Here is a 115,095-nt window from a genome sequence, read left to right on the forward strand (position 1 = left end):
CCGGGCACCGTCCACGCCGAGACCGTCAAGATCGCGTGGATCGATCCGCTGTCGGGGCTGATGGGCGCGCTGGGCCAGAACCAGCTGCGCAGCTGGCAATACGCGGCTGATCTGGCCAACCAGCAGAACTGGAGCGGCAACGGCACCAAATTTGAAGTCGTCGGCTTTGACAACAAGGTGTCGCCGCAAGAGAGCCTGACGATCCTCAAGCAGATCACCGACCAGGGCATCCGTTACGTTGCCCAGGGCGACGGCTCCAGCGTGGGCATGGCACTGCAGGACGCCATCGCCAAGTACAACGATCGCAATCCGGGCAAGGAGATCATCTATCTCAACTACGCCGCAGTCGATCCGGACATGACCAACAGCAAGTGCAACTACTGGCACTTCCGCCTGGACGCCAACTCCGACATGAAGATGGAGGCCCTGACGAGCTATCTCGCCAAGGACCAGAACATCAAGAAGGTCTACCTGCTGAACCAGAACTACTCGTTCGGCCACCAGGTGGCGCGTGCGGCCAAGGAATATCTCAAGCGCAAGCGTCCGGACATCCAGGTGGTGGGTGAAGATCTGCACCCGCTTGCGCAGGTGAAGGACTTCTCGCCGTATGTTGCGAAGATTCGTGCGTCCGGCGCCGATACCGTCATCACCGGCAACTGGGGGAGCGATCTGGCGCTGCTGATCCGCGCATCGAAGGATGCGGGCCTGACCACCAATTTCTATACGTACTACGCCGGCACAACCGGTGTGCCCACGGCGATGGGCGCCTCCGGCGCAGACCGCGTGAAGGTCATCAGCTACTTCGCGCCGAACGATGGCAACGCCAAGACGAGCGCCGTGCTCGACGGCTTCAAGAAGAAGTACAACGACGACTTCTTCAATGCCGATGTCTACACCGGCATCGCCTTCCTGGCCAAGGCCATCAAGACCAGCGGTTCGGTCGAGCCGGCCAAGGTGGCGAAGGTGATGGAAGGCATGACGGTCGATGGCCTCAATGGCCCGATCGAAATGCGCAAGACCGACCACCAGGCGCAGCAGACGCTGTACGTGACCACCTGGGTCAAGGCCGACGGCAAGAAGATCAAGTACGACCAGGAAAACACCGGCTACGGCTGGCGTACCGACGTCACGCTGGAACCGCACCTCGCGGCCCAGCCGACGTCGTGCCAGATGAAGCGTCCGGCGTCGTAATCGTGTGATCGTGGTGTCCCCGGGTCAGTTCATTAGACCGGGGACACCACGCCTGTGCCCGCCAGATGTCCGCGGGCGTTCTCCAGAAAGCGATCTACCGTGGCCTGCACTGATTCCGGCGACCAGCCGGCAATGTGCGGCGTCAGCACGACCTGCTCCAGGTCCAGCAGCCCGGCCGGCGGCTTGGGCTCGCTCTCATACACATCCAGCCCCGCGCCACCCAGCTTGCCTGCGCGGATGGCCGCTTCCAGCGCCGCCGTATCCACCACGCTGCCGCGCGCAATGTTGACCACGTAGCCGTTGGGGCCCAGCGCTTCCAGGATCGGCTGGTTGACGAGGTGCTTGGTCTGCGCACCGCCTGGCGTGGCAACGATCAGGAAGTCAGCCCACTCGGCCATGTCCTTGAGCGCATCGAAGTAGCGGTACGACACGCCATCGCGTGGCTTGCGGTTGTGATAGCCGATCTGCATGTCGAAGCCGGCAGCGCGGCGCGCGATCTGCATGCCGATGGTGCCGAGACCCACGATGCCCAGGCGCTTGCCGCATACGCCGGGCTGCAGCGGAATGTCGTCGCGCCAGACGCCGTTGCGTGTGGACCGGTCCAGCTTGGGAATGCCGCGCACGGTGGCCAGCAGCAAGCCAAAGGCGTGGTCGGCCACGCAGGCGTCGTTGGTGCCGGCGCCGTTGGCCACCACCACGCCGCGGGCGCGGGCGGCCTCTACATCGATGTTCTCGTAGCCCGCGCCCAGCGCGCAGGCGAGCTCCAGCTCGGGCATCGCGGCGATCTCTGCACCGGTCAGGCCCGTCGAGCCATTGGTCAGCACGATGCGGACGTTTTTCCCCTCGCGCGCGATGGCGGCATCGCGTTCGGCGCGGGTGGGTGCATGGATGACGTGAAAATATTCAGCGATCTGCGCCACGTTATCGGGCGTCATCGCAATGAGGAGCAGCAGGGTCGGTTGCATGGTCAGGAGAGGAGGCGGACCGCATCAATGGGGGCGAGACCCCGATCGGCAAGGAGGTGCGTCGCACGGCGCCTGGCGATGATAGCGCGCGCCCCCAGCGCCTTGCCCCAAGCCACGGCGGCGATGCGGTTACACCCCGTTACCGATGAGCAGGTTTGGTTGCACGGGTTTGCAGGGCTGCGGCATAGACTTTGCGGCAAGAGGCGCATGGCCGCAGGCCGCAGAACAGACTGCAGGTCCGGCGCAGACGCCTCGTTCACAAGACGGGAATCATCATGCGAGCAACGAACAAGTCGGACCGTGCAGGGCGCGCAGCGCGTTGGGTGACAGCAGCCACATTGGCTGCCGTGGCAGCCGGGCTGACAGGCTGCGTGACAGCACCTGCGTACCCCGGTTATGGAGCGGGCTATGGGGCGGGTTATGCCGCGGGCAGTAATGCTTATGGCAACAGCGTCGGCCCGGCCACTTACAGCAGCGGCTATACCAGCGGGTACGACAACACGTACAACAATGGCTACGGTACGAACGCGCCGCAGCCGTATCCACAGCAGCCGGCGCCGACCTATTCGCAGCCACAGCCGGCTTACTCGCAGCCGAACTATTCGCCGTATCCGAGCAACGGCGATCCGTCTTACCAAGCACCGGCGGATAACCGCTACGGCGTTGTCGAATACGTCGAAGCGGTGCCCGTGCGCGGCCAGTCGAGCGGCGTCGGCGCCGTGCTCGGCGGCGTGGTGGGCGGCTTGCTTGGCCACCAGGTTGGCGGCGGGCGCGGCAACACCGTGGCTACCATCGGCGGCGCGGTGGCGGGTGCCATGGCGGGCAACGCCGTGGAAGGCAACACGGTGGTGGGCCAGACCTACCGCGTGACCATGCGGCTGAACGACAATTCGCGCGTGACGCTCACGCAGAACAACCCGAACGGCCTGCGCGTGGGTGATCGCGCCCGCATCGAAAACAACATGGCAGTGCCGTACTAGCCACATCCTGCATGGGATGTGCCCGCGCCGGGCTTCAGAAACGGCGCGGGCCGACCGATATAGCGGAGGCGATAACCCCGCGGTGATTCCCATGCTCAATCGACTTTCCATCCGTTTCCGTCTCAACGCAGCGCTGACGCTGCTCGCCTTGCTGCTCACGATTACGGGCACGATTGGCGTGATCGGGATGCGCGCCTCCGACGCAAATATCAACGAGATCTACTCCAATCAGCTCGCTTCAGCATCGCTGATGGGCAAGGCGCAGCTGAATGCCGCGATCGTGCGTACGACGCTTGATCGGGCGGTCTTCCATCCGGATGCGGCCGACGTGCCGGCCATCATCGAGAAGGCCAACGCTTACCGCGCCAAGTCGGAAGGCGCGTGGAAGCAATACAAGGCGCTCCCCATGACCGCGGAGGAAGCCCGCCTGGCCGCGGACGTTGAAGCCAAACGCGCCGCGTTGTTCCGCGACGGCATCGAGCCCCTGATGGGCGCTCTGCGCGGGCACGATGCCGCTACTGCAGACAAGGTGGTCATGACCGTCATCCCGCCGCAGTTTGTGGCGCTGTCTGCGGCCGTTGACGTGCTGGATCGCAGCCAGGCTGAGCAGGCCAAGACAGCCTACGAAGGCGCGGTCGCCCGCTCGCACGCATTCCTGATGCTGATCGTCGGCGCCATCGTGGTGGGTATTGCCGCAGCGCTGGGCTGCGCATTCGGCCTGCACCGTGCGATCTCGGTGCCGCTCTCAAAGATGCTGGGCCACTTCAGCGCGATCTCGCAGGGCAACCTGACCGAGCGCATCACCGTCAGCAGCAAGGACGAAATGGGTGCGCTCACGCAAGGTCTTATCGACATGCAGCACGGCCTGATCCGCACCATCGTGACGATGCGCGGCGGCAGCGAATCCATCGCCAGCGCCACCAAGCAGATTGCGGCCGGCAACATGGACCTGTCTCAGCGCACGGAAGAACAGGCTTCGTCGCTGGAAGAGACGGCGTCGAGCATGGAAGAACTGACGAGCATCGTGCGTCAGAACGCCGACAACGCTCGCCAGGCCAGCCAGCTTGCGGGCAACGCATCGGACATCGCCGTCAAGGGCGGTGAGGTGGTAGGCCGCGTGATCGAGACGATGTCGGGCATCAACGACAGCAGCAAGAAGATCGCAGACATCATCGGCGTGATCGAAGGCATCGCGTTCCAGACGAACATTCTGGCGTTGAATGCGGCGGTGGAAGCCGCGCGCGCGGGTGAGCAGGGCCGTGGGTTTGCGGTGGTGGCGGGCGAGGTGCGCAGCCTGGCGCAGCGCTCGGCCACGGCAGCCAAGGAGATCAAGGAGTTGATCAGCGATTCAGTAGGCCGTGTCGAGAACGGCTCGACGCTGGTGACCGAAGCCGGGGCGGTGATTGACGAAGTGGTGGTGGCAGTCAAGCGCGTGACCGACATCATGGGCGAGATCAGCTCTGCATCGGACGAGCAAAGCGCCGGTATCGAGCAAGTCAACCAGGCCGTCACGCAGATGGACGAGGTGACCCAGCAGAACGCCGCGCTGGTAGAAGAGGCTGCTGCTGCTGCGCAATCACTGGAAGAGCAGGCTGGCGTGCTGCGCGAGGCGGTGGCATCGTTCCGCCTGCCTGCAGCGGGTGTGCACGCTGAACCCGTGCTGGTGCCCGTGGTTGCAAAGGCGGCGCCTGCCGCGTCGGCTGCGTCGAATACATCGGCCGTGCCCAGCCCGGTCGCTAAACCGGCGGCACGCAAACCTGCCGTGGCGACGGTGCGTTCGGCCAGCAAGCGCGCCGCTGCGCGGGTCAAGCCGGCTGCTGTGCCGGCTCAGAGCGTGAAGGTAGCGCCTGCCATGGCAGCCGACCCCAAGCCTGGCAAGCTTGCCTTGGCTGCGGCCTCCAACGATGCCGACGACTGGGAACAGTTCTGACGCAGAAGTCGACGCGTTCATCTCAACAAGCCGCGCCCCGAGCGCGGCTTTGTGTTTCAGCGCTGTAACGGATTTGCGGAATTGCTTGGGCCGATGTTGTCGGCCTGGATTGCGATTCGCGCGACAACGTAGCGCGCGCCTAGGCAGCCTGCGTGGTCGGCGTGCGTGCGGTGTGAGATCCCCCTGGCGGATCCTTTATGCACAAGGCTTTGCGAGCCGCGTCCCGTTGCGCGCCGACGTGCATGCGGCAACATTCGCACCGTGCCGGTCTGGCGGGCGCTGTGCTCGCTTAACCCAAACACCCTGCACCTGACCGCTCTGCGCCTCCGTCATTCGTAGGGAGGCCTTGTCCGCTGCCCGGACGAATGTCCCAGCTCATTTGATGGCGTTGCATGCCGTGGCGTTGATCTTGCCACCCTTGCCGCCCGCGTCTTGCGTTCACCCATGCAACAACCTGGCGTATCCGGCACGTGTCCGAAGACGTCTGTGGTGCGCTGCACCGCATAACCGTGCGCTTTGGTGGGCGTTGGTATGGTCCTCGCGTTCTCCCTCGCCGGAAGCAGGCTAGAGGGCGACGCATCAACCCGGTCGACAGTAGGTGAACGGGTCGGATGCCACGGCGCAAAGCGGTTGCGCCGCAAGTCGAAAAGACCTTGGGGGAAGCATGAGCGCCGCAGCGCAAGGCGGAAGGTACGCCGGACACTGGCAACGCGCCCGTCGGGTGGGAGCAGGGGAGCAGCCATGAGCGATCTGCCATGGGAGCTTTACCTGGCGTTGCTCAACACCTTGACGGTGGCGACCACACTCGTCATCTTCATCAGCACCGCCGACGATTTTTTCCTGGACGCCTTTTACTGGGTGCGGGAACTGTGGCTGTGGCCGCAGCGTGGGCGCACGCCGGTCACGATCTCGGCGCAATCGTTGCGCGAGCGCGAAGAGCAATGGCTCGCGATCATGGTGCCGGCGTGGAAGGAGTACGACGTCATCGCCAAGATGGTCGAGAACACCCTGGCGACGATGGAGTACACGCGCTTCATCATCTTTGCTGGTGCGTACCGCAACGATGCGGAAACCACCACTGAAGTCGAGCGCATGGTGCGCCGCTATCCGGGCCGTGTGGTGCGCGCAGCCGTCACGCACGATGGCCCGACGTGCAAGGCCGACTGCCTGAACACCATCATCCAGACCATCATCCGGCACGAGGCAGGCCACGGCATCCGCTTTGCGGGCGTGATCATGCACGACTGCGAAGACGTGATCCACCCGCTGGAGCTGAAGTACTTCAACTACTTCATCCGCGATCAGGATCTCGTGCAGTTGCCGGTGCTATCGCTTGAGCGCAAGTGGTACGAGTGGGTGGCCGGTACGTACATGGATGATTTCTCCGAGACGCACCAGAAAGACCTGGTGGCGCGCCAGGCGCTGACCGGCACGGTGCCCGGGGCCGGTGTTGCGCTGTGCTACAGCCGCCGTGCCATAGAAGCGGTGATGAAGGTGCGCGGTGATTCTCCGTTCAACACCAGCACGCTCACCGAAGACTACGACTTCAGCTTCCGGCTGCGCGAACTGGGCATGCGTGAGGCGTTCGTGCATTTCCCGATCTGCGAGAACGCAGAGCCGACTGAAGACGCTCAGGGCAAGACAAGAACACGCTGGCGTTTTGGGCGGCGCAAGGGCGCCCGCCCGCAACTGCTGGCCACGCGTGAGTACTTTCCGAGCACGTTCCGCACGGCGTACCGCCAGCGCGCACGCTGGGTGCTCGGCATTGCGTTCCAGGGCTGGTTGCAGATGGGCTGGAACGGCAACCTCATCACCCGCTACATGTTCTTCCGGGACCGCAAGGGCGTGCTGACGGCGCTGTTCTCGATCCTGGCCTACGTGTTGTCGCTGAACTATCTGGCGCTGGCCGCGCTTTCCGCCAAAGGTGTGATGACCATTCCGGATGGCACGTTCGTGGTCGGCAGCATCTGGATGCAGGATCTGCTGGCCGTCAACGCCGCGTTGCTCTTCAACCGGCTGGCGCAGCGCGTGTACTTTGTCGGGCGGCTCAACGGCCCGCTGCAGGGTGTGCTGTGTCTGCCCAGGCTGGTGGTGAACAACTTCATCAACTTCTTCTCGGTATGCAGGGCGTGGAAGATCTTCCTGATCTACTGCCTGACCGGCAAGCCCATCGCCTGGGACAAGACGCAGCACACGTACCTGTCGAACGACGCGCTGGGCCGCACGCGCTGCAAGCTGGGCGAGACGCTCGTCAAGTGGGAAGTGCTCACGCAGGAGCAGCTGGATGCCGCACTTGCTATCCAGCGCCAGACCGGGCGCCGGCTCGGGCAAGTGCTGATCGAGCAGGGGCTGGTCACGCCCGACACGCTGGCCGATGCGCTGGCCGAGCAGGTCGACCTGCCGCGCGTGAGCCTGACCAACGTCGTGCTCGGTGCGCTGGCGGATTGCCTGCCGCGTGACCTGGCTGTGCGGCATCACGTGGTGCCGTTCTCGATTGGAGAAGACGGTTCGCTCAATATCGCCGTGTCGGAGTTGCCCAACGGCGAAGTGCTGGAAGAGTTGGCCCGTGCGGCCGGTCGCAAGGTCGCGTGCTTCATGGCGTGCGATCACGAAATGTCGGCCGAGCTGGCGCAGATGGCTGATCCCAACCGCCGTACCACGGTCGTGTTCGGCCCGGCGGCGCATTCGGCCATGCTGGCCATTGAATCCATGACGGGCGCCGGCCCAGAAGCTGTAGCCGGCACGGCACCCGCACCCGAGGCTTCCACCATCCCCCCGATTCCTGTGCCGCCGGACCTGCCCCCTGGGCCCGACCCGCGGCCGAACCCATCTGTTGCGGGAGGTGTGGCATGACACACGAGAGAGCCAACCGTTTAACCGTGCGCCATCTGCGCTGGCCGATTGCCGCGGCAGTGTGGGCGCTGTGTCATGGCGTATCGCTGGCAGAGCAGCCCGCGCCGTTGCAGCCCGATGCCTACTTTCGCGCCGACCGCGCCTATCACGCCATCGACGTCAATAAGCTTGACGATGCCGAAGCCGCCACGCGTGCGGCATTGGCCGTGCAGCCTGACAGCCTGCAACTGAACCTGCTGCTGCTGGATGTGCTCACGCGCAAGGGCCAGTTGGATTCGGCACGTGCGCAGGCCGATGCGCTGCTGCGGAAGTATCCCGACGAGCCACGCGTATACGCGCAGCACGGGTTCCTCGCGCAGAAGGCCAACGACCCCGCTGTCGCTGAACAGGACTTCGCACACGCCGTGCAAGGCACCGACTGGACCCCGCAGGAGCAGCGCAACCTGCATCTGGCCTGGTCGGACAGCGCGTATTCCGCAAAGCATCCGCAGGCCGCGCTGGATGCACTCAGCGGCATGAAGGACGACCCCGATGCTGACGTGCAAGTGCGCCTCGCGCAGTCACGCCTGCAATTGGGCGACCGGGATGGCGCAACCCAGGCGGCCACGCTGGCCGTCGAGCACGCTGCGGATCCGGCGCGCCAGCGCTACGCCAAGGCGCTGCTTGCCCAGGCGATGGCGCCGGAAGCGCAGGGCGACGCCACGTCCGCCAATGACCCGCGCGTGGTCGGCCAGCGCGAGTTGAACGAGGCCTACAGCCACTTGCGTGCGCGTGACGACCGCGCGGCATTGGCAGCGTTCCAGCGTGGCTTCGCCACGGGCGAGGGCACCTGGACACACTACGCCGATGCCGCCTACGCAGCCAAGCGCCTGGGCGACAACCCGACCGCCATCAAGCTCTTCCGGGAAAGCCTTGACCATGCCGATGCCGATGCAAAAAGCGACACCGGTGGCAACGGCGACGACCGCCTCCAGCCAGACCGCCGCTTCGGCTACCGGCGCGAAGTCGAGCAGATGCAGCGCACCTTCGGCATGGTGCTCTCCGGTGCGTATCAGACTTCAGCGTTTGGGCTGCCCAACACCGTCAGCGCAGCGCAGGCGGGCGCGGAGGTGTACTGGCAGCCGCCGGGCATCGGTTATCGAGACGGCAGCATCTTCCAGCTCTTCGCGCGTGGCTACGACAGCGTGTACGACCGCAACGGCAACACCGGCCTGCCAACCGCGCAGGGTTCGGTGGGCGCACGCTACAAGCCGATCAAGGACATCAACCTGGTGTTCACCGCCGAACGGCTCTTTCGCATCGGGCAACTGACCACCAACGACACGCTGCTGCGCATTGGATTTTCGACCGATCAGGGGCTCGATCTGCAGGTCACCAAGCCGCGCTGGCAGACGTGGCAGGTGTACGGCGAGGGCGCGTACTTCCTCAACCAGGGCCGCATGATCATCAGCACTGAAATGCGCTACGGGCACACGTGGTTGCTCAACTCGATCAGCGATCGCCTGACGGTGTATCCGCATATCGTGCTGGCGGGCGATCACGACAACAAGGCGATCGGGCAGCGGCTCGCGCTGGGTGTTGGCCCAGGCATCAACTTCCGCTACTGGTTTCGTGAGTCGCACTACGCAGCGCCAGCCAGTTGGCTGGATTTGACCGTGCAGTACCGCTTGCCATTGACGCACGCGGATCGAGCAAAGGGGGTGGTCGCGCGAGCCATTCTTTGGTTCTAAGGCAACACCGTATTCAAGCAGACCCCAGTCAGAGGTGTCGCAGATGAAACGTTTTTGACCGCCGAGGGAAACGGGTAACAAAGAGAACCGGCAGCGACGTCCGCAGGATGGCGTCGCGGCGCCGTGGTGGGTCAAAGCGGGATGCATGGCACGGCCTTCGCTCAGTGGCGAAGTCTGCGTCGGCGTCAGAAGCGGCACGCACGTCCTCGTGCCTGTCGCGCTTTGCAGGCGCGCCGAGCAGATGACAGGGGAATGCAGTGATGATGGGAAAGATCTTGACCGTGTTCGGCACGCGCCCGGAGGCCATCAAGATGGCGCCGCTGGTGCAGGCATTGCAGGCCGAGGCAGGCTTTGCTTCGGCGGTGTGCGTCAGCGCGCAGCACCGGCAGATGCTGGATCAAGTGCTGGAACTCTTCGGCATCGTGCCGGAGTTTGACCTCAATCTGATGCGGCCGGGGCAGACGCTGTCCGACATCACGTCCAACGTGTTGGGCGGCATCGACGGCGTGCTCGATGCCTACAAGCCCGATGCCGTACTCGTGCACGGCGACACGACAACCACGCTGGCGGCAAGCCTGGCCGCGTTCTACCGGCGCATTCCGGTGGGGCATGTGGAAGCGGGTTTGCGGACCGGCAACATCTGGTCGCCATGGCCGGAAGAGCTGAACCGGCGCGTCACCGATTCCGTCACCACATGGCACTTCGCGCCCACGGCTGAATCGCGCCAGAACCTGCTGGATGAGGGCATCGACCCCGAGCAGGTCACACTCACCGGCAACACCGTCATCGATGCGCTGCTGGCCGTGAAGCAACGGCTGGACAACGACGCCGCGCTGTCCGCCCAGATGGCGGCGCGCTATCCGTTTCTGGAGGCCGGGCGTCGGATGATCCTGGTGACAGGCCATCGCCGCGAGAACTTCGGCGAGCCATTCGAGAACTTCTGCGTGGCGCTGCGCCTGCTGGCGGCGCGTCATCCGGATGTGCAGATTGTGTATCCGGTGCACCTGAACCCGAACGTGCAGCAGCCCGTCAACGCCATCCTCTCCGGACATGACAACGTTCACCTGATTGCGCCGCAGGACTACCTTCCGTTCGTCTACCTGATGGACCGCGCCTACCTGATCGTCACCGATTCCGGCGGCATCCAGGAAGAGGCGCCCGCGCTGGGCAAGCCGGTGCTGGTGACGCGCGACACCACCGAGCGGCCGGAGGCCGTTGCATCGGGCACCGCGCGGCTGGTCGGCACCGATACGCAACGCATCGTCGACGAAGCAGAAACGCTGCTCAACAACACTGCCGAATACGAGCGCATGGCACAGGCCCACAACCCCTACGGCGACGGCCACGCCTGCCGGCGCATTGTCGATGCGCTGAAGAAGGCGTTCACCACACAGCCGCAGAAGGTGGCGCGCGGCCCGCAACTCATTCGCAAACCGGCCACCGAGGCCGAAATCATCGATCTGGAAGCGGCGCGCGCCACCGCGCAAGGGTCGTCAACGCAGCAGCGCCTGAACGGTTAGGAGGCTTTGATGAAAGCGAAGCAAATCGGGGGCGGCGTGTTGGTTGCGTCCGCACTTGTTGCCGGGTGGCTGATCGTCGCGCCGCCGTGGGCTGGTGATGGAGGTGTCCCCGCCATCGTGGCCGGCGCGACTGGCCAGGGCAGCCCCAGTACCGACACAGACAAGAAAGCCCCAGCGCCCGCGTCTTCCAGGGCGACGGCCACGGCTGCGCAACCCATGCAACCCACCGTTGTGGCAGCAGTCACACCCAGGCCCGTGACTGGAGGCGGCCGCGCCTACGGCTACGGCGTCATGGACGAGAACGGACAGGTCATCCCACCGCCGCGCCCGGCAGTCATGACCGAAGTCCGCCCCGGCACGCCGGAAAACGAGGCAGCAGGTACAGACCGTGGCCACGATCGTGGCCCCAACTTCAACCTCGGGCTCTACCGCCAAGCGGACGGCTCGTTCTATCGCCCATGATTGCCATGAGTCGGAGAGTCATCATGAAGACATTGCTACGAAAGTTCTTGTGCGCGCTCGTCTTTGCGAGCGGCCTGCTTGGCATATCGCTGACAGCGCCAGCGCAGGCCGCAACCTGCACGATCGGCCTCGGCACCATCTGTGTGACAGTGGGCGGAACCACAACCAGCACGCCAGCCCCGATGCTGGTGCTGTATGACGCGCCGCCCAACGACCAGTACACCAATCTGGGCAAGGCATACGCGATCATGCTCTACAACCTGCTCGCGCACTTCAACACCACCATCACCCTGCTGCCCGTGCAGAACTACACGGCTGGCATGACCGAGCAGTACACCGCCATCTTCTATATGGGGAGTTACTACAACAACCCCATCCCGGCGGCGTTCCTGTCGGATGTGACCACCACGCAGAAGACCGTCGTCTGGTTCAAGTACAACCTGTGGGAACTTGCCTGGAACACGGCGTATCCGTTCACGTCACGTTACGGCATCAACTTCGTTGGTCTGCGCGGCATGAACGCGGCACCGTCGGCGAGCGCGCCGAACCCCGGCTTCTTCGATACGGTGTCGTACAAGAACCAGACCATGACCAAGTACTACGCCTTCAATGCCACGACCGGCGCCATCAGCGCGGATCCGGACATTGGCGTGACTTCCGTGGCTGACCCGACCAAGGCCAGCAGCGTGGTGACGATCACGAATTCGGTGACGCAGGAGACGGCGCCATACATCATGCGGTCGGGTAATTTCTGGTACGTGGCGGACATGCCGTTCTCGTATATCGGCCCACGCGATCGCTATCTGGCGATGTGCGACATGCTGCATGACATCCTGGGCACCAATGCGCCTACGCTGCACCGCGCGCTGGTGCGCCTGGAAGACGTCAACGCGACGAATACTGTGACGTCCATCAACACGCTGACGGACTACCTCTACAGCAAGAGGATTCCGTTCTCGATCGCCACCATCCCGCTGTACAAGGATCCGAACGGCGTCTACAACGGCGGCGTGTCGCAGACGATCCACCTGGTCAACGCGACAGGGCTCAAGTCAGCGCTCAACCATGCGTTGCCACGTGGCGGGAAGATCCTGATGCACGGCTACACCCACCAGTACAGCAACATCCCGAACCTCATCAACGCCGTCAGCGCGAACGACTTCGAATTCTGGCTCGCCACGCAGAACCGGCCGGTGAACGAGGACTCGACGCAGTGGGCAGCCGGGCGGTTGTCGTCGGGTTTGCTGGAGTTCCAGCTCAATGGCTATGCGCCGTTTGCCTGGGAGGCGCCGCACTATCAATCGTCTCCGTTGTCCATCAAGGCCGTGCCGCAGTACTTCAAGAACACGTATCAGCGCGTGGTGTATTACACATCGGACAACCCGCAGACCTTGAACTCGACCGCCGCAGGACATGATTTTTCGGTTGGCCAGTTCTTCCCCTACATCATTCAGAAGGACTACTACAACCAGCGCATCATTCCGGAAAACCTCGGCAACGTGGAATACAACATCTGCAATATCGATCCGTCGTCATGCCTGACGTACACCGCACAGGACATCCTGACCAACGCGACGTATGCACAGGTGGTACGAGACGGCTTTGCCTCGTTCTTCTTCCATCCGTTCTGGCTGGAGCCGGATCTTGGTACGCCGGGCTATACCGACTTCCAGACCATCATCACGGGTATCACCAGCATGGGGTACACCTGGGCGGACGCGAGCACGGTGAAGTGACGATGAGGCGGATGCGCTTGTTACTGGCGACTGTCATGCTGGCATTGAGCGCATCCTCTGAGGCCGCAGGGTCGGTGGGCGAAATGCCTGCCGGCCCTGTGCCGTTGTATGGCGTGACGGTTGACGCAGTGGACAACGTGCCCGCCGTGGTGGACGCGTTGTCGCATCTCTCGCGCACGCCCACTGTGCGCGTTGTCTTTGATGAAGGCATGGATGCACCGCATTACGTCGGGCCGGTGGCCGCAATCCGGGACGTAGCATATGTGATGGGCGAACTGGTGGACTCCTCCACGCTCAAGCAATACACCGCACAGCAACTGCGCCAGCGTGCCGCCGCCTACCTGCACACGCTCGGCACCAACGTCGACGTCTGGGAAGTGGGCAACGAGATCAACGGCGAGTGGACAGGCCCCACACGCGACGTGATCGACAAGACCATGGCGGCCTATGAAGTCATCAGAGCCGGCGGCGGCCGCACTGCGCTCACGCTGTACTACAACGAAGGCTGCGCCGAGCAGCCGTCACGCGCGATGTTCGAGTGGGTGCAACGTAATGTGCCGCTGCGCCTGCGCGATGGGCTCGATTACGTCTTCATCAGCTTCTATGAAGACGACTGCAAGATCCCTCCGCCCGACTGGAACGCTGTGTTCAGCCGTTTGGGCGATCTGTTTCCGCATGCCGCGCTGGGGTTTGGAGAGGTCGGGACGCGACATGCCGCACGCAAGCCGGCGCTCGTCGCGCATTACTACGGGCTCGCGGTCACGCATCCTCGCTTTGTCGGCGGCTACTTCTGGTGGTACTTCCGCCAGGACATGGTGCCGCGCTCAAGGCCGCTGTGGCGCAGCCTCGATGCGGCGTTCCTCAGCATGCCCGTGGCGGTCAGCCGCTAGCCCGCGCGCTGACGCGCTGGGTACTCGTGGTTGATTTACGGCCTGCCAGGTCATCGGGTTCAACGGCCTCACCGTCACGACGCACGAGCTGGATCGTGCGTGTGGGCAGTGCGAACGAGGTGCCGAGGTTTTCCAGCCCCTCCAGGATGGTCAGGTTGATGCGCTGCTGAATATCCATATAGAGGTTGAAGTCCGGATCGGTCACGAAATACACGACCTCGAAGTTCAGCGCGTTCTCGCCAAATTCCTTGAAGTGCGCGCGATCAAACCGCGTGTTGCCTGCGGCTTCCACCGCACGGCGCACGATGTCCGGAATCTTCTGCAGCTGTGCGGCGCGCGCATCGTAGGTCACCCCAAAGGTGAAGACGATACGTCGTTCCGACATTCGTTTGTAATTGTGAATCGTGCTCTTGAGCAGCGCCGTGTTGGAAGCGACGATCTCTTCGCCCGACAGGCTTCGGATGCGCGTGGTCTTGAGACCAACGTGCTGCACCGTGCCGGCAATCGATTCAAAGACGATGAAGTCTCCGATCTCGAACGGCTTGTCCAGCCCAATGGCGAGCGAGGCAAACAGGTCACTCAGGATGCTCTGCACCGCCAGCGCTACCGCCACGCCGCCCACACCCAGGCTGGCGACAAAGGCCGTGATGTTGACGCCCACATTGGCCAGAATGGCCAGCAGCAGCATCGACCACAGTGCAAAGCGCAGCACCCATGCCGTCATGGAAGTGATCACCGGGTTGCGCGTCGCGTGGGTCTGCGTCGACAGCCGATCACGCGCCCACAGCTTCACGCCGCGGTTGAGCCACAGGGCGATCTGGAAGCCGATGATGACGAACCAGATGTGATCGAGCTTGTTGGCAATGCGCGTGGGCAGATCGATGAAGTACGAACCTGCAAGTAAGGCGGCCAGCGCAATGAACAGCGGGTGCGTATCGCGTAGTACCGCCGTGACGAGAATGTCGAAGCGGTAGCCGGTGCGGCGCGCGCGCGCATCAAACCGGTTGCAGATCAGGTGCAACACGCTGGACAGCAACACGTATGCAGCGATCACAGTCAATGCGGCGGCGGCCCAATCGCGGGCCGGCACGCGCAGGAAGGTGTGGGCGTTGAGCCACTCCATGGGCATCTCCGTGCAGAAAACACGGATGCTGCGCCGCACATAGCGTGCCTGCCTTACTGCCGCAATGTTGCCTTCGGCTCTGCGTCGGTCGACACGCACACGCGGTTGCGGCCCTGTCGCTTGGCTTCCATCAGGCCGAGATCGGCATCGGCCAAAAGACGCGCCAGATCTTGCCCGGGGCGCAGCGGCGCGGCACCCACGCTCACTGTCAGCGGCCCCACGGGCGTTTGCGTGCCTGCCACGGCCGTCTTGAGCCGTTCTACCACGGCAAGCGCGCCGGTCAGGCCGCAGCCCGGCAGCAGCACGGCAAACTCGTCTCCGCCCAGACGGCCGAACAGGTCGGCCGGGCGCAGCACGCCCGCCAGCGCATCGGACAACGCGACGAGTGCATCGTCACCGGCGGCATGTCCCCACGTATCGTTGATGGATTTGAAGTGATCGACGTCGAGGTACAGCGCGCACAGCGGCTCGGCATGATGCTGCGCGCGCTCCACCGCAAAGGTGCCCAGCTCGAAGAAGCGTTGCCGCGCGAGCATGCCGGTCAGGTGGTCGGTGTTGGCGCGATCGGCCAGGCTGCGTTCGGCCGCAAAGTGCCGCGCCATGGCGCGCAGCAGGTAGTGGTGAATGACGGCGGCCGCAGCCATGCAGATCGGCAGATAAAGCACCAGCCCCAGCCAGCCGTGGTGGATTGCCGTGGCGGGTTCTGGCGCGATCAGCAGCGCGACGATGGGCCCGGCCGTGCACAGCGCCATGGCGATGCAGAAATCACGCCGGTTGAGCCAGGCGGGGCTGGTCGCAAGCGGCATTAGATAGAACGCCGGCAGTACCCATTGGAGCCCAGCCTGATGACCGAACGCGATGATGGCCACTTCCTCTGCCAGCAGGTGCGTAAGCGCCAGCACCCCCCACATGCCGGTGTGCCGATACCGCTGTGCCACCACCACGATCGCCATCAGCAGGAAGAGCAGCGCAAGCAGCGGCTCCGGCCGATGCAGCAGCCCGACCGACCAGCCCAGCACGATCGCGAAGGCGTAACCGAGCACGCCGCATTTGCTCAGCGCGATGATCATCGGCACAAAATGGCGCGCCTGATAGTCACGCGAGGGTGTGCGTGCGTCGGGCAGGTCGGAGGCGGTAGGCAGGTTCGCGCTCAAGGCAGGGCAAGAGAGACCCTCTGGCGCGACGGGATGATGCGGGCGCGGGCGGGGCCGGATTGCGCAACAAAGCGCGCATTCTAATAGCGGTGGCCAACCCCGTGCGCGGTTTTTTAGTGGGGGGAATCCCGCAATGTACGACTCAGCCTGCCAGCACCTGCCATACCAGCCACACATTGGCGATGCTGATGACGATGAATAACGCCCACGCCAGCCAAGACGTTAACCGGCTGCTCACAAACACCCCCATCAGCGTGCGATCGCCCGTCATGCGAATCAGCGGAAGCATCGCAAACGGCAGTTGCAGGCCGAGCACCACCTGGCTGATGACAAGCAGTTTGCCGATGGCGTGGTCGCCGAGCATCGCCACGCCGATGAACGCGGGGACCAGCGCCAGCGCCCGCGTGATCAAACGCCGCTGCCAGCAGGGGATGCGCAAGTCGAGGAAGCCCTCCATCAGAACCTGCCCCGCGATGGTGCCGGTAAAGGTCGAGCTTTGCCCCGCCGCCAGCAACGCGATCCCAAACAGCAGCCCGGCCAGCGCCGTTCCGACGATGGGCTCCAGCAGGTGGTAGGCGTCCTCGATGTCAGCCACGTTCTGATGGCCGTGCGCGTTGAATGCCGCTGCCGCCAGGATCAGGATTGCGCCGTTCACAAGCAGGGCCAGGCCCAGCGACGCGATGGTGTCCAGCCGCGACAGGCCGATGGCCTCGCGCTTGGCATCTTCGGTGTTGGCCGTCATGCGCGTCTGCACGATGGACGAGTGCAGGTACAGGTTGTGCGGCATCACCGTGGCGCCGAGGATGCCGATGGCCAGATACAGCGGCTCGCGCTGGCTCACGGCCTGCCACGACGGCATCAGCCCGGCCGCCACTGAAGGCCAGTGCGGCTTGATGAGCACGAGTTCAACGAAGTAACACAGCCCGATCGTGAGAATGAGCCCCAGCACGATGGCTTCCAGTTGGCGGAAGTTCTTGCCCTTCAGGCCGAGCACGATCAGCGTGTCCAGCGCGGTGAGCGCCACGCCCCACAGGATCGGCACGCCCAGCAGCAGATGGAAGGCCAGCGCGCAGCCCAGCACCTCGGCCAGGTCGCACGCAATGATGGACAGCTCTGCCAGAAGCCATTGCACGCGCAATGCGCCGGGCTGATAGCGGTTGCGGGAAGCACGCGCCAAGTCCATGCCGGTGACGATGCCCAACCGCGCCGACAGGCACTGCAGCACCATGGCCGCCAGGCTGGAGAGCACCACCACGAACAGCAACGCATAGCCGTAGCGCGAGCCGGCTTCGATGTCGGTGGCCCAGTTGCCCGGGTCCATATAACCGACCGACACCAGCAGCCCCGGCCCCGCAAAGCGCAGCAGCTTCTTCCACAGCGGCAGGCCTGGCGGCACGGCAACGGTGCCGCGCACCTCGGATGGACAGAACGGCGCGGTGGCGGTGGTGGGCAGGCGGAACATGCGCGGCGGCTTAAGGAAAATGCAATCGGAATTTTGGAATGATAGCTAAATGCAACGTTGCATGCCCGGACCCGCGTCCGGTATGTGTTCGCGAGGCGACTTCCTCGTCACATGTCTCAACACATTTAAGGCAAAGCTCAGTCCGTTGCGGTAGATTTCGACCTTCACCGGCGCCTGTTTCCCACGCGCCGGTTGTCCGTTTACCGTCATTACCGCCGCCGAGATTCCCGCGCATGAACGCCATCCTCCTTATCGAAGACGATTTGCCGCTGGGCACCGCACTGGCCCGCGCGCTGCGTCAGGCCGGCTACAACGCGACCTGGGTGCGCCGCCTGGTCGACGCGCAGAAATGGATCACCACCAACACCTTCGAAGCCATCGTGCTCGACCTGGGGCTGCCCGATGGTGAGGGTCATACGTTCCTGGAAGAACTGCGCGCCGCGCACAGCGACGTGCCCGTCATCATTGCGAGCGCGCGCGATGCGCTGTCGGAACGGCTGAAAGGGCTCGATTCCGGCGCGGACGATTTTCTGGTCAAGCCGTTTCCCGTGGACGAACTCATCGCCCGCCTGCGTGCCGTGCTGCGTCGCCATGCGGGGCAGAGCACCAATCAGTGGAACGTCGGCAACCTGGTGGTGGAGCCCTCGCAGAAGCGCGTGACGCAAGAGGGCCAGGTCATCGAACTCACGCCGCGCGAATACCAACTGCTGCTTGAACTTGTGCGCCGCGCCCACCGCTGGGTGCCGCGCGAAACGCTCATGGACGCGCTCTATCGTGAGGGCGACAGCGTCAGTGCCAACGCGCTCGAAGTCGTCATCCACCACCTGCGCCGCAAGCTCGGCAACGAAACCATCCAGACCATTCGCGGTGTCGGCTACATGATCGGCGGCAACCGTGGGGCCGCCCAATGAAGCTGGCGGTTCCAGCCATCCTGCGGGTTCGCTCGCTGTCGTTCCGCCTGTATGTGCTGATCCTGCTGGCGCTGGTGTTGATGCTGCTGGTGCAGCTCGTCATCGCGCATCTGGAAATCTCGCGCACCAACAGCCGCCAGGTGGTGAGCGATCTGCGCATGTCGGCCCAGGCCTATGCGGACCTCACCACGCTCAACATGGATGACGTGCCGCGCCGCGAAGAATTCCTGCGCCGCCTCACCGACATCAAACTGGGCCTGTCGCTGCCCAACATCCTTCCGGGCGAATTCCGCTACGTGCTGTGCGATCGCGCCGGCAATGTCATCACCGCCTTCCCCGGTGCGCCCAACATGCCATGCGGCAAGGCGCAAGGCACCGTCGTCGAGATCATGCTGGAAGGCAAGCCGTGGCGCAGCTACACGGTCGACAGCGTCGACGGCAAGATTTCCGCCACGGTGGCGCAGCCGCTGACGGCCTACGAGCGCGCCATCCGTGATCTCTTCCAGGAAGTGGCGGTGGCGCTGGCCATCCTGGCGAGCGCGCTGATGGTGATGGTCGGCTGGGCCGCACACCAGGGCCTCAAGCCCCTGCGCACGCTCACGCGTCAGGTCGAGGCGCGCGATTCTGCCGACCTCGACCCCGTGCAGAGCGTGGAACATGCCGAACTGAAACCGCTGGTCGACGCTTTGAACGGACTGTTCGCGCGCGTGCGTCGCGGCATCGAGGCGGATCGCCGTTTCTTTGCCGATGCCGCGCACGAGCTGCGCACGCCGCTCGCCGCCATTCAGGCGCAGGCGTATGTCGTGTCGCATTCCGACAGCGAAGACGATCGTTCCACCGCGCTGCGCGAATTTGATCGCGGCATCTCGCGCGCAACGCAGTCGCTTGCCAAGCTGCTCGCCATCGCCCGGCTGGATGCACGCCGCGTGGAGGCGCAACTTGCGCAGGGCGCATTGTCCGACCTCGCGGGGTGCGCGCGCAGCGGCGTGATCCAGCAGGCTTCGCGCGCCGAGCGCCGCAACATCACGCTGTCGTACGACGGCGCCAACCAGGCGTGGGTCTCGGTATCGCACGAAGACGCTGCGACGCTGGTGGAAAACGTGCTCGACAACGCCGTGCGCGAAACGCCCAACGGCGGCGAGGTGCGTCTGGCCGTCAAGCGTATCGAGCAAGCCGGTGCGCCGATGGTCGAACTGCGCATTGAAGACTCCGGCCCCGGTATCCCGCCCGACGAGCGCGATCGCGTGTTCGAGCGTTTCTACCGCCCGCGCACCAGCCAGTCGCAGGGCAGCGGCCTGGGCCTGGCGATCGTGCGCCGTATCGTTGAACTAGGGAATGGCTCGGTGGCCATCGAAGACGGCCTGGCCCATGCAGACGGCAGGGGCTGCGCGATCGTGATCCGCCTGCCGGCGCTGGATTCCACGCCCGAGCCGATCGAGCCCGATGACGCGCCTCCCGGCATGGCCGACACGCCCAGCCATTGATTGGCGCGCGCCGGCACTGCCCTCCAGCTGCCGCCGATCAGTAACCGACCGTGAAACGCTGGCGCGGGTGTGCCGGCTTTTCTGTTTCGTCGAGGAAGGCGATGGCGAAGTCCTCCATCGAAATCCAGGGCTTGCCGTTCGCATCCACCAGCAGCGAATCCTTGCCGATGCGGAAGTGCCCCGTGCGCTGGCCCGGTTCGAAGATGGCCGACGGCGACACGAACGTCCAATTCAACTCGGTTTCCTTGCGCAGCGCGTTGAGGAAATCGCGGCCGGCCGAAGCTTCGTCAAAGTACTCCTTGGGGAACTGCGGCGTGTCGATCAGCGCGACCCCCGGGGCTACTTCCAGGCTGCCCGCGCCACCGACCATCAGCAGGCGCGGCACGGCGGCCTTCTTCACCGCACCAACAATCTGCTCGGCATTGGCTTGCAAGAAACGTACGGTGCTATAGACCACATCGTTGCCGGCAAGCGCGGCAACGAGGCCAGCCTGGTCGGCCACGTCGACATCCTTGGTGGTCAGCCCCGCGCGTGCGGGCAGTTTCGACGCGGTGCGCGCAATGGCCGTCACCTGATGGCCTCGGCGTAGCGCTTCGTCGATCAGGCGGGTGCCCACGTGCCCCGTGGCGCCGATGATTGCGATCTTCATGGTCAATTCCTTGTGGTTGGTCTGGGTGGCTGAAACGTTATATGTAATTGCTGTGGTTACATATAGGGGTAAAAAAATAGGCCGTCATGCGGCCCGGCTAGGCCCGGCGACGGCGGCGCTGTGCGTGTCCGACCTCGCTGAGGATGCCGGCGATGGTTTGCGCCGCCAGCTCGGCATCCAGCGCGGCTTGCGCGCGTTCCGTCACGCGCTCCAGCACGCCGGTGATCTCGCGGCCGACCTCGCACGCCGGGTTGGGCGCATTGGGCGGCAGCGCAATCAGCACCGGAGATTCCACCACGCGAAAGACGTCGAGCAGCGTGATGCTGTCTGCCGGTCGCGCGAGAGTGGCGCCGCCCGTCGCGCCCATCTGCGAGGTCACGAAACCGGCGTCGGCCAACTGCGCCACCAACCGCCGGATGAGCGCCGGGTTCGTTCCTACGCTGCCAGCGATGAGCGATGACGGCACCGGCCCCTCCGTACTGGCGAGCAGGGTCAGGATGTGTACGGCGACGGCGAAGCGGCTGCTGGTAGACATGAGGTTCGGCGCAAAAGTGTAACCATGATAGGTACACTTAGGATCGCAGTCAACTCTGCTGGCAGACGTGCATTTCAGAAGGCTGCGCCCAACGCAGCCGCCCGCGCGTTTGCGTCGGCCTTGGTCGCCGCGAGCAGATCGGGCGCCGTCAGCGTGGGGGCGGCGCTGATCTCCGTCACGTCTTCAATGCCGAGAAAACGCAGCCAGCGGCGCAGATAGGGCTTCTGGAAATCGTCGGGCGATTCGCTCGCGCCTTCCGTGTGCGCTGCGTATGCGCCGGCGCTGGCGTAGATAAGCGCCGCCTTCTTGCCCGAGAGCAGCGCCTGATAGCCCGTGGCGGCCGACCAGTTCCAGTTCTGCCCCGGCAGCGTCACCACATCAATGAAGTGCTTGAGCCGATACGGCACTCCGAAATTCCACATCGGAACGGAAAAGAGGTAATGATCGGCCGCGTTGAAGCGCTGCGACAACGCCACGGCGCGCTGCCATTGCGCATGCTGTTCCGGCGTGGCGTTCTGGGTGCGCAGGACGGCAAACTTGGCGCCGATCATGTCGGCGTCGAACTCTGGCAAGTCGATGCTCTTGCTCCATAAGTCGATCGTGTCCATCTCGTGGCCGGGGTGCGCGGTGCGGTAGGCGTCGAGAAAATGCTTGGCCACGTCGATGGAGTGGGACAGCGTTTTCATGGGTGAAGCTTCGATATAACGCAGGCGGGTCATGATGGGATCCTGATACGTTTTACGCAGCGTCGAAGAAGTTGAGGCCCACCGTGCCGGCAATCACGAGCCCGATGCAGGCCAGGCGCGCGGGCTGCACGCTCTCGCCAAAGAGCACGATGCCCAGCACTGTCACCCCCACCGAGCCGAAGGCCGTCCAGATGGCGTAGGCCGTGCCGGCAGGCAGGCCGCGCATGGCATGCGTGAGCAGGAAGACGCTGGCAAGCGCCGCCACGATGCCGAGCACACTAGGGATGGGTCGCGTCCACCCTTGCGCAAATTTGAGCGAGATCGCCATGGCGATCTCCACAGCGCCGGCTGCCAGCAGCCAGAGCCAGGCGGTTTGAAGCATGGGGCCTCCGAGGTGTCCGCTGCCGGGCCGGCAAGCGGATGCGTTGCGATGCACCCAGAGTAAGGACGGTGCGGTGCGGCAACAAGTACGCACCTGGAGGTAACCACCGTGGGCGACGCGGGTATGGGTGTCCGGGCCTCCGGGCGTCCGGGCGCCGGCCAAACGATCTGTGCGCCGCGTCGGCAAAAACGCAATTCGCTGCCGTGTCGTGGCGCCCGATCGGCACCATCGTCGGCGCCGCTGCTCCTAAGCTAGACGCCATGCAAGGCGGCTTGCCGCCACCCTTGGATTCATTCTCGCGTTCAACCACTCAGGAGCGTTGTCATGGCCCTTCGGGATTTCAAAGTGCTGACTTTCGACGTCGTCGGAACGTTGATCGATTTCGAGGGCGGCATGCTCGCCTACCTGCGCCGTGCGGTGCCCGACAGCAAGGTTACCGACGAGGATTTTCTGAGCGCCTATCGGGCAGCACGCAAACGCGGCCAGACCGAGTGGTACCCCGACGACCTGGTACCGTGCTGGCACATCGTCGCGCAGCAGCTTGGTTTGCCCGATACCGATACGCTGGCCCGCGGCTTTCGCGATTCGGTGGCCGAATGGCCGGCGTTTCCCGATTCGGTGGAGGCGCTGCAGCGGTTGAGCAAGCGCTTCAAGCTCGTCACCATGACCAACGCGCAATCGTGGGCGCTCGACTATTTCCAGCGGACGCTGGGCGCACCGTTCGACCTGCTGCTCAGCTGCGACGATGCCTTGTGCGAGAAGCCCGATGCGCGGTATTTCGCCTACGCACGCGGCCGCTATGAAGGCGCCTGGGGCTTCAAGCAGGCCGACAACCTGCACGTGGCGCAGAGCCAGTACCACGACATCGGCATCTCGAAGCGCCTCGGCATCACCACCTGCTGGATCGAGCGCCGGCACGGCATGAAGGATTCGGGCGGCACCATCGAATCCGAGCACACCGTGCCTGACTACCATTTCCATACGCTGGCCCAGTTGGCCGATGCGGTCGAGGCCGGCAAGTGAAGCGAGACGACATTGCCGGGCCGGTCGCCGATCTGCTGCCGGACCTCGTGGCACTGCGCCGCGACCTGCACGCGAATCCGGAGCTCGCCTACGAAGAACACCGTACGGCGGGCATCGTCGCGCAGTCGCTGCGGGTGTTGGGGCTGGCGGTGGAGGAGGGCATCGGCGGCACCGGCGTAGTGGGTACGCTGCGCGGCGGCCAGGGCACACGCAGCGTCGCGCTGCGTGCCGACATGGATGCACTGCCGATGGTGGAGCTGGGCCGCTTAGCGCACGCGAGCCGCATGCAGGGCAAGCACCACGGCTGCGGGCATGACGGGCACACGAGCATGCTGATCGGTGCGGCGCGCCAGCTTGTGCGAACGGGTGTCGACGGCACGGTCCACTTCATCTTCCAGCCAGCCGAAGAGGGCCAGGCCGGCGCGCGCCGGATGATTGAAGACGGCCTGTTCGAGCGTTTTCCGTGCGACAGCGTCTATGCGCTGCATAACTGGCCGGATCTGCCGCTGGGGCACGCGCAGACGCGGCCCGGCCCGATCATGGCGGCGGCAGACCGGTTCGACATCACCGTGCGCGGACGTGGCGGGCATGCGGCCCAGCCCCACCACACGCCGGATGCCATCCTCGCGGCCAGCCAACTGGTGGCGCAACTGCACACCATCGTGTCGCGGCGGATTGATCCGAACGAATCGGCGGTGTTGTCCGTCACGCGCATCGAAGGCGGCCATAGCCACAACGTGCTGCCGGCAGAGGTGCGAATCACCGGCACCGTGCGTAGCTTTGATGCCGTATCGCAGGATCGCATCGAGGCGGCGTTGCGCGACACGGCCAATGGCATCGCGCTGGGCAGCGGCACGCAGGTGGAGGTGGACTACCGCCGCTATTACCCGGCCACCATCAACACGCCGGCTGAAGCGCAGCTCGCGTTGGACGCGGCGCAAGCGATCGGCCTGGAGGCTGCAGAGGCGCCACGCGCTGCATTCACCTCAGAAGACTTCGCTTTCATGTTGCAGTGCAAGCCCGGCGCCTATCTCTGGCTTGGCCAAGGCCGTGCCGGCGCCGGCCCCGATGGCGAATACCCGCTGCACCACCCCTGTTACGACTTCAATGACGACGCGTTGCCGCTGGGCGTGCGCTGGCTTTGCGAAGTTGCCCGCCGCGCACTGGCCGCCGTTCCGTCAGGTTCTTGAACTGCGGCCACGTTCGTCACCCGCCTGGTATTGCTGCGTTAGAAATCCGCGACCTTGCCCCAGGCCGAGTGCTTGAAGCGCGCCGGGTCGTAGGGGGCAGGGTCGAAGATCGGCTTTTCACCGGTCACCAGATCGGCGATCAGATGACCGGCGCCGGGGCCGATACCGAACCCGTGACCCGAGAAGCCCGCGGCCAAAATGAACCCGGGAATCTCCGGCACTTCACCGATGCCCGGCACGCCGTCCGGGGTGTTGTCCACGAAACCGGCCCAGGCGTTGGCGACGCCTGCTTGGCCCAGCACCGGCAGCAGTTCAACAGCGCGGTTGTAGGTTTGTCTGACGGCCGCTGCATCGGGCCGCGGATCGAGGATGCGCATGCGCTCCATGGGTGTGGGGGCATCGAGCCGCCACCGCGCGAGTGTTTCGTGGCCGGCGCGAATGCCTTCCAATCCGCCCGGAAACACATTGCGCCAGCGCTTTGCGAACATCGGCAGAAACTGCGGGGCGAAGCGCAGCAACTGCGCGGTTGGGTCCACGCGCCCGCGCCCGCTGATGGCCAGGTTGTAGCTGCCATCGCTGCGGCGGGTGATGGAAACGCGTGCAGTGTGCAAGGCGTCTGGCACCGGCTCGGTCACCCCTGTCACCCGCACGATGGACTGGCGAACGGTGGCCTGCGGAAAGCGGATGCCCAATTGGCGACAGAACGACGAGGCCCAAGCGCCGCCGGCAAACACCACGGTGCGGGTCTTGATGGTTCCGGCTTCCGTGACGACGCCGCTCACGCGGCCGCCCGCGACCTCAATGCCCCGTGCGGCGCAGTTCTGGTGAACGGTCCCGCCGAGCTTCATGAGCGCAGCCGCCACAGATGGCGCCGCCTTGGCAGGGTCCGCCGTGCCGTCGCTCGGTGAGAACACGCCGCCCTTCCAAGCGCGACCGGTGAGGCGGCCACGCTCGGAGGCCTCAGTGCTGCTCAGCATGTGCGTGGTCACGCCGGCCGTCTTTGCGAAATCGCGCCACTTCGTCCAGCGGGCAAGTTCTTCTTCGTCGTTGCTCAGATAGAGCAGGCCGCACCGGCGGAAACCCGTGTCTTCTCCCGTGTCAGCGGCAAACTGCTCCCACAGTTCAAGGCTCTTGGTGGCCATCGGCAGTTCACGTGCATCGCGGTTTTGCTGTCGGCACCAGCCCCAATTGCGGCTCGACTGTTCGGCCCCGATGCGGCCCTTTTCGACCACGGCCACCGACACGCCGCGCTTGGCCAGGTAATAGGCAGCAAAGACGCCGATGATGCCGCCGCCGACCACGACGACGTCGGCCTGCGCTGGAAGGGAAGAGGCGCTCTCGATGAGGCGCAACGGCTGGGACATGACTCGTGCTCCTCGTTCGTTCAGGCCTGTGCGTTCTGCACCACGTAGAACTTGGCGACGCGCTCTGTGCTTTGCCATCCGATGGCGGTGCCCTGCGGCACGAAGATGGCATCGCCGGTGCCAACGGACAGCACGTTGCCATCCGGGCCAGCGAATTGCACACCGCCATCGAGCACGTACATGAACTCGTTCACCGGATGCGCGCGCACGATGCGGTGATACGGCGTCGAGTCCCACGTGCCCGCACGGTATTGCGTTGGCTCGTCGGTGAAGACGTTATCGCTGCGACACTGCGGAACAGGCCCGATCAGCACTTCGGGCGCGGGCCCACCCGAGGGTTTGAAGTCCGCATCGGCGTGCAGCGGGATGAGCGCCGGCGTGGTCGGTGTGTTGATGACAGCAGCGCAGAACACGAATCGAACGCCGGCGGCAGCCTCGATGCGCACCGCTGTGCCGGATGCAATGACCGCGCCGGAGCCCGTGCCGATCACCTGCGGTGCCGAGCCCGGCGCCGTGAGCGTCAACTCGCCCTCCACGACGGCGAGCGTCTCCGTATGCGGAAAGCTAGCGACATCCCGCTCGCCGACAAAGGTCGCCCGCCCCGCGCTCATTGCGTTTGGCCCTTCCCAGGCAATCTCCCGTTCTTGCGCGAAGGGGTCGTTTGGGCTCAGGGCGGCTTGCCGGAACTCGGTTGAGATTGGTGCGCCGTCGGCGCGGTGCAGCATCAGGGCGGTTGTCATGCAGGGTGGGTCCTCACCGTATCCAACAGTGGACTCGGTTTCGAGAGGCGTCAGCGTTGGTTGGGAAAGAGCCGTTCGATCGGACAGTGCGTTTTGATGAACGGCGATTTGATGACGATGTAGCTGAAATACTTGGCAATGCCGATGTTGCGTTCCAACAGGTCTTCAATCACTTCCTGGTAGTGGTTGACGCCCCGCGTGATGAAGCGCAGCAGGTAGTCGTAGCCGCCGGAGAGCAGGTGGCATTCGAGCACTTCGTCCACCTCGCGGATGGCAGCTTCGAAGCGCACGAAAGTTTCGCGGTGGTGGTCCGACAGCGTGACCTCGGTGAAGACGGTCAGCGTGTCGCCCAGCTTTTCCAGGCGGATGTGCGCGCCGTAGCCGGAGATGTAGCCGGCCTGCTCCAGGCGCTTGACGCGGATCAGGCACGGGCTGGGCGACAGGCCCACGGCGTCGGCCAGGTCCACGTTCGTCATGCGCCCGTTCTTCTGCAGTTGGGCGAGGATGCGCAGGTCCAGACGATCGATCTTGAGAGCTTCGGTCATGGCAGGGGCGAAGGCGTGGAAGATAGATCCGATTCTGCGGCAGCCGGTGTCTTTTGTGTCAGCTTGTTTGGCCTGTTGCTACCGGTTGCATCAGGCGAGCGCGGCGCGCACGGCCGGCATGGCCAGCACGTCGTCGAGCGTCTTTTTCAGACGCGCGAAGAGTTGCGCGAATTCGTCTTCGGTGTAGGTCAGCGCGGGGGCAAAGCCGAGGATGTTGTCGCCAAACGCGCGGAACACGAGGCCGTTGCCATAGGCAGCCGCGGCAATCAAATTGGGCAAGCCAAGTCCAGCGTCAAAGCCTTGCTTGGTGGCCTTGTCGCTCACCAGTTCCAGTGCGCCCAGCAAGCCGCGATGGCGTGAGTCGCCCACCAGCGGATGTGTGAGCAGCCCGTCGAGGCCGGCCGCGAAACTGGCCGCGCCGCGCTGGCCGTTGGCGAGGATGCCGCCTTCTTCGTACAGGCGCAGCACTTCGAGCGCCACGGCCGCGCTCACCGGGTGGGCCGAATACGTCGCCCCATGGCCGATCGGCACACCGGCAGGAGCGCCGTCGGCAATGCCCGCGTAGACCTGGTCGGAAATCAGCGTCGCGCCCATCGGCACGTAGCCTGCCGTAAGCCCCTTGGCCATCGTCATGATGTCGGGGTCGACGCCTTCGGCATCGCAGGCAAACATCGGGCCGGTGCGCCCGAAGCCGGTGATGACTTCATCCACGACGAACAGGATGCCCAGTTCGCGCGTAGCGTCGCGCATGGCTTTCAGCCAGCCCTTGGGTGGGACGATCACGCCGCCGGAGCCCTGGATCGGCTCACAGAAGAATGCGGCGACGTTGTCTGCGCCCAGCTCGGCCACCTTGGCACGCAATGCCGCCACCGATGCCGCGATGATGCCCTGCGCATCCGCCGGATTGGCCGCGCGGTATGGATTGGGCGAAGGGATGTAGTGCTGCGTGGGCAGCGGCAAGTCGAAATCACGATGGAACGCCGGCAGCGCCGTCAGCCCCGCGCCCGTGGACGACGAACCGTGATACCCGCGCTCGAGTGAAATGAAATGCTTCTTCGCCGGCTTGCCGACGGCATTGAAGTACTGGACGATGAAACGTACCGCAGCATCCACCGCCTCAGACCCACCCAGCGTGAGATAGACGTGATTGAGCGAGCGCGGCGTGATCTGCACGAGCTTGTCGGCCAGGCGGATGGCGGGCTCGCTGCTGAAATGGAAGTAGCCCGTGGCATAGGGCAGGCGGCGCATCTGCTCGGCGGCGGCCTGCACCACGCTCTCCTGGCCATAGCCGACGTTGACGCACCAGAGGCCCGCGAAGGCGTCGAGTAACTCGTTGCCGTGTGCGTCGGTCAGCCACGCACCGCGTCCGGATGTCAGTACGGTCGGCCCGCGTTGCTCGTGGGTGCGCCAGGAGGCAACCGGGTGGATCAGGTGCGCGCGGTCGATGGCGTCAAGCGAGGCAAGTTGGGGCAGATCGGTGAGCTGGGTCATGGCAGAGTCCGTTCGCGCAATGAAGGCAATCAATGGACTCAAGAGTAGGCCGTGGCGACTGAGGCTTGGTGCTGCTTTGCGCGGGAAGAACGCAGCGTGCTGCTGTTGTTCGGCGCGCAGCAGCAGATCGTGCGGCGCGCCGTTTGATGCGGGGTTTCAGTAGCCGCGCGAGCGGTCCACAAGCCCGACCATGGGTTCGCCGGCGGTAAAGCGACGCAGGTTGTCGATGACCACCGCTGCTGCGGAAAGCGGTTGCGTCATGCTGGCAATGTGCGGCGTGATGTGGATGCGCGGATGGCGCCACAACACATGGCCGGCGGGCAGCGGCTCGGGGTCGGTCACGTCGAGCATGGCTTCGCTGAGCTGCCCACTGTCAAGCGCTGCAAGCAGGTCGTCGCTCACCAGTTGCGGGCCGCGGCCAACGTGCACCAGCGCGGCGCCTTGCGGCAATTGTGCGAACAGCGCTGCGTTCAGCACGCCGCGCGTGGCATCGGTCAACGGCATCAAGCAGATGAGGATGTCGGTGCGCGCCAGGAAGGCTTCCAGTTCCTCTTGCCCGGCAAAGCAATGCACGCCGTCGATGGCATGGCGCGATCGGCTCCAGCCCGCGCAGTCGAATTCGAAACCCTTCAACTGGGCCAGCACGGCCTGCCCAAGCGAGCCGAGCCCCAGCACGCCAATGCGGCGTTCATCGGCCGGCCGCACCGGCAGCGGGCGCCATTGCTCCGCCTGCTGCTGGCGGCGGTAGGCGGGAATATCGCGGTGCAGGCTCAACACGGCATGCGTGACGTACTCCACCATGCCGCGCACGATGCCGGGTTCCACCATGCGCACCACGGGCAGCGTGGGCGGCAGCGCGGCAAAGTTGAATTGATCGACCCCCGCGCCCGAAGAGAACAGCACTTCGAGGTGCGGGAACTGCGTCGCGATATCGGCGGGCGGCTCCCAGGCTGCAAGAAAGCGCACCCGTAGCGGATCGCCGATGTCGGGCCAGATGCGGAAGTCGATGTCGGGCGCGTGCTGGCGGAAGACCTCCGCCCATTGCCGGCCGCGAACAGGGTCGGACTTGTAGAGGAACGTGGTGGTCACGATGTGCGGTCGGCGCGGTGTTCGGGGCTCAACCCATTGCCTGGGTCACGATGGCAAACAGCGAGGGTGCGCCGGGTGGTGTGGCCAGCGGCTCGCCGCGCACCATGGTGGTGGGGGCGTCCACGCGCAGCAGGCCGATGCTCTCCAACCACTCGGCCAGGCCGCTGTCGAAGTCGATGTCGATGCGGGTGAAGTGGCCGGCGTTGATGCCCGCCAGATGCGCGATCAGCGCCTTGGCGCTCTCGGCGTCCGGGGCGACCACGGGGCCGATGGCGTGGCCGCGCCCGAATCGGCGCAGCATCGCAAAGCCGCGCGCCTCGCCATCGTCGTCCAGCACGACGCAGGCGTCTGCGCTGGCGAGCAGATCGTCGATCAGTGCATCGCGCGGCATGCCCCGCGCCTGCGCATCGAGCCGGCGCAAATCCGCAGCCTCATTGAGCCCGGCAGGGCGCAAGCGCCAGCCTGTGGGCAGGGCGATCAGCGGCGTGGGTTGCGCAACGCCCTGGTGCTGGCGGATCTCGCCGGTGCGCACAAAGCCCAGTCGCTCATACAAGCCGCGCCCTTCTGCGGTGGCATGCAGCAGCACGGTGTGGTTGTCCAGGCCGTCGAGCAGCGCGCTCATCAAGCGATGGCCGATGCGCCGGCCCTGGCATGCCGGCGTCACGATGACCAGCCCGATGGTAGCGTGGCGGGGGCCCCAGCGCCAGCGTTGTGCGGTGGCGATGATCTGGCCGTCGCGCTCGGCGACGATGCCCTCGGCATGCGCAAAACTCTGCGCCCAGTCGGCCGGGCGGTGCGGCCAGCGCTGCTCTTCTGACAGGGCATGCGCCTGGGCCAGATCGTCGGCAGTCATGGGGCGCAGCACCACGCCGTCGTCGGCGGGCAGGTTCTGGGCAGGTACGGACGAGGAAGACATGGGAGGTTCCTTCCGGCGAAGGATGAAGGTGGCACCGGCACTCATCTTGGACGACATCGCCGCCGGGAGCCAGATCGAATTCGGGTTTGCCCGCAATTTGCAAGCATCGTCTGTCGAGGGTGTGGGTTTCGCAATTCGATGCGGTAGCGCCCCCGGTTACGAAACCAAATGCCGAGCCTTCCTGCCTAGCATCAATGACCTCATTTCGATATGGGTGCCGGGCTTCGGCGCCCCCAATTTCGTGGCCAAATTTGACCCCCAGACCATCCGCGTACCTTCCGGCCATTTCATCGGCGGCAGGCTTGTGCCCGACGCCGGCCGCATCACTGTACGCCGCCCTTCCGACAACGCCGTGCATGCGGAGCTACCGCTGGCCGACGCTTCCACCGTCGACGCTGCCGTGCAAGATGCGTGGCAGGCGTGGCGCACGACGGACTGGGCGCGCCGTGCCCCGCGTGACCGGGCGCGCGTGCTGCGCCGCTGGGCCGATCTGATCGACGCCGACGTGGCCAACATGGCGCCGCTCGAGGCCGTGTGCTCCACCCGCCCGCTGCGTGACGCCGCCGCCTGGGACGTGCAATTCACCGCCGAGGGCCTGCGCTTCTTTGCCGAATACGCCGACAAGCTCGGCGGCGACGTGGCAGCCACGCGTCACGACAACCTCGGCATGGTGGTGGCCGAACCCTATGGCGTAGTCGGCGCAATCACGCCGTGGAATTTTCCGCTGGTGATGGTCTCGTGGAAGGTCGGTGCGGCGTTGGCCGCCGGCAACGCGGTCGTGCTCAAACCTTCCGAATTGACGCCGTATTCCGCTATCCGGCTGGCTGAACTCGCCATCGAAGCGGGCGTGCCACCGGGCCTCTTCAACGTGGTGCAGGGCGACGGCCGCACCACGGGCGACGCGCTCACGCGGCATCCGCTGATCTCCAAGATGACCTTCACCGGCTCGACCCGCACCGGCGCCGCCATCATGGCGACCTGCGCCTCGCATGGCCCGAAGCCCGTCACGTTGGAGCTGGGTGGCAAGAGCCCGCAGCTCGTATTTGCCGACGCGCCCGACATCGACCGGGTGGCGGCCATTGTCGCGGGCGCCATCACCGGCAATGCAGGACAGGTGTGCGTGGCGGGCTCGCGCCTGATCGTGCAACGGCAGGTTGCCCAGGCATTGATCGAGCGCATCACCGCACGCTTTGCCGCGTTGCGGCCCGGCGCCACCTGGGACGACACCGCCACGCTGCCGCCGATCATTTCGGCGGCGCAGGCGGGGCGCATTCTCGACATCGTGGAGCGTTCGCGCGATGCCGGCGCGCAGGTGCGCTGCGGCGGGGGCCTGTTTGGCGACGGCCCCGGTGGGGCGTATTTCCAGCCCACGGTGCTCGAAGGCGTGCGCGCAGACAACCCCGCCGTGCAGGAAGAAATCTTCGGCCCTGTGCTGACGGTGCAAACCTTCGATGACGAAGAGGAAGGCCTGGCACTCGCCGCACACGAACACTACGGCCTGGCCGCCGGCGTGCACACCGCAGACATCGGACGCGCGCTGCGCGCCATGCGCGGCATCGCGGCGGGCACGGTCTGGATCAACCGCTATGGGCGCAGCGCAGATTTCGTCATCCCCACCGGCGGCTATCACCAGTCGGGTATCGGCAAGGATCTGGGCCGGCAAGCCGTGGAGGCCAACCTGCGCTTCAAAAGTGTGCTGATCGATTTTGCTGCGACGCACTAGCGTGCCTTGGCGGTGCGTGCGGCACGCCAGCGGTGCAGACCGCATGGCATGCCGCGAGTGCCATCCGAAACAGCAGCTTTCTCACGTGAGACCGCGCATTTCCCTACAACCGTGACGAGTCTGCGTGCTTCAATGATTTCGTCATAACCGTGCTGCAAAGACTGCATAACAGCAGCCACCTTCAGGACCTTAGGACCTCAAACCATGACCTTCCGCCCCAAGTACATCACCTTTGACTGCTATGGCACGCTCACGCGCTTCCGCATGGGCGAGATGACGCGCGAGCTGTTTGCCGATCGCATTACGGCCGAGCAGATGGAGCAGTTCATCGCCGACTTCACTGCCTACCGCTTCGACGAGGTGCTGGGCGACTGGAAACCGTACGAGGTCGTGCTGAAGAACGCTGTGCGCCGCCTGTGCAAGAAATGGAAGATCCAATACTTCGACACCGATGGCCAGGCTTACTACGATGCCGTGCCGACGTGGGACCCGCATGCCGACGTGCCGGCAGGTCTGGCCAAGGTCGCCAAGGAAATCCCGCTGGTGATCCTGTCCAACGCCGATGACTCGCAGATCCAGAAGAATGTGGCGATGCTCGGTGCGCCGTTCCACCGCGTGTACACGGCGCAGCAGGCTCAGGCCTACAAGCCGCGCCTGAAGGCGTTCGAATACATGTTCGATTCATTGGGCTGCAATCCGGAAGACGTGCTGCACGTGTCGTCCAGCCTGCGCTACGACCTGATGTCGGCCGATGACCTCGGCATCGTCAACAAGGTGTTCGTCAACCGCGGTCATGGCCCCGGCAATCCGGCGTACCGTTACACCGAGATCCAGGACATCGGCGGCCTGCCCGGTGTTGTTGGCCTCTAAGCTGCGTCTCGATCGCCACCCCACATGACCTCCATGAAACTCGACTCCTACTGGAACGACTCGGTGCCCGCGCTAGCGCTGGACGCGCACGATCTGCCGGCGCAGGCAGACGTGGTGATTGTCGGCGGTGGTTTCACGGGGTTGTCAGCCGCGCTGGCGCTTGCCCGGCGCGGCGCCAGCGTGGTCGTGCTGGAAGCGGGCGAGCGGGTGGCGCCCGAGGCGTCGGGGCGTAACGGCGGCCACGTGAACAACGGCCTGGCAGTGGATTACGCCGACCTGGCTGCCAAGGTGGGCGTGGACCGCGCCCGCGCCTGGTATCACGCCTACGACGCCGCCGTGGATACGGTGGAGCGCATCGTGCGCGAGGAGGGCATCGCCTGCGACTTCCAGCGCAACGGCAAATTGAAGCTCGCCACCAAGCTGTACCAGATGGACGCCCTGCAACGCAGTGCGGACCGGCTGATTGCGGATGGTGTGGATCGGGATGTCGAGATACTCGATGCTGCCTGCGTGCGCGCGGAGGTGCAGAGCGAGCGCTTCCAAGGCGGCTTGCTCTACAAGCGCAGCGGCCAGATGCATATGGGACGTTTCGCGCAGGGCCTGGCCATGGCGGCGCAACGCCAGGGCGCGCAGATTCATACGCGCACTTGTGTGCAACGCGTCGAGCGTGTGCAGGGGCAGGTGCATCGCATCCACACCACGCGCGGCACGGTACTGGCCAAGCAGGTCCTGCTGGCGACGGGCGCGTCGCGCCACGGCGGTTACGGCACGTTCGGCTGGCTGCGTCGGCGCATCGTCCCTATTGGCAGCTTTATCGTCACCACCGAACCGCTGGGTGCGGAGCGCGCGCACGCGTTGCTGGCAGCGCGCCGCACGTATGTGACGGTGGCGAATATTCATCACTACTTCCGGCTGACGCCAGATCACCGGTTGGTGTTTGGTGGCCGCGCACGCTTTGCGGTGTCGAGCCCGCAGCAGGATGCGATGAGCGGCGAGGTGCTCCGCGCCGGCCTGACGGAAACCTTCCCGCAGTTGCGCGATGTGCGCCTCGATTATTGCTGGGGCGGCCTTGTCGACATGACGCAAGATCGCCTGCCGCATGCGGGTGAACGTGACGGCCTGTTCTACTCCATGGGCTACAGCGGGCATGGCACGCAGATGTCCGTGCACATGGGCGAGCGCATGGCCGAAGTCATGGCCGGCGACGCTGCTGCCAACCCGTGGCGCGATCGCGCGTGGAGCGCCATTCCCGGTCACTTTGGTCCGCCGTGGTTTTTGCCCGCGGTCGGCATGTACTACCAGCTCAAAGACCGATTTGCCTGAGCGGCGCCGCAAACGCAGTCTTCCGCAGTATCCAACGATCGCAACGTATTCCAATCAGACCAGATCCATCAGGAGCCCCACCATGAGCGACAGCCATAACGAGTTCGAGAACCTTGTCGGTCCCGCCGAAAGCCAGCGGGTGATGGCGTCGCTCAAGCGCGGTGCCTCGCGCCGCGACGTGTTGAAGATGCTGATGGCCGGTGGCATGCAGGCCACGCTGGCCGGCAGCCTGGCGGGCACGGCCGTCAGCGCGTATGCGCAGACGCCGCGCCGTGGTGGACGCATCCGCGTGGCGGCGGCCACCGCAGCAGCGACCGACACGCTCGACCCGGCCAAGCAGTCGAACCAGAACGACTACGTGCGCTGCAACATGGTCTACAACGGCCTGTTCGTGCTGGACGGCAGCCTCACGCCGCGCCCTGCGCTGGCCGAGTCGTACCACACGGCCGATGCCAAGACCTGGGTGCTGACGCTGCGCAAGGGTGTGACCTTCCACGATGGCAAGGCCCTGTCCCCGGCAGACGTGGTGTATTCCGTCATGCGCCACAAGGATCCGGCCACTGCCTCGAAGGCCAAGGTGCTGGCCGACCAGATCGAGAGCGTCAAGGCGACCGGGCCGAACGAGGTGACGGTGGTGCTGACCGCTCCGAACGCCGACTTGCCCGTGATCCTCGGCACCTTCCACTTCCATATCGTCAAGGACGGCACGACCGATTTCAGCGGCGGCATCGGCACTGGCCCGTACAAGATCAAGGAGTTCAAGCCTGGCGTGCGTACCGTCGTCGTGCGCAACGACGGGTACTGGAAACCGGGCAAGCCGTATCTGGACGAGATTGAGTTTGTCGGCATCGGCGATGAAAGCGCGCGCGTCAATGCGCTGCTCTCGGGCGGGATGGACCTGGTGGCGTCCGTCAACCCGCGTGCCGTGGCACGCGTCAAGAGCACGCCAGGCTACGCCATCTTCACGACGCAATCGGGCCAGTACTCTGACCTGATCATGCGCAAGGATATGGGCCCGGGCGCGAACCCCGATTTCGTGATGGCGATGAAGTACCTATTCGACCGCGAACAGATGAAGAAGACCATCGCGCTGGATTACGCGGTGCTCGGCAACGACCAGCCGATCGACCCGACCAACCGCTTTTATTTCAAGGAACTGCCGCAGCGCGCGTTCGATATCGACAAGGCGAAATTCCACCTGCAGAAGTCAGGCGTGACGGGCAAGATTCCCGTGGTGGCCTCGCCGGCCGCGCAGTATTCGGTGGAAATCGCACTGGTGCTGCAGCAGACCGCGCAGCGCATCGGCCTGGACCTCGACGTCAAGCGCATGCCGGCCGACGGTTACTGGTCCAACCACTGGCTGAGCAGCCCGGTCGGTTTTGGCAACGTCAATCCACGCCCGAGCGCCGACACGATCCTCACGCAGTTCTTCAAGTCCGACGCGGCCTGGAATGAATCGCGCTGGAAAAGCCCGAAGTTCGACCAGTTGCTCGTCGCCGCCCGCGCCGAGACGGATGTCGCCAAGCGCAAGCAGATGTACGCCGACATGCAGACCATGATCCACGGGGAAGCGGGCATCGGCATTCCGCTGTTCCTGGCCAGCATCGATGGGCACACGACCAAGCTCAAGGGCCTGGCGCCGATCCCGCTGGGTGGACTGATGGGCTACTCGTTTGCCGAGAACGTCTGGCTTGAAGCCTGACGGTGCGATGGTGGCGTTCTTGCCGAAGGTGATGAAGGGGCTGTCATGAATCGAGTCATCCTTAAGCTGCTGGTGCGGCGCGTGGCGCTGGCGCTGCTGTCGTTGCTGGCGGTGTCGGTCATCGTGTTCTCGATCACCGCTGTGCTGCCCGGCGACGCCGCGCAAGAACAGTTGGGGCAGGACGCCACGCCCGAAGCCTTGGCCGCGCTGCGTGCGCAGATGGGCCTGAACGTGCCGGCGCCGCAGCGCTATGTGCACTGGCTGGCCGGCATTGCGCGCGGCGACCTCGGGCAATCGACCACCACGCAGATGCCCGTGGCCGAACTCGTGGCAAGCCGATTGCCAAACTCGCTGCTGCTGGCCGCGGTGACGGCGCTGTTCTCGGTGCCGATTGCGCTCAGCCTGGGCGTTGCCTCGGCCGTCTGGCGCGGCTCATGGTTCGACAGGGTGGCCTCCACCGCGTCCGTGGCCGTGGTGTCGGTGCCGGAGTTTCTGGTGGCGACGCTCGCTGTGCTGGTGTTCGCCGTCAAGCTGCGCTGGCTGCCAGCGCTGTCGTACGTCAACGACATCGAATCGCTGGGCCACATGCTGAAGGCGTTTGCCATGCCGGTGCTCAGCCTGTGCTGCGTGATCGTTGCGCAGATGATGCGGATGAGCCGCGCCGCGGTCATCGACCAGCTCGAGGCGCCGTACATCGAAATGGTGCGTCTGAAGGGCGCCTCGCCGATGCGCGTGGTGCTTGCGCATGCGCTGCCCAATGCCGTGGGGCCGATTGCCAATGCGGTGGCGCTGTCGCTGTCGTACCTGCTGGGTGGCGTGATCATCATCGAGACGATCTTCAACTATCCCGGCATCGCCAAGTTGATGGTGGATGGCGTGTCGCAGCGTGACATGCCGCTCGTCCAGGCCTGCGCCATGATTTTCTGTGCGGGCTACCTGCTGCTCGTGACCACGGCCGATGTGCTGGGCATTGTCGCCAACCCGCGTCTGCGCCACCGTTGATGCTGATCCTATGAACAAGAGCCTGACGATGGAAACCACGCCAACTTCCCCTACGTTGCCGGCCGGCACGCCACCCGCGCCGCCCGCACCGCGCCACCCCATACGGCGCCTGCTGAGCAGCTTCGGTGTCACGGGCCTCATCGGCCTGGCCGTGCTGGTGTTCTGGGTGCTCGCGGCGCTGGTCGGCCCCGCGCTGCTGCCCGCACATTTGATTACCAGCGGCGACGGCAACGGCGATGTGTTCGGCCCCATGAGCGCGGCCCACTGGTTCGGCACCGATTACCTCGGCCGCGACATGTTCGTCCGCGTGGTGGAAGGCGCGCGCTACACGGTGGGTGTGGCGCTCGTGGCCACCGTGCTGGCCAGCGGCACGGGCACGGTGCTGGCGCTGTTTGCCGCTGCCATGGGTGGTCTGGTCGACGCCACGTTGAGCCGCGTGCTCGATACGCTCACGGCCATCCCGAGCAAGATGTTCGCGCTGCTCATGGTGGCGGGCTTCGGTTCTTCGGTGACGATGCTGGTGGTGACTGCCGCCATCATCTACGTGCCTGGCGCGTATCGCATTGCGCGCTCCCTGGCAGTCAACATCAACGCGCTCGACTACGTGACCGTGGCGCGCACACGCGGCGAGGGCACGCTGTACATCATGCTGCGCGAGATCCTGCCCAACATCCTCGGGCCCATGCTGGCCGATCTGGGCCTGCGCTTCGTGTACGTCGTGCTGCTGCTGGCGAGCCTCAGCTTCCTGGGCCTCGGCATTCAGCCACCGTCGGCCGACTGGGGCTCGCTGGTGCGCGAGAACATCGGCGCGCTGCCGGATGCGGGCGCTTCGGTCATCGTGCCGGCGCTGGCCATTGCGAGCCTGACCATCGCCGTCAACATCGTCATTGACAACCTGCCGGGCCGAGGTCGTTCTCGGGCCCGCGAACGCGGAGGGCGTTGAACATGGGTGCGTCCGTCGTCGTAGAAAGCCTGCGCATTACCGCAGGCGAACAGACCCTCGTAGACAACCTCAGCTTTGCCATCCAGCCCGGCGAAGTGCTGGCACTGATCGGCGAGTCGGGTTCGGGCAAGACCACCACCGCACTGGCGTTGATGGGCTATGCGCGCCGCGGCTGTGAGATCGCATCGGGCAGCATCCGCATTGGCGATATCGACGTGCTGCACCTGCCGCCCGCAGATCAACGCGCGCTGCGCGGGCGCACCGTGGCCTACATCGCGCAGAGCGCAGCGGCGTCGTTCAACCCGTCGCGCACGATCCTGGATCAGGTGGTGGAGCCTGCGCGCATTCACCGTACGATGTCGCGGGCAGAAGCTGAGGCCAAAGCCGTGGAGTTGTTCCGCGAACTGGCGCTGCCCAATCCCGAAACCATTGGCGAGCGGTATCCGCATCAGGTGTCGGGCGGCCAGTTGCAACGGCTCATGGCTGCCATGGCGCTCATCATCGATCCGGATCTGGTGATCCTGGACGAACCGACCACCGCGCTGGACGTGACCACGCAGATCGAAGTGCTCCGTGCGTTCCGCCGCGTGGTGCGCGAGCGCCGCGCTACCGCCGTCTACGTGAGCCATGACCTGGCCGTGGTGGCGCAGATGGCCGATCACATCCTGGTGCTGCGCGGCGGCCAGATGCAGGAGATCAACCCGACCGCGCACATCCTCGCCACGCCCGATCACGACTACACCAGGAGCCTGCTGGCGGCGGCACGGCCCAAGGCGCGCCCGGCAGAGCACTGCCTGGGTGAGGGCGAATTGCTGCTCGATGTGCAGGGGTTGGGCGCCGGCTACGGGGCGGTGGATGCCAAGGGCCAGCCCGCCACGCGCATCCTCGACGACATCAACTTCAAGCTCTATCGGGGGCAGGCCATCGGCGTGATCGGTGAATCCGGCTCGGGCAAGACCACGCTGGCCCGCGCCATTGCGGGGTTGATTGCGCCGTGCGAGGGCAGCATGACGTTCCACGGCAAGGCGCTCGAACCACTGCTTGCAAAACGTTCGCCCGACGCGCTGCGCCGCATCCAGATCGTCTTCCAGATGGCCGACACGGCGCTCAACCCGTCGCACACCATCGAGCGCATTCTGGCGCGGCCCCTGCAGTTCTATAAGGGGTTGAAGGGCGAAGCATTGCAGCGGCGGATTCGCGAGCTGCTCGATCTGGTGCGCTTGCCGCACAGTGTGGCTCAACGCTTGCCGGGCGGGCTCTCGGGCGGACAGAAGCAGCGCGTGAACCTGGCCCGTGCCCTGGCGGCCGAGCCTGACCTGATCCTCTGCGACGAGGTGACTTCCGCGCTCGACACCGTGGTCGGCGCCGCCGTGCTCAACCTCATGGCCGACCTGCGGCGCGATCTGGGCGTGTCGTACCTCTTCATCAGCCACGATCTGCACACGGTGCGCGCGGTGTGCGACGAGATCGTCGTCATGCAGCACGGCCGCAAGCTCACGCAGGTGGCGCGTGCCGATTTCGATCGCGGCCCGCACCATCCGTACTACGAACAACTTGCCAACTCGGTGCCCGAACTGCGCCAGGGCTGGCTTGATGAGCGGGACCGCACGGTAGCCCATGCCGCGGCGGTCTCCATCTAACAGAGAAAAAAAGGAACGACATGATTCCCGCATTCCGCATCGCGATCATTCCCGGAGACGGCATCGGCCGCGAGGTCATGCCCGAAGGCCTGCGCGTCATCCAGGCGGCGGCCGAGCGCTTTGGCTTCGAGCTTGAGTGCCACACCATCGATTGGGCCAGCTGCGACTACTACCAGCAGCACGGCCAGATGATGCCCGACGACTGGAAGGCGCAACTGAAAGGCATGGACGCGATTTTCTTTGGCGCCGTTGGCTGGCCGGCGACCGTGCCCGATCACGTCTCGCTGTGGGGCTCGCTGCTCAAGTTCCGCCGCGAGTTCGATCAATACATCAACCTGCGCCCGGTGCGTTTGTTTGAAGGCGTGCCGTGCCCGCTGGCCAATCGCAAGCCCGGCGACATCGACTACTACGTCGTGCGCGAGAACACCGAAGGCGAATACACATCGCTCGGCGGCATCATGTACGAAGGCACCGACCGCGAGATCGTGATCCAGGAATCGGTCTATTCGCGCAAGGGTGCAGAACGACTGCTCAAGTTCGCCTTCGACCTCGCGCAGAGCCGCGAGCGCAAGCACGTGACGCTCGCCACCAAGAGCAACGGCATCGCCATCAGCATGCCGTGGTGGGACAAGCGCGCGGATGAAGTCGCGCAAAACTATCCGGACGTCACGCTCGACAAGCAGCACATCGACATCCTGACCGCGCGCTTCGTGCTGCAGCCGGGGCGCTTCGATGTGGTAGCCGCCACCAACCTGTTCGGCGACATCCTGTCCGATCTTGGCCCCGCAACGACGGGCACGATCGGCCTGGCCCCTTCTGCCAACCTGAATCCCGATCGCACGTTCCCGTCGCTCTTTGAACCGGTGCACGGCTCGGCGCCGGACATTTACGGCAAGAACATCGCCAACCCGATCGCGATGATCTGGTCGGGCGCGTTGATGCTGGATTTTCTGACGCAAGGGCAGGGCGCAGGGCGGGCGGCGCACGACGCCATCGTCGCGGCCATCGAAGCCGTGCTCAAGGATGGCCCGCGCACGCCCGACCTGGGCGGCACCGCCAACACCACGCAGGTGGGCGAGGCGATTGCCGCGCACGTTGCGGGTGCTTGATTTTCATTTGCTGTGGACCAAAAGACGATGTCTCTCTCACTCGAACGCGCGGACTTGATCCGCAGCGGCAACTACATTTCCGGCGAATGGCTGAGCGCAACCGGGCCGCTGCTGGACGTGACAAATCCTGCGACTGGCGACCTCATCACACGTGTGCCCGACTCCGGCGCGGATGAGGCACGCGCTGCCCTTGACGCCGCGCATGCCGCCTTCCCGGCGTGGCGCAAGGTGCCCGCCAAGCAGCGCGCGCAGATCATCAAACGCTGGAACGATCTCGTGCTGGCGCATCAGGATGATCTCGGCAAGCTGATCTCGCTGGAGCAGGGCAAGCCGCTCGCCGAAGGCAAGGGCGAGGTGGCCTACGCCGCGAGCTACATCGAATGGTTTGGCGAACAAGCCACGCGCATGAACGGCGAGGTCATACCCGCGCCCGTGCCGGGCCGGCGCATGTTTGCACTCAAGGAGCCGGTGGGCGTGGTGGCGGCCATCACGCCGTGGAATTTTCCGGCGGCGATGATCGCGCGCAAGATCGCCCCGGCGCTCGCGGTGGGCTGCACCGTCGTTTGCAAGCCCGCCGAGGACACGCCGCTGACCTCGCTCGCCCTCGTGCGTCTGGCGCAGGAAGCCGGCGTGCCACCGGGCGTGCTGAATATCGTGACCGCCTCGCGCGAGCGGACGCCAGAGGTTGTGGACGTTTGGCTGGACGATGCCCGCGTGCGCAAGATCACGTTCACGGGCTCCACGCCGGTCGGCAAGCATCTGGCGCGCCGCAGCGCCGACACGCTCAAGAAGCTCTCGCTCGAACTCGGCGGCAATGCGCCCTTTATCGTGTTCGAAGATGCTGACATCGATGCCGCCGTGGACGGCTTCATGGCAGCCAAATTTCGCAACGGCGGGCAGACCTGTGTGTGCCCGAACCGCGTGTTCGTGCACGACGCGGTGCACGATGCATTTGCCGCCAAGTTGGCCGCACGCGTGGCTGCACTCAAGGTCGGACCGGCCAGCGACCCCGCTTCGCAGATCGGCCCGATGATCAACGCGCGCGCGGTCGAGAAGATTGACCGGCACGTGCAGGACGCCATTGCGAAGGGTGCCAAGGCGTTGACCGGCGGTGCACGCCTGACCCAGCTCGGCGCCAACTACTACGCACCCACCGTACTGATCGACGCCGATGCCACCATGGCCTGCGCGTGCGAGGAAACCTTTGGCCCCGTCGCCCCGCTCACGCGCTTTACCACCGAAGACGAGGTGGTTGCCGCTGCCAACGACACGCCGTTTGGGCTGGCTGCCTACTTTTACAGCCAGAACGTGCGTCGCATCTGGCGCGTGGCCGAAGCGCTGGAGACCGGCATTGTCGGCATCAATGAGGGCGCGCTGGCTGCCGAGGCCGCTCCGTTTGGCGGCGTGAAGGAATCCGGCTACGGCCGGGAAGGCTCCGTCCACGGGTTGGACGACTATCTCCACACCAAGTACGTCTGCCAGGGCCAGCTCGACTAGCCTCGTTGGAGGCAAGCTCAAGCACTGCCAATTTTCGAACCGTGCCAAACAGCATGTTCGAACCAAGCTAGTCCAATATTTGGGCTTCGGCTGGCAGAAAACGGAACGTTTCCATGTTGCATTCGCGCATTGCTCGCATCGCCGGGCTTACCGCCAGTTTGTTGTACGTGTCGGCACCGCCGGTGCACGCTGCGCTGCCAGACGAAATCCAGGTTTATACGGGCGACATCAACGCACCGGGCGAGTTTGGTCTGGAGTTGCATGTGAACACAACGCCGAGCGGCATCGCAGAACCCTCGTACCCCAAAGAGGTCACAACTCCCCATGGTTGGCGCGCCACCGCCGAGTTCTCTTACGGATTGACGCCGTCGGTAGAGCTTGGTCTGTACGTTCCGACCTCGCTCACGCGCGACAATACGTACTACGTCACCGGTCCCAAGCTCCGCGTGAAGTGGATGCCTGTTCGACCGGAGGACGGTGTCGGCTACTTTGCCGGTGTCAACGTCGAGCTGGCTCACATTGCGACACGATTTGAGCAATCACAGCAAGCCGCGGAGTTGCGGCCGATTTATGGCTTCCAGAATGAGCGGTGGCTATGGGCAATCAACCCGGTGCTTGACTGGAACCTCTCTGGGCTTGATCGCAGCGGTGTGCCGGAGGTTGCACCGGCATTCAAGGTGGCACGCACCGTCGCAACAGGCGTTCGAACCGGGGTGGAGTACTACGCTGGACTGGGGCGTGTTGATCATCTTCTGCCACTGCATGAGCAACAGCACACGCTATTTCTCGCGTTTGATGTGGACCGTAAGCCGTTCGTTTTCAACTTCGGCATTGGACGCGGTTTGACGCGCAGCACTGACCGGTGGACGGTCAAGTGGATCTTTGAGATTCCATTGAGTTGACGGCCAATCTGGGCGGCGCGCCGATCAGATATCGAGCACGAGCTGTTTAGACTTCGCACGCGAGACGCAGATCATGATCCTGTCGCCAGCCTTACGCTCCTTGTCGCTGAGGAATGCATCGCGATGGTCTGGCGTCCCGGCCAAGAGGCCAGTCAGACAGGTGCCACAGACACCTTCTCGGCACGAGGTGGCAACAGAGATGCCGTGCGCGCATAGCGCATCGGCGATGCTGCATTCGGCGGCGATCGGAATCGTGCGCTTCGAACGCTCCAGCCTGACCTCGAAGGCATGGCCCGGAGCGGACGTCGCAGCAACGTCCGCACCGAAGTATTCGACGTGGATGGCTTCCGGCGGCCAGATGCCGGCTGTGACATCGTTGATGACGTCCGTGAACCGGCGCGGGCCACACATATAGATGTGTTGTTCAGGTGAATAGTGGCGAAGGTTCATCTGGAGCAATTCACGCAGCCGCGCGCCCACGGCGTAATGGAAACTCACGCGATCGGCATACGGCTGCGCAGAAAGTATTTGTTGGAACGCGGTCTCGGCGATCGAACGCGTGAAGTAATGCAGTTCGTACGAGGTACCGCGAGCCTGCAGCTCCTGCGCCATCGCGAGCAGCGGCGTGATCCCGATGCCGGCAGCAATCAGTACGTAGTGGCATGCATCGTCGATCAGTTCGAAGTGATTGCGCGGATGACCGATGACAAGCGTATCGCCGACGCCCACGCGCTGGTGCATCGCGCGTGAACCCCCGCGTGAGTCTGGCGCATTCTTGATCGCGATGCGATACACGTCCTGCGCGCCAGGTGCGCCACACAGGGAGTACTGCCGAACGGTATCTGGGTCGAGTCGCACGTCGATGTGTGCGCCGGCGCTCCAGACGGGCAACGCAGAGCCGTCGGCGCTCACGAGTTCGAACGACTTGATGTCGGCTGTCTCGTCAACGATTCGGCGCACCCGCACCGTCACCATCGAGGGGGCAGTCCGTGCTAGGGACCGGCTACGCAGCCAATTGCGCAGCCTGGGCCAGGCGAGGCCGGTCAGCACTGCAAGAGCGAGCGCAGTGATGAACTGCAAAAAGGACGGGAGTGAGCTGTTCATATGCAAACTCGGTGCATTTTTGCGTGCGTACAGGGCCCGCCATGTTTGGCCTTGGTCGGCCTTACTCGGGCTGGTGCGGCAGCACGAATGACAACGTCGCCAGATACTCGTCGCGGTTCGTCTGCACCGGATTCGCAGGTGGCGTGATGAGCGTCGCAACAACGACATTGAGGCCCTGGTTTCGCACCTTGATGGTCGCGATACCGTCGGCACCGGTCTTCAGTGGTTTGGAATCGGGGTCAGTCACGTAATCGGGCTGCACGAGTGCTCCCCGAACGGGCTTGCCCTCATACAACACGCGGACCACAAGCGTCTGGCCCATCTTCTCGGGCAAATGCTTCGCCATCGGCACGATCTGCAATTTTTGGGCGGGCAGCACTGGTGGCACCATATTCAACCGGCGCAGATGTACGGCGTACTTGAAGGTGTGTTCGCTGATCGTGGCATCAGGCACCTCGTCCTTGCCCTTGTTGTACCACTCGCCGTCGGGTGTTTTGCTCCACGGACCATGGTCGAGAAAAGCAGTGACGATCGCCGGTTGATTCTCGGTATTTACCACAAGCAGCGGTCCGTGAGGCGTGAGTTGCATGGGTACTTCTTTGCCGCCCTCATCGTAGGCCGCGACAGCCTTGATCTTCGGCAGGCGCTTCACCGCGTCTAGATCATCGGCACCCACGCCGTAGATCAGAGCAAGCTCATTCGAACGCTGTGCAAACCAGATGCCATGAGCTTGGACGGCGGTCGCTGCGCCAAAGCTCGTCATTACACATGCCGCGACGGCAAGCTTGTTGATAGCTTTCATTGTCTTCTCCAATCGGTTTTCTTCGGGGCGGGAAATTGAAAGATCGACGGTTCCAGCGTGATCGAACAGACAGCGTGTGCTGCACCCTTCTAACGCCACTGACTCGTCGGATACCGGGTCAAGTTCGGGCTTCAGCAGCGTCACGACGGACCACAAGCAAAGAGACAACCGAAGAGCTTTGGGTGGCGTGGTCGGCGAATTCTAGGTGCCATGGTCCGGAGCGTCTTGGACGGATTTGCTGTGCATGGTGCGTATCCGGTCTTCAAAAGTTCGTGCTGCTGGCTACGTGAAGAACGAGTGAAGCGTCTTGGATGAATTTGCTGCGCCGGACATGCGCTAGCCATAAAGACTTCATGCTGTTACACGCCATTACAACGCCACGACGTTCGTTTGCGGGCAAAGCATTTCAGCGGAACCTGCCGTGGGTAGTTCCTACACTTGACGGCCATAGAGCTACAAAAAACGCCGTTTCTGGAGGAACCAAAGATGACCACGCACCCGCGTGTCGCCTGGGCGATCACGTACATAGACGAGCATCTCGACGAGCGCCTTTCTCTCAATGAACTAGCCGCGAAGGCCGGACTGAGCGTATGGCGCTTCTCTGCTGTGTTTCGCAAACATGCAGGCGTCTCGCCACACCGCTTCATCTGTCTGCAGCGGCTCCAGTTGGTGCGAACACTGTTGGCCGATGGCGAGTCGCTGGCATCTGCAGCGCAAGTGGCAGGCTTCTACGACCAAAGCCATCTCTGCAGACACTTCAAGAATGCCTGGGGCATGACGCCGAGCCAGTACGTTGTCCGTCAGCGCAGCGTGGCTGCCATGACGGATGGCAGCCGTGAACGGGAGGCCGCATGAAGTTCTCCTACCAATGGCACCGTTACTTAGGCTGGATGCTCGCACCGTTGCTCTCGGTGTCGGCGCTAACAGGCGTCACCCTGCTGTGGCTGCAGCCGCTGCCCTCGCCGCAGGCGAGTCCTCCTACGGTACAAGAATGGGGAAAAGCGCTGGATCGTGGCATGGTTGAACTGGCGAGCCGGTACCAGACGGCAAAGGCTGACCTCGTCGACCTGCCACGTGGCCCCGATGCGCCGATCCGTGTCCATCTACGCATGGCCCAGCCCAGCGAGAGCGGCTGGGCCGAGATCGATGCGACGCGCGGCACGGCAGGCGAACTACAGGCGGACAGCCGTGATTGGAAAACCCAGCTGTTCGAATTACACGAGCATCTGATGCTCGGTGAAGTCGGGCCCTGGGTACTTCGAGCATCGGCGCTGCTCGCCCTGGTATCGATCACGATGGGTCTGCGCGTCTGGTGGCGCGTGAGGCGGCTGCCTGCGCGCTCGTCCTGGCAGCAATGGCATCGATGGATCGGTCCGGTCGCCATCCTTCCACTCGCCATGATGCTGACCACCGGCTTCGTACTGCGCTCGCCAGAACTGGCGAGTGGCGCGCTGTCGGCGTTTTCAGGTGGAGGTTCAGTTGTGCCGCCGCCTGCCGTGCAGGCCGCAAGCGCGGGGCAACGGTCGACGCTGGGCCAAGCGCTCGTTGCCGCATCCGACGCCCTGCCGCAAGCTCGACCGATACGGATCTACGCGGCGCGCGGCGGCGTGTTGCGTGTGCGACTGCGCGTGAATGAATGGAACCCCTTTGGCTTCCACTCGGTGTACCTGCGAGAGGCTGATGCCTCGGTTCTGCGCATCGTGCGAGCCAGCGAGCAACCGCTGACAGTGCGCTATCTGAACGTGGTGTACCCGCTGCACACCGGGTGGCTGCCCGGCAACCAGGGTATCGCGGCCGCGGTGATGGCGCGCGGGCTGTGGACGCTCTTCGCGCTCTCGCTTGCAGCGCTTTCCTTATCGGGGGCGGTGCAACGCTTCCGGAAGAAATCAAAACGTTAACAAGGTTTAGGAGATACATCCAATGCGATCGAATTCGATCACACGGAAAGCCGTCACCGTGCCCGTTGTTCTCGCGACTTCGCTGGCCGGAACCGCTTACGCACAATCCAGCGTGACCCTGTTCGGCACTGTGGATATGGCTTTGGCACACGGTTCCGGCAGCATTTCCAACCTGAATCAGATGGCGAGCGGCGACCTTGCCGCCTCCCGGATCGGTTTCAGGGGTCAGGACGACCTTGGCGGCGGCCTCAAGGCTGGATTCTGGTTGGAGAGCGGTTTGAACGCGGACACCGGCACTGGCCAAGCCACCAACACCAACAACCAGTCCACCGGTATTGCAGGCAACGGAGGTCTCACGTTCAACCGTCGTTCGACTATCAGCGTTGGAAGCAACTGGGGTGAGATTCGCCTCGGCCGCGAGTACGTGCCGCAGTACATGACTATTGCCGACTTTGATCCATTCGACCTCGGTGGCAGCGGCGGCAGCCAAGTACTGAATTCCGCGATCACCGGCCCGACCACGGTCCGCGCCTCCAACAGCATCTCGTACCTCTACGGGCATGGCTTTAACGCTTCCTCGATTGGATACGGGCCCCAGGGATTCAGCGGCTCCGGCTTCCAGTTCAACGCCATGTATTACATGGGTGAAAACCCCAGCGGTACCCCTGCCTCCAAAGACGGGAACGGCTTTGGCGTTCGCGCCGGCTATTCCACTGGAACCTTTACCGTCTCCGGCGCAGTCAGCCGGGCTCGCTACGCAGCGGGTGATGTTCGGCAGAACAACGCCGGTGCGAGCTACGATTTTGGCGTGGTCTGCGCCATGGGCATGTACGAGTGGGACAAGAACGGATCGGTCAGCGCCAGGGGGTGGCTGATCGGTGCAAAGATTCCCGCCGGTACCGGAGGCATCCGGATCGCTTACTCGCGTTACGGCACTGATGCGGCAAACAGCCCGACGGCCAAGAAGTGGGCAATTGGTTATATCTATACGCTGTCGAAGCGGACTGCCTTGTACACGGCCCTTGCGCACGTGAGCAACGGGGGCGCGTCTGCTTCGGCGCTGGATGGTGCAGTGACCGCTCCGGGCAAATCCTCCAACGGATTCGATGTCGGGATCCGGCACAACTTCTAAGCTCCTGTTTCTATCCGGGGACGGCGCCTGTTCGGCGGCGGCACAAACGTGAAGCTGCGCGAATTTCACGCGTGTCGATATTGAACACGCCAGATTGATCGGCACGCGGGGGACGCCGTCGCCAAGGGCGCCCGGGTCCTGACCGACGCGCGTTGCGAGCCAGCACGATTGACGGTACGGTCACGCGTATCCCAATCGTGTTCCGGAGGCCCCATGGCCGACAACATGGCTTCTTCTTCAACGCAGGAAAACCCCTCTGAAGGCACCGCCGGCGCCTGTCCGTCTACGCGCGCACTCGAACTGGTAGCCGGCAAATGGGCGTTGCGCATTTTCCCGGCGCTGGAAAACGGCCCCGTGCGCAACAACGAACTCCTGCGCCGCGTGGGCGACGGCATCTCCCAAAAGATGCTGACGCAAACGCTGCGCGAGCTGGAAGCCAACGGCCTCATCCTGCGCACCATCTACGACAGCGTCCCGCCGCACGTCGAATATCGTCTCAGCCCGCTCGGTGAATCGCTCAACGGGACGCTCGTCGGCCTGGACGACTGGGTGCGCGCGCATTGGCCCGAAATGGAACGGATCCGGAAAACGCAGGTCGATTCCGATTGACATCCGCGCGATCTGCCCGACGTTGTGTGCGGATGCAGCATTTTTCCGATAGTATTCGGGGCCCATGTTTGTGACGACTCTCTCCTCCGCCTTGCCGACGTTGTCTCGCGCCACCGCGCGGGGCGTGCTGTCGCGCGTGCGCGGCGTACGTTGGATCGTCACGATCTGGTGCCTGTTGTTTACGGTGTCGGTGTTCTCGGCCACGCACTTCCCAGATGGCCAGGCTGCGGACGACGCGCTGGAAGCCATCGAAGCCGTGGTCGACGACGTGCCGGGCGATGCGCTGCAGGCAGCCAAGCCCGGCAAGGGTTTCGAGCGCGCCATCAAGGTTGCGCTCGGTAAGGCGGTCAAGCAGCCCGGCCAGTGTTTCAGCGTTGAGCATTGGGTGGCGCATGCGTCCGATGCGCCGGACATGCCAACGAGCAGCGCCGCCGCCCCCGATCACCCCAGCGACGCGCCGGAACTCTGGCTGCCGCCGCCTCCCATGGCGTTGATGCCCGGCTTGCGTGTCGCGCGCGTCCGCGTCTCTCTTCCTCCGTTCCAGGCTGGCCCCACGCCGGCCCCCATGCTGCGTCCTCCCGCACGCGTCTGACTTCCGGCATGCGCCGGAAACCATCCCCTTGAGTTGCTAGTGCTGCGCCAACTGGTCTGTTGACCGGCTGCGCGCTCGCGCTTGCCTGTTCTTCTTTTTCAGGATGATTTCGGATGTTGTCCAATCAGGATGCGGCCACTCCGCGCCCCGCAGCCGGTGCGCGCGCGTCGCGACGTGCTGTTCTTTTCGCTGTGCTGGCCGCAATGGCCGTCCACGCCAATGCAGCGCCGCCAGTGCCTTCACCGCGTGGTGCCCAGACCGCCACTGCCCGCGCTGACGAGGCGCTTCCGCAGCCGCGCTACACCTTGCCGCAGTTGCTGGAGTTGGCCCGCGCCAACCACCCGGCGCTCGCCGCTTCGCAGGCGCAGGTGCAGGCCGCGCAGGCGGGCATTGCCACCGCGCGCGCCTGGCCCAACCCCGAGGTGGAAGCCATGGCCGGCCGCCAGCGTGCCCGCATGCCGGGTGCGGCGGAAGGCCGCACCAATAGCGTGTCGATCACGCAAAAGCTCGACTTGCCGTGGCAGCGCGCGGCCCGCACGCAAGCCGCCGATGCTGCGTACGAGGCGTCGCAGGCGACTGCCCGGTCGCAGGCACGTGACGTAGAGGCCGATCTCAAGCTGCGCTTCTACGACGTGGTGCGCCGCGAGGCCGAGCAGCGCAACGCGCGCGAAGACGTGACGCTGGTCGAGCAGATCCGCCGTGGCGTGGCCGTGCGTGTGGAAACCGGCGAGGCTCCGCGCTACGAACTCATCCGCGGCGACGCGGAGCTGCTCAATGCGCAGCGCAACGAGCAGGCCGCCGCACTGCGCGTGCAACAAGCGCTGGCTGAACTGCGCCGTGCCGTGGGCGCCGATCTACCGCTCACGTTCGACGTCGATGCCGGCACCGAGACGCCACCCGTGGCGCATCTGCCGCCCCTGGCCGATCTGGTCAGTACGGTCGTCGCCACCCATCCCGAATTGGAAGCCGATCGCGCCGCCCTGCGCGAGGCCGAAGCGCGTCTCGCGCACGAGCGCAGCCAACGCTGGCCGTCGCTCGCGCTGCGCGGATCGGTCGATCGCCAGCCCGATCTGCAGGACAGCCGCGTGGGCCTGGTGATGTCGATTCCGCTGTTCGACCGACGTGAAGGCCCGGTGGGCGAAGCGGTGGCTGCCCGCGAACGCGCTCGCGCCCTGTTGCGCGACCGCGAGTTGCGTGTGCGGCAGGCGGTGGAGTCCGCCTATCGCCAATACGAGATTGCAGAGTCGCAAGTCAGCGCGCTCGAATCCGGCGTCATCAAGCAGGCCGAATCGGCGCTGCGCGTGGCCGAAGCCGCATACCGCCACGGCGAGCGCGGCATTCTCGACTACCTCGATGCCCAGCGCGTCTTCCGCCAGGCACGCAATGACCTGATTGCCGCACGCGCAGACCTGCGCACCGCCGCCGTTGAACTCGACCGCCTGCGCCCGGAGGCCCAATGACACGCCCGAGCCATCGCGTTGCCTCCCGAACCCATGAATCCAGCCTCACCATGAACGCACCTGCTTCCTTCTCTTCTTCGATCCGGCTGGCCGGCGTTGCCCTTGCGGCGATGTTGTTGCTTGGCGCCTGCGGCAAAGACGCTGCCAACGATGCCAAGGCCGCGCAACAGGCCGTCGACCCGAATCTCGTGGTTGCACAACCCACGCTGGTGCAGCGCCTGAAAGTGGCGCCGGTGGGCAAGCAGCCGATTGCCGAGCGCTTGCGCGTGCCGGGGCAGATCGCGTTTGACGAACAGCGCGTGGCGCGTATCGGTGCCACCGTCACGGGCCGTGTGACCGAACTGGTCGCCACGCCAGGACAGAGCGTCAAGGCGGGCGACATCCTCGCGCAACTGCACAGCACGGAGCTTGGCGCCGCGCAGCTCGCCTATCAGAAGGCCGCCGCGCAGCGCGACTTGCAGGCGCGCGCCTTGGAACGCGCCAAGCTCTTGCTGGCCGCCGATGTGATCGGCTCGGCCGAATTGCAGAAGCGCCAGAGTGAACTGGCAATGGCCGATGCCGAAGTGCGCGCGGCCGTTGACCAACTGCGCGTGATGGGCGTGTCGCCTGGCACCCTGGCGAAGATGCGCACGGGCGGCATGTCGTCGATCTCGCCCGTGGTGGCGAGCATCAGCGGCACGGTGGTGGAGCGCAAGGTAACGCGCGGCCAGGTGGTGCAGCCGGCCGACGAGCTGTTCACCGTGGCCGATCTGTCGCGCGTGTGGGTGGTGGGCGAAGTGCCCGAAAACGCCGCTGCCGGCGTGCGCGCCGGCCAGGCCGTGGAGATCGACACCGGCGCGGGCGACCGCATTGTCGGCAAGCTGATCTGGGTGTCGGACATTGTCGACCCGCAAACGCGGACGGTCACGGTGCGCACAGAGGTGGACAACGCAGAGCGCACGCTCAAGCCGTCGATGCTGGCCACGCTGCTCATCCAGTCGCGGCCGGAGGAGCGTGTGGTGGTGCCGACGTCCGCCGTGGTGCGTGAGGACAACCGCGACTACGTATTCGTGCGCGCCAGCGAGACGAACTACCAGCTCACCCCAGTCAAGCTGGGCGATGAATCGAACGGTGTGCGCCCGGTCCTCTCCGGCGTGCAGGCCGGGCAGCTCATCGTCGTTGAAGGCGGCTTCCATCTGAACAACGAGCGCAAGCGCGCCGAGATGGAGGGCGCATGATCGACGCATTGATTCGCGGCGCGCTCAAGCAACGGCTCGTGGTGGCGGTGATTGCCGCTGTGCTGCTGTTCTTCGGGTTTGATGCCGCCCGCAAGCTGTCGCTTGACGCCTTTCCGGACGTGACCAACGTGCAGGTGCAGATTGCTACGGAGGCGCCGGGGCGCTCACCCGAAGAGGTCGAACGCTTTGTGACCGTGCCGGTGGAGATGGCGATGACCGGCCTGCCGGCGCTCACCGAGATGCGCTCGCTCAACAAGCCGGGCCTGTCGCTCATCACGCTCGTCTTTACCGACGAGACCGATGTGTACTTCGCGCGCCAGCTTGTGATGGAGCGGTTGATCGAGGTGCAGTCCCGCATGCCAGCGGGTGTGACGCCGGTGCTGGGCCCGGTATCGACGGGCCTGGGCGAGGTGTATCAGTACACGCTCGACAAGCCGGATGACGGCGACAAGGAACTCTCGGTGGAGGAACTCACCCAGCGTCGCATTGCGCAGGACTGGGTGGTGCGTCCGCTGCTTCGCTCCATTCCCGGGGTGGCGGAGATCAACTCGCAGGGCGGTTACGAGAAGCAGTATCAGGTGCTCGTCAACCCGGAACGCCTGCGCCACCACAACGTGACGGTCAAGCAGGTGTTCGAGGCGCTGGCCGCCAACAACGCCAACTCGGGTGGCGGTGTGCTGCCGCACTTCGCAGAGCAGTACCTGATTCGCGGCGTGGGCCTGGTGCGCGACACCAACGACATTGGCGCCATCGTGCTCAAGGAGGTCAACGGTACGCCGCTCACGATCCGCGACGTGGCTGAGGTGAAGATCGGCACGGCGGTGCGCGCGGGGGCGGTGGTCAAGAACGGCGTGACGGAATCCGTTGGCGGTGTGGTGATGATGATGCGCGGCGGCAACGCCAAGGAAGTCGTCGCCCGCATCCAGGACCGCGTGAAGGCCATCAACAACGACGGCATGCTGCCCGACGGCCTGAAGATCGTGCCGTATTACGAGCGTTCGGAGCTGGTCGATTCAGCCCTGCAGACCGTCATCAAGGTGCTGGCTGAAGGCGTGGTGCTGGTGGTGATCGTGCTGCTGCTGTTCCTGGGTGACATACGTTCATCGCTCATCGTGGTCGGCACGCTGATCCTCACGCCGTTGCTGACGTTCATGGCGATGAACAAGCTCGGCATCTCGGCCAATTTGATGTCATTGGGCGGGTTGGCCATCGCCATCGGCTTGATGGTCGATGGCTCCGTGGTCGTGGTGGAAAACGCCTTTGCGCACCTCGCCAAGCCGCGTGATCCGAACGAGAGCCGCGCCCGCATCATCCTGCATGCGGTGACGGAAGTGGCGACGCCCGTGATCTTTGGCGTGGGCATCATCATCCTGGTGTTCCTACCGCTGATGACGCTGGAGGGCATGGAAGGCAAGATGTTTGCGCCGCTGGCCTTCACGATTGCGATTGCGCTGTTCTTCTCGCTGGTGCTGTCGCTCACGCTGACCCCGGTGCTGTCGTCGTATCTGCTCAAGCCCAAAGCGCATAAGCACGTGGAAGGCGAACACAGCGATGACCCGCACGCCGAGCACGATGCACACGATACGTGGCTGATCCGCAAGATGAAGAAGCCGTATCTGCGCTTGCTGGAGCTGAGCCTGAACAACGGCCGCAAGACCGTCGTCGTGGCTGTGGCCGTGTTCCTGGCTACGGGTGCGCTGATGCCGTTCCTCGGCACGGCGTTCATTCCGGAGATGAAGGAAGGCTCGGTGGTGCCAGGCATCAACCGCGCGCCGAACATCTCGCTGGAAGAGTCGATCCGCATGGAGATGGAAGCCATGCGCCTGGTGATGCAGGTGCCGGGCGTGAAGTCGGCCGTCTCTGGCGTGGGCCGAGGCGAGTCTCCAGCCGATCCGCAGGGCCAGAACGAATCGACGCCGATCGTGTCGCTGAAACCGCGTGATGAATGGCCCAAGGGCTGGAACCAGGACGACATTGCCGAAGCGATGCGCAAGGCGCTGCAGGTGCTGCCCGGCGTGCAGATCGTCATGGCGCAGCCGATTTCCGACCGCGTGGACGAGATGGTGACCGGCGTACGTTCCGACGTGGCCATCAAGGTGTTCGGCGATGACCTGAACACGCTGCGCGAGAAGGCCGAGGCGATCGCCAAGGTGGCGCAGGGCATCCAGGGTGCACAGGACATGCGCGTGGAGCGGATCACCGGTCAGCAGTATCTGCAGATCGCGATCGACCGCCAGGCCATTGCGCGCCATGGTCTGAACGCGGCCGACGTGCACAACGTGATCGAAACCGCCATCGGCGGCAAGGAGGCCACGGAGATCTTCGAAGGCGAGCGTCGCTTCAGCGCGGTGGTGCGCCTGCCGGACGCATATCGCGGCAGCGTGGAGGCCATCCGCAACCTGATCGTGGCCGCACCCAATGGCGCACAGGTGCCGATGGAGAGCATCGCCCGCATCGATGTGACCGACGGCCCTGCGCAGATCAGCCGCGAGCTGGGCAAGCGCCGCGTGGTGGTGGGCGTGAACGTGCGCGACCGCGACTTGGGCGGCTTCGTGGCCGAGCTGCAGGCAGCCGTCGCACAGAAGGTCAAGCTGCCCGAGGGCTACTACCTGGAATGGGGCGGCCAGTTCCAGAACATGGAACGCGCCATGGGCCACCTGAAGGTGATCGTGCCGATTACGGTGGCCGCCATCTTCTTCCTGCTGTTCCTGCTCTTCAACTCGGTGCGCTACGCCACGCTGATCATTCTGGTGCTGCCGTTCGCTTCGGTGGGCGGGATCATCGGCCTGTTTGTCACGGGTGAGTACCTGTCTGTGCCGGCATCGGTGGGTTTTGTGGCGCTATGGGGCATCGCGGTGCTCAACGGCGTGGTCCTGGTCAGCACGATCCGCAGCCTGCGCGAGCAAGGCATGTCGGTGGAGGAATCGGTGCGGCTGGGCTCGCGCATGCGTTTCCGGCCCGTGATGATGACGGCCACGGTGGCCATGCTGGGCTTGATCCCGTTCCTGTTTGCCACGGGGCCGGGTTCAGAGGTGCAACGGCCGCTGGCCATCGTGGTGATCGGCGGTCTGTTGACTTGCACGCTGCTCACGCTGGTGATGCTGCCCACGCTGTACAAATGGTTTGATGAGGAGTCGAAGGCATGAAGGAAATCCGCATCGTAGTGCGCCCGCAATTGCTGGAGCGCATGCATGAAGCGCTGCGCAGTTGCCCGGGGTTTCCCGGTATGACGGTGGCCGAAGTGAATGCCTATCCGCCAACGGCTTCGCAGGCTGGCGCGCATTCCATCAAGGAAGACCTGACGGAGTTTGTGCCGCGCGTACGCATCGAGATCGTGGCCTCCGATGCGCTGGCCGGCGTGCTGTTCGAAAGCGCCGTCAAGGTGCTGGAACACGGCCAGACCGGTGACAGCGCCATCTGGATGACCAATGTGATTCAGGCCACCTTCCTGCATCGCACGGGTTGAAGATCGTGTGATGCGCACATGAAAAACGGCGGACCATGTCCGCCGAAAATCAGGAGCCAACGTTGCAGCGGGCTGCTTCCCAAGACACACGGGAAGCGGCCCGCTTGCTTTGGTGCTTACCGCTTGATGTCGGTCAGATGCTTCATGAGACCTTCGTAGCGGAACTTGTGGATCGGGCGATCCATGTTCTGCATCTGTTGCAGCTGCACCGCTTGCGGACGCAGCGAGCCCGTCGGCGTCACAGCCTGTGCACGCAGCGTTGCGACGGCCGGCTGCATGTTCTGGATGCCGACGATCTGGTCATACAGCGCCTTGTCGATGATCTGCGCGTTGTACAGCTGCGTTGCATCGCCGGCGATGTTGGTCGTCGTCGCCTTGTTGGTGATGGTGCCGGCCTGCGCCAGCAGCGCACTCCACAGCGTCGGGCTGTAGTTGGTCACGTAGTAGTCCAGGCCCGTGGGGTTCGCCAGCACGGCCGAGCAGGTCGGCAGCGTGACCTGTGCGGTCTGCTGATCCAGCACCACCGTCTGCGTCTGCGCCAGCCCTTCGCCGTAAGCGATCGTGAGCGGAATATTCCACTGATAGCCGGAATAGACGTTCTTGTTCGGGAACGCCTTCTGCGTGATCGTCAGTACGTTCTGGTTGGTGGCCGGGTTGCACTGCGCGTCGATGCTGACGAGCGGCACGCCCGTCTGGCGCACAAAGCTGTCGCCCACCTTGCCGACAGGCTTGCCGCTGGCGGCTTCAAGCTCTGCCCACAGGCGCGGCGGTGTGCCGTTGCCGAACTTGTACTTGTTCAGGTAGCTCTGCAGTCCCTTGCGCATGGCGTCCTTGCCGACGTAGTTCTCGATCATCTGCAGGACATGGCCGCCCTTGTTGTAGGCAAAGCGGTCGAGGAAGTCCATCGAGCCGGCATCACTCAAGTTGTGCTGCACCGGCACCGAGGTCGGCTGCAGGTCGAGCGTGTAGACGCGCTGCTTGACGGCCGCATAGTCGGCCCACGTGTTGCCCTGGAACTCCGGGTGCAGTGCGATCTTGGTGACGTTCTCGAACCAGTTGGCAAAGGATTCGTTCAACCAGATGTCGTCCCACCAGTCCAGCGTGACGAGGTCGCCAAACCATTGGTGCGCCAGTTCATGCGACACCACAACGAACGAGCGGGCCTTGCCCATCGAGTGGACGGTCGTCGGTGCGCCATCGGGCGGCACCAGCACCTGGTCGGCAAATTCGAAGATGGCGCCCCAGTTCTCCATGCCGCCAAAGCCGGCATTCTTGTTGTCGTAGCTGTCGTTGGCGACGATGGTGTCCATCTTGTCGAACGGCAGCGGGATCTGGAAGTAGTTGTAGTAGTGGTTCAGCGCTTCCTTCGTGAACTGCATGCCGGCCACCGCCGAGTGCGCCTCGCCGGGCGGTACCCACCAGCGCAGGCGCATGCTGCTGCCATCGAGCGGGTTGGTGAACTGGTCTTCCAGGATGTCGAACTTGCCGCCGCCGAAGAACAGCAGGTACGCCGGCATCGACGGTGTCTTGGCAAACGACACCTGCTGATAGCCGTCCGGCAGCTTGGTGGCGCCCGTCTGCCTGCCGTTGGCCACGGCCTTCCAGTCGCCCGGAATTTCCGCCGTCACCTCGAAGGTGTTGCGGAAGGCCGGCTCATCCCAGCTCGGGAACCATTCGCGCGCAAAGTTCGATTCGCCCTGCGTGACGATGGCGTCGGAACTCTCGCCCGTTGCCGCCTGCAGGCCCAGCTTGAAGATGCCTTCGGCCTTGGTGAAGTTGATCGTGCCCGTCCATTCCATGTGCAGCACGTAGTTGCCGGGCTTGATGTCTCCGGTCGGGTCGCGCAGGTCGTAGAAGGCCCCTTGCGATTGCGGAATCGGCACCAGCACGCGCGATGCACCGCCGCCCGAGGTGGGCGTGAGCGTCAGGCGCGAGGCGTCGAGCTTCAGGTCACGCACGGCCAGCGTCACGGCGCCGGTCTGCTTGGTGACCTTGATCTCCACGTCGGCGCGGCCCGAGAAGCTGTTCAGGTCTGCGCTCGGGCGGAACCACAGTTTGTAGTTGACGGGCTTGATGTAGTCCGGCAGTTCAACCGGGGGCACCGATGCGTCGACGGCCGGCGCCTGCGCATTGGTGTTGCCGGTATTGGTATTGCCCTGCTGCTGCGAGCCGTTTGCGTCCAGCTTGCCGCCGGACGGGGTCAGCGCGTCATCTCCGCCGCCGCCGCATGCGGCCAGAATCAGCGCGGCCGCAGCCTGGGCCACGAGTGCCAGCTTGAACGAGCGACGTGTCCGGGCGCTGTGCGCGCGTCCGGTGCGTGTCGTGGCCGTACGACGGAAGGTTGTCGAATCCCGCATTGCATTTCTCCTGAGGTGGAAACGAATCGGCGGCCCAGGGCTCAAAAGAAAAGTGGGGGGCAGGCCGCAGAATCGGGACAAGGAATTACCCGCTTCTTGCGCGGTGCAAATCACAGCCCGCGCACGGGATGCACGGATTCTGGAGGAAACGGCCTGCGAATCGAGACGAAGTTTTTTAAATCACGTGCAAGAGAATGCGCCGGGGGCTTTGCAGTTTTCTGTATGCCTATCTGCAAAGCTGCGGCTGCTTTCCGGGGTGAAGGGCGACTTCTGCAAAGCGCGTTGAAAAAATGAAATGCGCTTCGCGATTCGTGAAAATATCTTAAAAATCGAAACGGATATTTTTACAACGCCAGATAAAGCAAAACTAAATACGGAGTGGGATTCGAAAATCGCGCTGGGGAACTTTCCCCGTATTCGGCAAGGTATTGCGCTGCAGCAGTTGATCAGGGTCGTCTGCCTGGGGGTAATCCTTCCGGATGAGGCCGGCGCTGTGCGCGGTGTTACACAAAACCGGTACGCTCGCAAGGTTCGCAAAGTGTTTTCTGTCTTCCGTAGAGCGATTCATGCAATCCGCGTCCGATAGCGTCAGCAGCCCGGCGGCTGTGGGTGTCAACCTGATCGACTTCTTCGATGTCACGCCCACGTCATTGTGGCTGGAGGACTACAGCGATCTGCACCGCCTCTTCGCCCAATGGCGCGCCGCCGGCGTGACCGATCTGCAGCGCTTTCTGGAAGAAGACGTCTCACGCGTGGCGGCGTGTTCGGCCTGCATCAAGGTGCTGCGCGTGAACCGGCGCACGTTGTCCATGTACGCCGCCCCGGATGCCGAGACCCTGACCGCGCGCCTGGCAGACGTGCTGCGCGACGACATGCTCGAAGCCCACGTGGGCGAACTCGTGCAGCTTTGGTCGGGCGAGTCGTCGTTCGAGAGCCGCAGCGTCAACTACACGCTCGACGGCCGCCGTCTGGACATCCTGCTCAAGGGCGTGGTCCTGCCCGACCACGAGCAGCCGTGGGACCGCGTGCTGGTGGCCGTGGACGACATCACCGAACTCGAAGACGCCCGCCGCCGCGTCGCGGCCAGCCAGCTCTACGCGCGCGGCGTGTTCGAGCACGCGCCTGTGTCGCTGTGGGTGGAAAACTTCAGCACCATCAAGATGCTGCTGGACGAAGTGCGCATGCAGGGCATTACCGACTTCCGCACCTTTACCGACGTGCACCCTGAGTTTGTCGAGCGCTGCATGCAGGAAATCCAGGTGCTCGACGTCAACGGCTTCACGCTGGAGATGTTCAAGGCGCGCAACCGTAACGACTTGCTGGGCCGCTTGCCGGAAGTCTTTCGCGACGACATGCGCTCGCACTTTCGCGAGCAGTTGATCGACCTGTGGGACGGCAGGCTGTTCCAGCAGCGCGAGGTCATCAACTATGGGCTCGATGGCAACCCGCTGAACATCCACCTGCAGTTCTCCGTCTTCCCCGGTCGCGAGAGGGATTGGGACATGGTGCTGCTGGCGCTGACCGACATCACGGCGCGCAAGAAGGCCGAGTCGTACCTCGAATATCTGGGCAAGCACGACGTGCTGACCAAGCTGAAGAACCGCTCGTTCTACGTGGACGAGATCAACCGGCTGGAGCGCAAGGGCCCGTTCCCGGTCACGGTCATCATGATCGACCTGAACGACTTGAAGAGCGTGAACGACCAGCTCGGCCACGCCGCAGGCGACGCGCTGCTAAGGCGCGCCGGCGAGGTGCTCGGCAAGGCCATCGACAAGCCCGCACACGCCGCGCGCATTGGCGGCGATGAGTTTGCCGTGCTGCTGCCCGGCGCCGACGCACAGGCCGGTGCGGCACTGGTGGAAAGCTTGCGCAAGCTGGTGGAACTCAACAACCAGTTCTATCCGGGCGCGGTGCTCGGCTTTTCCATGGGTTGCGCCACCTGCCACGAAGGCGGGCGCCTGGAAGAAACGCTGCGCGAAGCCGATGTGGCCATGTACGAAGACAAGCGGGTGCAGCACGAAGGCAGACGCCCGGCATAACCGCGGCGTCCCACCTCTTCAGGAGCCAGCCGGTGCAAAGAACCGCTCGTGCAGTTCTCCCAGTCCCAGCGTGCTGATCACCTCGTTCAGCCGCTCGGTCGGGCGGCGGCGCGGCAGGTCTTTGTACTGCGCGATGATCAGCTCGTTCTTCATCGAGTGTTCCCACCCGACGAGTTCCGTTACGCTAACCTGATAGCCGTGCGCTTCAAGCTGCAGGCAGCGCAGCACGTTGGTGACCTGGCTGCCGAATTCACGCGTGTGCAGCGGGTGGCGCCAGATTTCCGTGAGCGCATTGCCGAGCGACTTGCCCTTGTTCTTGCGCAGCACGCCGGCCACCTCCGCCTGGCAACACGGCACCAGCACGATGTACTGCGCATGCTTTTCGAGCGCGAAGCGGATCGCGTCGTCCGTGGCGGTATTGCACGCATGCAATGCGGTCACGATGTCGATGGTGGGCGGCAGTCGGTCAGACGTAATCGACTCGGCCACCGACAGGTTCAGGAACGACATCCCCTTGAAGCCGAGCCTCGCGGCAAGTTCGGTCGACTTGGTGACCAGCTCTTCGCGCGTCTCAATGCCGTAAATGTGGGACGTGCCATCGCCCGGCTGTTCCTTGCAGAACAGGTCGTACAGGATGAAGCCGAGGTACGACTTGCCCGCGCCGTGATCGACGAGCGTGACGTGCCCCTTGGCTTGCTGCACGTCGGCCATCAGCGGCTCGATGAACTGGTACAGGTGATAGACCTGCTTGAGCTTGCGGCGGCTGTCCTGGTTCATCTTGCCGTCGCGCGTCAGGATGTGCAGTTCCTTGAGCAGCTCGATCGACTGGTTGGGGCGGATTTCGTGGGTCTTGTTGGACATCGTCAGGACAGCCTGGGCGACATGTCGCACGGAAGGGGATCGGTGCGGCGGCGCGGAGAAAAAGCGGAAAGAGGGCGCCAGTTTACCGAAAAGCGCAGTGGGCGACGGCAAGCGCACGTCAGTGGCCGCCACCCGCGGCCTCGTTTGCCCGCGCTCGGGCAGGATGTGACAATAGCGCCCCGCTTGTCTGTCCCGCATGAACCCGTCCACCCCGCATGTCAGAAACACCTAACGCTCCTCTCGTTGCCGTGATCGGTGCCGGCCCTGCCGGGCTGATGGCCGCTGAAGTCCTGTCGCGCAACGGCGTGCGTGTGGAAGTGTTCGATGCCATGCCTTCGGCCGGGCGCAAGTTCCTGCTGGCGGGCATTGGGGGGATGAACATCACGCATTCGGAACCGATCGACGTGTTTCTCGGGCGCTATCGCACGCGGCGCGAGGCGCTGGCGCCGTTCATTGGCCGCTTCAGCCCGGACGCTCTGCGTGCGTGGATCCATGGGCTTGGCATCGACACGTTTGTCGGCAGTTCGGGGCGGGTGTTTCCGACCGAGATGAAGGCCGCGCCCTTGCTGCGCGCATGGCTGCACCGGCTGCGCGAGGCGGGCGTGCAGTTGCACATGCGGCATCGCTGGGTAGGGTGGGCAGAACCGTCGGACCACGCGCAGGTGCTGCGCTTTGAAACCACCGATGTTGAACGGCTGGTGCAAGCCGACGCTGTGGTGCTGGCCATGGGCGGCGGCAGTTGGCCGCGCCTGGGCTCCGACGGCGCCTGGGTGCCGTTGCTGGTGGCGCGCGGCGTGCAGGTGCAGCCATTGCAGCCTGCCAACTGCGGGTTTGATGCCGATTGGAGCGCGCATTTCCAGGAGCGCTTTGCGGGGCAGCCGGTCAAGTCGGTCGCCATCGGTTTGCCGTCGGGCAATGAGGGTGCGCTGCAATTCCGCCAGGGCGAGTTCGTCGTCACGCAGACCGGCATTGAAGGCAGCCTCGTCTATGCGTTGTCAGCCCCGATTCGCGATGCGCTGGCCGCCGAGGGCAGTGCGACGATCTGGCTTGACCTTGCGCCAAGCTGGAGCGCGCAACGTGTGAGCGATGAACTGATGCGCCCGCGCGGCGCGCGTTCGATGTCGAGTCATCTGCAAAGCAAGCTGAATATCACGGGCGTAAAGCTCGGCCTGCTGCGCGAGTGCCTGAGCAAGGAGGCGTTTGCCGATCTTGCGCAACTGGCCAAGGCCATCAAGGCGTTGCCGTTGCGGCTCACACGCACTCGGCCCATCGACGAGGCGATCAGCACCGCAGGCGGCGTGGCGTTCGAAGCGCTGGATGCAAAGCTGATGATCGAGCGGCTGCCGGGCGTGTTCTGCGCCGGCGAGATGCTCGACTGGGAGGCACCGACCGGCGGCTATCTGCTGACGGCGTGCTTCGCGAGCGGCGCCGCTGCAGGGCAGGGCGCGCTCGACTACCTGGCGAAGATGGCGCGCTGAATTGCTGGCCTATTGGCGCGCCTTCAAGCGCCACAACGATGTCACCTCGGCAACACGGGCGCGATAGAGCGGGTCGTTCTCATCGGACGCCTTCGGGTGCTTCGGCTTGATGTCTTCCCGGCCCACAACCTGCAGGCCGGCAGCGTCGATCATGGCCAGCAGGGCATCGCGCGTGCGCAAGCCCAGGTGCTCGGCAAAGTCCGACAGGATCAACCAGCCTTCGCCGTTGGGCTCCAGGTGGGCGGCCAGCCCGTCCAGGAAGCCGCGCAGCATGCGGCTGTCAGGGTCGTAAACGGCGCGCTCGATGGGCGAGCTTGGCCGCGCGGGCAGCCACGGCGGGTTGCACACGATCAGCGGGGCACGCCCTTCGGGAAACAGATCGGCCTCAACAATATCGACCTGGGTTTGCAGCCCAAGGCGCGCCACGTTCTCACGGGCGCAGGCCAGGGCACGCGGGTCCTGGTCCGTGCCGATGACGCGCTTCACGCCGCGTTTGGCCAGCACCGCTGCCAGCACCCCCGTACCCGTGCCGATATCGAATGCCAGCGCTTTTGAAGGCAACGGCGCCTTCGCCACCAGTTCGATGTATTCCCCGCGCACGGGCGAGAACACGCCGTAGTGCGGGTGAATGCGTTCACCACCGAGCGCGGGAATCTCGACACCTTTCTTGCGCCACTCATGCGCGCCGATCAGGCCCAGCAGCTCACGCAGCGAGACGACGGAAGCGGCGTTGCTCGTGTTGTAGGCCTCCGTGCAGGCCTCGCGCATGTCCGGGGCGCGGCGCAGCGGGATCGTGTAATCCGCATCCAGCGGAATCAGCAGCATGCCGAGCGTGCGGGCGCGCTGCGATTGCGCCTGCCGGTGCAGGTTGAACGCATCGATGGGCGAGGTGGGTTCCTTGCGTGCCTTGCCGGGTTTGCGATCGGTGCGGCGGGACATCGCCTGGAGCAGTTGGCGCGCGTTCTGGAAATCGCCCTGCCAGAGCAGTGCGGTGCCTTCGCACGCGAGGCGGTAGGCGGCATCGGCGGTGGTCCGATCGTCGGCGATGACCACGCGCTTGGGCGGCGGATTGCCGGCTTCGGAGCGCCAGAGGGCGGTATGGACGGCGTCGCTGCTGGCTTCAGGGCGGTCGTCGGTCCAGGTCAGGGTGGGGTGGTCGGTCACGGGGGAAATGGGCGGAAGGCGGGGGAGGGTGCGGTCGTGGGCGACACGATACCGCTGTCGGCGTGATCGCACAAATGTGGGCGGGCGACCCGAGCGTCGCTGCACTGACGCGGTTTCGATGGGGCCTGTGTCAGAAAAAGTTTAATGCCGGGCTATGCGCCTGAGGATGTTGGCCGGTATCGGCGGCGAGCGATGGATCGCTGTGATTCTTCGGGCGAAGTGATTCTTCTGCCACCCAAAGACGCCAGTCCGACCCGGCAGGCAGTGTAAACTCCAGCCTTTTTTCGGCACTCGTAGCATGGCGCACGTCCAGCAACGCAGGGCGCTCAGCGCCCCTGCGCTGATCCGCATTCTTGCTCGCCTGGCGGACGTCGACGTTTCCGCATCCGCGCAGCCGCTTTCCGACCGGTTGAGCCAATGGCTCAGTTGGACGGATGCCATCACGCTGTCGTCGGCATTGAGCGCGGCACCGCCGGCCAGTGCCTCCAGCACGCGGCCTGTCGGTCCCGACGCCGAGACCATCGGCAGCCGTGTCCGTGCGGCGCTGACGAGATCCATCGCGTTCAGTTGCGCGCCAGAGACGAGGCCTGGGCCACGCGCGCCGATTCAGAACCCATCGGTACCGTTGGTGGTCGACTATGCCGATTTTCGGCAGCGCTATGTGTTGATGCAGCAGACCATGGAACTGGAGATCGGCGACCTGCGTGCCCGTCTGCGTCGCCTGCTGGCTGCCAGGACGCCCGACCTCGCGCGGCTTGCGGTGCTGGATGCCAGCATGGAGCAGGCGCTCGCCGGCCGCGAACGTTCGTTGCTGGGGGCCATTCCGTCGATGCTGGGGCCGTACTTCGAGCGCTTGCGCGCGGCTGAGCAGCAGCGGCAGGCCGAGTTGCCCGCAGAGGGCCAGGCCACCCCATCCACATCCCGCGCCTGGCTGGACGCGTTCCGCAAGGATATGCAGAGCGTGCTCCTGGCCGAGCTTGATGTTCGTTTTCAACCGATCGACGGGTTGCTCGCAGCCCTTCGCCCCCGCTAAGCGGGACAGACACCATTCATGTCCAGACTTCACCTGAATCTCATCGTTTTCTTTGTCGGGCTGGCGGCCTTGGGGTGGATTGCCGGCGGCTACGTCGTCGGCGGAAACCTGCTGGCGCTGGCGGTCACGCTCGTGATCGGTGCCGTCTATGTAACAGGCGCGCTCGAGCTGCGCCGCTATCGCCAGGCCACGGGCACGGTCACGCAGGCCGTGGGGGGGCTGACCGAGCCACCGGCCAATCTGGCGGCGTGGCTGGAGCCACTGCACCCCAGCGTGCGCAATGCCGTGCGCCTGCGCGTGGAAGGCGAGCGCGTTGTGCTGCCTGCGCCCGCGTTGACACCGTATCTGGTGGGCTTGCTGGTGCTGCTCGGTATGCTGGGCACGCTGCTCGGTATGGTGGTGACGCTCAAAGGCACAGGTGCGGCGCTGGAGAGCGCGACGGATCTGCAGGCGATCCGCGCATCGCTGGCCGCCCCGATCAAGGGGTTGGGATTCTCGTTCGGTACCTCGATTGCCGGTGTGGCGACATCCGCCATGCTCGGGTTGCTCTCGGCGCTGTGCCGGCGCGAGCGGCTGCAGGCAGTCCAGGCGCTCGACACGAAGATCGCGACCACGCTGCGCATCTATTCGCACGCGCATCAGCGTGAAGAGACGTTCAAGCTTCTGCAGCGGCAATCCGATGTGATGCCCGCACTGGTTGACCGGTTGCAGGCGATGATGGCGTCGCTGGAGCAGCAGAGTGCGGCCAGCAGCGAGCGACAGATCACCGCCCAGCAGGCATTTCTCGACAAGACGGAAGCCGCCTACAGCCAGCTTGCATCCTCGGTGGGCCAGTCGTTGAAAGACAGCGCATCGGAGAGCGCCCGCGTTGCGACCGCCGCCCTGCAGCCTGTGGTGGAAACGACGATGGCGGGGCTCGCCCGTGAATCGGCGGCGCTGCAGGAAACGGTCACGCACGCGGTGCAGCGTCAGCTGGATGGCCTGTCGACCCGCTTTGAAGCCACGGCCGAGACGGTTTCCGGCATCTGGAACAACGCCCTGTCGGCGCATCAACGTTCCAGCGAAGCCCTGGTTGGCCAGGTTGGGACCTCGCTCGACCGGTTTGCTGAAACATTCGAGCAACGCTCGGCCCGGTTGCTCGATGGCGTAACCGACCGCCTGAACGCCACGGCGGGCGGCTTGTCCACCGCTTGGGCAGATGCGCTTGCCCGCCAAGATCAGGCCCACGCCGAACTGGCCGCCCGGAACCAGCGCGCGCTGGAGGCCGCTGCCGCCACGTTCGAGCAACACGCCGTGTCGTTGCAAGACGCGTCGCGCCAGTCGCATACGGCGCTGCAAGCCGCACTGGAAGCACGCGACGCGCAACGTCTGGCGGTCTGGACCGAGGCGCTCGGCGCCACGGGCGAGAAGCTGAGCGAGGCGTGGGAGAAAGCGGGCGCCGATACGGCAAATCGTCAGCAAGACATCTGCAATGCGCTGGCGCAGACCGCACGCGATATCGCTTCGCAGCAGGACGCATCGCGCCAATCGCATGCCACGCTGCAAGCTGCGCTGGAAGCGCGCGACGCCCAACGTCTGGCGGCCTGGACCCATGCACTCGGCACGATGGCCGCCAAGCTGAGCGAGGCGTGGGAGACGACAGGCGCCGATACCGCGAGCCGTCAGCAACAGATTTGCGACGCACTGGCGCAAACCGCGCGCGATATCTCCGCGCAAACCCAGGCGCATGCCAACAACACGATCGGCGAGATTTCTCGCCTGGTGCAGGCCGCATCGGAAGCGCCCAAGGCGGCAGCGGAAGTGGTGGCCGAGCTGCGCCAGAAGCTGTCCGACAGCATGGTGCGCGATACCGCGATGCTGGACGAGCGTGCGCGCCTGCTGGGCACGCTGGAAACATTGCTCGACGCCGTCAACCATGCGTCGACCGAGCAGCGCACGGCGGTGGATGCGCTGGTGGCAACGTCGGCGGATCTGCTGGAGCGCGTGGGCGTGCGGTTTACCGATCGGGTGGAGGCCGAGACCGGCAAGCTTGGCGCGGTGGCTGCGCAGGTAACCGGCAGCGCGGTCGAGGTGGCGAGCCTGGGCGAGGCCTTTGGTGCGGCTGTGCAGCTGTTTGGCGAATCGAACGACAAGCTTGCGGCACAGCTTCAGCGCATCGAAGCCGCGCTCGACAAGTCGCTCACCCGCAGCGACGAACAGCTTGCCTACTACGTGGCGCAGGCGCGTGAGGTGATCGACCTGAGCATGCTGTCTCAGAAGCAGATCCTGGAAGACCTGCAGCGGCTGGGTGATCAGCGCGCGCTGGCCGGGACCGAAGCGGCATGAACGACGAGATTGACGGTGGCATCGACGCCACAGCGCCGGTCTGGGCCGCGTTTGGCGATCTGATGTCGGTGCTGCTTGGTGCGTTCGTGCTGATCCTGGTGGGCGTGATCGGCGTGCAGCTGGAGCTGTCGTCCAAGCTGGAGAACGAGGTCAAGCAGCGCGAGGCCGAAGCGCAGCGCCGCAAGACGCTGGAGCAGGCGCTTGCAGGCCCGCTGGCGGCGGGGCGCGTGACACTCGTCAACGGGCGCATTGGCATCAATGGCAATGTGCTGTTCGCGATCAACTCCGACCAGCTGCAGCCCGAGGGCCGCGCGCTGATGAAGAGCCTGGCGGGACCGCTGGCCGCGTATCTCACATCGCGTGAAGAGATCCTGATGGTGAGCGGCTTTTCTGACGACCAGCAGGTGCGTGCTGGCAACCGCCTGTTTGCAGATAACTGGGAGCTGTCCGCCAAGCGCGCACTGACCGTAACGCGCGCGCTGATTGACGAAGGCATTCCCGCGTCGAGCGTGTTTGCGGCAGCGTTTGGTTCGCAGCAGCCGGTGAGTTCCAATGCAGACGACGTCGGGCGCGCCAAGAACCGGCGGGTGGAGATCGCGCCTGTTCCAAGGCAGGCCGCTTCCAACGGTGGACGCCGTGAGCCGCACTGATTTGCCCACGCAAGCCACGCTCGACAGTTGGCGCGCAAGTGGCGCGGACCGCCTGGACCGCGTGCGCTTTTGCTTTATCGAAGCGCTGCATCGGCGCACGGCCGATCAAACCGGCGAGGCGCGGCGCATTCTCGATGCGCGGCTGGGCGCGCTGATGGCAGCCTACGCAGAAGACGTCGATCGCGCGACGGTGATGTCCGATGCGACCGGCGCAGAGGCACCTTCCGGCAGCGTGCTGTCCGAACTGCTGCGTGATATTGCCAACCGTGAACGCACGGATGTCGTGAGCGCTGCGGACGGCGGTCCGGGGCATCATCTGCACGCATTGCCGGAACTGAAGATTCTCGAAGACGTGCGGGACACCTGGTCCCGCGTCAGCGCCGAGAAACAGTTGCGCGATGCGTTGGACAAGGTGCCGGTGAATGCCGGTCCGCTGAATTCGAGCAGTCTTGTGCACCGATCATTGCTATTGATGCGCGAGGTGTCCCCCGATTATCTGCGGCAGTTTTTGTCGTATGTGGACGCGCTTTCGTGGCTGGAGCGCATGAGCGGGGACGGCCCCTTCGTTGGCCAGGACGCTGCCCGCGGCGGCGGCAAGGCCGCGCGGGGCAAGGCGCGCTAGCCGTCACAGCAGTAAATCCTTTGAAAGGCGACATAGGTTAACAAACGATCACCGTTGAAATGAGATAGATCGGTATATTTTCATTTCAGCGATGTGCCGCTGCGCCGGATGAGGCGCGGCTGGATTCCAAAATCCGTTTGTTTCTCTGCCGAGGTGAACTGATGAAAACCGTTGCGCTCATTGCGCTGACTTGTGTTGCGCTCACGGCTTGTGGTGGTGGCGATTCGTCCTCCACGGTAGCGACCGGCTCCGGGTCGGGTTCCGGTACTGGTGCAGGCACGGGTTCGGGTTCGGGCTCGGGATCCGGCAGTGGTGGTGGCACCTCAGGCAGCACGCTGACGTTGCGCTACGAAGCGCTGACGCCCGCACCCGACGCAGCGAGTTTTCTGACGCAGGTGAATGCTGAAGGCGCAAAGGGCTTCCGCTATCTGAGCGATATGTTCAACGCAACGACCAACACGACGAGTTCGATCTTCGTCAACGACGGCGCTGCGCAAACGTATACGTACGAACTGGCCGCGGCGCAGACGACTCAGTCGACCTTCATCGCGCAAGCAAACGGCGAGGGCGCGCGCGGCTACCGCTTTGAAGGGCCGCTGACATACGGAAACCTCTATCGCAAGGATGGCGGCTCGTCAGCGACTTACACCTACGTGGCCGCTGCTTGGCCGACGAGTCAGGCAGCGTTTCTCACACAGGCGAACGGCCAGGGGCAGTCGGGCTATTGGCTGGTGGGCCCGATCATGCTGGGCTCGACCAGCGCGAGCCTGTACATGAAGAACAACGCGTCCAGCGCGACGTATACGTACGACGCGCTGGCGCCGCAGGCCAGCGCGGCGAGTTTCCTCGCACAGGCAAATAGCGAAGGCGCCAAGGGCTATCGCGGGAAGGGCGAGTTGGCGTTCGGCACCGATGTGGCCTGGATCTACGTGAAGGATCAGACGCAATCGCCGACGTTTACGTATCAGTCGGCCGCCATGCAGGCGAGCAGCGCGGCGTTCGTGCAGCAGTCGAATACCCTCGGCGCGCAGGGCATCGCCTACTTTGGCGACCTCGCGCTCGGGACGGCTGCGTCGTATTACTTCCAGCCCACGAACTGCGCGGGGTTCTTGTGCACGGCACTTAACCCGCTGACACAGAACTGAGCCTCACTTCCGGTTAGTCCAGCCGGCAGACACGCAAAAAAAAAGGGAGCCGAAGCTCCCTTTTTTTGTGGCTGCGCTCAGCCGTTGATGGCTGCGTCCTTGACCTTCTTCAGGGCGCGGACCTTGACACGCACAGTTGCCGGTTTGGCTTCGAACCACTGGTCCACGCCAGTAAAGGGGTTCTTGCCGAAGCGGCGCTTGGTTGCCGGCACCTTGACCGACGTCACCTTGAACAGGCCCGGCAGCGTGAATTCACCGGCGCCCTTCTTGTGCAGCGAAGCCACGATGGTGTTCTCCAGATGGAGCAGCACCGCCTTCACCGCCTTGGCGTCGACGGCAGCTTGTTCAGCCAGATGGCTCACCAGGCTGGCCTTGGTGAACGTGTCCTTCAAAGGCTTGAGGGTCGGCGTCGTTGCGGCAGGCTTCTTTGCCGGAGCGGCCTTCTTAGCCGGCGAGGCCTTCTTTGCAGCGGTCTTGGCAGCGGTCTTGGTTTTGGTGGCCATAGTGAGAATAGATGGTTGAGTAAAGTTGACCATTCAATGGAAGCAACGCTGTGCAGCGCGCTTCGAGCAAGCATAGCAAAGGTTCAGCGCCGTTGAGGTGTTATCTCCACTGTCCGGTGGGCAGGGAACGCTTATTGCATGCGGTTTGGGGCGTCCATCAACCAGATCAAGCGTGCCAAGTTCAGCACAAGCATGGCCCAACGAAAATCGTCGCGTAGCGTGGTGAGCCCCAAGAATCGCGCGCCCGTGCTCACCCGGCTGCGTCAATCCAAGATGACGCGCTCGACCCATGCGTACGTTCGCGGCAGTACCGTGAGGTTTTACGAGTGGTTGAGCGAGGTGCAGCCGCACACGTTCCCAGAAGGGCCCATCATCTGGATTTGCGGCGATTGCCATGTCGGAAACCTTGGCCCCGTTGGCGATGCCTCTGGCGCCACGCACATACAGATCCGGGATATGGACCAGACCGTACTGGGCAATCCCGCGCACGACTTGATTCGGCTTGGCGTGTCGCTGGCGACGGCCGCTCGCGGGTCGGACCTGCCCGGCATCGTGACCGCACGCATGGTGGAAGCGCTGATGGCGGGCTACCTGCACGGTATCGATCCGGATGCGGCGGCGCACCTGCCGCCGCGCCCCGCGTCCGTGCGCACGGCCATGAAGGCAGCGACAGCGCGCACGTGGAAAGAACTGGCCAAGGACCGGCTCGACGGCACGTCCCCCACCATTCCTCTCGGGCGCCATTTCTGGCCGCTCTCTCGCGAGGAACGGCGCGAACTGAAACAACTCGTGAGCCAGCACGAAGTGCTTGCCCTGGTGGCGCGCCTTTACGAAATGCCTGGGGAAGCCTCCGTCAGCATCGTCGATGCGGCGTACTGGGTCAAAGGCTGCAGCTCGCTCGGGCAGCGGCGCTATGCCGTCTTGCTGGCAGTCGACCAGGATCGCGGGCCGCGGTATCGGCTGATCGACATCAAGGAGGCGGGAAAAGCCGCAGCGCCCAGTGCCTGCGCACGCGATATGCCCCGGATCAACGGCGAGCGCGTGGTCACGGGCGCGCGTCGTCTCTCTCCCGACCTGGGTGATCGCATGGCATGGGGACGCATGCTCGGCAGCAGCTTTTTCATGCGTGAGCTTCAACCGCAAGATATGAAGCTGTCCGTCGACAAGCTGGAGCACAAGGACGCCACGGTATTGGCTGCGTATCTGGGCAATGTCGTAGGCCTAGCACACGGCAGCCAGATGCCGCGCGATGTCGCCATGGCCTGGCACCGCGAGCTGGAGGCGCGTCACGGACGTTCCATCAATGCGCCGTTCTGGCTGTGGTCTTCAATTGTCGATCTGCTCGGGCTGCACGAGCGCCAGTATCTTGAGCACTGTCGTGCCTGGGCTGATTGATCCGATGCGCTGTCACGCATCCATCCGCAGGCACAAACGCTGCTTGCGAGGCATTCAGACCATCGCAAGTCATCCATGGCGATGGCGCTGGGCTGCTCGGGTACGCAGCCAAGACATCAAGGAGACGCGCGATGTATGTGGTGATGGGTGCAACCGGACACGTGGGGGGCGCCGTTGCGCAAACGCTGCTGGCGAGCGGGGAGCAGGTGACGATCCTGACCCGGAGGCCCGAGCGCGCAGGTCGCTGGCGGGACAAAGGTGCATCGGTCGCGATGGCCGACGTGGAGGACGTCGATTCGTTAAGGGCGGCATTCCGGCGCGGGCGGCGCGCATTCCTCCTCAACCCGCCTGCCGATATTGCCGGCGACACCGATGCGGCGGAGCGCCGGACGATCGCCAACATTCTCGCGGCACTGGAGGATTCAGGGCTGGAGAAGGTGGTGGCCGCGTCAACCTATGGCGCGCGCCCCGGGCAGGGCATCGGCGACCTGACGACGTTGTGGGCGTTGGAGGAGGGCTTGCGTCGCCAGCCAATCCCGGCCGCAATCAATCGTGGCGCCTATTACATGACCAACTGTGCCGGCCTGCTTGAGACAGTTACGCAGACGGGCAAGCTCCCGAGCATGTTCCCCGCCGACATGCCGATGCCGATGGTGGCACCGGCCGACCTGGGCGAGGCAGCGGCGGCGCGGCTCCTGACACCAGTGGAAGACGTGGGCGTGCGCTATGTGGAGGGCCCGCAGCGCTACACACCGCAGAATGTTGCACAAGCCATGGCGCGCACGCTTGGCCGTGGTGTGGCGGTGGAAGTTGCGCCACGCGACCGTTGGGAAACGATCTACAAAGGGCTCGGCTTCTCTGATGAAGCTGCCCGCGCCTACGTACGGATGACCGCCGTGACTCTGGACGAGGGTTTCGACATGTTGAGCGACGTTGTGCGCGGCCATGTCTCATTGGCAGATTTCATCGCAGCGGCGGTAGTGCAGGCGGCGCTCGCATGATCAGGCCGCCGAAATGAGCGCCGTCGCACATTGCTAGGCGACGAGATGGGCAAGCAGCGCACAGTTCAACCCCGCCACCAGCACGGCGCCCACCGCAGCCAGCACTACCAGACCGTGACCGGCTGCATGCTGTCCCATCAAGTCGGGCCGGCGCGCCAACCAGATCAGCGCTGCCATGGGAAACGGCACCACCATGCTCAGAACGACTTGGCTCAGCACGAGGGCGCGCGTGACATCCATACCCGCCCCGATGACGATGAACGCAGGCACCATGGTGATCAGCCGGCGCATCCACACCGGCAAGCGCGCACGCAGGAAACCCTGCAGTACCATCTGCCCCGCCAGTGTGCCGACCACCGAGCTGGACAACCCCGACGCGATCAGCCCAACCAGAAACACCAGCCCGGCTGATGCCCCGAACAGCGGCGCCAACGTGACATAGGCATCCTCAATGCCGGCCACCTCCGCATGTGCGCCGTGAAACGCGCCCGCTGATACCACCACCATGGCGAGATTGATGCAGCCGGCAGCGGCTAGCGCGGCCACCGCCTCGCGGTTGGAATACCGAAGCAGTTGCGACGTCTCCGATGCACTGCGTGGGCGTACACGCGCATTGACCAGCCCCGAGTGCAGAAAGAGCGCGTGCGGCATCACCGTGGCCCCAACAATGCCCGCCGCCACCATGAATGCATCGGGTGGAAGTGCTGTGGGGACCAGGGTTTGCCGAAGGGCGGCCGTCCACGAAACAGGCAAGATCCACACTTGGATGATGTAAGAGATACCGATCACGGCCACCAGCGCGCCGATCATCAGCTCGACATGGCGGAACCCGCGCGCCTGCAGCATCAGCAGCAGATAGGTCAGCACACCGGCGACAACCATGGCGTGCAGCAACGGCATTCCCGTCAGGAGCGCGATGCCGACAGCGGCACCGACGAACTCCGCAAGGTCGGTCGCCATGGCCGCAAGCTCGCTGAGCAGCCACATGCCAAGGCCGGCAGGTGCCGGCAAATGCGTGCGACAGAGCTGCGCCAGATTCTGGCCCGTCACAATGCCCACCCGTGCAGAGAGCATCTGGAAGAGCATCGCCACCAAGCTGGACGCGAGCACAACCCAGAGCAACTGATACCCGTATCGCGCACCGGCTTCAATGCCGGTGGCGATGTTGCCCGGGTCGGTATACGCAACTGAAACCACCACGGCCGGGCCCACAAACGGGATGCACGTGCGCCAACCGCGTCGCCGGCCTTCCAGCGCTTCGCGTGCGTGGGCGACGACGCATCGCGATGCAGAAGAGGTGTCGCGTTCAAGCGCGAGAGTGTCGTCCATGGAATCTCCGGGATAGGTAGCGCAGGGCCCTTCGCAACGCGCGTACCTGATTGCGCGCAGGGCAAGCGTGCGGCGTGCGATGGAACGGGTGTTGCGGAGAAGGGACGCGCCATGAAGGCACCCACCCATTCCCGGAGAACACCCATGTTCATGCACAACAAGCGATTGCAGTACACCGTTCGGGTCAGCGAAACCGATCCAGGCTTGGCCAACCTGTTGCTGGAACAGTTCGGTGGCCCGCAAGGCGAGCTTGCTGCCGCCATGCGCTACTTCACGCAAGCCGTGGCAGAAGAAGATGCAGGCCGCAAGGACATGCTCTACGACATCGCGACTGAGGAACTGAGCCACCTGGAGATCATCGGCACCATCGTCGCCATGCTCAATCGCGGTGCGAAAGGGGAATTGGCGGAAGCGGTGGACGAGCAGGCGGAGCTGTATCGCAAGCTCAATGGCGCCGGTAACGACAGCCATGTGACGCAGGTGCTCTATGGCGGCGGCCCGTCGTTGACGAACTCGGCGGGCGTACCGTGGACGGCGGCCTACATCGATTCGCTGGGCGAGCCCACGGCCGATTTGCGCTCGAACATCGCCGCCGAAGCACGCGCCAAGATCATCTACGAACGGTTGATCAACGTGAGCGACGACCCCGGTGTGCGCGATGCGCTCGGCTTTCTCATGACGCGCGAAGTGTCGCACCAGAAGTCGTTCGAGAAGGCCCTGTACGCCATCAACGGCAACTTCCCTCCGGGCAAGCTGCCGCCGGTGCCGGAGTTTAGTGATGCGTATTTCAAGATGTCGCGCGGCGGCCCCATCGTGCAGGCACCGTGGAATAGCGGCACGGGCCTTGAGCTGGTCGCGGACCCGCCGGTCCCCGTTGACGGTGGCGACGGCAATGCATCCGTCAATTTGACCGATGCCGAGTTGGAAGCGCTCGAAGCCATGAAGACGCGTCTGGCTTCGGACCCGGCTGTCGATCCCCCCACCGGTGCGGAGCTTGGTGAAAAGAAGGCGTGACAACCGCGCCCAGGCTCGGGTGCTGCGCCGCTCGGGCCTGGGCATTGCGTCTGTGCCAGGCACCGGCCGTTCCAGGCTTGATCAAACATGGAGACGCTCATGCATATGCAAGAACTGCTTGCGATCGCGGCGCTCACTCTTGCCGTGATTGCCATGTACTCCCTCGCCCGTGGCTTGCCCGCAGGTGTGTTCGGGGCGGGTGCGCAACCACTCGCGCTGATGTATTCGGGCGTCAATCCGCCTCACCCTTTCTTGAACGGAAAGCGATGATGGCGAGCGATACGGCGCGTGAAGGCGAGGTGCGGTTCGAGTGTGCCGGCCATACGGTCACGGTCAGCGCGGAGCAGGACGCGCAGGGCGTGTGGGTGCCGCGTATTGCTGTCGCAAACGGCGAGCGGCAGTTCCAAATCCGGGAAATATCCCAGACGTGGCGTGGCTGGCATACCGAAGGCGAGGCCGTTCGCGACGGTATGGAACAGGCCCGCTTGCTGCTGACGCATGAGCGGCCTTGAGTCCTGCTGTTCGACGCCGTCATGCCGGGCATGGAGGACGGCGTCGCCGTCGGTCATGAAACGATGGGCGAAGTTGTGGAAGTCGTGTCTAGCTCAAACCCGGTAGCGGCCAGACGCGGTCGTCCACAACTCCGTAGAGCGCTTCCCCGGCCGCAACAGGCGCGGTCCAGAGGCCGGTGAACTCACCGAATGCGGGGAGCAGGGCGCCGAACGCTCCAAACCGGAAACAGGGCAAGCGGAGGCGATCCTTGGCCGGCCCGCTGATGACAACGCCCGGGTGCACGTGACCGGCAATGACGTAGCGATCGGGCACCACTTGCGGCTCATGGCATAGCGCGAAGGGGCCGATCTCCCACGGCTCTTCCACCACGTTAAATTGCAGGTCCGCAGGCGGGTCGCCCGCGTGGCGGTCGTGGTTGCCGCGGACCAGCGTGCAGGCTATGTCGGCGTGCCGTATGCGCCACGCGACGAGCGCGTCGATTGCACCGTGTGCCTCGCGCGCGTGGAGCAGGTCGCCGAGCCATGCAATATGTGCGACGGGTAACCGCGCCAGCATGGCATCCAGGCGGGCGATAGCCTGGACTGTGCTTCCGGCGGGCACCGGCACACCGCGCGCACGGAAGGTTGCCGCCTTGCCGAAATGCGCGTCGGCCACCATCAGCATGCGTTGCGCGGGCCACCACAGCGCGCGCTCGGGCAGGAGCCAGACGGTCTCGCCCGCGCATTGGATGACGAGGTCTTGAGCAGAGGTCATAGCAGTGGCAGCGGCTTCGATGTCTTGCGCGGCCGGCGCGTGCGGCGGCTGGATTTTCCCGCGGTGTCGGGCGAATCGGTCAGGCGCAGCGCGGCCTGTACGTCTGTCTCGATCTCGGGCCGTGTCGCCGCATCCGGATCGGTGGGCTCGGGGCCGGCAGCGCGTTCTGCCTCGGCCAGCATGCGGGCGATCCGATCGGCGAGCTTCTCGGTCGAGAGTTGCTCGCGAAACCGCTCCACCATCAACGGAAAGCCGAACGGCGAAGGCCGCTTCAGCGCGCACAGTTCGAGCTGCAAACCGCGCATGCGGATGAGGGCGGCTTCGATGCGGTCGAGGTCCAGCTCCTGGCGCAGCACTTCGGTTTCTGCCTGCGAGAGCAGCAGGTTGCCAGGGTCGTGGCGCCGGAAGACTTCATAGAACAAACCGGATGAAGCCTGCAGCTGGCGGGTACTTTTGTGCGCGCCGGGGTAGCCCTGAAACACGAGCCCCGATACGCGTGCAATCTCGCGAAAGCGGCGTTGCGCCAGTTCTCCGGCGTTGAGGCTGGCCAGCACATCCTGCATGAGCGTGTGGGTCGCGAAGAGTTCGCCGCTGGCCAGCAGCGCGGGCCAGTTGATGGGCGTGGCCGACAGGAGTTCGAGGCCGTAGTCGTTGAACGCCAGGGAAAACGTGGCCGGCGTGCGATTGGCGGCGCGCCAGCCCAGCAAGCTTGCCAGCCCCAGGTGCGCATGCCGCCCGGCAAACGGGTAGAGAAAGAGATGCCAGCCTTCGCGGGAGTGCAGGGTTTCGGCCACCAGCGTTGCCGTGGTGGGCAGCGCAGACCAGCGCGCCTGCAGCTCCAGCAGCGGGCGCGCCGCTTCCATTTCGGGGCTGTCGAAACGCGCATGTGCCGCCGCATCGAGCTGCGCCACCACCGCGTGCGCCAGCTCGGTGGAAAGCGGCATGCGACCACCGTTCCAGCGAGGCACGGCAGCACGTTTGCCGGCGGCACGCCGCACATAGGCCGTCATGTCCTGCACGCGCACCAGCTCCAGCAGGCGGCCCGCAAACAGAAAGTTGTCACCGGGGCGCAGCCGCGCAATGAAACCTTCCTCGATCGAGCCCAGCGCGCCGCCACCGGAAGCGCGCCACCAGCGCACGGTCATCGTTGCATCGCTGACGATGGTGCCGATGCTCATGCGGTGCCGCCGCGCGAGGCGTGCGTCGGGCACGCGCCAGATACCGTGTTCATCGGGTGTGACGCGGTGGTAGTCGGGATACGCCGTGAGCGAGTGGCCGCCTTGCCGCACGAAGTCGAGCGCCCATTGCCACTCGTCGTCGTGCAGATCTCGGTAGGCCCATGCCCGGCGCACTTCCTGCAACAGTGCCTCGGGCGCGAAGCCGCCCCCGAGTGCCACCGTCACCAGATGCTGGACCAGCACATCAAGCGGTTTATGCGGCGAGGTGCGGGCTTCCACGTGGCCCGACATGGCGGCCGCGCGCGCGGCCGCGCCTTCCACGAGCTCAAGGCTATGGGTGGGCACCACCGTCACGCGAGAAGGCCGGCCGGGTGCATGGCCAGATCGCCCTGCACGCTGCAACAGGCGCGCCACGCCCTTGGGTGAGCCGATCTGCAGTACGCGTTCCACCGGCAGAAAGTCCACACCCAAATCCAGGCTCGACGTGCAGAACACCGCCTTGAGCATGCCTTGCTTGAGCCCGGTCTCGACCCAGTCGCGCGTTGCGCGGTCCAGCGAGCCATGATGCAACGCAATCAGCCCCGCCCACTCCGGCCGCGCATTGATGACGGCCTGGTACCACAGCTCCGCTTGCGAGCGCGTATTGAGAAACACCAGCGCGGTGCGGGCACTTTCCAGCTCCTCAAGCACGTGGGGCAGCATCGCCATGCCCAGGTGTCCGGCCCACGGAAACCGGCCCACACCATCCGGCAGCAACGTATCGATCTCCATGCGCTTGGGCAGGTGGCCTTGCACCAGCGTGCCGGCGCTGGGCGCCGCCGCATCGCCCAGCGCGTCCATGGCTTCCGGCAGGTTGCCCAGCGTGGCGGAGAGGCCCCACACGACCAGCCCCGGCGACCACGCGCGCAACCGTGCCAGCGCCAATTGCACCTGCACGCCACGCTTGTTGCCGACCAGTTCGTGCCATTCATCCACGATCACCACGCGCACCGAGCCGAGCGCCTCACGCGCATCCGCACGCGCGAGCAGCAACGACAGGCTTTCGGGTGTTGTCACCAGGGCCGTGGGCAAGCGGCGCGATTGCGCGGCACGCTCGGCGCTGCCGGTGTCGCCGGTGCGCAGCCCGAGCGTCCAGTGCGGTGCCAGCGCCTGTGCAGCTTCGTTCAATGCCCGCGTGGTGTCGGCCGCCAGCGCACGCATGGGCGTGAGCCACAGCACCGACAAAGGCGGCGCGCCGCCGCGCCCGCGCACCTGCGCCAACCGCTGTAGCGCGCCGAGCCACACCGCATAGGTTTTTCCCGCCCCCGTGGTGGCGTGCAGCAGGCCCGATTCACCGCGTGCCATGGCCGACCACACGGTGCGCTGGAATGGCATTGGCGTCCAGCCACGCGCGGCAAACCACGCATCAAGATCGGGCATTGGGGGTTCGTTCATGGCGGAGGCAGCAGGCTTTCCAGTGCCTGCAATGTATCGGCTTCTGCGACCGGCTTGTCATGGCGCCAGCGCAGCATGCGCGGAAACCGTACCGCGATGCCGCTCTTGTGGCGCGCGCTGCGCGCAATGCCTTCAAAGCCGAGTTCAAACACCAGCGTTGGCGTCACGCTGCGCACGGGGCCAAAACTTTCAACCGTGGTTTTGCGGATGAGCGCGTCGACCTGGCGGATCTCCGCGTCGCTCAAGCCAGAGTACGCCTTGGCAAAGGGCACCAGCTTGCGCTCGGGCACCTCGGGCGGTGCATCCCATACGGCGAAGGTGTAGTCGGTGTAGAGGCTCGCGCGCCGGCCGTGGCCGCGCTGCGCATAGATCAGGACGGCATCCACCGAGAACGGATCGATCTTCCACTTCCACCAGACGCCCACATCCTTGGTGCGCCCCACGCCGTAGCGCGCGTCGCGCCGCTTGAGCATCAGCCCCTCCACGCCGAGCTCTCGCGAGGCTTCACGCTGGCGCGCAAGGTGGTGCCAATCGTCGCCGTACAGCAGCGGAGACAGCTCCAGCGCCGGATGAATGTATTCGGCAATCACGCGTTCAAGTTGTACGCGCCGCTCGCTTTGCGTGCGCTCGCGCAAATCCTGCCCTTGCCATTCCAGCAGGTCATACGCCAGGAGCACCGCCGGCGCTTCTCGCAGCACGCGCGCGTTCAGCGTCTTGCGGCCGATGCGTTGCTGAAGCAGCGCAAAGGGCTGCACGCGGCCCTCTTGCCACACCACGATCTCGCCGTCGAGCACGGTGCCAGAAGGCAGCGCCTCCGCCATGGAGGACAGTTCGGGAAAGCGCTCGGTGATGAGTTCCTCGCCGCGAGACCACAGCCATGCGCTGTCGGCGCGACGCACGAGCTGTGCGCGGATGCCATCCCACTTCCATTCGATTTGCCAGTCAGCGGGCGCGCCGAGCAGTGTGTCGAAGGCGTCCACCTCGGCCTGTAGCGGGTGCGCGAGAAAGAACGGATACGGGTGGCCGGTATCGAGCGCGTGGCCGTCGACACTGGCATCGGCCAGCAGCGCGCGATAGCGCTCAGCCGTGGGCGCTTGGCCGATATCGGTATAGCCCATCAGCCGTTGCGCGACGTGCTTGGGATCGGTGCCGCCCACTTCGGCCAGTGCGCGCGTGACCAGCAGTTTTGACACCCCCACACGAAACGCCCCCGTGATCAGCTTCATCAGCACCAGCCGCGCTTTCAACGGAAGGCCGCGGCACAGTTCAGCCAGGCGTGGCAGCACCAGCTCGGGCGGCTGCCCGCGCAACGGCAGCAGGCGGGCTTCCATCCACTCGGCCAGGCTGGTGTCGTCTGCGTGATCTGCATCGGGCAGGACGAGGGCGATGGTCTCGGCCAGGTCGCCTACGGCTTGGTAGCACTCGTCAAACAGCCATTCGGGCAGGCCGGATGTCGTCTGCGCAAAGCTGGCGAGCACGCGCGCGGGCACCAACTGGCGGGGCTTGCCGCCGGCCAGGAAGTAGACCGCCCAGGCTGCGTCGGCATCGGGCGCGGTGCGCAGGTAGGCCACCAGTGCGGCCAACTTGCCGTTGCTCGATGTGGTGGCGTCGAGCTGCGCGTACAGGTCGGCAAAGGCTTTCATGGCGCGGGAGGGGCCGCTGGTTCGACTGCTTCGCCCGCATCGACTTCTTCGCCTTCGTCGCCATACTCGGTGGCGAAGGCGCGCGCATCCAGGCCGCGCTCGCATAGCCAGCGCACCATCGGCGCGACCTGGCCATGCGTGACATAGACCCGCGTGGCGCCCGTGGCATCAATGGCTTGCAGCAAGCCGGGCCAGTCTGCGTGATCGGACAGCACGATGCCGCGGTCGACGCCGCGCCGCCGGCGTGCCCCGCGAAGCTGCATCCAGCCGCTGGCAAAGGCATCGGCATAGTCGCCAAAACGGCGCATCCACGGTGTGCGTTGGGCGGAGGGCGGTGCCAGCACGAGTGCGCGTCGCAATTCAGCGCGGGGCACGTCGGCCGCCAGTTGCGTGGGTGGGAGCGCCACGCCCGCGTGCCGATAGGCGGTGTCCAACTGCAGCATGGCGCCGTGCGAAACAATTGGCCCGATGCCGGTATCGAGCCCCGACAGAATGCGCTGAGCCTTTCCGAACGCATAGCAGAACACGACGCTCGCGCGGCCCGCCTCGGCATTGTCCCGCCACCATGCATTGAGCTGCGCAAAGATCTCGGTCTGCGGCCGCCAGTGGTAGATCGGCAGTCCGAATGTGGATTCGGTGATGAATGTATTGCAGCGCACGGGCTCGAACGGCGTGCAGGTGCTATCCGCCTCGACCTTGTAGTCGCCGGACACGACCCACACGTCGCCGCGGTATTCCAGCCGCACCTGCGCAGAGCCCAGCACGTGCCCTGCTGGATGAAAGCTCAACCGGACGCCGTGATGGACGATGGATTCGCCGTACGACAGCGTCTGCAGGGGGATGTTGTCACCCAGGCGCGCACGCAGCACGCCCGCACCAGGGGCGGCAGCGAGGTAATGCTGGTGCCCGATGCGGGCGTGGTCACTGTGGGCGTGCGTGATGACGGCGCGGTCAACCGGCCGCCAAGGGTCAATGTAGAAGTCGCCTACTGGGCAGTACAAGCCTTTGGGCGTTGTCACGATCAGTTCCGCTGCGCTGGTCATCACTCGCTCTCATTCGAGACCCCTATCAGGTTTTGGCGACAACATTAACGCAATGGCTGCTTATGCGCAGGCTCGCCACGCATGTCGGCCGGGCCGCCGGGGCCTGCGGCGGCACTGTTGCCCGAAGGCCCAGTGATGCCGCCAGTCCCGCCCGCTCCTGAGGAGGCAGACGCGGCCGGCGGCGTAGACGGATCAGGCGCGGAGGCCGGCATGGTGTCCGGATATCGCGACAAGGAATGTTTTGCGGTCTTCGGTGGGGCTGCTGGAGCGACGTCTGGCGATGCCGGGCGCGGCTCAGTAGGCTGCGCAAGCGAAAGTCCGCCGCAGCCCGTCGATGCCAGGAAGAACAGCCAACCAGCTGCTGTTCGTTTTGTCACTTGTAATGCGTAATGCATGCGTGGCCTCCGTTGCGCTCCCGTGGGCGGAAGCAGCCGGCATGCCAGGGCTCTTCGCCGGTGGGCGCGGAGCGATTGGCTTTCCGGGCAACGGAGGCGGTCGGCCATTTCTGCAATAGAGGGGAAAAAGGGACGATCGGCGGTCTTGGAGCGCTGGATAATCGCGAGCGTCATTTCTCAGGTGCTGCGCGACAGATCCAGAGGTTGATCTGTATCAGCCAACGAAGGCCGGCGTCGGCTTACCGTGGAGTGCTATTAGAAAGAGCCATCCAATAGGCTGAAAACGGGGAAACGTCATGCTTGAACAACAACCAGACGAGGTGGTCGCCGCCACGCTTTGGGAACTGGAGTCCTCAGTGTCCCGTGCGTTAGCCAGAGGGGCCCTCGTCAATTCGACTCGTGCCAATTGCGGTGGCTACGACGTGGCAGCGAAGTGGACCATGTCTACAGCCCGTGGCAATCGGCAGGAATGCACGTTGGCGGTGCATTTCAGTGTGGCTGAGGCCAAGGCGTACTGCCGATTCAATCATCCAAGACGGGAAGAGATCTGTCGGCGGGTGAGCGAATGGCTGTCCGTCCAGTTGGAATTCCACGGCGGAGAACAGTGCGCAGACACGGGCTACGACCTGGTGCTCACCGTGCCAAACGGCTTCTTTCTTGATGAGAGAGACGCCATTCGTGTGGGGCGGCAGGATCGAGAACACGATTTTTCGCTTCATCGGGGCGCATCCCTGCCGCCATTGACGTGAGCGGCAGTTCTATCCGCAGGTTCTTGACGTGTGTCTGCCCACCGATCTGCCTTCTAAACGCCGGTTGATTGTGCGCCGTCAAGGCACAGGGGTGCGCAGCAGCTACCTTCGAATAGCGGCCCGAGAGTATGGGCGCGCGGAACTGCGGAGGTCTTATGCGCGAGCGGATCAACGAAGCCGAAAGGACTTGTCTACGTGAACTCCAAGATGCGCTAGCAGAAACGCTGCCTCGTCGGGCCGTCTTGCGGCTTGAAGGCGATGAACTGGGCGGAATCGATGTACACGCGTGGTGGATCGTAGAAGGCCCGCGAGGCGACAAGCAGGTCAATTCATTTTCATTTCACCTGACGGAGTTGATGTTGCAGATCTACTTTCACCAGTCGATCGACGCTCGAGCAAGTACCTGCGGGCGATTGAAGGATTGGGCGAACTGGGCGCTCGAGGGCGCGGAAGAGACTGGCGACAACGATATGGGCTTCGATATCTGCGCGCTTGTGCCGGGAGGCATCTTTCGTCCGAGCGTCGATTTACAACGGTCCTGATGGCTCTTTGCGTCGGTATTCACGAGCCAACCCGCAAGCAAACGATCTTAGAAGGCAAGATTTTTCTGAACACCTGCCTGTGAGACCGTCGCCAGCCCCTGGATGTCCAATATCTGAATTTCGCGATGATTGACCCGCAAAATGCCCTCGCGCGCGAGCGAACTGAAAATTCGACTCACGGTTTCGAGCTGCATGGCTAGGTGCTCGGCAATCTCTTCGCGACTCATGCGCAGAATAATGTGCCGATCGGAAAAGCCCCGCTCTTTCAGGCGCTCCGAAAGATCGAGCAAGAAACTGGCGACGCGTTCCTCCGAGCGCATGGATCCGAGACAGAGCATCAGCCGTTGTTTGCGGCCGATGCGCGCGCTGAAGATCTGCGTAACCAGTTTTTGAATCGCACCTTCTTGCTGTGCTAACTCGGCAAGGTGCTTCCACGATACGGCGCACACCTCCGAGTCTTCCAATGCAATCGCGGTTGAGGTTCGGGTATCCGATTCGAATCCATCCGCGCCGAATATGTCGCCGCTCAGGTAGAACGCGGCAATCATCTCGCGGCCTTCGGCTGTGCCAAGCGTCAGCTTGAACGTACCGTATTTCACCGCGTAGATTTCATCCAGGGGATCGCCGGAGCGGAAGATTGACTCGCCTCTCTTTACCCGGATTTTTCGCTGTGCGATGTCTTCTACCAGCGCGGCTTCACGGGCGTTCAAACCGCGCGAAAGGCAAAGGTGACCGTTCCGACACGTGGTACAGCCTTGATTGGGGGCGCTCTCGGACATGGGGGGCATTTTGGGGGGAAGACAATGGTGTTATCGGCCGCCGCTCAGAGAACTTCATGTTGCCACGTCAGATATCGGATACATGCCCTTACGCGCGCGCGGTCATTCGCGCCTTTCGGTGTGATCGGTCAGTCGCGGCGCGCAAATTCGTTGCGCAGGTGTGTCGAGATATCGGGGGGGGGAGTTGGCTTACGATTCGGGCGAAAGATCTCAGCCTTGCCACGTGGCTCCATGTGCCTGGAAGACAGTGACGTTGTCTATTCGACAGCAGGTGCACTAGTGAACCACCCCCCTTAGGGCAGTAGACTTTTTCTCATGGGATGACTTGAAAATCCAATTTCGGTGGATGTCTTCGCCTGTTCGGGCCGGTAAAGATCCGGCAACGGCAGCGGATCGCATTTGGAAGCGAGCGCGTTTTCCGCTCACCCACCATCTCATAGGAACTGCTAGTCGGAGAACACGGCCTGGTTCTTGCCGGCGGTCTTCGCACGATACATCGCATTATCTGCGCGGCGCATGATGGCAGGAATGTCGAGCGGTTTGCCACCCGTGTCGGTTGAAAACAGATAGACGCCAATGCTGGCCGACACAGAAACTGGATGTCCATCAACGGTTTGAATCGCATTCAGTACCGACTGGACATCATCTGCAATGGCTTGCGCGTCTGTCTTGCTATCAAGGTCGCGCGCCAGAATCACGAACTCGTCGCCTCCCAAGCGGGAGAGCGTATCGCCCCGACGCATGCGAGCTTGCAAGGCTTGGGCAAAGCGTTGCAGCAGCAAGTCTCCTACTCCGTGCCCATATGCGTCGTTGACTTGTTTGAACCCGTCCAGATCAATGAGCAACAGGGCCGTTCGTTCCGCTTCGCCGTCATGACCACAAAGTACGCGCGCGATGGTCTTCTCAAGGCTCTTGCGATTGCTCAGTCCAGTCAAAGGGTCGGTAGCGGCTCGCTTCTCGAGCCTGTTGACCAGCACTGACAAATAGATCGAGGTTGCGGTAACGCCAAAGGCGATGCCCAGCGCGGCGGAAAAGTTCTCTTGCCACCACGGCGCCCATCGCATGAGCGCTGCAATGCCAGCAAGCGCGACAGTGCAGGAGAGTGCCAACATGCGTTTGCCATGGCGACATCCTGCGCCTACCAAAAACCAGAAGAAGGCCCAGAGCATGGGCAATGCTATCCGGCCGCCTGCGGCAAGAATCATCACCACCGAAGCCTGGTCCATGACGGTGGTTGTGACTAACCGTGTGCGCGATGGGCCGGACAGTGCATTGACAGCCATATACGTACCGACGCTGAATACGACATAAAAAAGACATGCCAATAGCGTTCGGTGGGCCTCAGGCGTTGGTTGGATGAACGCAACGACTCCATAGGCCAGGAAGGGTAGCGGGCCCAGGTAGATCCGCAACAGCGCTTGCTCATACTCCGGCAGCCTTTCAACGGCGCTCAAACGCCGGGCTCCGCTAACACCAAGTAAATCTGCCCATCTCATATCGACTCGCAAGCCACAACCTTTCTCCTTTTAGTCGAGTGTAGTTGAAGCACAGGCGCTGAAGTTCATCTGCCGACGTAGTGAATTGGTGGGGTTGCGCACGCCTGCAGACGCGGCCTGTTTACCCCCGGGGTCCAGCCGCACGTGCGATTTCCTCAGCAGTGCGAGTTCGTCAGCGATTTCGTCCGATTGGGAGCGCGTCGAGGCGATGCGAGACAGCCCTGAATACGTTCTCGAAGGGCCTTCTGATCATTCGAATCCCGTCCAATTTGAAGCGGCAAGTTCTGTTGTCGGGCGCGCCGCCATTTGTCTCGAAACGGTCAGCGGCGACAGCGTGAACAGTATTCTCCCGGCTCTGCTAGATTTTCGAGCCGTTTGCGAAGTCACGCACGCTGCTTCGAAGGAGAGCGTATTGCGGCGAACTGAAGGTCACGAAGAGTAAGACGTCAAGACAAAAGCCGGCCATTGGCCGGCTGTTTTTGCCCGTCGGTTTTGCGACCGTTTGAGGACTCGCGCGTTAAGATGCGCCGCGCCGATAAAGCATAACGTGGCCGAACGGGTAAACAACCATAACCTGTCCAAATGGCCACTTTATGCTTAACGGCACAGTTTTGTTGATCCTCAATAAATCATGAGATGGTGGGACGTACAGGATTTGAACCTGCCTGCCTGCGTCGGTAAACCGTCGCCGCTCGACCCATGAGCTACCGTCCCGCCTTCACTATATCGACCCTTCCTGAGGAAACCCGAGTCGGGACATCCCCCTAGCCGGATCGGTCAGTGCATCGTCCCCGAGGAGGCATCCGGACGCTCTACCCCGGAATGATGCTGCGCTGGCGTAAGTCGTCGAAGATGCGCATGAACATCGCCTCCGTCTCCACGTATTCGTGAAAGCCAAAGCGGCGTGCCTTGGAGCCGTCGCCGAACATGTCGTAATCCCACGAGAAGACGAAGTCGGCAAAGCGCCACGAAGACACATCGCGGTAGGGCGTGTTCGCCAGACCATGCTTGGCGATCATGCTCTGCCAGAGCGGCGCCTTGTCGGCCATGACGGTGTCAAGCGACAAGGGCAGCGGTGGGGCGACTTCCAGGTCAAAGTACCGCGCGATCTTGGGCCACATTTCGCTCCAGCGGAATAGGTCACCGTTGTTGATGTTGAAGGCCTGGTTGGCGCAGCGCGCGTCGGTGGCAGCCCACACGGTGGCGCGGGCGAGCAGGCCGGCATCGGTCATTTCCAGCAGGTGGTCGTAAGCGCCGGGTTTCCCGGGAAAGCGCAGCGGCAGGCCCAGTTCTTTCGAGATCGACGCGTACATGGCGATGGCCACGGAAAGGTTCATCGGATTGCCCAGCGCAAAGCCGCCGACCACCGACGGGCGCATTGCCGACCATGTCCACGCCTTGCCCCCCTGTCGTGCTTCCAGGAAGGTCTGCTGATCGAACATGAATTCGGGCGGCATGAAATGCGCATCGGTTTCACGTGCCGGGGTTTTGAACGGCCCGAGGTGGCCGCCGTAAACCTTGTAGCCCTGCATCAGGCTGATGTGCGTGAGATGTGGCGACGCGGCTTCCAAGGCGTCGACCACATTGGTCAGCATGGTGAGGTTGGGCGGCACCAGTTCAGCCCAGGTCGGACGATCCTGAAAGGCGGCGTAGAAGATGTGGGTAACGTCGCCAAGCGCGCGGAGCTTGGCGCGCGTGCCGGCCGCGTCGAGCAGGTCGACGGCCACATGTTGGATGCGCTCAGTGGATTCTCCGCCGCGGCGCGACAGGCCCACGATGTGCCAGTCGTCCAATGTGGCGAGGTGCTCGATCAGGTTGCGGCCGATCACGCCTTGTGCGCCCACGACGAGCGCGACTTTGTTCTGTGCAGTCATGTTGGTGTTGGGTTGAGTCCAACGCAGCAATGGCAATGGCGGCCAGTATGAGAACGATCGAATCTGTGCGATAGACTGCCTGCAAGCACAACATCTATGAATTGAAATCACAATGTCGCGGCTTGATGTCAATCGCTTTGGCGAAATGGAAGTCTTCGTGCGGGTGGTCGAAGAGGGCGGTTTCTCCGCTGCGGCGCGCGCTTGCCGGATGACGCCATCGGCGGTGAGCAAACTGGTCGCGCGGTTGGAAACCCGACTGGGCGCGAGGCTGGTGAACCGTTCCACCCGGCGCTTTCAACTCACGCCCGAGGGCATGGCGTTTTACGAGCGCAGTGTGACGGTACTGGCCGATCTGGAAGAGGCCGAGCGCGAGGCTTCCGCCGGGGCGCAGCCTTCGGGGCGATTACGCATCAATGCGAATGTGCCGGTCGGCACGCATTTGTTGCTGCCGATTGTGCCGGCGTTTCTGGCATGCCATCCGGAGGTGTCGCTCGACATTGCGCTCACGGATCGCGTGGTCGATCTGCTGGAAGACCGCACCGATGTTGCGCTGCGCAGTGGTCCGCTGAAGAGTTCGCGGCTGGTGGCGCGCAAGCTGGGGCAGACGCGCTTGATGGTGGTGGCGTCGCCGGCGTATCTGGCACGCGCGGGCACGCCACGCACGCCGGCTGATTTAGCAAACCACAATTGCCTGGCGTTCAGTTACGTTCGCGCCGGCAACGCCTGGCCCTTTATCAAGCGCGGTCGCCGCACCGAATTCACCCCACACGGCAACACGCAGCTCAGCGATGGCGAGGCGCTGCGCGCCGTAGCGGTCGCTGGCCTGGGTTTGGCGCGCCTGGCCGAGTTTCAGGTGCGCGCCGATCTGGAGGCGGGCCGTCTCGTCCCCGTCCTGGAGGATTACAACCCGGGCGAGACCGAAGACATCCACGCCGTCTATGTCGGTCAGGGAGCGCATCTGCCGGCGCGCGTGCGGGCATTTCTCGATTTTCTGGTCGCGCACGTAAAGGTTGCCTAGGCTTGTGTTTCCCCACGCAGGAAGGGCGCGGTCTTCACATTCGCAAAACCCCTTCAAGTTGCCAAACGCCGTGCCGTTTACCGCCACATAACGTGTGCTTGAACGGGGGAAGACAATGTCGCAGCACGAAGTTGATGAACGGACCAATCTGACAAACAACAACCGTTTTGAACTGTTGCTGTTCCGCCTGGGCGAATCTGCGCGCTCCAATCAGCGCGAAATGTTCGGCATTAACGTGTTCAAGGTGCGCGAGATCATGGTCATGCCGCCCGTGACGCATGTGGCCGATGCCGGCGCCCATATCCTGGGTGCGGTCAATGTGCGCGGCCAGATCATTCCCGTGATCGACCTTGCCAGCGTGATCGGCACCAAGAACGGCAATGCCAATATCCTGCTGATTACCGAATACGCGCGTTCCACCCAGGGCTTTGCGGTGGAAGAGGTGGACGAGATCGTGCGCCTGGAATGGAGCCAGATCTTCCCGGCCGAGGCGAGTGTGGGCAGCAGCAACATCACCAGCCTGGCGCGCCTGGACGGCAACGCCGACAACTCGCGCCTGGCGCAGGTGATCGACGTTGAACAGATCCTGGTGGATGTGTTCCCGACGCGCCGCACCGATCTGGCGCCCGACAATGACGAGCGTCCGATCAAGCTGCCGCCGGGCGCCAAGCTGCTGGTTGCGGATGATTCGGGCCTCGCGCGCTCGCTGATCGCCAATGGCCTGGAGGCGATGGGCACACCATACGTGATGACCAAGAGCGGGCAGGAAGCGTGGGATACGCTGCAGAACATCGCACGCGATGCCGCCCGCGAAGGCAAGACCGTGCGGGACAAGATCGCCCTGGTGCTGACCGATCTGGAAATGCCAGAGATGGATGGCTTTACGCTGACGCGCAAGATCAAGACCGAGCCGGCATTCCAGTCGATTCCGGTGGTGATCCACTCGTCGCTGTCGGGCTCGGCCAACGAAGACCACGTGCGCCGCGTTGGCGCCAACGGCTACGTCGCCAAGTTTGAAGCGAACGAACTCGCGCAGGCCATCGCTTCGGCGCTGGGCTAAACCCTGAAGCCCTGGCGGCGTGCAATGCGCCGCCAGGGCTGTGTATCACTTGCGGCTCTGGTGATCGCCGCCAAGCGGGTCGACGACGATCATGGTGCGATCGAGCACGCCGTTGTCGTCGAAGAGGGCGTTGAAGTGCGCCTGCTGATACCCGAGCACGTACATCCGATATGACCACGCCTCCCGCTTCATCAGAGGGTAGTACTGCGTCGGCTCTTTCGGTGAGCCGAAGCGCTCAAGCACATCGCGTTTGGTCCACACACCAGGGCGTGCCTCGTAGATTTCCTTTTCCGTCAGCATCTGCCGATAGTTGGTAAGCTTGCCGTTGGCATCAAAGTCGGCGGCATAGACTTCGTGCCCCATCGGCTGCTTGGAATAGATCCAGCGGTGCGTGCCGTTTGCCAGTTGATACGTCTCGGTGGGCGCGCCAAAGGTCTCGCGTACGGCACTTTCGGGCTGGCCAATCATCTTTTGTGCTGTCTGGATGGGTGAGAGCGACGCGCATGCGCTCAGCACGAGCGCGGCGGCGCCGATCCATCTGCCTGGTCGCATCTGCATGGTGATTCTCCGGTGTGTGTGGCTTGTGCTGATGGTAAACACTTTGGGTGCGGGCAATATTCCATCGGCCCGCCGGTCCGGCAGTCTCTACAGGCCGTTTTCCACCATTTCGACCACACGCAAGGCGATGGCGCCGGTCTGCTCGGGCGGGCGCCCGCGCAATGGCCCATCAATGATGAGCAGGGCCAGCCCGTGCACTGCCGACCATGCGAGGTATTCGGCACCCGGGCGGCGTTCGGCCGGCAGTACGCCGGCAGCGGTCATCCGGTCCAGCGCCAGGCTCAGCAACTGGAACGGGTTCAGGCCGCTATTGCCGGCCTTGGCGGGGTCCGCGTCGTTTTCTACTTCATCGGGCACCGCAAAGGCTGTGCGAAAGAGGCCGGTTTCCGACTGCGCAAACCGCAGATAACCCACGCCGATGGCGCGTAGCGACGCACGTGCGCGCGCATCCTCGGGCCACGTTGGGTCGATGGCTTCCAACTCCGCTTCCATGGCGCGCGCCAACGCCGCCAATGCTTCTGCCCGGACGGCCTGCAGCAGGTCCTGTCGCCCCGCGAAATGCCGGTAGGCGGCATTCGGCACCACGCCCGCGCGGCGCGTGGCTTCGCGCAGCACGATGGCGTCGGGCCCGCCCGCGCGCGCCAGTTCAATGCCGGCGTCGAGCAACGCACGCCGCAAGTCGCCATGGCGATACGTGGTGCGCACGGGCGGTCGGGGTGGTTCCTGGGTCATGCAATGCAACTCCGCAAGTTCTATGTGGACACCGTCCATTATGTCTGCTACTGTTTGTGGACAGTGTTCACAATTCAACCCTAGGCGCTGCTTCGCAAATTTCCAAGCCTTTATTGCGACAGATCTTTCGGAGGCCAACATGACCCTAGCCACAGCTGCAACGGACGATGCAGCGGAGCTCCGCACGTTGATCGACGCATGGGCTGCCGCCGTCCGCGCCAAGGATATCGACGCCGTCATGCGTCATTACGCGCCCGACGTAGTGGTGTTCGATGTGATGCCGCCGCTGTTCGTCAAAGGTGTGGATGCATACCGCCGCAATTGGCAAAGCTGGTTCGATGCGCTTGAGGGTCAGGCCGATTTCCAGTTCGCCGAGCTGCATCTTGAGGTGAGTGGCGATCTGGCCTATTGCTTCAGCATCAATCGCCTGCGTGCGCGCTATCGCGACGGTGCGAAGCACGATGCACACACGCGCGCCACCGTGTGTTTCCGCAAGCGCGATGGCCGTTGGCAAGTCGTACACGAGCATGCATCGGTGCCGATGCCGGTGCCTGAACCGGCGTGCGGCTGAGCGAGGTTTCCCCCGACCGCGTGGCGCAATGCGCGGCTTTGCAGTCCCCCGAGTCCACCCCCAAGGAGTTGTGATGCAAGTTCAACCGTATCTGTTCTTCGAAGGCCGTTGTGAAGAAGCGCTGGAGTTCTACAAGAAAACGCTCAGCGCCAAGGTCGATGTCGTGATGCGCTACAAGGATGCGCCCAAGGATGCGCAGCCCACTGCCGAGCAATGCGGCGGCGTGGCGCCCCCGCTCGACAAGGTGATGCACGCCGCCTTCCGCGTGGGCGAAACCCAAATTCTGGCGTCCGACGGTATGGCCGGCGGCAAGACGGATTTCAAGGGTTTCGGGTTGTCCGTCAGCGTGCCCGACAACGCCACTGCCGAGCGGACATTCAAGGCACTCGGCGAGGGCGGACAAGTCACGATGCCGATGTCCGAAACGTTTTTCGCCAACGCATTCGGCATGGTGACCGACCGCTTTGGCATCACGTGGATGGTGATCGCGCCCAAGCCGATGTAATTGCTGCAATGCGTGTGCAAGCGGCCACCGGGCGGTGGCCGTGCTACGCAAAATCGTAGGAAGCTTGCCTTGGCGCAGGGCGATGGTCCGGTGCTAGACTGCGCGATCACCGGGGCCTTACCAATATCAACGAAACCACCCCCTTGGTGACGACCAGCTGGTCTGGCGCGACCCTTTGTCTGGCCCACGCAAAGGCGTCCAATTCACGTGCTGCCCCATCTGCCGGAGCGCTCTTCATGCTGAAGATCATTGCGTTGGGCATCGTCGTTGCGATGACCGCTGTGCCGGGCACATCGCCAAGCTGGCGGGCCTTTTTCTGTATGGACGCGATGGCCGGCAAGGGCTTTGAAGCCGGTCTCGCCAACCTTAAATCGGCTGCGCAATTCTGAGCGACATCCAGGCGCAGCAGCCAAGCATAGGAGTGATTCCATGACGCATGGCATCGACGAACGCAAGCGCTGGCTTGCCCTCATCGTGCTCTGTCTGGGCGTGCTGATGATCGTGCTGGATACGACCATCGTGAACGTTGCGCTGCCGTCCATCCAGGCAGACCTGGGCTTTACCGAAACCTCGCTCGTGTGGGTCGTCAACGCCTACATGCTGACCTTCGGCGGCTGCCTGCTGCTGGGTGGTCGGCTGGGCGACCTGTTCGGACATCGCAAGGTGTTCCTGCTCGGGCTCACGCTGTTCACGCTGGCGTCGGCCGCATGCGGGCTCGCGAATTCGCAAGGGCTGCTGATCACGGCGCGCGCCGTGCAGGGGCTGGGCGGCGCGGTGGTGTCGGCGGTGTCGCTGTCGCTCATCATGAATCTGTTCACTTCGCCGGCGGACCGCGCCAAGGCAATGGGCATCTACGGCTTTGTGTGTGCGGGCGGCGGCAGCATCGGCGTTTTGCTCGGTGGCTTGCTGACGAGCACGCTGAGTTGGCACTGGATCTTCTTGGTCAACCTGCCGATTGGTGTGGCGGTATACGCCGCGTGCGTGGCGTTGTTGCCTGCGGGCAAGCCGTTGGCCGACCGTACGAAGCTGGACGTGGCGGGTGCGATTGCCGTGACCGCATCCCTGATGCTGGCGGTGTACGCCGTCGTGCATGGCAACGAAGCCGGTTGGACGTCCACGCAAACGCTAACGCAGTTGGGCATTGCCATCGCGTTGATGATCGCATTCCTGATCATTGAATCGCGCGTGTCGCATCCGTTGATGCCGCTGCACATGTTCGCTCTGCGCAACGTCGCTACGGCCAACGTGGTGGGGGTGTTGTGGGCGGCTGCGATGTTCGCGTGGTTCTTCATCTCGGCGCTGTACATGCAGCGCGTGCTCGGCTACAGCGCCATGCAGGTGGGGCTGGCCTTCCTGCCGGCCAACATCATCATGGCGGTGTTCTCGCTGGGCTTGTCGGCCAAGCTGGTGATGCGCTTCGGCATTCGCGCGCCGCTGTCGTTGGGCTTGCTGGTGGCAGGCATCGGGCTGGTGCTGTTTGCACGGGCGCCTGCCGGCGGCAGCTTTGTGATGGACGTGCTGCCCGGCATGCTGTTGCTGGGCTTGGGCGCCGGTGTGGCGTTCAATCCGGTGCTACTGGCCGCCATGAGTGATGTGGCGCCGGATGAATCGGGCCTGGCGTCCGGCGTGGTCAACACGTCGTTCATGATGGGCGGTGCGTTGGGCCTCGCCATCCTGGCAAGCCTTGCTGCAGCGCGCACCGAAGGCTTGGCCGCGGCAGGCGCCGATGCCACGACGGCGCTCAATGGCGGCTATCACCTCGCGTTCCTGCTAGGGGCAGTTGCCGCGGTACTCGGTTCGGTGCTGGCGGGCGTGTTCGTTCGTACGCGCACACACGGAGCGGCGCAGGGCGAAGCATCTTCGGCAGCGCCAATTTAAGTCGCTGGAAAAGAAGAGAGGGAAGGACGCACCGCATGTCTCAAACGAGGCATGCGGTGAAACCCGTTATTGACCGACCGGTCGGACGGTTTATAATCGATCCATCCAAAACACGGCGCGCATGACGTGCCGTGCACATGCCCAAAAGCGGCCGGAGGATCGCATGTACACCCAAAGCCTCGACCAGCCCGGCGGTCTGCCCACAGAGCAGGAACTGGCCGCCGCCTCCCAAGGCGAAGCCGAGTTGCAGGCGCGCTTTGATGCACGCATCGGGGCCGACCACAAGATCGAGCCGCAAGACTGGATGCCCGCGCCGTACCGCAAGACGCTGCTGCGGCAGATTTCGCAACACGCGCATTCCGAGGTGGTGGGCATGCTGCCCGAGGGCAACTGGATCAGCCGCGCGCCGTCGCTCAAGCGCAAGGCTATCCTCCTGGCCAAAGTGCAGGACGAAGCGGGCCACGGCCTCTATCTCTATTCCGCTGCAGAAACACTCGGCAGCTCACGCGACGAGATGATCGACGCGCTGCACGAGGGGCGCGCAAAGTATTCGTCGATCTTCAATTACCCGACGCTCTCTTGGGCAGACGTGGGCGTGATCGGCTGGCTGGTCGATGGCGCGGCGATCATGAATCAGGTCCCGCTGTGCCGCTGTTCGTATGGCCCATATGCGCGCGCCATGATCCGCATCTGCAAGGAAGAGTCGTTTCACCAGCGTCAGGGCTACGAGTCGTTGTTGACGATGATGGGAGGCACGCAGGCGCAGCGCGACATGGTGCAGGAAGCCGTCAACCGCTGGTGGTTTCCCGTGCTGATGATGTTTGGCCCGCCCGATACCGCATCGCCCAACAGCGCGCAAACCATGGCCTGGGGTATCAAGCGCATCTCGAACGACGACCTGCGGCAGCGGTTTGTTGATGCCACCGTGGAGCAGGCGCGCGTGCTCGGCGTGACGCTGCCCGACCCCGGCCTCACGTGGAACGAAGCCCGCGGCCACTACGATTTCTCGCCGCTCGATTGGTCCGAATTCAAGCGCGTGCTCGATGGCCACGGCCCCTGCAACCGCGAGCGCCTTGCCACCCGCAAACGTGCACACGAAGAAGGCGAGTGGGTGCGCGAAGCCGCGCTCGCCTACGCTCGCAAGCAGGCCGAACGCGCCGCCGCCAACCAACAAGCTGCCTGAACCGGAAGGAGCCCACCATGCATCAACACGAATGGCCGCTGTGGGAAGTGTTCATCCGCAGCAAGCAGGGCCTGGAGCACAAGCACTGCGGCAGCCTGCATGCGGTAGACGCCAAGCAGGCGCTGCAGATGGCGCGCGATGTCTACACGCGCCGGCAGGAAGGCGTCTCGATCTGGGTGGTGCCGTCGGCCGCCATCACTGCCAGCGAACCCGACGACAAGCCGATGCTGTTCGACCCGATGGCCGACAAGATCTATCGCCACCCGACGTTCTATCGGCTGCCCGATGAAGTCAACCACATGTGAGCCGCGGTGATGACTTCTGACGCGCATCTGCAATACATCCTTCGTCTGGCCGACAACGCGCTCATCCTCGGCCAGCGCAACGCGGAATGGACGGGCCATGGCCCCGTGCTGGAAGAAGACATCGCGCTGTCCAACCTGAGTCTTGACCTGATCGGCCAGGCGCGGTTGCTCTACACGCGCGCGGGGCAGATCGAAGGCAGGCTTACCGGTACACCGCGCACCGAGGATGAGTACGCCTACTGGCGTGCGGAGCCCGCTTTCTGCAATTACACGCTGCTGGAGCTGCCGCACGCAGGGCCGATGGTAGCGACCTCGGCAGCCGCGCGCGACTACGCTGTCACCATCGTCCGCCACTTCCTGTACGCGGCATTGATGGTGCCGCTTTGGGAAGCGTTGACGCGTTCGACCGACACTGAACTGGCCGCCATTGCCGCCAAATCGGTGAAGGAGGTGCGTTACCACCTCGCCCATACGCGTGATTGGCTTGTGCGCTTCGGTGATGGCACCGATGAGTCGCATGCGCGGGCCCAAGCCGCGCTCGATTGGCTGATGCCATACACCAACGAAGTCTTCGCCACGGACGATGTTGAAACTGCCGTGGCCGAGGCCGGCATTGGCGTGCGCCCGGCAGACCTGCGTGACGTATGGGAAGCCACCGTGCGTGACGCGCTGGATGAGGCGACGCTGCGTTGGCCGGAGCCTGGCCCGTATGTCAGCACTGGCAAGCACGGCGTGCATTCCGAACATATGGGCTATCTGCTGGCCGAGATGCAGGGGCTGGCGCGCCAGTTCCCGGGGGCATCGTGGTAAGCGAGCGGTTGGCCCGCGCACGTATCGCGCTGGAGGCCGTCACCGACCCGGAGATTCCCGTGGTGACGATTGCCGAGCTTGGCATCCTGCGCGATGTGCAGCTCGACGAGGCCGGCACACTGGTGGCGACGATCACGCCTACGTATTCCGGCTGCCCCGCCATGGAGCAAATTGCCGATGATGTGAGTCGTGCGTTGCAGGCGGCAGACGTGGGTGCGTATCGCGTGCGCTCGGTGCTGTCGCCGGCATGGACGACCGATTGGATTACGACTGAAGGGCGCCGCAAGCTGCGCGACTTTGGTATTGCGCCGCCGGCACATGTGACCGAAGCGGATGGTGCACGCCCGATTCGTCTTACTCGCCCAACGCAGGCCGAGCACATCGCCTGCCCGCAATGCGGATCGCACGATACGGTACTCATCTCCGCCTTCGGTTCGACAGCTTGCAAGGCGCTGTACCGCTGCCGTGCGTGTCGCGAGCCGTTCGACTATTTCAAGCCCTACTAAGCCCCCTGAGCGCGATCGCCATGACTCCGCAATTCCACCCCTTGCGTGTTGCCGAAGTGCGCGGCGAGACGGCCGATACGATTTCCGTGCGCTTTGACGTGCCGAACGATCTGCGTAGCGCATACCGCTTTACGCAAGGCCAGTTCCTGACGCTGCGCGTACCGCCGGGTCAACTGCCCGGACACGAAGAACTGCGGCGCTCGTATTCCATCTGCTGCGCCGTACAGGACTATGACGCGCACGGTGAGTTGCGTGTGGCAGTCAAGCGTGTCGATGCGGGGGTCTTCTCCAACCACTTGCACGACCGCATCCGCGTGGGCCAGACGCTCGATGTGCTGCCGCCAGACGGCCGCTTCTACGTGCCGCTTGCAGCCGACAGCGCCCGCCACTACGTGGCCTTTGCGGCTGGCAGCGGCATCACGCCCATCCTCTCGCTCATCAAGACGACGCTGGCGGCGGAGCCGCAGAGCCGCTTCACGCTGGTCTATGGCAATCGCAGCGTCGACAGCATCATCTTTGGCGAAGCGCTCGAAGATTTGAAAGACCGCTACCTCGATCGCTTCGCCCTGTATCACGTGTTGTCGCGTCAGGCGCAGGAGATCGCGCTGTTCAACGGGCGGCTCGATGGCGCGAAGGTGCAGGCTTTTCTGGACACGCTGATCCCGCCCGACGATATCGATGCTGCCTTCATCTGTGGCCCGTCGACGATGATCGATGCGGTGGAGGCGGCGCTGCTCGAGCGCGGTGTGCCGCGCGAGCGCGTGCATGCCGAGCGCTTTGGCGTGCCGGTGGGCGACGCGACGGCGGTGGCCAAGCCGCGCAAGCATGCCGCCGTGGCGGGCGATGTCGCGCTCACCGTTGTGCTCGATGGCAAATTGCACGAGGTGCCGATGGCGGGCGACGCCAAGGTGCTGGACAGTGCGTTGAGTGCGGGGCTGGATCTGCCCTATGCGTGCAAGGGCGGCGTGTGCTGCACGTGCCGTGCCAAGGTGCTGGAAGGCCGTGTGGAGATGGACAAGAACTTCACCCTGGAAGACTGGGAGATCCAGCAGGGGTTTGTGCTGACCTGCCAGGCGCGGCCGCTCACGCAGCGCGTGGTGGTCAGCTATGACGAGCGTTGAACGTCAGCCTTTCGTGCCGCTCGGGCCAGCCAGCCCGCCCAGGCCGTTCTCCAGCATGTCGATCACCATTTCCGCATAGCCTTCGTACGAGAGCGGTCCGTCAGGTTTGAGCCAGGTGAACGTCCAGTTCATCATGCCGAAGAGCATCATCGTGATGGGCGTGCGGTTGGCTTCATCCACCTTGTCCGGGTAGGCGGCACCAAGTTGCCGCCCCACGGCTGCCACCACGTCCCGCTCGCGCGCGAGCACGATGTCGCGCTGTTCCGGCGCCAGGTATTTCACATCATTGAGCAAGGCCACATGCCGCGTGCGCGACGTGGCGTACTCGGCCAAAAACGTGCGGATCAGCAAATGCAATGTGGCGCGTGCCGAGAGCTTGGCATGGCGCGCGTCGCTCTCGGCGCGTTCAACCAGATCGGCCAGCCGGCGCGTGTAGCGGTCGAGCAGGTCGAAGAGGATGGCCTCCTTGCCTTCGTAGTAGTGATACAGGCGCGATTTCGAGCCGCCGCACGCAGCGGCAAGCTGGTTCATCGACACGCTCGGGTAGCTGTCGGCCGCAAAGGCTTCGGCGGCGGTGTCGAGCACGCTTTCGCGGCGTAGCTCGAATTCGTCTTCGTTCTTGACGCGGGACATGGCTGGCGGCACATCGGTTGGATGGCCGCCATGTTAACCGGCTGCGTTGCGGTGTGTCGATGTATCAAACAGTTTCGAGCACGCCCAGGAAATCCAGCACGGCTTCAAGGAACGCGTCCGGCAACTCCACGTTGGCAAGGTGCACGGTGTCCAGCATGTGCAGTTGCGCTCCTGGAATAGCGGCGGCAATTTCCTCGCCATGGCGGGCAGACGTCACGGTGTCGTGCTGACCGGCAATGACGAGCGTCGGATGCGTGATCAGCGTGATTGTGCGGCGCAGGTCGGCATCGCGCACCGCCGCCCACCCGCCGATGATGCCCTCGCGCGGCGTGGCCAGGAGTGTGCGGCGGAATGGATCAACGGCAGGATCATTCGACTCCAGCATGCGCGCCGGAAACCAGTTGCGCAGGAATGTTTCGGTAGTTGCCTGCATGTCGGGCGCTTGCCGAAGTTCAGCAATGGCGTGATCGAAATACTGCGTCGGGCCGATGTGCGCAGCAGTGTTGGAGAGGATCAGCCGGTCGATGCGCTCCGGCACATGGATCGCCAGCCATTGCGCCACGATGCCGCCCAGCGACAACCCCAGCATATGCACGCGCTGGATGCCCAGCGCATCGAGCAGTTCCACCACGTCACGACCGAGACGATCCATCGAATATGCGCCGGCCGGTGCATCCGAAGCGCCATGACCGCGCGCGTCGTAGCGCAGCACGTGAAAGTGCTCGGCCAGGCGCGGCACGCTCACGTCCCACATGTGCAGGTCGGTGCCGATGGAATTGGACAACAGCAGGACGGGCTTGCCCGCCGCGCCGTCGAAGCGATAGGCGATGCGTGTGCCGTCACCGGTGGTGATGAACGAGAGGTCGTTTCGGGTGGTCACGATGGGCTCCTGAGAAAGACGGTTGAAACGATTGGGATGTCGTCATCCTAGAAGCCGATGAGGTTCGGGGATACTATGAAGTTCTGACGAACTTTGTAGGTTTTGCCGACAATGCAGAACTTCACGCTTCACGAGCTGCAGTGCTTCGATGCGGTGGTGACGGGCGGCAGTTTTCAGGCGGCCGCCGACCGGCTGCATCGTTCGCACCCTTCCGTGTTTGCGGCGGTCGCCAAGCTGGAGGGGCAATTGGGTTTGTGCCTGCTGGACCGTAGCGGCTATCGCGTGCGCTTGACGGAGGCGGGGCGATCATTCCACCGCAAGGTGCAGTCCGTGCTGCGCGAAAGCGATGAACTGCGGACTCATGCAAAGCAGCTGGCGATGGGCGAGGAAGCCGAGCTACGCGTGGTGCTGGGTGACCTGTGCCCGCTGCAGCCCGTGCTGGCATTGCTCAGCCAGTTCTTCGGTCAGTGCCCGCAGACGCGTCTGCAATTGCAGTTTGAGGCCGTCACCGGACCGTGGGAGCGCTTGCTGGAAGACGACACCGACCTGATCGTCCACCGCGTGCCGAAAGGGGATGTGCGCATGGAGTGGATCGACCTGGGCAAGATCGCCATGGTGCCGGTGGTGGCGCCGGGCTTTCTCCCGTTTCCCATCACACCGGCAGTGACGGCACAGCAGATGCAGCGCTTCATGCAGTGCGTCATCAATGATTCGGCGCGGAACCCACCGGAGCAATCCCACTACGTCATCGAAGGGGCGCCGCAGTGCGCCGTGCCCGATCAGTTGATGAAGAAAGAGCTGATCCTCCACGGCATGGCGTGGGGGCATCTGCCGCGGTTCCTGATCGATGCGGAATTGCGCGAAGGGGCATTGCTGTCGATTGCGGGGCGGCATTTTCCTGGCATGGTGCAGGAGCTGGCGGTTGCACGACGGCGGGATCAGCCGCACGGGCCCGTCGCCAATCGGCTGTGGGATTTTCTTGGCGACCACGCACCGTTGCTCAAGCCGGCGTTGGGGCGCATGCCCCGTCAGGCGGGGGCGGCCGTCAGAAAGCGTGCGTAATCCCGCGCCTTGCCGGCTCCTTCATGCCTTGGCAGGCATGTCATCTAGTCGACTTGGCGGAGTGCCCGCCGCGCGGTTCCGGACTATAACCATTCATACCCAAGCATCCTCTTGGGCAAAGGTGGTGAACGATGGCTGCGCATGGCACCGATCAGGTCTTCTCCGGTTCGATTCCCGAGCTGTATGACACGCTGCTGGTCCCGTTGATCTTCGAGCCCTATGCGGTGGACATGGCTGCGCGGGCGGCGGCATGTCAGCCGAAGCGCGTGCTGGAAGTTGCCGCAGGTACCGGAGCAGTGACGCGCGCACTGGCGCGTGCACTACCCGCAACCACGGAGATTGTCGCAACCGACCTGAACCTGCCGATGCTCGATCGCGCGGCCGCCGTGGGCACGGACCGGCCCGTGACATGGCAGCAGGCCGACGCCCAGCAACTGCCGTTTGCCGACGGATCTTTCGATCTGGTGATCTGCCAGTTTGGCGCGATGTTCTTCCCCGACCGGCCCAGGGCCTTTGCTGAGGCGCGTCGTGTGCTGACACCGGGCGGCAAGCTGCTCTTGAGCGTGTGGGGCCGGATTGAAGACAACGACTTTGCAAATGTGGTGACGAAGGCGCTGGTGCAGCGCTTTCCCGAGAATCCGCCCATGTTTCTGGCGCGCACGCCGCATGGCCATTACGACCCGGCGCCGATTCAAGCCGACGCCCGTGCGGGCGGTTTTACCGCAGACGTCATGTACGACGTTGTTGCAGCGCGCAGCCGGGCAGAGACGGCACGCGGGGTGGCCATCGCCTATTGCCAGGGCACACCGGTGCGCGGCGAACTGGAGGCATTCGGCCCCGATGCACTGACCGACGCCACCGAAGTATGTACCGATGCATTGACGGCGCAGTTCGGCCCGGGCCCAGTCGAGGGCAAGATCCAGGCGTTGATGTTCAGCGTGACTGCTTGAGGGGAGCTGCTAGCGGCATCGGCATCGGCATCGCGTTACGCATCGCAGGTGGTGCGGAGGCGTCGCAGCTCAAGATTCTTGTTGGCCCAGGCGCATACGCGAGGCGTGTCGACGGTTGCGCATCCAGTCGACGGCGCGCCGGCCCAGGGCGATGGACGGTCGCTCGACATAGCGATGCAGCAGCATGGCCAACACCAGCGTGAACGCAAGGTTGACGGCAAACAGCATCAACTGCGTGCCGATCCATTCCGGCGCCAGCCTGCCTACCAGTCGGTGCGTGGCTTCGATCACGCTCGGGTGCACGAGGTAGAGCGCGTATGACAGCTCACCCAGCCAAACGGCGACGCGCGGCACGCGAAGCGCGCCGCAGTGCTCCATGGCCACCATGCCGATCAGCAAAGCGCCTGCGGGCAGCCCGCGGGCGAGCAGATCGAACTTGGGAACAGGGCCAACGACCGATATCACGAACGTCGCCACGCCCACCGCCATCAGTACCCGCGCGAAGGCCGGGGTGAGACGATGCCGATGCGCTGAATACAGCCACGCCAGCCCCGCGCCCAGCAGAAACTCCAGCACAAGCGGGTTGGCTGCCATGGCCTGCAGCGGTGTGGCCCAGTCGTACAGTGCTTCCGGGTTGCGCTGCACGGCCCCGCTATGCCAGAACGGCACGATGATCGTGGTCGTGAATAGCGCCAGCGTCACCAGCCCCAGCGCACGCCGGCCGAACAGCGCAAGCCCCACCGCGCACAGCCCATAGAAGAACACCTCGTAGTTGAGCGACCAGCCTACATACAGTGCCGGATACCCGAAGTACGGTGCATCCACATTGGCCTGCGGCACAAACGCGAGCGACGTGAGCAAAACGCCCGCCGACACCGGGTTGAGCCACGTGGAATGCAGCACCGACATCAACCAGTAAGGCGGCGCCAGCCTGAATGCACGCTTGACGAGAAATTCGCCGGCCGGCTCAGGCCCCTTCGGGCCAAGAATGGCGACCCACGCAATGATGAAACCGCTGATGACGAAGAACACATCCACCCCTACATGACCGCGCTTGATCACATGTGTGGTCAACCACGCAAGGGCAGGGATGTCGGTGTGGGCCAGGGCCAGCCCGGAGTGGAACACCACCACATACAGCGCGGCAAAGCCCCGCAGCGCCTGAATGCTGAGAAGGGAAGACGGAGAACGGTTCACGCAGGATGGACGGCCGCAGCGCAATCAAGGTTCCGCGGCGGTCGTGTTGTCGACAAGCCAATCTGCGTAGCAAGCAGCGTGCCGCGGTGTTACTCCGAGGACGCGCACTGGGCTGCGCGCTCCAGCAAAAGCGCGCGTTCCTGCCGATTGTGTGCGAGTGCAGCAGCGCGCTCGTACTCCGCGCGGGCTTCCTCCATGCGGTTGAGGCGCGCAAGAAAATCGGCGCGTACGCTGGGCAGCAGGTGATAGCTGCGCAACGCCGGTTCGGCGAGCAGCGTATCGACGATGTCGAGGCCGGCTTGCGGCCCATACGCCATGGCTACAGCAACGGCACGGTTGAGTTCGACGACGGGCGAGGGCGAGAGCTGGGCGAGCGCGTCGTACAGCGCGGCAATGCGTGTCCAGTCGGTTTGTTCGGCAGTGCGCGCGCTTGCATGGCATGCCGCAATGGCCGCTTGCAGCCCATAAGGGCCAAGCCCGCGCCCGCAGGCTTCGGCTTGTGCCAGCGCCGCAAAGCCACGCTGGATAAGCAGGTAATCCCAACGGCTGCGGTCCTGCTCCATCAGGAGGATGGGCTGGCCGCCGGGGCCCACGCGTGCACGCAGGCGCGAGGCCTGAAGCTCCATCAGCGCAAGCAGGCCAAGCACTTCCGGCTCGCCCGGCATGAGCCCCGCCAGGATGCGGCCCAGGCGCTGCGCCTCTTCACACAGCGTGGGGCGCGTCCAGTCGTCACCGGCGGTAGCGGCATAGCCTTCGTTGAAGACGAGATAGATCACCTGCAGCACGGCCGAAAGCCGCTCGGGCAACGCTTCGGGCTCGGGCAGCTCGAACGGCACGTGTGCTGCAGAGAGCGTCTTCTTGGCGCGCACAATGCGCTGCGCCACCGTGGGTTCCGGCACCAGAAAGGCGCGGGCGATCTCGTGTGTGGTCAGCCCGCCAAGCAGTCGTAGTGTGAGCGCCACGCGGGCTTCGTGCGGCAGCACCGGATGGCAAGAGATGAAGACCAGCCGCAGCAGATCGTCGCCGATGGCCGCTTCGCGCGCTGTTTCGGCATCGGCCTCGGCTAGCTCCTGTTCGATCCCAAGCTCGATGGCAAGCAGCGCATGTTTTTGCTCCGCCAGCGTGTGATGGCGCAGCCGGTCAATGGCGCGGTGTTTGGCGGTGGCAGTAAGCCAGGCGGCCGGATTGTCGGGGATACCGGACGCAGGCCACTGCTCCAGCGCCGCGACCAGCGCATCCTGCGCCAGTTCTTCGGCCAGCCCCACGTCGCGCAACAGGCGTGCAAGCCCGGCAATGATCCTGGCCGATTCGATGCGCCACACCGCATCGATGGTGCGGTGGATGGCGAGTGCATCGGGCGTCGAACCGGCCATGACGGTGCCGCTTATTGCTGCTTATTGCTGCCTGGCCGCCAATTCTGCGCGCAGGCGGTCTTCGCGCTCGCGGGCTTCGGGTGTGAACTCCGCGCCAAAATCTTCCGCTTCAAACACGCGCCGGATTTCCAGCCGCACGTTGCCGCCGGCATCCAGTGCGGGCCAGCGCTTGACCCACTCCAGTGCTTCTTCTTCCGACTTGACCTGCAACATGGTGTAGCCGGCGATCAGCTCCTTCGCTTCGGCAAACGGGCCATCGATCACGGTCGGCTTGCCATGCTTGAATTCCACGCGTGCGCCGCGCGAGCTGGGATGCAGCCCTTCGCCGCCCAGCAGCACGCCTGCCTTGGCCAGGTCTTCCATGTACTTGCCCATGGCGGTGAGCAGTTCTTCGCTTGGCATGACGGCGGCTTCGGTGTCTTTGTCGGCCAGACGCAGAATCATGAATCGCATGGTGCTTCTCCTTCGGTTCGATTGGGTTGGAGGCGACGCATGATGTTCGCGCCTCTACTTGCACGTCGAATGAAGGGTGGGCGGAATCGACAGACCTGGCAAGCGAAAATGTAACAATATGTAACGGTTGCGATGCCTGACGAGCGCGCCACTGCCGTTCAACGGCATTTGACCTCGTAGTCGACAACGTGCGGCGGGTCGTCCTCCCCCGCGGTGGTCACGGTCAGCTTGCCTGCGGGGCTGGTGTAGCTGAAGTCGCAGTAGGCGAGGCCGGTGCCCGCACAGTTTTCGGTTTCCACCAGGCCCTGCTTGACCAGGGCGCTCTGGCGCGGCTCACCGTTGGGGCCGCCCCGTACCGGTTTCCAGCCCTTGGCGGCAAGTGCCTTGCGGGCCTTGTCGATCGGCATGCCATAGATTGTCGGCACCTTGGCGCGGCCATGGCAGACGGCATCTTCGTCGGCAATTTTTCCCAGGCGCACCGTGCCATCAGCGTCGACACGCAAGTCACCAACCGGCGACACAACCATGTCGCCGTCCCACACGCGCACGGCGCCGCCTTCGAGCGCGGTGAGGGTGCCGATGGCGGTGTCTTCTGCGGATTTACCGTAGGCCAGCGCGACGAGCTTGTCGTTGTCGAACACGGCCACGTTGCCTTGCGTGATGTTGCAGGTTGCGCTGGTACCGGCTTCCAGGCGGCCCGCAAAACTGATGGCGCGATACATGCCGGAAGATGCCGAGCCAAGCGGCACATCGGCCATCACCGCCCAGCCCAGTGCCGCCACCTGCCTGGCTGCTGCCGATGCCGGCTTCATGACGGCCTGGGGGCAGTCATCGCGGTCGCTCTTGCTGCCATTGGCCTTGGGCAGCACGTTCAGCGCCTTGATGCGGATGTCCTTTACATCGGAGGCCACCCGCAGGGCGTTCGTTTGCGCTAACGCGGGCAACGAGAGTGCCAGGCTGAGTGCCAATACGGCACTGCGCAAGGTGCTCGGCAAAGGATTCACGGAAGTGGAATTCGGCATGGAGTGGCGTTGCATGGGAGCGAGTCGGTCCGACATGATCCACTGCGCATGTGAATCGAGGATTAACAGCGAGCCAAGGTCGAACGAAAGGTGAATTCGGCAGATCGATTCGGGAATGTAAATTCCCGATGTTCCACGCGTCGGCGCCGAAGCCGCTCACGGTGGTGCAGGCTGGCGAAGGCCGTGCATCGACATGGTTGACCAAGCGGCCGCCCAGCCCGAAGCGGCCACTCGCCCGAACCTGCCTAGATGGTGAAGTACTCCGGACGCAGCCGACGGGTAATTTCCAGCACCGGCAGCACGTGATCCAGGTGCTCACGCATGGCGCGCACGGCGCGTTTCGGATTGTTGGAGGCGAGGGCGTCGATCACCGCGCGGTGCTCGGCCAGGACTTCAGTCATGCGGCCCTCGAGCGGGAGCGTCAGCAGCCGGTAGCGGTCGATCTGCGTTTTGACTTCCAGGATGATCTGCCAGACGCCGGGGTAGCCGGACAGCTCGGCCAGCGTGGCGTGAAAGGCTTCGTCGGTGCGGAAGAAGCCGCGCCGGTTGCTCTCGCGCACGCATTGCGCTTGCCGTTCGAGCACGACGTTCAGCTTGTGGATGCCTTCGGGCGTCATGCGCTCGGCAGCCTTCTCGATGATGGCGACTTCCAGCGCGCCACGCACGAGCATGGCTTCTTCCAGCGTGTTGAGCGGAATGCGCGACACGAACGTCCCGACGCGGGCCTGGACATCGATCAGCCCTTCCTCGGCCAACCGCTGGACGGCCTCATGAACGGGGGTACGGCTGGTGCCAAATTCTTCTGCGAGATCCTTCTCGACGATGCGCGTTCCGGGTAGCAGTTCCATCTCGACAATCCGCTCACGCAGCTTCAGATACACGCGTCGGGCGGCGGTCATGGTGGCCTCGTCCTCAGGGGGCGAGGGGAAAGGGCGCGAAGTCATACAGCTCGCAACGAGTTCGGGAGGAAGTGGAAGGGATCGCAACGGCGCGGCCTGAGGTGTCGATGCGGTCAGAGACCAAGGGCAGCGCGGGCACCATGATAGCGGCAAACTCCGCGCACTTGAACTGAGGTGAACCCGGTCACAGCGTCCGGGCGGACGCCGTGACGGGCGTTCAAACCGGTCAGAACCGGTGAATCATGCCGACAGCCACGGTAAGTTGCGACCCGGTTGCCGAGGGCGCGCCGTTCTGGCCATCGCCGATGGACGCCGTGGCATCGATGATGCCCCCCGTGGGGGAGATCGTCTTACCCTTGGCTTTCTGATACGCCTCCAGCAGGTACAGGCCCGTGCGCTTGGAGAAGCTGTAGTACTGCGACAGGTTGAACTGGTGATATGTCGCCGCGTCCGCAATGCCGTTGGCCTTAGTGGCGCGCGTGTACGAATAGCCGGCCGCCAGGTCAAGCGTCGGGGTGGCCTTGTAGTGCAGGACGGCGCCGCCGGTGTTGAAAATCGCCTCGCTGGCGAACTTGGAGTTCACGCCGGGGATGTACTGCACGTTGGAGTACGACACCGACACGTCCCATGCCGGCGAGAACGTGTACGAACCGAGCACGGCAAAGCGCTGTTGCGCCGCCGCCAGTTGGTAGCCCGCGTTGATGGCGGACACGGCCGGCTGGCTGCCGTTGTTGGACAGCGCCGAGTTCGCGCCCCAGGCACCGCCGCCCACCGTCGAGTTGTTCACGCGCATGAAACCGGCACCCACGCCGACCGGGCCATTGGCATAGCGCGCGGCAAAGCTCCAGGTCGAACCGTTGCCCACGCTGCCCGGCGTTTCGCCCATGCCGTAGGAGCCGCTGAAGGTCACGCCGCCCAGTGTGGGCGAGGTATAGACCACGGAGTTGTTGACGCGGTAGTTGGTGTCGAGCGAGTCGATATCGCCCGGGTGCGCACCGTAGAAGCCGGTCAGCCAGTTGATCGGGCTGTACGGGGCCAGGATCGAGAAGTACGCCGTGTACTGGCGGCCCAGCGTAACGGTGCCCAGCTCGCGGTTGGCCAGACCGACGAAGGCCTGGCGGTTGAACATCAGCCCCGAGACCGATTGCGAGCCCGTGTCGCCATTGAAGCCTTCTTCAAGCACGAACTGCGCACTGTTGCCACCGCCCAGGTCTTCGTTGCCCTTGAAGCCGAAGCGGCTGCCCGACCAGATGCCGCTGTTCTGCTTGACGACCGAATGGCCGTTCGATGTGGAGCCGACCGAGGTCTGGTTGCTCTGATACCCGACCGACACGTCGATGTTGCCGTACAGCGTGACGCTGCTTTGCGCGTACGCCGATCCGGCGATTCCCCCCGTGAGTGCGATCGCTGCCGCGATGGCGACTTGGCTCTTCATGATGACTCCTTCCTTGATGTCGCAGCCGTGGCTGCATGTTGGTTATTGGTTGGGTTGCTTCAGTACACCGGGTGCCCGTTGATCACGCTCGGCAGCCAGGTCGAGAAGAACGGCATGTACGTGACCACGTTGATGGCGGTGAAGATGGCGAGGTAGTAGGGCCAGGCGATCTTGGTGGTCTCGCCGATGGAGACTTCGCCGATGGCGCAGCCGACAAACTGCACCGAGCCGATGGGCGGATGCACCAGCCCCAGCGAGCAGTTGAGCAGCAGCATGATCCCGAACTGCACGGGGCCGACGCCGCAATGCATGGCCATGGGCAGGAACAACGGCGTGGTGATCAGTATGTGCGCCGCCATGTCGACGAACGTGCCCAGGAACACCTGCAGGATGTTGATGTAGAGCAGCATCAGCCACGGTGCGGCGCTGGTCTGGGTGAGCATCTGCTCGATGGCGTCCGGGATCTCCAGGTAGGCCATCTGGAAGCGCAGCATGTTCGACACGGCAATCAGCAGCAGCACCACGCCGGTAGTCTTGGCGGCGTGGGCCAGCGCACGGCGAAACTTGGCCCACGTCATGGAGCGATAGACGAGCACCGTCAGGCACAGCGAATAGGCGACTGCGATGGCGGCGGCTTCGGTGGCGGTGGCAATGCCCATGGCCACGCACACCAGGATCAGCGCGATCACCATCAGGCCCGGAACTGCGCCCACAAAGGCACGTGCCACGGCAAACCAGCCGGGGAAAGGCGGCAGCTCGGTCGAGCCGTCGGCCCGGCGCGGGAAACCGTAGCGCTTGGCTTGCCAGTAGGCGGCAATCAGCACGAAGCCCATGACCCACAGCACCGGCAGCAGCCCCGAGAACAGCAGGTCGCCAATCGACACGCCGCTCACCTGCTGGCCGTTGAGCGAGCCCACAATGCCCTGCGCCGCAAAGGCGTAGATGATCATGTTGGTGGAAGTCGGCATGAGCGCGCCGGCCAGCGAGGCATGCGTGGTCACGTTGACGGCGTAGGCGGCGCTGTAGCCTTCGCGCTTCATCAGCGGAATCACCACGCCACCCATGGCCGACGTGTCGGCGGTGGGCGAGCCCGAGACGCCGCCGAACAGCGTGCAGGCCACCACGTTGGCCATGCCCAGGCCACCGCGGAAGTGCCCCACCAGGGATTGCGCGAAGCGCAGGATGCGGTCTGCAATGCCGCCGTGCAGCATCAGCTCGCCCGACAGGATGAAGAACGGCACGGCCAGGAACGAGAACGCGTTCATGCCCGAGATCATCGACTGCATGGCGGTGGCCGCCGGCAGACCCTCGTGCAGATACGTCAGCACGCATGACAGGCCGAGCGCGAACGAAACCGGTACGCCCAGCAGAAGAAACGCCAGAAAACTGACGGAGAGAATGGCGAGATCCATGGTGACTTAACTTGCGTCTTGCGCGAACAGCCCGATCAGGCGTTCGAGAGCGAACAGGGCGATGGCGACACTCGCCACGATAGGAATCCAATAGCGGACGGCTTCCGGCAGGCCGAGGATGGGGATGCGGTCACCGAACGTGGTTTCGGCCATGTCGAAGCAGCCGATGAAGATCACCACGGCAAAGGCGATCAGACAGAGCTTCTGCAGCACGTGCGCGGCGCGCTTGCCGCCGGCGGGCAGGCGTTCGACAAAGGAATCCAGGCCGATATGGCCGCCTTCGCGCACCTTAAGCGCGGCCCCGAACATGGCAATGGCCACCACCATGAGCAGGGCGATGGGTTCAACAAAATCCGGCGCGTTGTTGAAGACGTAGCGCATGATCACGCCGTAGAAGACAAGCACGGTCAGCGTGGCCAGGCATGACGCCGCCACAAGCGTGAGCACGAGCGCAAACGCATCGTTGATGCGTTTGAGTAAAGACATCGATTGCATGCTGAACCTGGAGGGGAGCGCGGTATCGGAGGTGGGCAGGCGGGGCCGGTGTACCAACGGCATACATCGGGGGCCTGCCCGGCGTGGGGCCTGCGGGAAAGTCGCAGGCCCCGCGCTTGAGCGGTGATGCAGGCTTACTTGGTGGCAACGATTGCGTTGACGATGTCCTTCATCTGCGGCGTGGTCTCGTACTTCGTCCAGATCGGCTGCATGGCCTTGACGAAGGCGGCACGGTCAACCTGCGAAGCCGGCACGATCGTGGCGTTGCCCTTGGTCACGGTTGCCGTGGCCGCCTGCTCGCGCGCGGTCCAGAGCTTGACGTAGTACGGCACGGAGTCGGCAGCAGCCTTGCGGATTGCGGCTTGCTCCTGCGGCGTCAGCGTGTCCCAGATTTTCTTGGAGAAGACGAGCACTTCCGGCGTCATCGCATGCTGCGTTTCGGAGTAGATCTGCGCGACTTCAAAGTGCTTGGTTTCTTCATACGACGGGATGTTGTTTTCCGCCGCATCCACCAGGCCCGTCTTCAGGCCGGTGTAGACCTCGCTGAACGGCATCGGCGTGGGTGTGCCGCCCATGGCCTTGATCTCGTCGACCATCAGGTCCGACGGCTGCACGCGGATCTTCACGCCCTTCATGTCGGCCGGCGTGTGGATGGCCTTCTTGGCATAGATCGAGCGCGCGCCGCTCTCATAGAACGTCAGGGCGACAAAGCCCTTGGCGGCAAACGCATCGAGGATCTTCTGGCCGACCGGGCCGTACATCACCTTGCGGAAATGGTCGATGTCGCGGAACAGGAAGGGCAGCGAGGGGATCACCGATTCCGGGACGATCTCGTTGAAGGCCGCGCCATTGGCGCGCACCATGTCGATGGCGCCGATGCGCACTTGGTCGATGGTGTCTTTCTCCGAGCCCAGCGCGCTGTTGCCGAACACCTTGACGGAGTCCTTGCCGTCAGTGGCCTTTTTGATCTCCTCACCCATGAACTTGACGGCCATGTTGGTGGGGTAGGTATCGCCGTGCACGTCGGCAACACGGAAAGTGCGCGCTTGCGCAGCGCCGCTTGCAAAGGCGGCCAGCAGTGCGGCGAACAGCAGGGAGGTACGAGCGATTGCGGTAGGGCGTTTCATGATGGATGTGTGGGCAGCAGGGTCGGAATAAAAAGGCGCTGGCCAGCAGAACCAGCCAAGCGCGAAGGAGGCGGGTTGCTCAGCGGGCGTCGGTTACGGTGGTGTTGAAAGTCTGTCCACCGATCACGACGTTCTGCAGCGTGATGTCGTGCACGTTGTAGGCGTAGATCGGCCCCGGCGTAGTGGCGCTTGCCGGGCCTGCCGCCGTGGGCGTGCCGAAGTTGCAATTTGAGATCGTCACGCCAGTGATGGGCGGAACGGTGGGCACAGGCAGCGCGCCGTTGTAGTCGAACGCCACGGGGCCCTGCGCAACGATGGCCTGGAAGCACGAGCCCGTCAGGCCGCCGGTGGTGACGTTGCCGGCGGTTACGTTGGAGATGTTCACGTTCTGCACCAGTGCCGGCCGCGTACGAATGGCATCGGCTGCAGGCTGGTAATCGCAGTCGAACGTGATCAGGCCGCCTTGCGAAGCTGACGGGTTTGCTGCGGCCGCCGTCACCACGCCCAGCGGCACCGTGCTGTTGATCGGGCTGCCTGCCAGCATCTTGCTGCCGTAACCGGCACCGGTGAGGTTCACGCCGTTGGGCAGGCTGACGTTGGTGACATAGAAATTCTTCACGAACCCGCCACGGTTCATGTTCGTCTTGATGCGGATGGCGATGTTCAGCGAGTTTGTCGCCCAGAACTGGTTGAGCATCGCCAGGTTGCGCGCATAGATGTTTTGCACGCCGCCGCCCATTTCGCTGCCCAGCGTGATGCCGCCGTGGCCGCTGTTCATCGTGCAGTTCTGGATGACGTGGTCTTGCGCCGGGCCGTAGCCGGTGTCGAGGTTCTTGCCCGACTTGATGGCGATGCAGTCGTCGCCGGTGTTGAACGTGACGTTTTCGCACAGCACGTTGCTGCAGGCGTCGGGATCGAAGCCGTCGTTGTTGGGCCCGATGCTGTCGACCGTTACGCCACGGATGACCACGTTCGTGCAGTGCACCGGATGGTGCTGCCAGAACGGCGTGTTGACCGTGCGGTAGTTCTCCATCAGCACGTTGGTGCAGCCGATGAACTCCACCATGCTGGGGCGCAAGTAGTGACCGAGCCCGAAGATGCGCTTCTCAACCGGCACGCCGGCTTCGGACAGCGCGGGCAGATAGTTCTGGTCTTGCTGCCAGGGCGTTGCCGGATTGGTGAGCAGCGTATACAGCGCGCTCGGAATACCCGGCACCGCGGTCTGCAAGTCGACGTTGTTCGGGTTGCTGTAAGCCTGCGACGGCGTACTGGAGCTGGCGCAGCCATAGGCGCCGTTGGTGCCCTTGAAAGTCCACCAGCACGTGCTGGTGTTGCCCGTGCCGGCAAACGGTGTCATGGCCTGGCCGTTGAGCACCGAGGTCGCCCCTTCGCCCGTCAGCGCGATGTTGCTGGCGTTGCGTGCGTAGATGGGCGAGCCGTAATTCAGGCAATCGTCGGCCTGCCAACGGCTGTAGTAGAGCTTGCCGTTGGTGCCGCAATCGATCGGGCCATCCTTGGCGTAGTCGGCCGGATTGGCGCTGAAATAGATCGTGCAGTTGGCGCTGAGGTGAAAGTTGACGTTGCTCTGCAGCACGATCGGCCCGGCGCAATACCACGTGCCCGACGGCACCACCACGCGCCCGCCACCGGCTGCGTTGCATGCTGCAATGGCTGCCAGGAATGCCGGGCGCGAATCGAATGCGCCGGGCGCCTGCGTTGCGCCGGCGCCTGAACTGACGGGCGACTTGGTCGGATCGGTGTAGGGGCTTGTTTGTGCGACAACGCTGCACGGCTGCGCGCCATACGCTTCGACCTGGAAATCAACTGCCGGGAACGCACTCTGCGCCACGCCCTTCAGCGACGAAATGATGGTGGTGGCCAAGCCGTTCGTGCCCCAGATCGGGTCCGCTTGCACAGGTGCGGTGGGCGTGGTGGCGACCGGTGCTGCGGCGTCGTCGGAGCTGCCGCCACAGGCGCTCACCAGCGCGCCCCCGACCACGGCACCGCTGTAACTCAGAAAGGCACGTCGCGACGGACTGTGCGGGGCGCGGGCATCAGATGCCTGCCGCCGCCGGTTACGGAAGGGCGCTGTCATTGGGTCTCCTCGTCGGTTTTTTGTCTGACGTGTCGACCCGGCAGGAGGCTGCTGAATCCGGGCACGTCTTTTGATATATCAGAATTTATTGATTGATATATTAGAGGTCAAGGGCGGGTTTTCCCGATCCCCACCAGCGGGGTACGGAGGGCGACGACAACTAGGTAACCCGCTCGGTGCGGCGTCGCATTGGGCTCGATGGCAACGTCTGCAGACATGCCCGGGGCGACAACGGATCGTCCATCTGCCACCCGCTGTAGGTGCTGCTGCGGGCCGGGGCAGCGCATGGCAGCGCGGTATTGGCCCTCCCCGCACAGCATCAAACAGGCGCTCTGTTTCGGGGTATCGAATTGCGATTTGATCCAATCGCGATTGAATGTGTACGACTTAAAGAAACGCCCCTGTCACACATCATTCCTACCATGCGAGTGCCAATCGATGTGACCGATTCATTTCATGAATCGCAGGCAATAAAAAGAGCATCGAACGCATTCGCAATCTGAGGATTTTTGAGAATGTTGTTTCTCGGGGACTCAGTGCGGTTGATCTGTGTCGATGAGAATTGCGGCTTTTCAGGCATCACTTCATTTCCCTTCGAGCGTTGGACCAACCCTGCGAATTGCGGCGGCAATCGCTTTGCCTTCTGGGTAGCCTAAAACGTAACGGAGAGAACCATGTCAATGAAAAGTGGGGCCGATCAACAGCAGCTGACGCTGGATGATCTGGCCGCTGTTCCTGAGCTGAAGCGCCGGCAATTGCTGCGCATGATGCTGGCTTCGACGGCGGTCGGACTGTCGGGCGTGCTGAGCGGGTGCGGTGGCGGCGATTCGCCGGACGCCTCAACGGGTTCAACGGGCACCCCGCCAAGTGCGGGCGATCCGGGCACCGGAACGACGACACCAAAGCTGGTGTCGTCATTCACGCTGGCGGCCTTGCCGGATACGCAATTTTATCCGCGCTATGCATCTGCAAAAATGGGCGGGTTGTATCAAAAGAATTATCCGACCATCAATCCGCAATTCGACAATCCATTCAAGGCGCAGACGCAATGGATTGCCCAAAATGCAAAAGCGCTGAAACTGGCTTTTACCACGCACCTTGGCGATATTGTCGACCAGTCCTGGTATTACACGTCTGAAGGTTCGGCGCCATGGAGTGCAAGCACAGATCTGCTGAGCAATAGCCAACTCACCAACGGCACGGTGACCAAAGAATGGGAGCTGGCGAGCCAGGCGATGCAGGTGCTGGAAAAGGCCAACTGCAATTATTCGATCTGCGCGGGCAACCACGACGTTGGCGCCATCGGCTCGTCGATGCAATGGGGGCCTGACTGGGGCGTTGGCGTCTCGGGCTTTGACAACACCGATGGGTACCAAGATGGCGGCAGCCACCGGCAAGGGTTGGTGGAGCCATATCTGAAGGTGTTTCCGACCGCGCGTGCACAACGGCAGTCAACCTTCGGCGGCCGCCATGGCTCGGGCTTTCACGAGTACCACGTCTTCAACGCGGAAGGGAATCAGTTCCTGGTGTTGTCGATGTCGTGGCGCGCTTCGGACGATGCGATTGCGTGGGCCAACTGGGTCATCGCAAAGAACCCCGGCATTCCGGTCATCCTGATTTGCCACCAGCTTGCGGGCATTGGCCCGGACGCTGTTACGGCAGCCGATACGGCGTATTCGAATTACCTGTGGGACAAGCTGATCAAGAATAACGACCAGATTTTCATGGCCGTATCTGGTCACTACCACGGGTCGTGCAAGATGACGAAAAAGAACGCGGCCGGCAACGACGTCATCTTCATGGTCGTCGATTATCAGATGGCGTATATGGGCGGCAATGGCCTGATGCGCTTGTACGAATTCGATCTGACGAACAACAAGATCGTCGCCAGTTCGTTCTCGCCGTGGGTGCCTGTCAAGCCGGAAGCGAGCCTGAATCAGTTCGATTCGGCATGGTTGACGGCGGATAACCAGAACTTCTCGATCGACATCGATTTTGCCAAGCGCTTTGCCGGCTTCAATCCCGCCTTCAAGGCGGCAGCCGGCTCGGTGTCGGGCAGCCTGTCGGACGTCGCCAAGGGGCTGATCCTCGCGAACTATCACAACCCGCCGCAGGAAGCGGGCAAGCCGGCGTCCGGCCCGAACGACTACCCGGTGGTACCGAACACGCTGGCGCACTGGCGCTTCTACAACACGGCCGCTGCCGAAGGCGAGGCGCTGTCGCCGTACCAACCGGGCTTCCAGATCAAGGACGCCTCCGTGCCGGGCGATGCCACTGCGGGCGCGAATCCCATTTCGCTCAACACGTGGATGGGTGGTCAGCCCGGCGACCTGGTGTGGTCGAAGGATCATCACCCGTTGTCTTCCGCTCCGGGCAGCCTGCAGTTCAAGAACGCCAGCCAGACGAGGTCTTCGTATTTCACGACAGCCCCGAATTCGCCCTTGAATGTGCAAACGTTTGCCAACGGCTACACCATCGAGGCGTTCGTGAAGATCGACTCGGCCTGGA

103 protein-coding genes (2 of these 103 running past the window's edge) are annotated in these 115,095 nt (G+C 64.1%); 61 read left to right on the forward strand and 42 right to left on the reverse strand.

Annotated features, from left to right (window positions below; translation table 11 throughout):
• On the forward strand, positions 1-1,191 hold the 3' portion of the coding sequence (locus ACU8YE_RS15065; protein ID WP_433868247.1) for a branched-chain amino acid ABC transporter substrate-binding protein. Its footprint begins 66 nt before the window's first position; the window shows 1,191 of its 1,257 coding nt (coding positions 67-1,257); its start codon lies off the left edge, out of view; the stop codon is at positions 1,189-1,191.
• Between the two features lie 32 nt (positions 1,192-1,223).
• On the opposite strand, the gene ACU8YE_RS15070 is transcribed toward ACU8YE_RS15065, so the two are convergent.
• The gene (locus tag ACU8YE_RS15070) at positions 1,224-2,156 is read right to left on the reverse strand and encodes a 2-hydroxyacid dehydrogenase (RefSeq protein ID WP_260803243.1); all 933 of its coding nucleotides are present in this window, start codon (positions 2,154-2,156) and stop codon (positions 1,224-1,226) included.
• 275 nt (positions 2,157-2,431) lie between these two features.
• On the opposite strand from ACU8YE_RS15070, the gene ACU8YE_RS15075 reads away from it, so the two are divergent.
• The 8 genes from ACU8YE_RS15075 (at position 2,432) to ACU8YE_RS15110 (ending at position 14,257) form a co-directional block, all read left to right on the forward strand.
• Positions 2,432-3,136 carry a glycine zipper 2TM domain-containing protein gene (locus ACU8YE_RS15075; RefSeq protein WP_232039101.1) on the forward strand — a complete coding sequence of 235 codons (705 nt, stop codon included), beginning with the start codon at positions 2,432-2,434 and terminating at the stop codon, positions 3,134-3,136.
• Between the two features lie 91 nt (positions 3,137-3,227).
• Positions 3,228-5,066, forward strand: coding sequence for a methyl-accepting chemotaxis protein (locus ACU8YE_RS15080; RefSeq protein WP_446929051.1), 1,839 nt, complete (start codon positions 3,228-3,230; stop codon positions 5,064-5,066).
• Positions 5,067-5,807: 741 nt separating this feature from the next.
• A complete protein-coding gene (locus ACU8YE_RS15085) occupies positions 5,808-7,919 on the forward strand; it encodes a glycosyl transferase family protein (protein ID WP_232039103.1) in 2,112 nt (703 codons plus the stop codon).
• Positions 7,916-9,649: an NfrA family protein gene (locus ACU8YE_RS15090; protein ID WP_446929052.1), complete on the forward strand. Its 1,734-nt coding sequence runs from the start codon at positions 7,916-7,918 to the stop codon at positions 9,647-9,649. The genes ACU8YE_RS15085 and ACU8YE_RS15090 overlap by 4 nt, the downstream gene beginning before the upstream one ends.
• A gap of 263 nt (positions 9,650-9,912) precedes the next feature.
• On the forward strand, positions 9,913-11,169 hold the full coding sequence (wecB, locus tag ACU8YE_RS15095; protein WP_232040238.1) for a non-hydrolyzing UDP-N-acetylglucosamine 2-epimerase: 1,257 nt from the start codon (positions 9,913-9,915) through the stop codon (positions 11,167-11,169).
• Positions 11,170-11,178: 9 nt separating this feature from the next.
• Complete coding sequence (locus ACU8YE_RS15100; protein WP_232039105.1) at positions 11,179-11,631, forward strand: hypothetical protein; 453 nt, start codon at positions 11,179-11,181, stop codon at positions 11,629-11,631.
• A 23-nt stretch (positions 11,632-11,654) separates the two neighbouring features.
• A complete protein-coding gene (locus ACU8YE_RS15105) occupies positions 11,655-13,367 on the forward strand; it encodes a DUF2334 domain-containing protein (protein ID WP_260803238.1) in 1,713 nt (570 codons plus the stop codon).
• 2 nt (positions 13,368-13,369) lie between these two features.
• Entirely contained in the window at positions 13,370-14,257 is an 888-nt protein-coding gene (locus tag ACU8YE_RS15110) for a hypothetical protein (protein WP_446929053.1), read from the forward strand.
• Here the strand turns inward: ACU8YE_RS15110 and ACU8YE_RS15115 are convergent.
• The 3 genes from ACU8YE_RS15115 to ACU8YE_RS15125 all read right to left on the reverse strand — a co-directional run bounded on the left by ACU8YE_RS15115 (position 14,247) and on the right by ACU8YE_RS15125 (position 17,996).
• Positions 14,247-15,380 carry a mechanosensitive ion channel family protein gene (locus ACU8YE_RS15115; RefSeq protein ID WP_446929054.1) on the reverse strand — a complete coding sequence of 378 codons (1,134 nt, stop codon included), beginning with the start codon at positions 15,378-15,380 and terminating at the stop codon, positions 14,247-14,249. The two genes, ACU8YE_RS15110 and ACU8YE_RS15115, sit on opposite strands and share 11 nt — an antisense overlap.
• 53 nt (positions 15,381-15,433) lie before the next feature.
• Positions 15,434-16,534: a GGDEF domain-containing protein gene (locus tag ACU8YE_RS15120; RefSeq protein WP_446929055.1), complete on the reverse strand. Its 1,101-nt coding sequence runs from the start codon at positions 16,532-16,534 to the stop codon at positions 15,434-15,436.
• 142 nt (positions 16,535-16,676) lie between these two features.
• A complete protein-coding gene (locus ACU8YE_RS15125; RefSeq protein ID WP_343619425.1) occupies positions 16,677-17,996 on the reverse strand; it encodes an Nramp family divalent metal transporter in 1,320 nt (439 codons plus the stop codon).
• Positions 17,997-18,229: 233 nt separating this feature from the next.
• On the opposite strand from ACU8YE_RS15125, the gene ACU8YE_RS15130 reads away from it, so the two are divergent.
• Together ACU8YE_RS15130 and ACU8YE_RS15135 are read left to right on the forward strand one after the other, a co-directional pair.
• A complete protein-coding gene (locus ACU8YE_RS15130) occupies positions 18,230-18,907 on the forward strand; it encodes a response regulator (RefSeq protein ID WP_004631528.1) in 678 nt (225 codons plus the stop codon).
• Positions 18,904-20,391 (forward strand): ATP-binding protein, encoded by a 1,488-nt coding sequence (locus ACU8YE_RS15135; RefSeq protein ID WP_260803233.1) that lies wholly within the window; start codon positions 18,904-18,906, stop codon positions 20,389-20,391. Before ACU8YE_RS15130 ends, ACU8YE_RS15135 begins: the two co-directional genes overlap by 4 nt.
• A 37-nt stretch (positions 20,392-20,428) precedes the next feature.
• On the opposite strand, the gene ACU8YE_RS15140 is transcribed toward ACU8YE_RS15135, so the two are convergent.
• The 4 genes from ACU8YE_RS15140 to ACU8YE_RS15155 form a co-directional block, all read right to left on the reverse strand.
• A complete protein-coding gene (locus ACU8YE_RS15140) occupies positions 20,429-21,040 on the reverse strand; it encodes an NAD(P)-dependent oxidoreductase (RefSeq protein WP_446929056.1) in 612 nt (203 codons plus the stop codon).
• A gap of 97 nt (positions 21,041-21,137) precedes the next feature.
• Complete coding sequence (locus ACU8YE_RS15145; protein ID WP_446929057.1) at positions 21,138-21,575, reverse strand: Rrf2 family transcriptional regulator; 438 nt, start codon at positions 21,573-21,575, stop codon at positions 21,138-21,140.
• A 74-nt stretch (positions 21,576-21,649) separates the two neighbouring features.
• Positions 21,650-22,294: an FMN-dependent NADH-azoreductase gene (locus ACU8YE_RS15150; protein WP_446929058.1), complete on the reverse strand. Its 645-nt coding sequence runs from the start codon at positions 22,292-22,294 to the stop codon at positions 21,650-21,652.
• Between the two features lie 19 nt (positions 22,295-22,313).
• The gene (locus ACU8YE_RS15155; RefSeq protein ID WP_446929059.1) at positions 22,314-22,643 is read right to left on the reverse strand and encodes a DMT family transporter; all 330 of its coding nucleotides are present in this window, start codon (positions 22,641-22,643) and stop codon (positions 22,314-22,316) included.
• Between the two features lie 324 nt (positions 22,644-22,967).
• On the opposite strand from ACU8YE_RS15155, the gene ACU8YE_RS15160 reads away from it, so the two are divergent.
• Positions 22,968-23,666, forward strand: a complete 699-nt coding sequence (locus ACU8YE_RS15160) for an HAD-IA family hydrolase (protein WP_446929060.1) — start codon at positions 22,968-22,970, stop codon at positions 23,664-23,666.
• Positions 23,663-24,856, forward strand: a complete 1,194-nt coding sequence (locus tag ACU8YE_RS15165; protein WP_446929061.1) for an amidohydrolase — start codon at positions 23,663-23,665, stop codon at positions 24,854-24,856. Before ACU8YE_RS15160 ends, ACU8YE_RS15165 begins: the two co-directional genes overlap by 4 nt.
• Positions 24,857-24,894: 38 nt before the next feature.
• On the opposite strand, the gene ACU8YE_RS15170 is transcribed toward ACU8YE_RS15165, so the two are convergent.
• From ACU8YE_RS15170 to ACU8YE_RS15195, 6 genes are all read right to left on the reverse strand, one after another.
• Positions 24,895-26,220, reverse strand: coding sequence for an NAD(P)/FAD-dependent oxidoreductase (locus ACU8YE_RS15170; RefSeq protein WP_446929062.1), 1,326 nt, complete (start codon positions 26,218-26,220; stop codon positions 24,895-24,897).
• Between the two features lie 20 nt (positions 26,221-26,240).
• Entirely contained in the window at positions 26,241-26,960 is a 720-nt protein-coding gene (locus ACU8YE_RS15175) for a cupin domain-containing protein (RefSeq protein ID WP_414562632.1), read from the reverse strand.
• A 50-nt stretch (positions 26,961-27,010) separates the two neighbouring features.
• The gene (locus tag ACU8YE_RS15180) at positions 27,011-27,505 is read right to left on the reverse strand and encodes an Lrp/AsnC family transcriptional regulator (RefSeq protein WP_039599256.1); all 495 of its coding nucleotides are present in this window, start codon (positions 27,503-27,505) and stop codon (positions 27,011-27,013) included.
• A gap of 90 nt (positions 27,506-27,595) precedes the next feature.
• Positions 27,596-28,996, reverse strand: a complete 1,401-nt coding sequence (locus tag ACU8YE_RS15185) for an aminotransferase class III-fold pyridoxal phosphate-dependent enzyme (RefSeq protein WP_446929063.1) — start codon at positions 28,994-28,996, stop codon at positions 27,596-27,598.
• Positions 28,997-29,152: 156 nt separating this feature from the next.
• Positions 29,153-30,085, reverse strand: a complete 933-nt coding sequence (locus tag ACU8YE_RS15190; RefSeq protein ID WP_446929064.1) for a 2-hydroxyacid dehydrogenase — start codon at positions 30,083-30,085, stop codon at positions 29,153-29,155.
• Positions 30,086-30,113: 28 nt separating this feature from the next.
• On the reverse strand, positions 30,114-31,001 hold the full coding sequence (locus ACU8YE_RS15195; RefSeq protein WP_446929065.1) for a GNAT family N-acetyltransferase: 888 nt from the start codon (positions 30,999-31,001) through the stop codon (positions 30,114-30,116).
• A gap of 241 nt (positions 31,002-31,242) precedes the next feature.
• Between ACU8YE_RS15195 and ACU8YE_RS15200 the strand changes: the two genes are divergently transcribed.
• The 10 genes from ACU8YE_RS15200 (at position 31,243) to ACU8YE_RS15245 (ending at position 43,712) form a co-directional block, all read left to right on the forward strand.
• Positions 31,243-32,724 carry an aldehyde dehydrogenase family protein gene (locus ACU8YE_RS15200; RefSeq protein ID WP_446929066.1) on the forward strand — a complete coding sequence of 494 codons (1,482 nt, stop codon included), beginning with the start codon at positions 31,243-31,245 and terminating at the stop codon, positions 32,722-32,724.
• A 204-nt stretch (positions 32,725-32,928) separates the two neighbouring features.
• Positions 32,929-33,594: a haloacid dehalogenase type II gene (locus ACU8YE_RS15205; protein ID WP_316880142.1), complete on the forward strand. Its 666-nt coding sequence runs from the start codon at positions 32,929-32,931 to the stop codon at positions 33,592-33,594.
• Positions 33,595-33,627: 33 nt separating this feature from the next.
• On the forward strand, positions 33,628-34,917 hold the full coding sequence (locus tag ACU8YE_RS15210; protein ID WP_414562626.1) for an NAD(P)/FAD-dependent oxidoreductase: 1,290 nt from the start codon (positions 33,628-33,630) through the stop codon (positions 34,915-34,917).
• An 82-nt stretch (positions 34,918-34,999) separates the two neighbouring features.
• Positions 35,000-36,619, forward strand: a complete 1,620-nt coding sequence (locus ACU8YE_RS15215; protein ID WP_232039126.1) for an ABC transporter substrate-binding protein — start codon at positions 35,000-35,002, stop codon at positions 36,617-36,619.
• A gap of 45 nt (positions 36,620-36,664) precedes the next feature.
• A complete protein-coding gene (locus ACU8YE_RS15220) occupies positions 36,665-37,621 on the forward strand; it encodes an ABC transporter permease (RefSeq protein ID WP_316871698.1) in 957 nt (318 codons plus the stop codon).
• Between the two features lie 28 nt (positions 37,622-37,649).
• Positions 37,650-38,564, forward strand: a complete 915-nt coding sequence (locus tag ACU8YE_RS15225) for an ABC transporter permease (protein ID WP_232040239.1) — start codon at positions 37,650-37,652, stop codon at positions 38,562-38,564.
• Positions 38,565-38,566: 2 nt separating this feature from the next.
• Positions 38,567-40,204 (forward strand): ABC transporter ATP-binding protein, encoded by a 1,638-nt coding sequence (locus ACU8YE_RS15230; RefSeq protein WP_446929067.1) that lies wholly within the window; start codon positions 38,567-38,569, stop codon positions 40,202-40,204.
• 20 nt (positions 40,205-40,224) lie between these two features.
• Complete coding sequence (locus tag ACU8YE_RS15235) at positions 40,225-41,313, forward strand: tartrate dehydrogenase (RefSeq protein ID WP_414562618.1); 1,089 nt, start codon at positions 40,225-40,227, stop codon at positions 41,311-41,313.
• Between the two features lie 27 nt (positions 41,314-41,340).
• Entirely contained in the window at positions 41,341-42,810 is a 1,470-nt protein-coding gene (locus ACU8YE_RS15240) for an NAD-dependent succinate-semialdehyde dehydrogenase (protein WP_446929068.1), read from the forward strand.
• Between the two features lie 113 nt (positions 42,811-42,923).
• Complete coding sequence (locus ACU8YE_RS15245; protein ID WP_446929069.1) at positions 42,924-43,712, forward strand: hypothetical protein; 789 nt, start codon at positions 42,924-42,926, stop codon at positions 43,710-43,712.
• Between the two features lie 24 nt (positions 43,713-43,736).
• On the opposite strand, the gene ACU8YE_RS15250 is transcribed toward ACU8YE_RS15245, so the two are convergent.
• Positions 43,737-44,816 (reverse strand): PDR/VanB family oxidoreductase, encoded by a 1,080-nt coding sequence (locus tag ACU8YE_RS15250; protein WP_446929070.1) that lies wholly within the window; start codon positions 44,814-44,816, stop codon positions 43,737-43,739.
• A 61-nt stretch (positions 44,817-44,877) separates the two neighbouring features.
• Positions 44,878-45,762 carry a DUF4198 domain-containing protein gene (locus ACU8YE_RS15255; protein WP_446929071.1) on the reverse strand — a complete coding sequence of 295 codons (885 nt, stop codon included), beginning with the start codon at positions 45,760-45,762 and terminating at the stop codon, positions 44,878-44,880.
• 342 nt (positions 45,763-46,104) lie between these two features.
• On the opposite strand from ACU8YE_RS15255, the gene ACU8YE_RS15260 reads away from it, so the two are divergent.
• The 9 genes from ACU8YE_RS15260 (at position 46,105) to ACU8YE_RS15300 (ending at position 55,992) form a co-directional block, all read left to right on the forward strand.
• Positions 46,105-46,473, forward strand: a complete 369-nt coding sequence (locus tag ACU8YE_RS15260; RefSeq protein WP_440077942.1) for a helix-turn-helix domain-containing protein — start codon at positions 46,105-46,107, stop codon at positions 46,471-46,473.
• Entirely contained in the window at positions 46,470-47,516 is a 1,047-nt protein-coding gene (locus tag ACU8YE_RS15265) for a PepSY-associated TM helix domain-containing protein (RefSeq protein WP_446929072.1), read from the forward strand. The genes ACU8YE_RS15260 and ACU8YE_RS15265 overlap by 4 nt, the downstream gene beginning before the upstream one ends.
• A gap of 22 nt (positions 47,517-47,538) precedes the next feature.
• Entirely contained in the window at positions 47,539-48,648 is a 1,110-nt protein-coding gene (locus ACU8YE_RS15270; protein WP_440077944.1) for a porin, read from the forward strand.
• A gap of 213 nt (positions 48,649-48,861) precedes the next feature.
• Positions 48,862-49,257, forward strand: a complete 396-nt coding sequence (locus ACU8YE_RS15275; protein WP_446929073.1) for a winged helix-turn-helix transcriptional regulator — start codon at positions 48,862-48,864, stop codon at positions 49,255-49,257.
• A gap of 64 nt (positions 49,258-49,321) precedes the next feature.
• Complete coding sequence (locus ACU8YE_RS15280) at positions 49,322-49,849, forward strand: hypothetical protein (protein ID WP_232039132.1); 528 nt, start codon at positions 49,322-49,324, stop codon at positions 49,847-49,849.
• Between the two features lie 113 nt (positions 49,850-49,962).
• Positions 49,963-51,309 carry a TolC family protein gene (locus tag ACU8YE_RS15285; protein WP_446929074.1) on the forward strand — a complete coding sequence of 449 codons (1,347 nt, stop codon included), beginning with the start codon at positions 49,963-49,965 and terminating at the stop codon, positions 51,307-51,309.
• Complete coding sequence (locus ACU8YE_RS15290) at positions 51,306-52,526, forward strand: efflux RND transporter periplasmic adaptor subunit (protein WP_446929075.1); 1,221 nt, start codon at positions 51,306-51,308, stop codon at positions 52,524-52,526. Before ACU8YE_RS15285 ends, ACU8YE_RS15290 begins: the two co-directional genes overlap by 4 nt.
• Positions 52,523-55,672 carry an efflux RND transporter permease subunit gene (locus ACU8YE_RS15295; RefSeq protein WP_414562609.1) on the forward strand — a complete coding sequence of 1,050 codons (3,150 nt, stop codon included), beginning with the start codon at positions 52,523-52,525 and terminating at the stop codon, positions 55,670-55,672. Before ACU8YE_RS15290 ends, ACU8YE_RS15295 begins: the two co-directional genes overlap by 4 nt.
• The gene (locus tag ACU8YE_RS15300; RefSeq protein WP_446929076.1) at positions 55,669-55,992 is read left to right on the forward strand and encodes a P-II family nitrogen regulator; all 324 of its coding nucleotides are present in this window, start codon (positions 55,669-55,671) and stop codon (positions 55,990-55,992) included. Before ACU8YE_RS15295 ends, ACU8YE_RS15300 begins: the two co-directional genes overlap by 4 nt.
• 116 nt (positions 55,993-56,108) lie before the next feature.
• On the opposite strand, the gene ACU8YE_RS15305 is transcribed toward ACU8YE_RS15300, so the two are convergent.
• A complete protein-coding gene (locus tag ACU8YE_RS15305) occupies positions 56,109-58,349 on the reverse strand; it encodes a M1 family aminopeptidase (RefSeq protein WP_440475901.1) in 2,241 nt (746 codons plus the stop codon).
• A gap of 295 nt (positions 58,350-58,644) precedes the next feature.
• Between ACU8YE_RS15305 and ACU8YE_RS15310 the strand changes: the two genes are divergently transcribed.
• Positions 58,645-58,935 (forward strand): hypothetical protein, encoded by a 291-nt coding sequence (locus ACU8YE_RS15310; protein WP_316871689.1) that lies wholly within the window; start codon positions 58,645-58,647, stop codon positions 58,933-58,935.
• Positions 58,916-60,388, forward strand: a complete 1,473-nt coding sequence (locus tag ACU8YE_RS15315) for a diguanylate cyclase domain-containing protein (RefSeq protein WP_440475900.1) — start codon at positions 58,916-58,918, stop codon at positions 60,386-60,388. Before ACU8YE_RS15310 ends, ACU8YE_RS15315 begins: the two co-directional genes overlap by 20 nt.
• Positions 60,389-60,406: 18 nt before the next feature.
• Here the strand turns inward: ACU8YE_RS15315 and ACU8YE_RS15320 are convergent, their stop codons facing one another.
• Entirely contained in the window at positions 60,407-61,249 is an 843-nt protein-coding gene (locus ACU8YE_RS15320; protein WP_440475899.1) for a methyltransferase, read from the reverse strand.
• A 215-nt stretch (positions 61,250-61,464) separates the two neighbouring features.
• On the opposite strand from ACU8YE_RS15320, the gene ACU8YE_RS15325 reads away from it, so the two are divergent.
• Entirely contained in the window at positions 61,465-62,727 is a 1,263-nt protein-coding gene (locus ACU8YE_RS15325; protein ID WP_446929077.1) for a TIGR03862 family flavoprotein, read from the forward strand.
• A 9-nt stretch (positions 62,728-62,736) separates the two neighbouring features.
• On the opposite strand, the gene ACU8YE_RS15330 is transcribed toward ACU8YE_RS15325, so the two are convergent.
• Positions 62,737-63,891, reverse strand: coding sequence for a methyltransferase (locus tag ACU8YE_RS15330; RefSeq protein ID WP_446929078.1), 1,155 nt, complete (start codon positions 63,889-63,891; stop codon positions 62,737-62,739).
• A 298-nt stretch (positions 63,892-64,189) separates the two neighbouring features.
• Between ACU8YE_RS15330 and ACU8YE_RS15335 the strand changes: the two genes are divergently transcribed.
• From ACU8YE_RS15335 to ACU8YE_RS15355, 5 genes are all read left to right on the forward strand, one after another.
• Positions 64,190-64,924 carry a DUF3348 domain-containing protein gene (locus tag ACU8YE_RS15335; RefSeq protein WP_446929079.1) on the forward strand — a complete coding sequence of 245 codons (735 nt, stop codon included), beginning with the start codon at positions 64,190-64,192 and terminating at the stop codon, positions 64,922-64,924.
• Between the two features lie 18 nt (positions 64,925-64,942).
• On the forward strand, positions 64,943-67,249 hold the full coding sequence (locus tag ACU8YE_RS15340; protein ID WP_446929080.1) for a DUF802 domain-containing protein: 2,307 nt from the start codon (positions 64,943-64,945) through the stop codon (positions 67,247-67,249).
• On the forward strand, positions 67,246-67,899 hold the full coding sequence (locus ACU8YE_RS15345) for an OmpA family protein (protein WP_206274768.1): 654 nt from the start codon (positions 67,246-67,248) through the stop codon (positions 67,897-67,899). The genes ACU8YE_RS15340 and ACU8YE_RS15345 overlap by 4 nt, the downstream gene beginning before the upstream one ends.
• A complete protein-coding gene (locus ACU8YE_RS15350; protein WP_394372419.1) occupies positions 67,877-68,521 on the forward strand; it encodes a DUF2894 domain-containing protein in 645 nt (214 codons plus the stop codon). Before ACU8YE_RS15345 ends, ACU8YE_RS15350 begins: the two co-directional genes overlap by 23 nt.
• 161 nt (positions 68,522-68,682) lie before the next feature.
• The gene (locus tag ACU8YE_RS15355) at positions 68,683-69,666 is read left to right on the forward strand and encodes a hypothetical protein (RefSeq protein WP_316871680.1); all 984 of its coding nucleotides are present in this window, start codon (positions 68,683-68,685) and stop codon (positions 69,664-69,666) included.
• Positions 69,667-69,743: 77 nt separating this feature from the next.
• Here ACU8YE_RS15355 and ACU8YE_RS15360 read toward each other — a convergent pair whose 3' ends face one another.
• Entirely contained in the window at positions 69,744-70,169 is a 426-nt protein-coding gene (locus tag ACU8YE_RS15360) for an HU family DNA-binding protein (RefSeq protein ID WP_232039144.1), read from the reverse strand.
• Positions 70,170-70,361: 192 nt separating this feature from the next.
• Between ACU8YE_RS15360 and ACU8YE_RS15365 the strand changes: the two genes are divergently transcribed.
• Both ACU8YE_RS15365 and ACU8YE_RS15370 read left to right on the forward strand, forming a co-directional pair.
• Positions 70,362-71,564 (forward strand): DUF2252 family protein, encoded by a 1,203-nt coding sequence (locus ACU8YE_RS15365; protein ID WP_322018527.1) that lies wholly within the window; start codon positions 70,362-70,364, stop codon positions 71,562-71,564.
• Positions 71,565-71,707: 143 nt separating this feature from the next.
• The gene (locus tag ACU8YE_RS15370; protein WP_446929108.1) at positions 71,708-72,565 is read left to right on the forward strand and encodes an NmrA family NAD(P)-binding protein; all 858 of its coding nucleotides are present in this window, start codon (positions 71,708-71,710) and stop codon (positions 72,563-72,565) included.
• 33 nt (positions 72,566-72,598) lie between these two features.
• Here ACU8YE_RS15370 and ACU8YE_RS15375 read toward each other — a convergent pair whose 3' ends face one another.
• Positions 72,599-73,894: an Nramp family divalent metal transporter gene (locus ACU8YE_RS15375; RefSeq protein WP_260803198.1), complete on the reverse strand. Its 1,296-nt coding sequence runs from the start codon at positions 73,892-73,894 to the stop codon at positions 72,599-72,601.
• 144 nt (positions 73,895-74,038) lie between these two features.
• Between ACU8YE_RS15375 and ACU8YE_RS15380 the strand changes: the two genes are divergently transcribed.
• From ACU8YE_RS15380 to ACU8YE_RS15390, 3 genes are all read left to right on the forward strand, one after another.
• The gene (locus ACU8YE_RS15380; RefSeq protein WP_260803197.1) at positions 74,039-74,908 is read left to right on the forward strand and encodes a manganese catalase family protein; all 870 of its coding nucleotides are present in this window, start codon (positions 74,039-74,041) and stop codon (positions 74,906-74,908) included.
• An 87-nt stretch (positions 74,909-74,995) separates the two neighbouring features.
• Positions 74,996-75,178 carry a hypothetical protein gene (locus ACU8YE_RS15385; protein WP_373407682.1) on the forward strand — a complete coding sequence of 61 codons (183 nt, stop codon included), beginning with the start codon at positions 74,996-74,998 and terminating at the stop codon, positions 75,176-75,178.
• A complete protein-coding gene (locus ACU8YE_RS15390) occupies positions 75,178-75,420 on the forward strand; it encodes a DUF6566 family protein (protein ID WP_394372675.1) in 243 nt (80 codons plus the stop codon). The genes ACU8YE_RS15385 and ACU8YE_RS15390 overlap by 1 nt, the downstream gene beginning before the upstream one ends.
• Positions 75,421-75,508: 88 nt before the next feature.
• Here ACU8YE_RS15390 and pdeM read toward each other — a convergent pair whose 3' ends face one another.
• Genes pdeM through ACU8YE_RS15410 form a run of 4 tightly spaced genes read right to left on the reverse strand, consistent with a single transcriptional unit; the run spans position 75,509 to position 81,472 of the window.
• Positions 75,509-76,174 carry a ligase-associated DNA damage response endonuclease PdeM gene (gene pdeM, locus ACU8YE_RS15395; protein WP_322018525.1) on the reverse strand — a complete coding sequence of 222 codons (666 nt, stop codon included), beginning with the start codon at positions 76,172-76,174 and terminating at the stop codon, positions 75,509-75,511.
• Positions 76,171-78,786 carry a ligase-associated DNA damage response DEXH box helicase gene (locus ACU8YE_RS15400; RefSeq protein ID WP_446929081.1) on the reverse strand — a complete coding sequence of 872 codons (2,616 nt, stop codon included), beginning with the start codon at positions 78,784-78,786 and terminating at the stop codon, positions 76,171-76,173. Before ACU8YE_RS15400 ends, pdeM begins: the two co-directional genes overlap by 4 nt.
• A complete protein-coding gene (locus tag ACU8YE_RS15405; protein ID WP_446929082.1) occupies positions 78,783-80,429 on the reverse strand; it encodes an ATP-dependent DNA ligase in 1,647 nt (548 codons plus the stop codon). The genes ACU8YE_RS15400 and ACU8YE_RS15405 overlap by 4 nt, the downstream gene beginning before the upstream one ends.
• Complete coding sequence (locus ACU8YE_RS15410) at positions 80,426-81,472, reverse strand: ligase-associated DNA damage response exonuclease (protein ID WP_446929083.1); 1,047 nt, start codon at positions 81,470-81,472, stop codon at positions 80,426-80,428. Before ACU8YE_RS15410 ends, ACU8YE_RS15405 begins: the two co-directional genes overlap by 4 nt.
• A 691-nt stretch (positions 81,473-82,163) precedes the next feature.
• On the opposite strand from ACU8YE_RS15410, the gene ACU8YE_RS15415 reads away from it, so the two are divergent.
• Both ACU8YE_RS15415 and ACU8YE_RS15420 read left to right on the forward strand, forming a co-directional pair.
• On the forward strand, positions 82,164-82,616 hold the full coding sequence (locus tag ACU8YE_RS15415; RefSeq protein WP_260803191.1) for a hypothetical protein: 453 nt from the start codon (positions 82,164-82,166) through the stop codon (positions 82,614-82,616).
• Positions 82,617-82,771: 155 nt separating this feature from the next.
• Positions 82,772-83,158 (forward strand): hypothetical protein, encoded by a 387-nt coding sequence (locus ACU8YE_RS15420; RefSeq protein WP_260803190.1) that lies wholly within the window; start codon positions 82,772-82,774, stop codon positions 83,156-83,158.
• Between the two features lie 47 nt (positions 83,159-83,205).
• On the opposite strand, the gene ACU8YE_RS15425 is transcribed toward ACU8YE_RS15420, so the two are convergent.
• From ACU8YE_RS15425 to ACU8YE_RS15435, 3 genes are all read right to left on the reverse strand, one after another.
• Positions 83,206-83,868, reverse strand: a complete 663-nt coding sequence (locus ACU8YE_RS15425) for a Crp/Fnr family transcriptional regulator (protein ID WP_446929084.1) — start codon at positions 83,866-83,868, stop codon at positions 83,206-83,208.
• Positions 83,869-84,383: 515 nt separating this feature from the next.
• Positions 84,384-85,391, reverse strand: coding sequence for a GGDEF domain-containing protein (locus ACU8YE_RS15430; protein WP_446929085.1), 1,008 nt, complete (start codon positions 85,389-85,391; stop codon positions 84,384-84,386).
• A gap of 854 nt (positions 85,392-86,245) precedes the next feature.
• Positions 86,246-87,307 (reverse strand): SDR family oxidoreductase, encoded by a 1,062-nt coding sequence (locus tag ACU8YE_RS15435; RefSeq protein WP_446929086.1) that lies wholly within the window; start codon positions 87,305-87,307, stop codon positions 86,246-86,248.
• Positions 87,308-87,419: 112 nt separating this feature from the next.
• Here ACU8YE_RS15435 and ACU8YE_RS15440 point away from each other — a divergent pair, with 112 nt between their 5' ends.
• A complete protein-coding gene (locus ACU8YE_RS15440; protein ID WP_232039215.1) occupies positions 87,420-88,325 on the forward strand; it encodes a LysR family transcriptional regulator in 906 nt (301 codons plus the stop codon).
• Between the two features lie 115 nt (positions 88,326-88,440).
• Positions 88,441-89,385, forward strand: a complete 945-nt coding sequence (locus ACU8YE_RS15445) for a chemotaxis protein (protein ID WP_092971204.1) — start codon at positions 88,441-88,443, stop codon at positions 89,383-89,385.
• Positions 89,386-89,430: 45 nt separating this feature from the next.
• Here ACU8YE_RS15445 and ACU8YE_RS15450 read toward each other — a convergent pair whose 3' ends face one another.
• Both ACU8YE_RS15450 and ACU8YE_RS15455 read right to left on the reverse strand, forming a co-directional pair.
• Entirely contained in the window at positions 89,431-89,943 is a 513-nt protein-coding gene (locus ACU8YE_RS15450) for a hypothetical protein (protein WP_414562573.1), read from the reverse strand.
• Between the two features lie 87 nt (positions 89,944-90,030).
• Positions 90,031-90,675 carry a TetR/AcrR family transcriptional regulator gene (locus tag ACU8YE_RS15455; RefSeq protein ID WP_446929087.1) on the reverse strand — a complete coding sequence of 215 codons (645 nt, stop codon included), beginning with the start codon at positions 90,673-90,675 and terminating at the stop codon, positions 90,031-90,033.
• Between the two features lie 139 nt (positions 90,676-90,814).
• On the opposite strand from ACU8YE_RS15455, the gene ACU8YE_RS15460 reads away from it, so the two are divergent.
• From ACU8YE_RS15460 to paaE, 9 genes are all read left to right on the forward strand, one after another.
• A complete protein-coding gene (locus tag ACU8YE_RS15460) occupies positions 90,815-91,246 on the forward strand; it encodes a YybH family protein (protein ID WP_446929088.1) in 432 nt (143 codons plus the stop codon).
• Positions 91,247-91,319: 73 nt separating this feature from the next.
• Entirely contained in the window at positions 91,320-91,751 is a 432-nt protein-coding gene (locus ACU8YE_RS15465) for a VOC family protein (RefSeq protein WP_232039219.1), read from the forward strand.
• Between the two features lie 236 nt (positions 91,752-91,987).
• Positions 91,988-92,140, forward strand: a complete 153-nt coding sequence (locus ACU8YE_RS15470; protein ID WP_232039220.1) for a hypothetical protein — start codon at positions 91,988-91,990, stop codon at positions 92,138-92,140.
• Positions 92,141-92,180: 40 nt separating this feature from the next.
• Complete coding sequence (locus ACU8YE_RS15475) at positions 92,181-93,629, forward strand: DHA2 family efflux MFS transporter permease subunit (RefSeq protein ID WP_232039221.1); 1,449 nt, start codon at positions 92,181-92,183, stop codon at positions 93,627-93,629.
• A gap of 163 nt (positions 93,630-93,792) precedes the next feature.
• The gene (gene paaA, locus ACU8YE_RS15480) at positions 93,793-94,812 is read left to right on the forward strand and encodes a 1,2-phenylacetyl-CoA epoxidase subunit PaaA (RefSeq protein ID WP_316871649.1); all 1,020 of its coding nucleotides are present in this window, start codon (positions 93,793-93,795) and stop codon (positions 94,810-94,812) included.
• A gap of 17 nt (positions 94,813-94,829) precedes the next feature.
• Positions 94,830-95,117, forward strand: coding sequence for a 1,2-phenylacetyl-CoA epoxidase subunit PaaB (paaB, locus tag ACU8YE_RS15485; RefSeq protein WP_004635034.1), 288 nt, complete (start codon positions 94,830-94,832; stop codon positions 95,115-95,117).
• A 9-nt stretch (positions 95,118-95,126) separates the two neighbouring features.
• Positions 95,127-95,927, forward strand: a complete 801-nt coding sequence (paaC, locus tag ACU8YE_RS15490) for a 1,2-phenylacetyl-CoA epoxidase subunit PaaC (RefSeq protein WP_446929089.1) — start codon at positions 95,127-95,129, stop codon at positions 95,925-95,927.
• On the forward strand, positions 95,921-96,433 hold the full coding sequence (gene paaD / locus ACU8YE_RS15495; RefSeq protein ID WP_446929090.1) for a 1,2-phenylacetyl-CoA epoxidase subunit PaaD: 513 nt from the start codon (positions 95,921-95,923) through the stop codon (positions 96,431-96,433). The genes paaC and paaD overlap by 7 nt, the downstream gene beginning before the upstream one ends.
• Positions 96,434-96,453: 20 nt before the next feature.
• The gene (gene paaE / locus ACU8YE_RS15500; RefSeq protein ID WP_446929091.1) at positions 96,454-97,554 is read left to right on the forward strand and encodes a 1,2-phenylacetyl-CoA epoxidase subunit PaaE; all 1,101 of its coding nucleotides are present in this window, start codon (positions 96,454-96,456) and stop codon (positions 97,552-97,554) included.
• A 3-nt stretch (positions 97,555-97,557) separates the two neighbouring features.
• Here the strand turns inward: paaE and ACU8YE_RS15505 are convergent, their stop codons facing one another.
• Both ACU8YE_RS15505 and pcaD read right to left on the reverse strand, forming a co-directional pair.
• Positions 97,558-98,187 (reverse strand): TetR/AcrR family transcriptional regulator, encoded by a 630-nt coding sequence (locus ACU8YE_RS15505; protein ID WP_316871644.1) that lies wholly within the window; start codon positions 98,185-98,187, stop codon positions 97,558-97,560.
• Positions 98,188-98,251: 64 nt separating this feature from the next.
• Positions 98,252-99,067, reverse strand: a complete 816-nt coding sequence (pcaD, locus tag ACU8YE_RS15510) for a 3-oxoadipate enol-lactonase (RefSeq protein ID WP_446929092.1) — start codon at positions 99,065-99,067, stop codon at positions 98,252-98,254.
• Positions 99,068-99,178: 111 nt separating this feature from the next.
• Between pcaD and ACU8YE_RS15515 the strand changes: the two genes are divergently transcribed.
• Both ACU8YE_RS15515 and ACU8YE_RS15520 read left to right on the forward strand, forming a co-directional pair.
• Complete coding sequence (locus tag ACU8YE_RS15515) at positions 99,179-100,129, forward strand: LysR family transcriptional regulator (RefSeq protein ID WP_446929093.1); 951 nt, start codon at positions 99,179-99,181, stop codon at positions 100,127-100,129.
• 131 nt (positions 100,130-100,260) lie between these two features.
• Positions 100,261-101,079: a methyltransferase domain-containing protein gene (locus ACU8YE_RS15520; protein ID WP_440839650.1), complete on the forward strand. Its 819-nt coding sequence runs from the start codon at positions 100,261-100,263 to the stop codon at positions 101,077-101,079.
• 69 nt (positions 101,080-101,148) lie between these two features.
• Here ACU8YE_RS15520 and ACU8YE_RS15525 read toward each other — a convergent pair whose 3' ends face one another.
• From ACU8YE_RS15525 to ACU8YE_RS15570, 10 genes are all read right to left on the reverse strand, one after another.
• Positions 101,149-102,276 (reverse strand): acyltransferase family protein, encoded by a 1,128-nt coding sequence (locus ACU8YE_RS15525; RefSeq protein ID WP_446929094.1) that lies wholly within the window; start codon positions 102,274-102,276, stop codon positions 101,149-101,151.
• 89 nt (positions 102,277-102,365) lie between these two features.
• Positions 102,366-103,649, reverse strand: coding sequence for an RNA polymerase sigma factor (locus tag ACU8YE_RS15530; RefSeq protein ID WP_446929095.1), 1,284 nt, complete (start codon positions 103,647-103,649; stop codon positions 102,366-102,368).
• A 21-nt stretch (positions 103,650-103,670) separates the two neighbouring features.
• Positions 103,671-104,102: a YciI family protein gene (locus tag ACU8YE_RS15535; RefSeq protein ID WP_232039232.1), complete on the reverse strand. Its 432-nt coding sequence runs from the start codon at positions 104,100-104,102 to the stop codon at positions 103,671-103,673.
• A 158-nt stretch (positions 104,103-104,260) separates the two neighbouring features.
• Complete coding sequence (locus ACU8YE_RS15540) at positions 104,261-105,160, reverse strand: hypothetical protein (RefSeq protein WP_446929096.1); 900 nt, start codon at positions 105,158-105,160, stop codon at positions 104,261-104,263.
• A gap of 209 nt (positions 105,161-105,369) precedes the next feature.
• Positions 105,370-106,023 (reverse strand): GntR family transcriptional regulator, encoded by a 654-nt coding sequence (locus ACU8YE_RS15545; protein ID WP_024979306.1) that lies wholly within the window; start codon positions 106,021-106,023, stop codon positions 105,370-105,372.
• Positions 106,024-106,249: 226 nt separating this feature from the next.
• Complete coding sequence (locus tag ACU8YE_RS15550) at positions 106,250-107,458, reverse strand: porin (RefSeq protein ID WP_024979305.1); 1,209 nt, start codon at positions 107,456-107,458, stop codon at positions 106,250-106,252.
• A gap of 59 nt (positions 107,459-107,517) precedes the next feature.
• Positions 107,518-108,870 carry a TRAP transporter large permease gene (locus tag ACU8YE_RS15555; protein ID WP_232039234.1) on the reverse strand — a complete coding sequence of 451 codons (1,353 nt, stop codon included), beginning with the start codon at positions 108,868-108,870 and terminating at the stop codon, positions 107,518-107,520.
• A gap of 6 nt (positions 108,871-108,876) precedes the next feature.
• Entirely contained in the window at positions 108,877-109,365 is a 489-nt protein-coding gene (locus ACU8YE_RS15560; protein WP_232039235.1) for a TRAP transporter small permease, read from the reverse strand.
• Between the two features lie 134 nt (positions 109,366-109,499).
• A complete protein-coding gene (locus ACU8YE_RS15565) occupies positions 109,500-110,492 on the reverse strand; it encodes a TRAP transporter substrate-binding protein (protein WP_232039236.1) in 993 nt (330 codons plus the stop codon).
• 79 nt (positions 110,493-110,571) lie between these two features.
• The gene (locus ACU8YE_RS15570) at positions 110,572-112,587 is read right to left on the reverse strand and encodes a glycosyl hydrolase family 28 protein (RefSeq protein WP_433868203.1); all 2,016 of its coding nucleotides are present in this window, start codon (positions 112,585-112,587) and stop codon (positions 110,572-110,574) included.
• A 674-nt stretch (positions 112,588-113,261) separates the two neighbouring features.
• Between ACU8YE_RS15570 and ACU8YE_RS15575 the strand changes: the two genes are divergently transcribed.
• Positions 113,262-115,095: the 5' portion of a LamG-like jellyroll fold domain-containing protein gene (locus ACU8YE_RS15575; RefSeq protein ID WP_322018505.1), read on the forward strand. 458 nt of this gene lie beyond the right edge of the window; 1,834 of the gene's 2,292 nt are visible here — the first part of the coding sequence; the start codon lies at positions 113,262-113,264; the stop codon falls past the right edge of the window.

The sequence above is a fragment of the Ralstonia sp. VS2407 genome (assembly GCF_052950655.1).

Coding starts and splice junctions, on each gene's coding strand:
- ACU8YE_RS15070 (WP_260803243.1), bottom strand. CDS start 2,156: ATGCAACCGACCCTGCTGCTCCTCATTGCGATGACGCCCGATAACGTG.
- ACU8YE_RS15135 (WP_260803233.1), top strand. CDS start 18,904: ATGAAGCTGGCGGTTCCAGCCATCCTGCGGGTTCGCTCGCTGTCGTTC.
- wecB (WP_232040238.1), top strand. CDS start 9,913: ATGGGAAAGATCTTGACCGTGTTCGGCACGCGCCCGGAGGCCATCAAG.
- ACU8YE_RS15170 (WP_446929062.1), bottom strand. CDS start 26,220: ATGTCCCAGCCGTTGCGCCTCATCGAGAGCGCCTCTTCCCTTCCAGCG.
- ACU8YE_RS15360 (WP_232039144.1), bottom strand. CDS start 70,169: ATGGCCACCAAAACCAAGACCGCTGCCAAGACCGCTGCAAAGAAGGCC.
- ACU8YE_RS15565 (WP_232039236.1), bottom strand. CDS start 110,492: ATGAAACGCCCTACCGCAATCGCTCGTACCTCCCTGCTGTTCGCCGCA.
- ACU8YE_RS15570 (WP_433868203.1), bottom strand. CDS start 112,587: ATGACAGCGCCCTTCCGTAACCGGCGGCGGCAGGCATCTGATGCCCGC.
- ACU8YE_RS15325 (WP_446929077.1), top strand. CDS start 61,465: ATGTCAGAAACACCTAACGCTCCTCTCGTTGCCGTGATCGGTGCCGGC.
- ACU8YE_RS15230 (WP_446929067.1), top strand. CDS start 38,567: ATGGGTGCGTCCGTCGTCGTAGAAAGCCTGCGCATTACCGCAGGCGAA.
- ACU8YE_RS15235 (WP_414562618.1), top strand. CDS start 40,225: ATGATTCCCGCATTCCGCATCGCGATCATTCCCGGAGACGGCATCGGC.
- ACU8YE_RS15260 (WP_440077942.1), top strand. CDS start 46,105: ATGACCACGCACCCGCGTGTCGCCTGGGCGATCACGTACATAGACGAG.
- ACU8YE_RS15125 (WP_343619425.1), bottom strand. CDS start 17,996: ATGTTCCGCCTGCCCACCACCGCCACCGCGCCGTTCTGTCCATCCGAG.
- ACU8YE_RS15280 (WP_232039132.1), top strand. CDS start 49,322: ATGTTTGTGACGACTCTCTCCTCCGCCTTGCCGACGTTGTCTCGCGCC.
- ACU8YE_RS15100 (WP_232039105.1), top strand. CDS start 11,179: ATGAAAGCGAAGCAAATCGGGGGCGGCGTGTTGGTTGCGTCCGCACTT.
- ACU8YE_RS15115 (WP_446929054.1), bottom strand. CDS start 15,380: ATGGAGTGGCTCAACGCCCACACCTTCCTGCGCGTGCCGGCCCGCGAT.
- ACU8YE_RS15555 (WP_232039234.1), bottom strand. CDS start 108,870: ATGGATCTCGCCATTCTCTCCGTCAGTTTTCTGGCGTTTCTTCTGCTG.
- ACU8YE_RS15250 (WP_446929070.1), bottom strand. CDS start 44,816: ATGAACAGCTCACTCCCGTCCTTTTTGCAGTTCATCACTGCGCTCGCT.
- ACU8YE_RS15240 (WP_446929068.1), top strand. CDS start 41,341: ATGTCTCTCTCACTCGAACGCGCGGACTTGATCCGCAGCGGCAACTAC.
- ACU8YE_RS15340 (WP_446929080.1), top strand. CDS start 64,943: ATGTCCAGACTTCACCTGAATCTCATCGTTTTCTTTGTCGGGCTGGCG.
- ACU8YE_RS15320 (WP_440475899.1), bottom strand. CDS start 61,249: ATGTCCAACAAGACCCACGAAATCCGCCCCAACCAGTCGATCGAGCTG.
- ACU8YE_RS15435 (WP_446929086.1), bottom strand. CDS start 87,307: ATGACTGCACAGAACAAAGTCGCGCTCGTCGTGGGCGCACAAGGCGTG.
- ACU8YE_RS15185 (WP_446929063.1), bottom strand. CDS start 28,996: ATGACCCAGCTCACCGATCTGCCCCAACTTGCCTCGCTTGACGCCATC.
- ACU8YE_RS15520 (WP_440839650.1), top strand. CDS start 100,261: ATGGCTGCGCATGGCACCGATCAGGTCTTCTCCGGTTCGATTCCCGAG.
- ACU8YE_RS15090 (WP_446929052.1), top strand. CDS start 7,916: ATGACACACGAGAGAGCCAACCGTTTAACCGTGCGCCATCTGCGCTGG.
- ACU8YE_RS15540 (WP_446929096.1), bottom strand. CDS start 105,160: ATGTCGGACCGACTCGCTCCCATGCAACGCCACTCCATGCCGAATTCC.
- ACU8YE_RS15270 (WP_440077944.1), top strand. CDS start 47,539: ATGCGATCGAATTCGATCACACGGAAAGCCGTCACCGTGCCCGTTGTT.
- ACU8YE_RS15405 (WP_446929082.1), bottom strand. CDS start 80,429: ATGAAAGCCTTTGCCGACCTGTACGCGCAGCTCGACGCCACCACATCG.
- ACU8YE_RS15440 (WP_232039215.1), top strand. CDS start 87,420: ATGTCGCGGCTTGATGTCAATCGCTTTGGCGAAATGGAAGTCTTCGTG.
- ACU8YE_RS15370 (WP_446929108.1), top strand. CDS start 71,708: ATGGGTGCAACCGGACACGTGGGGGGCGCCGTTGCGCAAACGCTGCTG.
- ACU8YE_RS15475 (WP_232039221.1), top strand. CDS start 92,181: ATGACGCATGGCATCGACGAACGCAAGCGCTGGCTTGCCCTCATCGTG.
- ACU8YE_RS15420 (WP_260803190.1), top strand. CDS start 82,772: ATGCGCGAGCGGATCAACGAAGCCGAAAGGACTTGTCTACGTGAACTC.
- ACU8YE_RS15460 (WP_446929088.1), top strand. CDS start 90,815: ATGACCCTAGCCACAGCTGCAACGGACGATGCAGCGGAGCTCCGCACG.
- ACU8YE_RS15505 (WP_316871644.1), bottom strand. CDS start 98,187: ATGTCCCGCGTCAAGAACGAAGACGAATTCGAGCTACGCCGCGAAAGC.
- ACU8YE_RS15380 (WP_260803197.1), top strand. CDS start 74,039: ATGTTCATGCACAACAAGCGATTGCAGTACACCGTTCGGGTCAGCGAA.
- paaA (WP_316871649.1), top strand. CDS start 93,793: ATGTACACCCAAAGCCTCGACCAGCCCGGCGGTCTGCCCACAGAGCAG.
- ACU8YE_RS15535 (WP_232039232.1), bottom strand. CDS start 104,102: ATGCGATTCATGATTCTGCGTCTGGCCGACAAAGACACCGAAGCCGCC.
- ACU8YE_RS15530 (WP_446929095.1), bottom strand. CDS start 103,649: ATGGCCGGTTCGACGCCCGATGCACTCGCCATCCACCGCACCATCGAT.
- ACU8YE_RS15085 (WP_232039103.1), top strand. CDS start 5,808: ATGAGCGATCTGCCATGGGAGCTTTACCTGGCGTTGCTCAACACCTTG.
- ACU8YE_RS15450 (WP_414562573.1), bottom strand. CDS start 89,943: ATGCAGATGCGACCAGGCAGATGGATCGGCGCCGCCGCGCTCGTGCTG.
- ACU8YE_RS15365 (WP_322018527.1), top strand. CDS start 70,362: ATGGCCCAACGAAAATCGTCGCGTAGCGTGGTGAGCCCCAAGAATCGC.
- ACU8YE_RS15300 (WP_446929076.1), top strand. CDS start 55,669: ATGAAGGAAATCCGCATCGTAGTGCGCCCGCAATTGCTGGAGCGCATG.
- paaE (WP_446929091.1), top strand. CDS start 96,454: ATGACTCCGCAATTCCACCCCTTGCGTGTTGCCGAAGTGCGCGGCGAG.
- ACU8YE_RS15225 (WP_232040239.1), top strand. CDS start 37,650: ATGGAAACCACGCCAACTTCCCCTACGTTGCCGGCCGGCACGCCACCC.
- ACU8YE_RS15195 (WP_446929065.1), bottom strand. CDS start 31,001: ATGTCTTCCTCGTCCGTACCTGCCCAGAACCTGCCCGCCGACGACGGC.
- ACU8YE_RS15155 (WP_446929059.1), bottom strand. CDS start 22,643: ATGCTTCAAACCGCCTGGCTCTGGCTGCTGGCAGCCGGCGCTGTGGAG.
- ACU8YE_RS15220 (WP_316871698.1), top strand. CDS start 36,665: ATGAATCGAGTCATCCTTAAGCTGCTGGTGCGGCGCGTGGCGCTGGCG.
- ACU8YE_RS15180 (WP_039599256.1), bottom strand. CDS start 27,505: ATGACCGAAGCTCTCAAGATCGATCGTCTGGACCTGCGCATCCTCGCC.
- ACU8YE_RS15265 (WP_446929072.1), top strand. CDS start 46,470: ATGAAGTTCTCCTACCAATGGCACCGTTACTTAGGCTGGATGCTCGCA.
- ACU8YE_RS15075 (WP_232039101.1), top strand. CDS start 2,432: ATGCGAGCAACGAACAAGTCGGACCGTGCAGGGCGCGCAGCGCGTTGG.
- ACU8YE_RS15315 (WP_440475900.1), top strand. CDS start 58,916: ATGCAATCCGCGTCCGATAGCGTCAGCAGCCCGGCGGCTGTGGGTGTC.
- ACU8YE_RS15410 (WP_446929083.1), bottom strand. CDS start 81,472: ATGACCAGCGCAGCGGAACTGATCGTGACAACGCCCAAAGGCTTGTAC.
- ACU8YE_RS15290 (WP_446929075.1), top strand. CDS start 51,306: ATGACACGCCCGAGCCATCGCGTTGCCTCCCGAACCCATGAATCCAGC.
- ACU8YE_RS15210 (WP_414562626.1), top strand. CDS start 33,628: ATGAAACTCGACTCCTACTGGAACGACTCGGTGCCCGCGCTAGCGCTG.
- paaB (WP_004635034.1), top strand. CDS start 94,830: ATGCATCAACACGAATGGCCGCTGTGGGAAGTGTTCATCCGCAGCAAG.
- ACU8YE_RS15305 (WP_440475901.1), bottom strand. CDS start 58,349: ATGCGGGATTCGACAACCTTCCGTCGTACGGCCACGACACGCACCGGA.
- ACU8YE_RS15145 (WP_446929057.1), bottom strand. CDS start 21,575: ATGTCTACCAGCAGCCGCTTCGCCGTCGCCGTACACATCCTGACCCTG.
- ACU8YE_RS15545 (WP_024979306.1), bottom strand. CDS start 106,023: ATGACCGCCGCCCGACGCGTGTATCTGAAGCTGCGTGAGCGGATTGTC.
- ACU8YE_RS15285 (WP_446929074.1), top strand. CDS start 49,963: ATGTTGTCCAATCAGGATGCGGCCACTCCGCGCCCCGCAGCCGGTGCG.
- ACU8YE_RS15470 (WP_232039220.1), top strand. CDS start 91,988: ATGCTGAAGATCATTGCGTTGGGCATCGTCGTTGCGATGACCGCTGTG.
- ACU8YE_RS15465 (WP_232039219.1), top strand. CDS start 91,320: ATGCAAGTTCAACCGTATCTGTTCTTCGAAGGCCGTTGTGAAGAAGCG.
- ACU8YE_RS15345 (WP_206274768.1), top strand. CDS start 67,246: ATGAACGACGAGATTGACGGTGGCATCGACGCCACAGCGCCGGTCTGG.
- ACU8YE_RS15335 (WP_446929079.1), top strand. CDS start 64,190: ATGGCGCACGTCCAGCAACGCAGGGCGCTCAGCGCCCCTGCGCTGATC.
- ACU8YE_RS15310 (WP_316871689.1), top strand. CDS start 58,645: ATGCGCTTCGCGATTCGTGAAAATATCTTAAAAATCGAAACGGATATT.
- ACU8YE_RS15560 (WP_232039235.1), bottom strand. CDS start 109,365: ATGCAATCGATGTCTTTACTCAAACGCATCAACGATGCGTTTGCGCTC.
- ACU8YE_RS15375 (WP_260803198.1), bottom strand. CDS start 73,894: ATGGACGACACTCTCGCGCTTGAACGCGACACCTCTTCTGCATCGCGA.
- ACU8YE_RS15080 (WP_446929051.1), top strand. CDS start 3,228: ATGCTCAATCGACTTTCCATCCGTTTCCGTCTCAACGCAGCGCTGACG.
- ACU8YE_RS15160 (WP_446929060.1), top strand. CDS start 22,968: ATGGCCCTTCGGGATTTCAAAGTGCTGACTTTCGACGTCGTCGGAACG.
- ACU8YE_RS15245 (WP_446929069.1), top strand. CDS start 42,924: ATGTTGCATTCGCGCATTGCTCGCATCGCCGGGCTTACCGCCAGTTTG.
- ACU8YE_RS15415 (WP_260803191.1), top strand. CDS start 82,164: ATGCTTGAACAACAACCAGACGAGGTGGTCGCCGCCACGCTTTGGGAA.
- ACU8YE_RS15550 (WP_024979305.1), bottom strand. CDS start 107,458: ATGAAGAGCCAAGTCGCCATCGCGGCAGCGATCGCACTCACGGGGGGA.
- ACU8YE_RS15150 (WP_446929058.1), bottom strand. CDS start 22,294: ATGACCCGCCTGCGTTATATCGAAGCTTCACCCATGAAAACGCTGTCC.
- ACU8YE_RS15205 (WP_316880142.1), top strand. CDS start 32,929: ATGACCTTCCGCCCCAAGTACATCACCTTTGACTGCTATGGCACGCTC.
- ACU8YE_RS15140 (WP_446929056.1), bottom strand. CDS start 21,040: ATGAAGATCGCAATCATCGGCGCCACGGGGCACGTGGGCACCCGCCTG.
- ACU8YE_RS15295 (WP_414562609.1), top strand. CDS start 52,523: ATGATCGACGCATTGATTCGCGGCGCGCTCAAGCAACGGCTCGTGGTG.
- ACU8YE_RS15385 (WP_373407682.1), top strand. CDS start 74,996: ATGGAGACGCTCATGCATATGCAAGAACTGCTTGCGATCGCGGCGCTC.
- ACU8YE_RS15355 (WP_316871680.1), top strand. CDS start 68,683: ATGAAAACCGTTGCGCTCATTGCGCTGACTTGTGTTGCGCTCACGGCT.
- ACU8YE_RS15390 (WP_394372675.1), top strand. CDS start 75,178: ATGGCGAGCGATACGGCGCGTGAAGGCGAGGTGCGGTTCGAGTGTGCC.
- ACU8YE_RS15105 (WP_260803238.1), top strand. CDS start 11,655: ATGAAGACATTGCTACGAAAGTTCTTGTGCGCGCTCGTCTTTGCGAGC.
- ACU8YE_RS15275 (WP_446929073.1), top strand. CDS start 48,862: ATGGCCGACAACATGGCTTCTTCTTCAACGCAGGAAAACCCCTCTGAA.
- ACU8YE_RS15515 (WP_446929093.1), top strand. CDS start 99,179: ATGCAGAACTTCACGCTTCACGAGCTGCAGTGCTTCGATGCGGTGGTG.
- ACU8YE_RS15130 (WP_004631528.1), top strand. CDS start 18,230: ATGAACGCCATCCTCCTTATCGAAGACGATTTGCCGCTGGGCACCGCA.
- ACU8YE_RS15445 (WP_092971204.1), top strand. CDS start 88,441: ATGTCGCAGCACGAAGTTGATGAACGGACCAATCTGACAAACAACAAC.
- pdeM (WP_322018525.1), bottom strand. CDS start 76,174: ATGACCTCTGCTCAAGACCTCGTCATCCAATGCGCGGGCGAGACCGTC.
- paaC (WP_446929089.1), top strand. CDS start 95,127: ATGACTTCTGACGCGCATCTGCAATACATCCTTCGTCTGGCCGACAAC.
- ACU8YE_RS15215 (WP_232039126.1), top strand. CDS start 35,000: ATGAGCGACAGCCATAACGAGTTCGAGAACCTTGTCGGTCCCGCCGAA.
- ACU8YE_RS15400 (WP_446929081.1), bottom strand. CDS start 78,786: ATGAACGAACCCCCAATGCCCGATCTTGATGCGTGGTTTGCCGCGCGT.
- ACU8YE_RS15110 (WP_446929053.1), top strand. CDS start 13,370: ATGAGGCGGATGCGCTTGTTACTGGCGACTGTCATGCTGGCATTGAGC.
- ACU8YE_RS15455 (WP_446929087.1), bottom strand. CDS start 90,675: ATGACCCAGGAACCACCCCGACCGCCCGTGCGCACCACGTATCGCCAT.
- ACU8YE_RS15175 (WP_414562632.1), bottom strand. CDS start 26,960: ATGACAACCGCCCTGATGCTGCACCGCGCCGACGGCGCACCAATCTCA.